The sequence below is a fragment of the Micromonospora sp. PTRAS2 genome, assembly GCF_054052245.1.
The window spans coordinates 917869-1030808 of the sequence record NZ_JBSWBU010000002.1 but is presented as its reverse complement, the minus strand read 5'-3'; the positions used below and the strand labels follow the sequence as shown (position 1 = coordinate 1030808).

Genomic DNA, 112940 nt, shown 5'->3' with positions numbered 1-112940 from the left:
GGACGCCCTCGCCGCCTGGTCGATCGTGCACGGATTCGCGACCCTCTGGCTGGCCGGGGCGCTACCGCCCCGCACCGGCCCGGACCCGGAGGCCGCCGCCCGGAAGGTCATCCGCCGCCTCTTCGACTGACGTCGGCCCGGCCACGACCGACGCACCCGGCTTCGGCTTCGGCTGCCCGGCTGTCGGCTGACGCCCCCGGCTTCGGCTGACGCCGGCCCGGCTGTCGGCTGACGCCCCCGCCTTCGGCTTCGGCTGACGCCGGCTCAGCGCGGCGCGCGCCGCTGCGCCGGCTCGGCCGAGGTCGCGTCGATGTACTCGCGCATCACCTCGGCCATCTCGCGCAGGAACGCGGCGGTCGCCGCCGCCTGCTCCGGAGAGAGCCGACCGACCGCCCGCTCCACCCCGACGAGCATCGGGCGCAGCGCCTCGACCACCTGTTCGGCGGCGTGGTCGGTGACCTGGAGACACAGCCGCCGCCGGTCGCGCGGGTGCGGCGCCCGCGCCACGTGCCCGGCCTGCACCAGCCGGTCGACCAGGCTGGTCGCCGACGCCGACCGGATGCCCAGCCGGTTGCCCAGCTCCACGGGGCCGAGCGGCTCCGCGCTGGCGACGAGGTGTTCGATCGCGGCGGCGTCGGTCGCCCCGATGCCCAGCCGCCGGGCCAGCGCGGCGCGGGTGTCCCCGGCGATCCGGAGCATGTCGCGTAGCGCCGCCACCGTCTCGGTGTCCGCCGCCGGCCGGCCCGCGGCCCCGTTGCCCGTCGTCCCGCTGCCCGCGGCCCCGTTGCCCGTCGTCCCGTTGCGCGTCGTCCCGCTGTCCGCCGGGCTCGCCTGGGTGCCGGGCACGACTGCGCGCGCCGGTGATGCGGGCGAAACGTGCTCCATGGGTAAAAGTTAGCACCCGATAATAGTTAGACAGGCGAGTAATTCACCTGGCGCGCGGGGGGAAAGGGCGCGGGGCACCGACCCCGCGGGGAGCCGGGTGCCCGCCTCGGCGGGCTCACCAGCTCGTCGGGAGGGGCATCCCCTCGGTGTAGCCGGCCGTGCTCTGCACCCCGACCAGCGCCCGCTCCGCGAACTCCGCCAGCGTGCGCGCACCCGCGTACGTGCACGCGCTGCGTACCCCGGAGATGATCTCGTCGATCAGGTCCTCGACGCCCGGACGGTCCGGGTCGAGATACATCCGGGCAGACGAGATGCCCTCCTCGAAGATCCCCTTGCGCGCCCGGTCGAACGCGCCGTCCTCGGCCGTACGCGCGCTGACCGCCCGCGACGAGGCCATCCCGAAGCTCTCCTTGTACCGCCGGCCGTCCGCGTCGGTGTACAGGTCGCCGGGGGACTCGTAGGTGCCGGCGAACCAGGACCCGATCATCACGTTCGATGCGCCGGCGGCCAGCGCCAGCGCCACGTCGCGCGGGTGCCGCACCCCGCCGTCGGCCCAGACGTGCCGGCCGAGCGCCCGCGCCGCCGCCGCGCAGTCCAGCACCGCCGAGAACTGCGGCCGCCCCACGCCGGTCATCATCCGGGTGGTGCACATCGCGCCCGGCCCGACGCCCACCTTCACGATGTCGGCACCAGCCTCGACGAGGTCGCGTACCCCGTCGGCGGTCACGACGTTGCCGGCCGCGACCGGGACGCCCGGGTCGAGCTTGCGCACCGCCCGCAGCGCGGACATCATCCGCTCCTGGTGCCCGTGCGCGGTGTCCACCACCAGGGTGTCGACCCCGGCCTCCAGCAGCGCGGCGGCCTTGCCGGTGACGTCGCCGTTGATGCCGACGGCCGCCGCGATCCGCAGCCGGCCCCCGTCGTCCACCGCCGGCCGGTAGAGGGTCGCGCGCAGCGCGCCCTTGCGGGTCAGCACCCCGACGAGGCGGCCGTCGCCGTCCACCACCGGCGCGAGCCGCCGCCGGGCCGCCGAGAGCCGGTCGAATCCGGTACGCGGGTCCGCGTCCGCCGGCACCGTGTGCAGCTCGGTCGACATCACGTGCCGGAGTTGGGCGAACCGGTCCACGCCCAGGGTGTCCGCCTCCGTCACCACGCCCAGGGGGCGGCCGGTCTCGTCGACCACCACCACCGCGCCGTGCGACCGCTTCGGCAGCAGGTGGATGGCGTCGCCGACGGTGTCGGTGGGGCCGAGGGTGATCGCCGTGTCGTGCACCAGGTGCCGCCGCTTCACCCAGCCGACCACGTTGGCCACCACGTCGATCGGGATGTCCTGCGGGATCACCGCGATCGCGCCACGCCGGGCGACGGTCTCGGCCATCCGCCGGCCGGCCACCGCCGTCATGTTCGCCACCACCAGGGGGATGGTGGTGCCCGTGCCGTCCGAGGTGGCCAGGTCGACGTCCAGCCGGGAGCCGACCTCGGATCGGGCCGGCGCCATGAAGACGTCGTTGTAGGTCAGGTCGTGCGCGGGGACCGCGCCATGAAGGAACCGCACCCGGCCATCATTGCCGGACCTGGGCTTCGCCGCCCGCGGTGGTCGCGGAAAACACCCCCCGGGCCGGTACGCGCCGCCCTGCGGCCGGGGCGGCTCCCGGCCGGCTCCTGGCGGCGGCGCACGGGGCGGCCCGCCGCCTGGCGGCGACGCAGGCGCGTTAGGAAGGGCCCCTTCCTATACAGAATGCGTTAACAGGGGGCCCTTCCTAACGCGCCTCAGGCGATCGTGCAGATGGGGGAGCCGGCGGTGATGACCGCGCCGACCTCGGCGGACAGCCCGCTGACCGTGCCCGCCCTGTGCGCGTGCAGCGGCTGCTCCATCTTCATCGCCTCGAGCACGACGACCAGGTCACCCTCGGCGACGGTGTCGCCGTCCGCGACGGCGATCTTCACGATCGTGCCCTGCATCGGCGAGGTGAGCGCGTCGCCGTCGACCGCCGCGCCGGCCTTGGCCCCGCCGCCCCGGCGGGCCGGCTTACGCGCGGCGGGCGCGGCGGTGGCCGTACCCGCGCCGAGGCCGGCGGGCAGCGTCACCTCCAGCCGCTTGCCGCCCACCTCGACCACGACGGTCTCCCGCTCGGCCGGGCCCTCGGCGGGGCCGGCGACGGCGGTGAACGGCGGCACGGTGTTGTCGAACTCGGTCTCGATCCACCGGGTGTGCACGGTGAACGGCGCGGCCGTGAACGCGGGGTCGCGCACCACCAGGCGGTGGAACGGCAGCGCGGTGGCCATGCCCTCGACGACCATCTCGTCCAGCGCCCGCCGGGCCCGCTCCAGTGCCTCGGTGCGGGTCTCGCCGGTGACGATCACCTTGGCCAGCAGCGAGTCGAAGTTGCCGCCGATCACGTCGCCGGCGGAGATGCCGGTGTCCACCCGGACGCCGGGCCCGGTGGGCAGCCGCAGCGCGGTGACCGTGCCGGGGGCGGGCAGGAAGTTGCGGCCCGGGTCCTCGCCGTTGATCCGGAACTCGATGGCGTGTCCGCGCGGCGTCGGGTCCTCGGTCAGCCGCAGCCGCTCGCCGTCGGCGATGCGGAACTGCTCACGCACGAGGTCGATGCCGGCGGTCTCCTCGGTGACCGGGTGCTCGACCTGGAGGCGGGTGTTGACCTCCAGGAAGGAGATCGTGCCGTCCGCGCCCACCAGGTATTCCACCGTGCCGGCGCCGTGGTAGCCGGCCTCCCGGCAGATCGCCTTGGCGCTGTCGTGGATCTGGGCGCGCTGGGCGTCGGTGAGGAACGGCGCGGGGGCCTCCTCGACGAGCTTCTGGTGCCGGCGTTGCAGCGAGCAGTCCCGGGTGCCGACGACGACCACGTTGCCGTGCCGGTCGGCGAGGACCTGCGCCTCGACGTGCCGGGGCTGGTCGAGGTAGCGCTCGACGAAGCACTCGCCCCGGCCGAACGCGGCGACCGCCTCGCGGGTGGCCGACTCGAACAGGTGCGGGATCTCCTCCAGGGTGCGGGCCACCTTGAGGCCGCGCCCGCCGCCGCCGAAGGCGGCCTTGATGGCCACCGGCAGGCCGTGCTCGACCGCGAACGCGGTCACCTCGTCGTGGCCGGCGACCGGGTCCGGGGTGCCGGGGACCAGGGGCGCGCCGGCCCGCTGGGCGATGTGCCGGGCGGTGACCTTGTCGCCGAGATCGCGGATCGCCTGCGGGGTCGGGCCGATCCAGGTCAGGCCCGCGTCGAGGACGGCCTGGGCGAAGTCGGCGTTCTCGGAGAGGAAGCCGTACCCGGGGTGGACGGCGTCGGCCCCGGCCTGCGCGGCGACGGCGATCAGCTTGTCGATCCGCAGGTACGTCTCGGCGGCGGTGTCGCCGCCCAGGGCGTACGCCTCGTCGGCCAGGGTGGCGTGCAGCGCGTCCCGGTCGGAGTCGGCGTAGACGGCGACGCTGCCCAGGCCGGCGTCGCGGCAGGCGCGGATGACGCGGACGGCGATCTCGCCTCGGTTGGCGATGAGTACCTTGCGCACCTCGTGCCTCCTCCCGGGATGTTACTGACGGGGAGTTTATCGGCCGAGGTCGCGGCCCTAACGATCGCTCAGTGTGGGATGTGGCACTGTCCCGCCGCCGATAGTCAAACTTGCCTAATACGCTTCTCCGGTGTCTGCCACTCGGATGATGATTCTCGGCCTGGTCAAGTGGATGCAGCCGGTGCACGGCTACGACGTCCGCCGCGAGCTGCTCAGTTGGGGCGCCGACAAGTGGGCCAACGTGCAGCCCGGCTCGATCTACCACGCGCTGCGCAAGCTCGGCGAGGAGGGACTGCTGCGCGAGGTCGCCACCGAGCAGGTCGGCGTCCGGCCGGCCCGGACGACGTACGAGATCACCCCGAAGGGGGTCGACGAGTTCGAGACCCTGCTGCGCGACCTGTGGTGGGGCAATCATCAGACGAACGATCCGTTCATGGCGGCGTTCGCGTTCCTGCCGGCGCTGCCCAGGCCGGAGGCGGCGGCCGCGCTGCGCAGCCGGGGGCAGGTGCTGCGGGCCGGCGTGGAGAGCATGCGCGCCTCGATGGCGTCCGCCTGGATCCGCGACTCCAAGCCGGTGGGCGTGAGCTGGACGTACGAGCTGTGGATCGCCCGGGGCGAGGTCGAGGCGGACTGGTGCGAGCGGGTCGCCGACCGGATCGAGGCCGGCGTGCCGTACCTGCCGGAAGGGCTGGCCGGGCGGGACGACTGGAGCGTCGGGGAAGGGGCACGCGAGCAGAATAATCAAAGTTGACTAGAGAAGTTATATCGCGTTAGCCTCGCCGGGAGTTTCGGGGCCACCCGTGTCGCGTGGCGTCCCCGGGGGAAAGGCCGGCCCCGTCCGGCCAAGGACGACCAGGAGCGAAGATGATCGAGACCAGAGGGCTGCGGAAGTCGTTCCGCTCCCGCGCCGGTCGACAGCACAAGACCGTCGACGCCGTCCGCGGCGTCGACCTGGACGTCGCCGAGGGGGAGATCTTCGGCTTCCTCGGCCCCAACGGCGCCGGCAAGACCACCACCCTGCGGATGCTGGCCACCCTCATCGCCCCCGACGGCGGCCAGGCCACCATCGCCGGGGCCGACCTGCTGCGCGACCCCGCCGAGGTGCGCCGCCGCATCGGCTACGTCGCCCAGGGCGGCAGCACCTGGGACGACTCCACCGCCCGCGAGGAGCTGGTCCTGCACGCCCGGATGTACGGCATCGGCAAGGCAGACGCCCGCCGCCGCGCCGAACGCGCCCTCGCCGCCTTCCAGCTCACCGAGTACGCCGACCGCAAGTGCAAGACCTACTCCGGCGGTCAGCGTCGCCGCGTCGAGATCGCCCTCGGCATCATCCACGACCCGCGCATCGTCTTCCTCGACGAGCCGACCACCGGCCTCGACCCGCAGAGCCGCGCCCACATGTGGGACGAGATCCGCCGGCTGCGCGCCGAGGGGATGACCGTCTTCATCACCACCCACTACCTCGACGAGGCCGACGCGCTCTGCGACCGCATCGCGATCATGGACCACGGCGAGGTGGTCGCCGAGGGCACCCCGACCGGGCTCAAGCGCGAGATCTCCGGCGAGGTGCTGCTCGTCGGGCTCGACGTCGCCACCACCGGGCAGGCCGCCCAACTGCTCGACACCGAGCCGTACGTCGCCAAGCTGGAGACCGTCGACGGCGGCGGCCTGCGGCTGACCGTCGACGAGGGGGCGACCGCCATCCCGCAGGTCCTGCGCCGGCTCGACCACGCCGGCCTCGCGCTCAACTCCATCGAGCTGCACCGCCCCAGCCTCGACGACGTCTTCCTCACCAAGACCGGCCGCTCGCTGCGCGAGTCCTGACCTCCCCGGAGTCGACCATGAAGTTCGCCCGCGACACCTGGCTCGTCTTCCAACGCCAGACGCAGCTCCTGCTCCGCAACCCGGTCTGGGTCTTCGTCGGCGTCTTCCAGCCGGTGATGTACCTGCTGCTCTTCGCCCCGCTGCTCAAGCCGGCGCTGAACGCGCCGACCCAGGCCGAGGCGTACAAGATCTTCGTGCCCGGCCTGCTGGTGCTGCTGGCCATCTTCGGCGGCCTCTTCCAGGGCTTCGGCCTGATCGCCGAGCTGCGCGCCGGGGTCATCGAACGGTCCCGGGTCACCCCGGTCAGCCGGCTCGCGCTGCTGCTCGGCCGGTCCCTGCGCGACGTCGTGTCGCTGCTCGCCCAGGCCGTCATCATCACCGTGCTCGCGCTCCTGTTCGAGCTGCGCGTGTTCATCGGCGACCTGCTCCTGGCGTACCTGATGCTCGCCCTCATCGCGCTGATGACCTCGGCCGTCTCCTACGGCGTCGCGCTCAAGGTCAAGAGCGAGGACGCGCTCGCCCCACTGATGAACACCGTCGCCCAGCCGGTGCTGCTGCTCTCCGGCATCCTGCTGCCGCTCACCTTCGCCCCCGGCTGGCTCCAGGGCGTCGCCGAGTGGAACCCGTTCTCCTGGGCCGTGGACGGCACCCGGGCCCTCTTCGCCGGCGACCTCGGCAACGACAAGGTCTGGCAGGGCCTGAGCATCATCGCGGTGCTGGCCGCCGCCGGCGTCGCCTGGGCCGCCCGCCAGTTCGCCCGCAGCGTCCGCTGAGGCACGGCGACGCGCGCAATGCGCGCGACGCGTGCAAGGAAGGGCCCCCTGTTAACGCTTTCTGTATAGGAAGGGCCCCCTCCAAACAACATGCCCCGCCGCACCCCAGCATGATCGGGGTGCGGCGGGGCACGTTGAGCGTCGGCGAGCGGGAGCGATCGGTCGGCCCGGGGCCGTCGTCAGCGCACCCGGGCCAGCGTCAGCCCGTCGGCGATCGGCAGCAGCACCGGTTCCACCCGGACGTCGGCCATCACCTCGTCGTTGAACGCGGCGACGGCCCGGTCGTCGGCGTTGCTCGGGGCGAGCACCCGACCCCCGCGCAGCGTGTTGTCCACCGCGACGATCCCGCCCGGGCGCATGCGCGGCACCAGCTCCGCCCAGTAGACCGGGTAGCCGACCTTGTCCGCGTCGATGAACGCGAAGTCCAGGTGCCGCTCGTACGGCAGCTCCCGAAGCGTGTCCCCGGCCGGCCCGATCCGCAGCTCGATCCGGTCGTCGACCCCGGCCCGCGCCCAGTACCGCCGTGCCACGTCCGTGTACTCCGCCGAGATGTCGAAGCAGGTCAACCGCCCGCCCTCGGCCAGCCCGCGCGCGATCGCCAGCGAGGACAGCCCGGTGAAGGTGCCCACCTCCACCGCCTGCCGCGCCCCCACCAGCCGGGTGAGGAACGTCAGGAAGGCGGCCTGCTCCGGGGCCACCTGCATCCTCGCCTCGGCGGGCAGCGCGGCGAGGGTCTCCTCGACCAGGTCCCGCATCACCTCGTCCGGGGCCGATCCGTGGGCCACCACGTACGCGTGCAGTTCCGGGGTCAGCGGTAGCGACTTCGTCGTCATGACCGGACCGTACCCAGCGCCTCGACCTCCTGGCCGCCCGGCGCGACCTTCGTCCACAGGTCGATGATCCGCAGGTCCAGCTCCCCGAGGAGACGACGCAGCAGCGGCAGGGAAAGCCCGACCACCGTGCCCGGATCGCCGTCGACACCCTCCAGGAACGCCCCGCCCAGCCCGTCGATGGTGAACGCGCCCGCCACCGCGAGCGGCTCACCCGTCGCGACGTACGCCGCGATCTCCTCGTCGCTGACCTCGGCGAACCGCACGGTGGTCGAAGCGACCGCCTCGGCGCGCGCCTCGTGGATGACGTCGATCAGGCAGTGCCCGGTGTGCAGCACCCCGCTGCGCCCCCGCATCCGCTCCCACCGCCGCGTGGCGTCGGCCTCGTCGGCGGGCTTGCCGAGGATCTCGCCGTCGAAGGCGAGCACCGAGTCGCAGCCGAGCACCAGCGTCCGCTCGTCGGCGGAGGGCCGCAGCCGGCCGACGACCGCCTGCGCCTTCAGCCGGGCCAGCTCCAGGCACAGGTCCTCGGCCCGTTCGCTGACCACCTGAGACTCGTCGACCCCGCTGACCAGCACATCGGGTTCGATGCCGGCGGCGTGCAGGAGCTTGCGACGGGCAGGGCTCGCCGACGCGAGCACGAGTCGGAGCGCAATCGAGTTCGACACGCCGCCGACGCTACCGCCTCCACCACCTGCGCCGCCTCTGCCTGGCCGCGACCCGCTCTGTCGCCTTGATCGACTCCGGGCCGGTGGGTGCTGCCCTGCCCGTTGATCGACTCCGGGCCGGTGGGTGCCGGCCTGCCCGTTGATCGACTCCATGTCGCCGACATCGCGGTATCCCGCCCGCTCCAACCCCCCAATGTCGCCGACATGGCGTCACAGTTGGCGGCTCACCGGCTAATCCGCGGCGGCGGGTCGTCGCTCAGTCGTCGGCGCCGTGCTACCAGCGCCCAGGCTCCCGCAGCGGCCACGATCACCCCCAACGTGGCCAGGCCACGAGCCGTAGACCCGTCGTCACCATCATCGGCCGGCTCCGCGACCACCGTCGTGGTCGGCCCGCCCGCGCCCGGCGCACCCGCCGTCGCCGACTCGAAACCCAGAGGGGGTACGTCTGCCGTGAGCGCCGCCACCAGGTCCACGACCCCGTAGCCGTACTCGTCGTCACGGCCGGGAGGCCCCTTGTCGATGGCGGTGGCAGTGAGGCGGTGGACGACCTCCGAGGCCGGCAGGTCGGGGTATTTGGACCGGACAAGAGCAGCGGCCCCCGCGACTATCGCAGTGGCATCCGAAGTGCCGGTGCCTCGGCGATACTTGCCATTGATGCTTGTGCTATAGATGTCGACCGCAGGCGCAACGACGTCAACCTCCGGTCCGGTGGTAGATATCGCAGCATGTTTCCCGTCCCTATCTACCCCCCCGACCGCCAGTACGGCGGGTTCACTAGCGGGGTAGCTAACAAGCTGATCCAATGGTCTATTTCCAGAACCGGCCACTATCACGATGTCTGACGCTAGTGCTGTCTCAACTGCTTGGTTGAGTCGAGAGCTCGTTCCGCCGCCGCTGGAGATGCTGATTATATCGGCACCGTTGGAAATGGCGAATTCGATCCCTTGGGCTAGTGCGTCAGGGTTCCCGTCGGCGTGTGGGGGTGAGCAGAAGATTGGCAGAATCTTCGCCTGGGGGGAGATTCCGAGGGCTCCCAATTTGCCAGATCTTCCATGGGCGGCAATTAATCCGGCCATGCCTGTGCCGTGGCTGTTCTGATCTCTTTGTCCGCGACCATCTCCCCCTGAAATAACGTCAATTCCAGGGAGTAGATTGTTTTGCAGATCAGGGTGTCGATCTACTCCAGTGTCCGGTACGGCTACCGTAACCCCGTCGCCCCGACTGATTTGATGAGCCTTGGTGACGTCGAGATACTTGAGGTGCCATTGACTGCTTCTGATTAAGGCTATTTCATTTGGAGTGTCGTTCCATCCGGTGCTAATGGCCGGGAAGGTGCTGGTTGGCAAGGCAATGGCGGCCAGTGCGACCCAGGCTGACAGGTTTGTCACCGGTCAAAACCGATAGCCGGGCCCGGATTAATTGGACCTTCATCGTCTGGAGGTAGAACGATTGGGTTCACTCCCCGTTCGGTCTCCCATGGATGGTCGGGATCCCATTGGTGCACCCCGCTCCCGTCCTCTTCGGCGCCCAAGCCGCGTCTTGGTCCCTCTCCTGTGCCCCAGGCTTGGCCTAGGGGGTGGATGCCGCTCATGGTTCCGAACTGGCTCGGCCGGCCTAGCCCGGGACGCGACCCTGCGGCTCCACCTGGCGCCGTGCCGGCTCCGCCGCCTCCGATAACACCTCCTACCGGATTGATCCGGCGAGTAGGACTCGCGCCCTTGGGTTGGCTGTGTCCCGTAGAAGGAACGTTGCCGATTAGGCCGGACGGTAGAGTGGGTCGCTGTGGGCTCGCGTGCGGGGTGGGGCTTCCATTGGTGGTGGGCCGGGTCGAAGGCCCGAGTGAGCCTTTCGATAGTGGCACAGGAGGGTTGGTTGCACTGCCGACGCCGGGTGGAATAATCGGTGATGAACTAATGCCCGGCGTGCTGGAAGGCGCTGAGGGAAGCCCGGGGGGTACTGCCTGGGCTGAGGGAGCCGCTAAGTTGGAACCGGTTCCCCCGAGAACTGGACCCAGGCCGGGTGCCGTCGGTGACGATATTCCTGAAGGAGAACTGGCTAGCTTGGTAGGAGTTCTGTTGAGGGGGACCTCGGTGGGTATCGGTACAACTGGTGGAATGATAGGAGTTGAACCGCTACCTGCGCCAAAGGAAGGTTGATCGCCGTCGTCAATGCGCGGCTTGATGGTTGGAGGTTGACGGAGCATTACTTGGGCCTGTTGTAGTTCGCCGCTCAACCCGTACATCAGGTTCCGGGCCTGGACGTTGAGTCGCTCCAGGTCGGCGTCGGTCACCGGCTTGTCCGGCACCCGGGCGCCCATCGCCGCCTTCGGATCGGCGGCGGTCGCCTCGTACGTCCGCTTCTGTTGGAGCTTCTCCACGTACTCGTCGTGCAGGGGCTTCAGTTCGGCGCGGGCGCTGCTGATCGCTCGGGTGGCGGCGGCGAGGGCGTCGTAGTTCGCGGCTGCCGCGTCGTGGGTGCGCTGCACCTTGTCGATCAGGTCGTCCAGTTCGCCGAGGTACGCCCGGGCGGCGGCGTTGGTCGCCGGGGGCCACGCCTCGGCGAGGCCGCGCCGGTATTCCTTGAGCCGGCCCAGGTGTGCCTGGGCGAGGTCGCAGACCTTGCGCCAGCCGGCGACCTGCTTCCAGTGCCCGGCGGTGTCGTGGTCCTGGATGCAGGCCCACATGCTCAGCAGGTCCATCAACCGCCAGTCGGTGAGGCCGGACGTCCGGCCGCTGCCCCGCTCGATCATGGCAGCACCGCCCGCCCCGGCCCGCTGTCCGGGCCGGTCGGATCGGGCAGGGCTGGCCTGGGCCGCCCCTGCCCGGCCCCGCCGGGGTTGGCGAGGGCCCGTTCCACGTCGGAGACGCGGGCGGCCGAGAAGGCGTCGGAGTCGGCGTACTGCGTGGCGATCCGGCCGGCTGCGGCGGCCAGGTGGCCGGTGGCCCCACCGACGGACCAGACCATCGTGGCGGTGGCCTGCTGGGTCTCGTTGTGTGCCTTGAGGAACTGCACCAGCTCGACGAAGGCGTCGGCGGGGTTGGGGATCTGCGCCTTCATGTCGTCCGCGATGTACGACAGGTGCGGAGCGTAGTTTCGCTCGACCTCTGCCTGGAGCTTGTCGGCGAACTCGCGCATCTGGCGGATGTCGGCCTCGATGCTGCCGTAGCCGCTCAACCAGGGCGCTGGGCGGTCCTCCTCGGGGATCATCGGCCCTCCCGACCCGTCACGACACCGTTTCCCTGAGTGAGGCTAACGGGTGTCGCCGACCTCCGGGAGCCCCCGACGGCAGCGGGGCGTGCCGGACGGCGGCCGGAGGATCAGCGGGGCAGGCCGGAGGCGCGCCAGGCTCCCGGGCCGGCGGCGAGCGCCGTGCCGAGGGGGCGGCCGCTGCGTGCCCAGGCCGACGGTGTGGCCGGTTCGGGGGCGGCGGTGGGGCGGGTCCGGGCGACGATGACGCCGACCAGCGCGGCCAGTTCCTCGGCGGTCGGCACGCCCCGGGTCACCCGGAACAGCGGCTCATCGGCAGACATGCCCTCCAGCGTACGCGTCGCGAACTTGACCTTCGTCGCACAGTGGCGTGCCGGCGGTGTGCGGCGGGCCGTCGCCGGGTACCGTCTCCACCGATGTCGAACGCGCTTCCCCAACTCGTCGCCGACCGGTACCGGCTCCTTTCGCCGCTCGGCCAGGGCGGCATGGGTCGGGTGTGGAAGGCGCGCGACGAGGTGCTGCACCGGGACGTGGCGATCAAGGAACTGGTCCCGCCGCCCAGCCTCACCCCGGAGGAGCGCCGCGAGATGCGGGAGCGCTCGCTGCGGGAGGCCCGCGCGATCGCGCGGCTCAACCACGTCAACGTGGTCCGCATCTTCGACGTGCTGCGCACCGACGGCGATCCGTGGATCGTCATGGAGTACGTGGCGTCGAAGTCCCTTCAGGACACCATCGCCGAGGACGGGCCGGTGACGTCGGCGAAGGCGGTCGAGATCGGCCTGGGGGTGCTGGGCGCGCTGAAGGCGGCGCACAAGGCCGGCGTGATGCACCGGGACGTCAAGCCGGGCAACGTGCTGATCGGCACGGACGGCCGGGTGGTGCTGACCGACTTCGGCCTGGCGACGATCCCGGGCGACCCGAACGTGACGCGCACCGGCATGGTGCTGGGTTCCCCGGCGTACATCGCGCCGGAGCGGGCGCGCGACGGCACGGCGGGGCCGGAGGCCGACCTGTGGTCGCTGGGCGCGACGCTCTACGCGGCGGTGGAGGGCAAGTCGCCGTACGCCCGGCCGTCGGCGATCGCCACCCTGGCGGCGCTGGCCACCGAGCCGATGCCGCCGCCGAGGAACGCCGGCCCGCTGAAGCCGGTGCTGAACGGGCTGCTCCGCAAGGATCCGGCCGAGCGGATCGACGCCGACGTGGCCGAGCGGCTGCTGCGGAAGGCCGCCGGGCGGCGCTCCAAGACGATTTCGCTGCTCGACGGCGTACGCCGGCCGGGGCCCAACGGGCCGCGCGAGCCGCGACCGCCGGTGGTGCCCGCGCCGCGCCCGGCCGAGCAGCGCACGAGCCGGCCGGCCGTGCCGCCCGCGCCGCGTACTCCTCGGGGCGGCCTCGTCGTCGGCGGCGCGGCGGTGACCGGCGCGGCCGGTGACGACGCGACCGCGAAGGTCTCCCCGCCGAGCACGGACGCCGCGCCGACCGCGAAGGTCCCCTCGCCGGGGGTGGACGCCGCGCCGACGGCGAAGGTCGACCCTCCGGCGTCGGGCACGGACGCCGCGCCGACGGCGAAGGTCGCGGACACCGGCGCGCGGGCGGCCGACCCCACGGCGAAGCTTCCCGGTCCGGTCGCCGCGACCGGCGCCGACCGGGTCGCGGGGGCGCGGGTCGACGGGGGCGAGGAGTCACCGGCGGAGGAGGCCGACGAGGCCGGTTCCGGCGAGGTCACGGGCACCGGGGGCGCGGTCGACGGGGTCGACGCCGCCCCGGCCGGGCAGGTCGACGACACCCGGGTCGACCCGGGCCCCGCCGTGCCGGTGTCGCCGCCCGCGCCGCCTGTCGAGCGGGCCGAGCCCGCCGGGGACCAGGCCGACGCCTCCGGGGACCAGACCGACCGGTCGCGCGACCAGGCCGACCGGCCGCAGGAGGACGCGGGACCGTCCAGCGAGAAGACCGGTCCGTCGAGCGGGAAGGCCGGGCCGCCGCGCGAGTGGGCCGACCGGGCCCGCGAGCGGGCCACGCCGACGTCGGTGCTGCCGGCGGCCGCCGGCCCGGCACCCTCGTCGACGGGCCGGGCCGCGGTCGTTTCGGGTACGAAGCCCGAGCGCAGCCGCCGCAGCCTGCTGGTCGGCGTGCTCGTCGCGGTGCTGCTGCTCGGCCTGCTGGTGGCGGTGCCGCTGCTCGGCCGGGGCGACGACGACCCGGGGCCCGGCGACCCGCAGGCGGGCCTGTCCTCGGCGACGCCGTCGGCCGCCGCGCCGTCCTCGCCCGCGCCGGCCACCAGCAGCGCCGCACCGCCCAGCCCGACGCCGTCGGCGACCCCGTCGGTCGACCCGAATGCTCTGCCCGAGGGTTGGGTCCTGCACAAGGACCCGGCGGGCTTCTCGCTGCCCCTGCCGAAGGGTTGGGTGCGGCGCAACGTCGGGCAGAACACGATCGTGTTCGACGAGCGCGACGGGGTGGGCGAGCTGCTGGTGCAGTGGACGAACACCCCGCAGCCCGACGCCGTCGCCGACTGGAGAGAGCAGGAACCGGCCCGGAAGAGCCGCGTCAACAACTACCAGTATCTCAGCATCGAGCGCTGCGACTACTACAAGACGTGTGCGGACTGGGAGTGGCTGGAGACCCGGGACAACACCCGGATCCACGTCCGCAACCGGGGCTTCGTCACCGCCAAAAACCGGGGGTACGCCTTCCGGTGGGAGGTGGCGAACAAGGACTGGCAGGCGCGGCTGGCCGACTTCGACCGGATCGCCAAGGGCTTCGAGCCGGACCGGGTCGACTGAGCGCCCGGCCGGAAGGACTGAGCGCCCGGCCGGAGCCGGTTCGCGACCCGCGACCCGCGACCCGGCCCGCTGAGCAGGCGATTCCCACCGCCGTGAAAGCGGCTCGCATGACCTTGCGTCGAACGGGGTATCTGATCCCGGACGACGCAAGGAGGTGCGACATGGGATACCGACGCAGGGACGCGCGGCCCCGGCTGGCACTGTGGATGCTCGTCGCGCTCGGTGACGTGGTGCTGCTGCTGGTCAGTGCGGGGCTTCCGGTGCTGTTCGCGATGTTCGGCGTCGTGGCGGTCACCGTCGCCGGGGTGGCCACCTGGCGCCTGACGCGCCGGGCCACCGTGGCGCGGGAGGACGCGCTGCCGGCGCGCACCGTCACCCGGGCCTGGTAGGGGAGTGCCGGCTGACGAGTGCCGGGCAGTGACGAGCCGGCGGCAGCCGGAGCGACCGTCGACCGTACGGTCGCAGTCGATCCCGCTGCCGCCGACCACCGCCACGGACGTGCCGGTCAGGCGTGCGGATCAGGCGCGGATCAGGTGTTGTTGGCCAGGGCGATGAGCCGGCTGCGGTCGCCGTTCCAGTAGTTGCGGTCGACGTTGCCGCTGATGCCGGAGACGCTGCCGGACGCCGTGTACTGCCAGAAGCTCCAGACCGGCGCGCCGGCCGGCAGGGTGCCGGGGGTGCTCGACCAGCGGGCGAGCCACAGCGGGTGGTTCGCCCACGGCCCGGTCCAGCTGCCGGTGCACTGGTTCCACCAGCTCGTGGTGGTGTAGATGACCGCGTACCGGCCGGTGCGGGACCGGTACGTGTTCAGGAAGTCCTGGATCCAGCTGCGCATCCCGGACGTGCTGAGGCCGTAGCAGGTGCCACCGCTGTACGGGTTGGCCTCGACGTCCAGCGCGGCCGGCAGGGTGCGGCTGTCCGCCGACCACGCGCCGCCGTTGCTGGCCAGGTAGTTGGCCTGGGTGGCGCCGGAGGAGATGTTCGGCCGGGCGAAGTGGTACGCCCCGCGGATCACCCCGGCGTTGTAGGAGTTGACGTAGTTGGCGTTGAAGTTCGGATCCTTGTAGCTCGTGCCCTCGGTGGCCTTGATGAACGCGAACTCGATGCCCGCGTTGCGGACGCTCGTCCAGTTGATCGACCCCTGGTAGTGGGAGACGTCGACGCCGGCGGTGGTGGCGGCGGCCGCCGGGCCCGTCGTGGCGACGAGGGCGGTGGCCGCTGCCGCTACGGCGGTGATCCCCGCCGCGATCAGTCGGCGCAGCGTGAATCCGGTACGGATCATGGGTTCCTCCAGAGGGACGCCATTCGATTGACATCCATCTTTGGAGCTAGTTGCCCTAGATCACAAGATGTTCAAAGGAAACTTTCATCCTCGACGCGGTACGACCTCAGCCCGGCCGGGGCCGGTAGGCTCGCGCCCCATGGTGGCGATCGACGAGCTGGGCACGCTCTGGGACAAGCTGTTCTCCGCGCAGCCCGACCCGCCGCCGCTGCTCGTCGTCGTCACCGCCGCGGTGGCGCTGGCGGTGCTCTCCACCCGGCTGCCCTGGCGGATCGCCCGCAACGCCGTCACCATCGCCCACGAGGGCGGACACGCCCTCGCCGCCCTGCTCACCGGCCGCCGGCTGCACGGCATCCGACTGCACTCGGACACCTCCGGGCTCACCCTCTCCGCCGGCCGCCCCACCGGCCCCGGCATGATCCTCACCCTGCTCGCCGGCTACGTCGCGCCGTCCCTGGTCGGCCTCGCCGGCGCCTGGCTGCTCGGCGGTAACCGGATCACCCTGCTGCTCTGGATCGCCGTGGCGCTGCTGCTGGCGATGCTGGTCATGGTCCGCAACGCCTTCGGCGCGGTGTCGCTGCTGGCCACCGGCGGGGTGGTGCTCGCCGTCTCCTGGTACGCCTCGCCGGACGTCCAGGCCGCCTTCGCCTGGACGTCGGTGTGGTTCCTGCTCCTCGGCGGCGTACGGCCCGTCGTCGAGCTCCAGCGGCTGCGCTCCCGGGGCCGCATGCCGGAGTCCGACGCCGACCAGCTGGCCCGGCTCACCCCGTTCCCGCCGCTGTTCTGGGTCGCGCTGTTCGCGCTGGTGAACCTGTTGGCCCTGGTCGTCGGCGCGGCGCTGCTGGCCGGCCCGATCCTCACCGACGCCGGCCTGACGGTCTGAATGCCTGCCGCCTGACCGTCTGACGGCCAGACCCGCCCGGGGAGGCGCACCACCGGGAACGGGCGGGCCGACCGGGCAGGTGTGCCGCCCCGAACCGGCGGCGCGATCAGGCAACCGACCGACCCGTCCCGCGCGTGTCCTCTGCGATCGGACGCGGGGGAGAAGACGTATGGCGGAAGTCGACGGGTTCGACGAGTTCTACCGGGGCAGCCGGCAACGGCTGCTCGGCTTCGTCTACGCGCTCACCGGCAACCTCGCCGAGGCGCAGGATGCCGTGCAGGAGGCGTACATCCGGGCGTGGCAACGCTGGTCCACGGTGGCCGGCTACGACGACCCGGAGGCCTGGGTGCGGGTCGTCGCCTCCCGCATCGCGGTCAGCCGGTGGCGCAGCCTGCGCAGCCGCGCGCGGGCGTACCTGCGGCACGGCGCCGACGACAGCACGCCCGCGCCGAGCACCGACACCGTCGCGGTGGTGGCCGCGCTGCGTCAGCTCCCCGAGGAGCAGCGCACCGCCCTCGCCCTGTACTACCTGCTCGGCATGCCCGTCACCGAGGTGGCGCGGGAGACCGCCGCCCCGGTCGGCACCGTGAAGGCCCGACTCTCCCGGGGGCGCACCGCGCTCGCCGGGCTGCTCGCCGTCTCTGACCTGGAGGAGGCCGCCGATGCGTGACGACCACGACGTGGACCAGCTGACCGACCTGACGTTCGCCGAACGGATGCGGCGGGACCTGCGGGACGTACGCTGGCTCGAACCGGCGGAGATCCGCGCCCGGGCCCGCCGCCGCAGCCGGCGTACGGCGTTGGCGGCGGCGACCGCCGTGCTGGCCGTGCTCTCGGGATTCGCCGTGGCGGCCGGCGGCCGGGCCGGGCACCTCGCGCCACCGGCGGGCCAGCGGCTCTCCTCGAACGGCGCGGAGCCGGCCGGCCGGGCCGAGATCCCGCAGGAGGCCCTGCTGGACCCGACCGAGGTGGGCGTGCCGAGCAACGTGCGGCTGGGCGACTCGGGGCTCCAGGAGCCGATCCGGATCGACCCGCTGCTCCAGTCGTGCGCCGGGGAAAGGGGGCTGGCGGCGGAGCCGCCCGTGTCCCGGTACTCCCGGTCGCAGACCCTGCTCCAGAGGGCCGCGCCCGACAAGGACCAGCCGGGCGGCCTCTGGGTCCTCACCCAGGACGTCTACCGCCTTCCCCCGAGGGCCGCCTCCCGGCTGTTCGTCGACCTGGCCGCGACGATGGCGGCCTGCGACACCTGGCACGAGTCGCGGCCGATGCAGTGGGTCGGCGGGCCGGTCACGGTCTCGGTGACGCACACCTGGCGGGCCGCCGCGGGCAACTTCGCCGGCGACCAGGCCGTCGTGCTGCAGCGCACCTCGTCGACACCCGTGGACGTGGCGACGGGGAAGCCGCTCGATCTGCAGCCGTCGACGGAGACCCTGCTGCTGGTCAGGGTCGGTGACCTGGTCACCGTGATCGTGCCGGCGAGCGGGCTCGGCTTCGACCTGCCGGCGGCCGACCGCCGGACGGGCGACACGGAGCTGCTCGAACTGGGCCGCGCGGCGGCCCGCCGGATGTGCCTCGCCGCCAACCCGGCCTGCTGACGTCCGCCGCCCCCGTCGCCGCTGGCCCGCGGTGGCGCGGCCCGCGGGTGCCGGGGCGTTTGGAAGGGGCCCCTGCTATGCAGAATGCGTTAACAGGGGGCCCTTCCTTGCACCTAGAGCGGGATGTTGCCGTGCTTCTTCGGCGGGAGCGTCTCGCGCTTTGTGCGCAGCACCCGCAGCGCCCGGACGATCTGGGTACGCGTCTCGTGCGGCGCGATCACCGAGTCGACGTACCCGCGCTCGGCGGCGATGTACGGGTTGGCGAGGGTGTCCTCGTACTCGGCGATCTTCTCGGCGCGCACGGCGGCCGGGTCCTCGGCGGCGGCCAGCTCCTGCCGGTACAGGATGTTCACCGCGCCCTGCGCGCCCATGACCGCGATCTGCGCGGTGGGCCAGGCGAAGTTCAGGTCCGCGCCGAGGTGCTTGGAGCCCATCACGTCGTACGCCCCGCCGTACGCCTTGCGGGTGATCACGGTGACCTTCGGGACGGTCGCCTCGGCGTACGCGTAGATGAGCTTCGCGCCCCGGCGGATGATGCCGTCCCACTCCTGGCCGGTGCCGGGCAGGAACCCGGGGACGTCCACGAAGGTCAGCACGGGGACGTTGAACGCGTCGCAGGTGCGCACGAACCGGGCCGCCTTCTCCGACGCGGCGATGTCGAGGGTGCCGGCGAAGTGCATCGGCTGGTTGGCCACCACGCCGACCGGGCGGCCCTCGACGCGGCCGAAGCCGACCACGAGGTTCTGCGCGTACAGCGGCTGGACCTCCAGGAACTCGCCGTCGTCGAGGACGTGCTCGATGACCCGGTGCATGTCGTACGGCTGGTTGGCCGAGTCGGGGATCAGCGTGTCCAGCTCCCGGTCGGCGTCGCTGACCGCCAGGTCGGCCGGGGCGTCGAGGATCGGCGGCTCGTCCAGGTTGTTCGACGGCAGGTACGACAGCAGCGCCTTGACGTAGTCGATCGCGTCGTCCTCGTCCGCGCCGAGGTAGTGCGCGTTGCCGCTGCGCGCGTTGTGCGTCCGCGCGCCGCCCAGCTCCTCCATGCCCACGTCCTCGCCGGTGACCGTCTTGATCACGTCGGGGCCGGTGATGAACATGTGCGAGGTCTGGTCGACCATCACGGTGAAGTCGGTGACCGCCGGGGAGTAGACCGCGCCGCCCGCGCAGGGGCCCATGATCAGGGAGATCTGCGGGATGACGCCGCTGGCCCGCACGTTGCGGAAGAAGATCTCGCCGTAGAGCCCGAGGGACGCCACGCCCTCCTGGATGCGGGCCCCGCCGGAGTCGTTGATGCCGATCACCGGGCAGCCGATCTTCATGGCGAGGTCCATCACCTTGACGATCTTGGAGCCGAACACCTCGCCGAGGGAGCCGCCGAAGACCGTGAAGTCCTGCGCGAAGACGCACACCTGCCGGCCGTCGACCGTGCCGTAGCCGGTGATCACCCCGTCGCCGTACGGGCGGGTGCGCTCCAGGCCGAAGTTGGTGGACCGGTGCCGGGCGAACTCGTCCAGCTCGACGAAGGACCCCTCGTCGAGCAGCAGCTCGATCCGCTCCCGCGCCGTCTTCTTGCCCCGGGCGTGCTGCTTTTCGACCGCGCGCGCCGACCCGGCGTGCACCGCCTCGTCGACCCGTCGCTCCAGGTCCGCCAGCTTGCCCGCCGTGCTGTGGATGTTGATCCCGGTCTCGTTGGTCACCCACGGAATATAACGATGGTTCAGGTGGCCGACGGTGTGCAGTACGCCTCAGTAACCGCGCCGGACCAGCAGCGCACCCGAACGCGGCCGGCATCCGCCACCGGTCGGCCGGCCGGCACCCGCCGCCGCGCACGGGTGGGCCGTAGGCTGGCGGGATGCCCGGCTCGCCGTACACCGACCTGGACCGCCCGCCGCTGTCGGCGGCCCGGCTGCGCCGCGCGCTGACCGCCCCGCACGGCCCGTGGGCCCGGCTGGAGCTGCGCGCCGAGACCGGATCGACCAACGCGGACGTGGCCGACGCCGCCCGGTCCGGCGAGCCGGAGGGTCTCGTGGTGGTCGCCGAGCGGCAGACCGCCGGCCGGGGGCGCCGCGACCGGGTCTGGCAGTCGCCGGCCCGCGCCGGCATCGCGACCAGCGTGCTGCTGCGGCCCGGCGAGGCCGTCGCGGAGCGCGGCTGGAAGGCGGTCCCCGCCGCCGGGTACGGCTGGCTGCCGCTGCTCGCCGGTGTCGCGCTCGTCGAGGCGGTGGGCCGGCTCGCCGAGCTGGACGCCGCCCTCAAGTGGCCCAACGACCTGCTGATCGGCGACGCGAAGTGCGCGGGCATCCTGGCCGAGGCGGTGCCCGGCCCGACACCGGAGCAGCCCCCGGCGATCGTCCTCGGCATCGGCCTCAACGTCACCCTGCGCGCCGACGAGCTGCCGGCGAACCCGACCGGCCTGCCGGCCACCTCACTCCAGCTCGCCGGTGCCGCCGCCACCGACCGGGATCCGCTGCTGCGCGCCCTGCTGCGCTCCGTCGCCGACTGGTACGACCGCTGGCGCTGCGCCGGCGGCGACGCGGTGGCCAGCGGGCTGCGCGAGGCGTACGTGGCGGCCTGCGCGACGGTCGGCCGGTCGGTGCGGGTGCTGCTGCCCGGCGGGCAGGAGGTGACCGGCACCGCGACCGGTGTGGACGCCGACGGCCGGCTGCTGGTCGACACGCCGGCCGGCCCGCGCACCCTGGCGGCGGGCGACGTCCTGCATCTGCGGTGAAAGGAAGGGCCCCTTGTTAACGCCTACGGTAGAGAAGGGTCCCCTTCTCACGCCCGCAGGCGGTCGCGGCGCGGCGCGCGTGAAAGCCACCGCACCGGGTGATCCGCGCGGGGGCGTCGACCCGCTACGGTCAGCTCGTCCGGTTTCTGGCGAGGAGGTTCGGCGTGGCGTTTCCCGAAGACGTGCTCACCGAGGACGAGCACGTCGTGTTGCACCTGCACCCGCACTGGAAGGCCGTGGTGCGTCCGGTCCTGGTGCTGGTGCTCGCCGTCGCGGCGGTGGTGGCGGGCTGGATCCTGCTCCCGGACGGTGACGCCGCGACCATCGCGCTGTACGTCCTCGCGGGGCTGGCGGTGCTGCTGGTGCTCTGGCTCGGGCTCTGGCCGTTCCTGGTCTGGCGCAGCACCCACTACCTGTTTACCAACGAGCGGGTGCTGCTCCAGGAGGGCGTCCTCTCCCGGGACCGGCGGGACATCCCGCTCACCCGGATCAACGACCACGCGATGAGCCAGCGTTTCGTCGAGCGGCTGCTCGGCTGCGGCACCCTGACCATCGAGTCGGCCGGCGAGCGGGGGCAGTCGGTGCTGACCGACGTCCCGCACGTCGACAAGGTCCAGACCAAGCTGTACGAGCTGGTCGAGGCGCACCACGACAAGCACTCCCTCGGCGACGGCGAGATGCGCGACATCCTCGCGGACATGCGAGAGGGCAAGCCGCTGCGCGACCCGTCGGCCTGATCCCGCCGCCCTCTGCCCGCCGCCGCGCTGAGCGGAGGGCGGGAGGCGGTCAGCCGGGACGGAGGGTGAACCAGCCGCGGAAGCGGGTGCGCAGCACCTCCTGTGCCGGCTGGCCGTCGGGGCCGAGGCGGAACATGGTGCCGCTGAGGCTGACGGTGCCGAGCCCGGGGCGGGCGGTGGACGGGCGGGCACCCATCACGTCGAGGCGGGCCGCCAGGCGGTCGCCGGCGCGGACGGGGGCCAGCCAGCGCAGCTCCTCCAGGCCGGGGGAGGCGTCCGCCGCGGCCCGGGCCAGCACGTGGTCGACGTACGCGCGCATGAAGAGGCTGACCGTGTAGAAGCCGCTGGCGATCAGCCCGCCGTGGTGGCTCGCGGCGGCGCGCTCAGCGTCGACGTGGTACCACTGCGGGTCGAACCGGCGGGCGAAGGCGACCATCTCGGCGCCGTCGACGCGGATCTCGCCGAGGTCGAAGGTGCGCCCGGGCGTCAGGTCCTCGAAGAACAGCTCGGCCGGCGCGCCGGTGCCCGACCGGGCCGGGCCGGTCACCTCCGCCGGGCCCGTCGGGCCCGCCGCCTCGTTCGCTCCCGCGGTCTCCGTCGCGCCCGCCCCCTCGTTCGGGGCCACCGCCCCGTTCCCCCCGGCCGGTGCGGGAACCACGGCCTGCCCGGGAGCCGCGGACGGTGCGGGAGCCACGGCCGGTGTGGGAGCCACGGCCTGCCCGGGAGCCGCAGCCGGTTTGGGAGCCGCGGCCTGCTCGGGACCGGTTGCGGCCCCGGCGGGCGCGGCCTGCTCGGGAGCTGCGATCGGGCCGGGAGTTGCGACTGGTTCGGGAGCTGCGGTCACCCTCGTCACCTCTGCCACCTCACTCAGCGCCGGCGTCGGCGGGTGCCGGCGTGCAGCTCCTCGGCGAGTTCGGCCGCCAGCTCGCCGTCGAGCGCGTTGCCGAGCCCCGCGTTGCCGAGCCCCGCGTTGCCGAGCCCCGCGTTGCCGAGCCCCGCGTCGGCCGGCGCGGGCCGGCCCTGGGCGGGTGTCGGGACCCCGTACGCGGTGGCGGGCTCGTCGGGGGCGACTGCCGGCCGCCCGGCGGGGCCCGGCTTCGGCTCGGACTCCTCCAGCTCGGTGACGGACTCGGCCAGCTCGGCCACCGGGTCCAGCTCGGCCATCGTGTCCCACTCGTCGCGGGGGATGGTGTGCCAGGTGTCGGCCGCCGGTTCGGCGGGGGCGGGCTGGAAGACGAACGTCCGGTAGGACCAGAAGCGGAACAGGGTGGCCAGCAGCACGCCGCCGGTCTTCGCCACGTTGAGGGCGAGCAGGCTGGTCATGCCGAGGCCGTACTTGGCCGCCGCCAGGACGCCGAGTTCGATGAGGAGGCCGGTCGCGTTGAACAGGAAGAAAAGGGCGTACTCGCGACGCAATGCCGATTTCGGGCGATCCCGGTACGTCCAGTGCCTGTTCATCAGATACGACGTGATCGTCGCCACGATGGTGGCGATGACGGTCGCCTTGAGTTGGCCGTCGCGGAACACCGTGAGTGCCAGTGCGTTGAACACCGCGTAATTGATGGCGGTGTTGATGCCGCCGACGACGCCGAATTTGAGCGCCTCGTGGATGAACTTCTGCCAGCGCTCAGGCAGCAGACGGACAAGACGCATGCGCAACACCTTAGGCGAGTGGGCGGGCCGGGCCGGTCCGGCCGGACGAGATGGGCGGCGGGTCACGCCGGAGGATCCCGGTCGGTCGCCGCCTCCGTGGCCGTCCGGGTTCCCGCTTCCGTGACCTTCGGGGTTCCCGCTTCGGCGAAGACGAACCGTCGGTACGACCAGAACCGGAACAGCGTGCCGAGCCCGGTGCCCACGACGAAGCTGGCGATGTTGTCGGCGAGGGCGGTCTGGAAGACCCCGGGCCAGATGGCGCCCAGGCCGTACCGGCTGATGGCGAGGCAGGCCACCGCGATGCCCATGCCCACGCCGTTGAAGAAGAAGAACAGCGCGTACTCGCGCGCGGGGTTGGAGCGCTGGCGGTGCCGCCACGTCCAGAACCGGTTGCCGACGAAGGCCACGCTCGCGGCGATCACCGTGGAGATCGTCTTCGCGGTGACCTGCTCGACGCCCCGGGCATTGGCGAGGTAGTTGAACAGCGCGATGTCGACGACGAACGCGACGCTGCCGACGGTGGCGAACTTGCTCAGCTCGCGGATCAGGTGACCGAAGCGGTCGATGAGGGCACGGACCATGCCGGGTCGGGTCGGCGGGGACCCTGGTTGGTCACCGGTCATCGTCGCGGCCACCCGCTGAGCGTACCGGTTGCCCGCTGCGCGGGCGGGTAGCAGCGACCGGGCGGGGCGGTGGCGTGACCGGGCGGGCCGGGGCCGAGCGGAGCGTAACCGGCCGGGCGATAATTCGCGGATCGTTTCGGGAATGCGCATCCGCGCACAGCTTCGCGCATTCCGTCGGCACTTCGCCGATGTCACCGCAACCCTCATCCGCACCACCCGTCGCGCGCGGCCCTTCGGTTCCCGCAGGGCCCGGACCTCGGCGAAGGTCGCGGAAGAATTTGCGTGAAACTGCGCGTGAAAGCGGGTATCAGATCGCGATGCCGCAGCGTGACCGCACCTTGTGCAGTTCTTCACAACCAGTCCCACTGACTCGCGACGTCGCCCGGTTTACGCTGAGGCCAATCCCAGGTTTCCACGAAGGCGACGCCTCGCGCCGTCACCACTCGTGCATGCCGCAGTCCGGTCAGCGTCGACCACAAGGAGATGTGTCATGGTTGCTCCGGCCACCGTTCGGGGGATCGATCAGGCCCCGACGTCCCACCCCAAACTGCTCGCCTGGGTCCGTGAGGTAGCGGAACTGACCACTCCCGACCGGGTCGTCTGGGTGGACGGGTCCGACGAGGAGTGGCGTCGCCTCACCGACGAACTCGTCGCCAACGGCACCCTGATCCGGCTCAACCCGGAGAAGAAACCGAACTCGTTCTACGCCCGCACCGACCCCTCCGACGTCGCCCGCGTCGAGGAGCGCACGTTCATCTGTTCGGTGGACGAGGCGGACGCCGGCCCCACCAACAACTGGATGGCGCCGGCCGAGATGAAGCGGACGATGACGCAGCTCTACCGCGGCTGCATGCGCGGTCGCACCATGTACGTCATCCCGTTCTGCATGGGCCCCGTCGAGGCCGAGAACCCCATGTTCGGCGTCGAGATCACCGACAGCCCGTACGTGGTGGCCTCGATGCGCATCATGACCCGGATGGGCGCGAAGGTCCTGGCGGCGATGGGCGACGACGCGGACTTCGTGTACGCCCTGCACTCGATCGGCGCCCCGCTCGCGCCGGGCCAGCAGGACGTGGCGTGGCCGTGCAACGAGACGAAGTACATCTCGCACTTCCCGGAGACCCGGGAGATCTGGTCCTACGGCTCCGGCTACGGCGGAAACTCGCTGCTCGGCAAGAAGTGCTACTCGCTGCGGATCGCGAGCGTGATGGGCCGGGACGAGGGCTGGCTCGCCGAGCACATGCTGATCCTCAAGATCACTTCCCCGGAGGGGAAGGTCTACCACGTCGCCGGGGCGTTCCCGTCGGCCTGCGGCAAGACCAACCTGGCCATGCTGGAGCCGACCATCCCCGGCTGGAAGGTCGAGACCATCGGCGACGACATCGCCTGGATGCGCTTCGGCCCGGACGGCCGGCTCTACGCGGTGAACCCGGAGTACGGCCTGTTCGGCGTCGCCCCGGGCACCGACTGGAAGACCAACGCGAACGCGATGCGCACCCTCGACCGGGGCAACTCCATCTTCACCAACGTCGCCCTCACCGACGACGGCGACATCTGGTGGGAGGGCATGGGCGAGCCGCCGGCGCACCTGGTCGACTGGAAGGGCAACGACTGGACGCCGCAGAGCGAGGGCCTGTCCTCGCACGCGAACAGCCGGTTCTGCACCCCGATCACGCAGTGCCCGATCCTCGCCGACGACTACTACGACCCCAACGGGGTGCCGATCGACGCGATCCTGTTCGGCGGCCGGCGGCGGGACACCATCCCGCTGGTCACCGAGGCCCGGGACTGGGTGCACGGCGTCTACCTGGGCGCGACCCTGTCCTCGGAGACCACCGCCGCCGCGTCCGGTGCCGTCGGCGTGGTGCGCCGCGACCCGATGGCGATGCTGCCGTTCATCGGCTACCACGCCGGCGACTACTTCCGGCACTGGATCGAGATGGGCAAGGGCACCGACGGCGACGAGGCCAAGCTGCCCAAGGTCTACTACGTCAACTGGTTCCGCAAGGACGCCGAGGGCAACTTCCTCTGGCCGGGCTTCGGCGAGAACTCCCGGGTGCTCAAGTGGGTCATCGAGCGGATCGAGGGCCGCGCCGACGCCGTCGAGACCCCGATCGGCATGGTTCCCGCGCAGGACGCGCTGGACGTCGACGGCCTCGACATGACCCCGGAGGACGTCCGGATCGCCCTGAAGGTCGACCCGGACGAGTGGCGCGAGGAGCTGCCGCTGATCACCGAGTGGTTCGAGAAGTTCGGCGACAAGCTGCCCGGCGTCCTCTGGGCCGAGCTCGACGCGCTGCGCGCCCGGCTCGACCAGGAACAGCCCCGCCGGTAGGTGTGACGCTTGCCCGCACCGGGCACCATCGGATGCCATGAGGACGGCCGCCGCGACCACCGAGGTCCGGCGGCCGTCCGCCGTCCGGGCCCTGACCACCCTGCTGGCCGTCACGGCGGCGGCCACCGTCGTGGTCGAGCTGCTCAACTGGTGGTACGCCCCGGAGCAGGGCTTCGGGCTGGCCGTGCGCACCGGTTGGGCGATGCTGCGCTCGCTGGGCTTCCTGCTGCTGATCGGGCACGTGCGCCGGGGCCGAGCCCTGGCCCGGCCGTTCGGGCTGATCCTCGCCGTCACCACCGTCTTCGCCGTCGGCCGGCTGGTCGTGCCGAGGCAGGGCGTGCCGCCGTTGCCGGGGCTGCTCGGCTTCGCCCTGCTCACCGCGCTCTGCGTGGCCGTGGTCTGGCTGCTGTACCGCTCCGACGCCGTCGCCGGCCACCTCGTCCGGCACCGGAAGGGTCTCGTCGTCGAGGGCGGGACGATCGCCTGGCGGGAGGTCGCCCCGAAGCGGCCCCCGGTCACCGGCTGGCTGCTCACCAGCCGGGCCGCCGCGTTCACGTACAGCCCGCTGATGCTCGTCCCGGCCCTGGTGGCCGTCGGCGTCGTGTTCGACGGCCGGCCCGCCGCCGGGCCCGCCGTGCTGTTCTGGTTCGCCGCCGGCATCGCGGTCAGCTACGTCGTGCTGTTCTGCACCGCCTTCCTGCTGCGCGGCCGGCGCTGGGCCCGCCGCCTGCTGGTGGCGGTCACCCTCGGCGTGCTCGCCGTGGACCTGCCGCTGTGCTGGTGGCTGCTCGGCGTCGACGGCCTGGTCCGTGACGGCGCCCCGTTGCTCGCCGCCGCCGTCCTGGCGTTGTACGGGTTGTGGCGCGCCGGCCGGGCGGAGGCCACGCCGACGCCGGGGGTGAGCCGCCCGGGGACAGGGGAGGCGCCATGAGCGACGAGTACGACGTGGCGGTGGTCGGGGCGGGTCCCGCCGGTGCGGCCGCCGCGCTGGCCGCCCGCCGGGCCGGTGCCCGGGTGCTGCTGCTGGACCGGGCCGACTTCCCCCGGGACAAGGCGTGCGGGGACGGCGTCGCCGCGCACGCGCTGGACGTCCTCGCCCGGCTGGGCGTCACCGGGGCGGTCGACGGGTACGCGCCGCTGCCCCGGATCCGGCTGGTCGGCCCCGGCGGGGACGCGGTGGCGCGGGCGCTGCCCCGGCCGGCGTACACGGTGCCCCGGGAGGTGTTCGACGCCCGGCTGGTGGCGGCGGCGGTCGCGGCCGGCGCGGAGCTGCGCCGGCACGCCGTGCGGCGGGTCGAGCCGCGCGGCGGGCGGGTGGTGCTCGACGGCGAGATCGCCGCGCGGGCCGTGGTCGGGGCGGACGGCGCGTCGTCGGTCGTGCGGCGGGCGCTCGGCCACCCGGTGAACCCGGACCGCCACCTGGCCCTGGCGATCCGGGGGTACGCGCCGGCCCGCCCCGGCCCGCCCGAGCAGCTCATCGTCACCTCCGGCCCACGTTGGCCGGCGTACGCCTGGTCGTTTCCGATCGGCGACGGGCGGGCGAACGTCGGGTACGGGGAGGTGCTGCGCGGCGAGCCGCTGACCCGGGCGCACCTGCTGGACCGGCTGGCCGCGCTGCTGCCCGACGTCGACCCGGCGACGGTGACCGGGCTGCGCGCCCACCACCTGCCGCTGTCCACGCACCGCCCGCCGCCCGGCCGGGGGCGGCTGCTGCTCGCCGGGGACGCCCTGTCGTTGATCAACCCGTTCACCGGGGAGGGGATCTTCTACGCGCTGCTCTCCGGCGCACTGGCCGGCGCGGCGGCGGCCGGCGACCCCGCCCACGCCGCCCGCGACTACGTCGCCGCGCTGCGCCGCCGCCTCGGCGTGCACCTGCGGCACAGCTCGGCCGCGGCCTGGCTCGCCCGCCGCCGGTGGGTCGTCGACGCGGCGGTGCGGGCGGCCCGGCGCGACGAGCGGGTCTTCGGCACCGTCGTCGAGTTGGGCCTCGGCGACGGCCGGCTGGACGCGCGGACCCTCGCGATGATCGGTGTCGGTCTCTCGGCGCGGCATCGGCCACCGAAGGATTGAAGCGCGCGCGGGGTCGCTACTCTGCAAGTGATGACTCTGCGGAATCTCCTCTACTCCGTGTACGAGCGGCGGCTGACGGCCACGCTCGCGGGCAAGCCGGTGCCCCGGCACGTGGGCGTCATGTGCGACGGCAACCGTCGCTGGGCGCGGGAGATGGGCTTCGTCGACCCCAACGACGGGCACCGCATGGGCGCGGAGCGGATCAAGGAGCTGCTGCGCTGGTGCGACGCCGCCGGCGTCGGGCACGTGACGCTGTGGCTGCTGTCGACGGACAACCTGTCCCGCCCGGCGGAGGAGCTGGACCCGTTGCTACAGATCATCGAGGATCTGTCGACCGAGCTGGCCGAGGAGGGCAACCCCTGGCGGCTGCGCATGGTCGGCGCGCTCGACGTGCTCCCGGCGCACCACGCGGCGGCGCTCAAGGCCGCCGAGGAACGCACCCGGCAGCGCACCGGCGGCGCGCAGGTCAACATCGCCGTCGGGTACGGCGGCCGGCGCGAGATCGCCGACGCGGTCCGCTCGTTGCTGCACGAGCACGCGGCGGCCGGCGGCACGCTGGAGGAGCTGGCCGAGACCCTCGACGTCGACCACATCTCCGAGCACCTCTACACCCGGGGCCTGCCGGACCCGGATCTGATCATCCGGACCAGCGGCGAGCAGCGCCTGTCGGGCTTCATGCTCTGGCAGTCGGCCCACTCGGAGTTCTACTTCTGCGAGCTGAACTGGCCCGACTTCCGCCGGGTCGACTTCCTGCGCGCCCTGCGCTCGTACGCCAACCGGCAGCGCCGCTTCGGCGTCTGACCCGCCCGGCCCCTAGCCCGGCCGGGCGGGGCCGGGCTCACCGCAGGCGCGGCAGGGCCTCGGTGAGGAAGTCGCCGAGGGCGGCGGGGGAGTCGATCGTCAGGTCGGCGGCCTCGGCGACCTCGTGGCCGGTCTCCGGGTTGGCCACGGCCACGCAGACCCCGAGGAAGTCCGGGTCCGCTGCGGCGCGGGCGCGCAGCGCCGCGAACGCCTTGATGTCGGAGACGTCGTCGCCGAAATACCATGCCCCGCCGGCGTCCCGGACCACCTCGCCGATCACCATGCCCTTGTCGCGGTCGACCGGGGGCTTGATCTCCAGCACCATCCGGCCGGCCTGCACGCGCAGCCCGAGCCGCTCGGCCTGGGCCTGCCCCCACTCCTCCACGATCTCGCGGAGCTGGGGGGCGGTGCGCCAGTGCAGTGCCACGGAGAGCCGCTTGAACTCCACCAGCGCGCCGGGCGGCAGCTCGGCGCGGGCGAGGTCGGCCAGCTCCTGCATCGTCGGCACCCAGGGCAGCGCCGCGGGCTCGGTGACGGTCTCGCCGCCGGAGTGGCTGTGCTCCAGGCCGTAGAGGCCGTAGAGGTCGATGCCGGCCAGCCCGCCGAGGTGGTCGCGGAGGAACTCCACGGGGCGGGCGGAGACGATGGCGACCCGGCGCACCAGCGGCGCGAGGGCCTCGATCGCGGCCAGCACCTTCGGCGCGGGCTGCACGGCGGTCGGGTCGTCGTCGACGGGCGCGAGTGTGCCGTCGAAGTCGAAGAAGAGGACGGTGTCGGACGCCCGGCCGGCGGTCGCCTGCCAGGCCTGGTCGGCGTCCAGCGGGGTCTTCGGCTGCTGGTTGCCCAGATTCAACGGCGGCACGCGCGACAGCGTACCCCGGCGCGGGCCACTCATTCGTGGTCGAGACGAGGCGCTACGGCCAGGAACAGGTCAGCGTTCGGCGGCCCCCCGGCCCCGGCGCCCGAACGGCAGGACCTCGGCGTCCTGGCCGTGGCTGAGCAGGTAGCCCTCCACGAAGCCGGCGTTGCGGTCGCCGGTGCGCGTCTCGATCTCGGTGAGCCGGGCCACCAGGAACTCGGTGAGCGCGCTGATCCGGTCGTTGAGCCGTTCGTGCAGCTCGGCGACGACGGCCAGGACGACCGCGGTGCCGGCGGTGGTGAGGGCGAGGAGGTTGGCGACCACGGGAAGCTCCCCGTCGCCGACCACGCCGATCACCACGTTGCCGGTCACGGCCGAGGTCAGCGCCACCGCCGCGACCACGACTGCGAACCACTTCAGGGTCATCGACAGACCCCTCCTTCTGTCCCGCAGGGCTGGGTTCGGCCTTGTCCCGTCCCCCCGCCGACGACGAGCCCAAGCAGTACGGATAGGACGCTAGCGTGCCCGTTCCGGCCCCGGAGCGAAACGATTGGGTACGGCTTGCCGTTCTTTCGCCATCTGAGGAACTAGCCCGCCCGATTACCCCTTTTTCGGACATCTACCGGGAGACTTGGGCGATACGCGAGGTATCTAATGGTTTCTCGGATGTGGAACTTCTCCGCGTCGGAGACGTTGGGGTCGACCAGCCGGCGCAGCAGCGCCTCGACGTCCGGGTCCATCGGGGGCGGTGCGGTGGCCGCCCGTGGGGTGGCGGCGCGCTCCCAGCCCAGGGCCGCGAAGGCGGCCGTCGGGTTGAGGCCGAGCCCCTCGCAGAACGCGACCACCCGTTCGGCCTCGGGGTCGCTGGCCCAGTCGCCACGCACCCAGCGGTTGATGGTCTGCCGGGAGACCCCGGTGCGCCGGGAGACCTCGGTGCCGCTCCAGGCGCGCATGGCCCGGGCGTCGTCGAGGGCCCGGCGGACGAAGGCGGCGAAGGCGATCTTCCTGGCGTGAGCGCTCTCGGTCACCCCGTGACGGTACGGCCAGCCGGATCCACTGGGGACGCCGGGCACGCCTATGTCACGTGAATGAGACACGCGTATCTGGCCGTTCGCGGCCCTTCGTGAGGGCGATTTCAAGGCGTATCACCTGCGCAGGATAGGAGCACGTCAGTGGCGGGGTAATCGGACGAAAAGCTGATACTGTCACGCTCATGGGACAGTTTACCGTGTGTCACGTGCACGAGACGACTGGTGCTCGCCTGCGTCCCTTCCCCGTCCTCAGGGGGGCGCGGTGACCGAACTCGCCACCCGTGAGCAGGCGTTCGGCCTGGTCGCGGAGGGAGTTGCCGCGGGGCTGAGCGCCCCCTGGCGGCTCTACCTCGCCCGCGGCTGCCGCTACCTGTCGCTCAACGTGGGCGACCGGGCGGAGTGGGACGCCTGGCGGACCCACCTCAACTGCCCGGAGCTCAGCGTCCGGGTCTACGACGCCGGCGGCGAGATCCGCCGCTGCTCCGTCGCCGAGCTCGTGCTCGACGGCTGCCGGATCAGCGTCGAGCTGGTCGAGGAGGTCAGCACGGACGACCTGGAGCGGCTCCTGGTCGCCGACCCCGCCGACCCCGGAGTCGACCCCGCCGGCCCTGGAGCCGGCCCCACCAACCCCGGGGCCGGCCCTACCGGCACCGGACCGGAGGAGCGGTGAGCCCCTTCGTCGCGGTCGTCCTCGTCCTCGTCCTCGGCTCGGCCAGCTACGCCGCCGGGCGGCTGCACGGCCAGCTCAGCTACCGCATCGGCTACCGGTTCGGCTACCGGCAGGGCTACTTCGACGGCGACCGGGGCGCCTGGAACCGCCGCCGCCGGGAGGCCCAGGCCGCCATCGCCTCGGCCCTCGCCGGCCCTCCGCCGGCCGTCCGGCGTGGCCCGACCGCGCGGCAGGGCACCACGTACACCGGCTCCGCCTTCGCCGCCTCCGCCGCGCCCGCCGCCTCCGCCGCGCCCGCCGTCTCCGCGGCGCCCGTCCCCGGCCCGCCGGCGCGCCCGGCCGGTGCCGTCGCGGTCGCCACCACGGCGACCGCCGCCGTCCGGGCGACGGCCGGGACCACGGCGGCCGTCGGCGGCCGGCACCCCGCCGTCCTGGTCCGGTGGCAGAACTGAGCCGGCCGACGAACCCGGTGCGACGTCCGCGGCGGACGCGCACCGCCGGGGCCACGTCAGACCGGTGACGGTGGTCCCACCGGCCGGGATGCGCGCAGGGGGCATGCATCCCGGCCGGTCCGCCGTGCCCGTTCACCGGTCCGACTCCCGAGATCCACGGGTCAACCCCTAGCCGGGACGCCGTGGCGCGGCTAGCGTCTAGTCATGGCGCGGGATTCCCCCCGGGCCAGCCGGCCAGCCCGGATCTGCGACCTCGCGCACGGGGCCCGCATCCGACCCCGTGTCCCCGGGCACCGGACGAGGCGGAACGCGGATGGCCGGGTGCCCATTCGCCGGAGCAGGCCTGTGACGACTCGCCGTACCCCCGCCGGTGCCGACCAGACCCCGGCCGCGACTGCCACGACCCGCCGTGCCACCCGGAGCCGCCGCGCGGCGACCCCGGTCGAGCCCGAGGAGCCCCGACCAGCCGGCCAGGCGTTCGTCCTGGACACGTCGGTCCTGCTCTCGGACCCGGCGGCCTTCCACCGGTTCGCCGAGCACGAGGTGGTCCTGCCCCTCGTGGTCATCTCCGAGCTGGAGGGCAAGCGGCACCACCCCGAGCTGGGCTGGTTCGCCCGGCAGTCCCTGCGCATGCTGGACGAGCTGCGCGTGCGCCACGGCCGGCTGGACCGGCCGGTGCCCGCCAACGACGCCGGCGGCACCCTGCGGGTGGAGCTGAACCACACCGACGACGGCGTGCTGCCGCCCGGCTTCCGCAACGAGTCCAACGACGCCCGGATCCTCTCGGTGGCGCTCAACCTGGCCGCCGAGGGGCGGGACGTGACCCTGGTGAGCAAGGACATGCCGCTGCGGGTGAAGGCGGCCTCGGTCGGGCTGCGCGCCGACGAGTACCGGCACGGCCAGGCCAGCGACCCGACCTGGACGGGGATGGCCGAGCTGGCGCTGGGCGACGACGAGATCTCCGCGCTCTACGCCGGCGAGACCCTCGACCTGGACGGCGCGGCGGGGCTGCCCTGCCACACCGGCCTGGTGCTGCACTCCGGGCGCGGCTCCGCGCTCGGCCGAGTGCTGCCCGACAAGACGGTCCGGCTGGTCCGGGGCGACCGGGAGGCGTTCGGCGTGCACGGCCGCTCGGCCGAGCAGCGGGTCGCCCTCGACCTGCTGCTGGACGAGTCGATCGGGATCGTCTCGCTGGGCGGCCGGGCCGGCACCGGCAAGTCGGCGCTGGCGCTGTGCGCGGGCCTGGAGGCGGTGATGGAGCGCCGCCGGCACAAGAAGGTGGTCGTCTTCCGCCCGCTGTACGCCGTCGGCGGCCAGGAGCTGGGTTACCTCCCCGGTTCCGAGACGGAGAAGATGTCGCCCTGGGCGCAGGCCGTCTTCGACACCCTCGGCGCGGTGGTGCACGAGAACGTGCTGGAGGAGGTCATGGCGCGGGGGATCCTGGAGGTCCTGCCGCTCACCCACATCCGGGGCCGCAGCCTGCACGACGCCTTCGTCATCGTGGACGAGGCCCAGTCGCTGGAGCGGGGCGTCCTGCTCACCGTGCTCTCCCGGATCGGGCAGGGGTCGCGGGTGGTGCTCACCCACGACGTCGCCCAGCGGGACAACCTGCGGGTGGGCCGGCACGACGGCGTGACCGCGGTGATCGAGACCCTGAAGGGGCATCCCCTGTTCGCGCACGTCACGCTGAACCGGTCCGAGCGGTCTCCGATCGCGGCGATGGTGACGGATCTGTTGGAGGAGATCCCATTCTGACCGAGATCATGCCTGTCTAGTCACCCTTTAGCGTGATTCTGCCTGTGGCCCAGGTCACAATTGGGGCTGGTGGTTTCCCATCAGCCTCACTGTGCGCGATGGTGTCCATCGAGCGTCCACGCACCGCCAAGATCGTCCGTTCCCGTCGGGCACCCGACGGCGAGGAGCGGCGGGGGCGAGTGCGTCGGCTGCGACCGGCAGGGTCGGGGCGCTCACGGCGCGGGCCGGGTCCCTCCTCGGGCCAGGGTCGCGCCGTGTCCTTGCCCCCGACGAAGGGACCACTTCGTGAGTCGGCTGTGGAGCCGGTTCGGTGCCCGTACCGCCGCCGTCGCACTGCTCTCCGTGGGCGTTGCCGGCGGCTTCTATCTGGGCGAAGACCGCGAAACCCAGCAACAGGGCCTGACCGCACAGGTCGGCCTCCAGGTGGACCAGGCCGAGTTCGACTACCAGCGCGAGCGGCAGGCCCAGCACCGGATCGTCTCCGCCGAGACGCGGGCCGCCGAGTACCAGGCCGAGAAGCGGGCCGCCGCGGCGGCCAAGGAGGCCGCCGAGCGGGCCCGCGAGGCCGAGGCGGCGTCCCGCAAGCGCGAGCGCGAGGCGGCGGCGAAGAAGGCCGCCGAGAAGGCGGCCGCCGCCAAGGCGGGCAAGCCGTACGACGGCCCGATCCCCGCCTCGTGCAGCGAGTACGGCGGCAACCGCAAGATCGGCTGCGCGCTGATGATCGACGCCGGCTTCGGCATCGACCAGTTCCCGTGCCTGGACAAGCTCTGGACGAAGGAGAGCGGCTGGAACCCCAAGGCCCACAACTCCTCGTCCGGCGCGCACGGCATCCCGCAGGCCGTGCCGGGCAGCAAGATGGCCTCGGTCGGCGACGACTGGGAGACCAACCCGGCCACCCAGATCAAGTGGGGCCTCGGCTACATCAAGGGCCGCTACAGCTCGCCGTGCTCGGCGTGGAGCCAGTCGCAGAGCGAGGGCTGGTACTGATCCGCTGAGCACCGCATTCCCGAGCACCGCGACGGCGGGGCGGGCGCGTTTCCGACGCCCACCCCGCCGTCGTCGTTTCCGCCGATGGCCCCGCCGCCCGGGTGGCGGCCGGGCGGGATTGCTGATAGCTGTTTGGGCATGACCCTGCACGACGGCCCCCCGGGCGGCGACCCGCGACGCTTCGGCACCGAGGCCTTCTACGCCTCGATCGGCCGCGCCTTCGTCGCCATGTGCGCCGTCGTGCCGGTGCTCTTCCTGGTGGAGGCCCTCGACGTCGGCCTCGGCATCGACCTCGACCTGGCCGGCGGCATCATCCCGCGCCACATCGACGGGCTCGACGGGGTGCTCTTCTCGCCGTTCCTGCACGCCGACTTCAACCACCTCTACAGCAACAGCGTGCCGCTGATCCTGCTCGGCACCTTCGTGCTCGCCGCCGGCTTCCGCCGGTTCATGTGGTCCACCCTGGTCATCGTGCTGGTCAGCGGGCTGGGCGTGTGGTTCACCGGCTCACCCAACTCGGTCGTGGTCGGGGCCAGCGGCGTCATCTTCGGCTACCTGGGCGTCCTGCTCACCCGCGGCGTGGTCGAGCGGAGCTGGTGGAACTTCGCCGTCGTGCTGCTGGTCGGCCTGCTCTACGGCTGGCAGCTGCTCGGCATCCTCCCCACCGACGAGCGGATCTCCTGGCAGGGCCACCTGTTCGGGCTGGTCGGCGGCGTGGTCGCCGCGATCCTCTTCCGGCGCCGCCGGGTCGAGGACGACCCGTACGACCTGGGCTCCCCGACGCTGCGGGCGTAAGGAAGGGCCCCCTGTTAACGCCTGCGGTAGAGAAGGGCACCCTTCTCACCCGCCCGCCGGGCCGCACGCGGCCCACGCCCGGCCCACGCCCGGGCCGCGCCCGGCCCACGCCCGGGCCGCGCCCGGCCCACGCCCGGGCCGCGCCCGGGCCGCACTCGGCGTGAGACGGTGCTTGATCCGGACCCGGCGCGCGCCTACCGTCGGCATCAGCACGCGTTGATCCGTGAGCGGAAAGCGACGGTACGCCATGCCCGAGGTCGATGTCGCAGTGATCGGTGCGGGGCCGACGGGGCTCTTCGCCGCGTACTACGCCGGGTTCCGGGGGCTCTCCGTGGCCGTGGTCGACGCGCTGCCGGAGGCCGGCGGCCAGATCACCGCCATGTACCCGGAGAAGCTGATCCTCGACGTGGCCGGGTTCCCGGCCGTCAAGGGGCGGGACCTGGTGGCCAACCTGGTCGCCCAGGCCGCGCCGTTCCAGCCGAGATACCTGCTCGGCACCCGGGCCGAGAAGCTGTCGCACACCGACGGGCAGCCGGTGCTCGGCCTCGCCGGTGGCGAGCAGCTCACCTGCGGGGCGGTGGTCGTCACCGGCGGCCTGGGCAGCTTCACCCCGCGCCCGCTGCCGGTCGCCGACAGCTTCACCGGCACGGGGATCGTCTACTTCGTGCCGGAGCCGGCCGCCCTGGCCGACCGGGACGTGCTGATCGTCGGCGGCGGCGACTCCGCGTTCGACTGGGCGCTGGCGCTGGAGCCGCTGGCCCGCTCGGTGACCCTGGTGCACCGGCGGGAGCGTTTCCGCGCCCACGCCGCCACCGTCGCCCGGGTGCAGCGGTCGTCCGTGCGGATCGTCGTCAACGCCGAGGTAACCCGGCTGCACGGCGACAGCGCGGTGACCGGCGCGGAGATCACCGTGAAGGGGGCGGCGCCCGAGACGTTGCCCGTGGACACGGTGGTGGCCGCCCTCGGTTTCACCGCCGACCTCGGCCCGATCGCCGAGTGGGGGCTGCGGCTGGACCGCCGGCACATCCTGGTGGACAGCGCGATGGCGACGAACCTCCCCCGGGTCTTCGCCGCAGGGGACATCACCGAATACCCGGGCAAGGTGCGGCTCATCGCCACGGGATTCGGGGAGGCCGCGACGGCGGTCAACAACGCCGCCGTCGCCATCGACCCGTCCGCCCACCTCTTCCCGGGCCACTCCTCCGACGCCCCCTGACCGCGCCCCGTCAGCGGGGGAGGCCGATGAGGTCGGCCATCAGGTCGGTCTGGTGCGCGAAATACTCGGCGCGGTGCGGCAGGGTGCGGTCGATCCGGCCGAACAGCTCGAAGCTGATCAGCCCGAAGAGCTGCGTCCAGCCGGCCATGCAGCGGGCGAGCAGCGCCTCGGGCAGCCCCGGGGCGAGGGCGGCGGCGATCTCCGCGAGGTCCGCCCGCAGCGGCTCGGGCAGCCCGCCGGGGTCGGGGGCGGCGATGCGGCCGGCGGCCAGCCCGTCGCGGACGATGCCGACCAGCACGGCCGGTGGGCGCATCGCCGGCCCGAGCGTGTCGGCCGGGGCGGCGTAACCGGGGACCGGGCTGCCGTAGAGCAGGGCGTACTCGGCGGGACGGGCCAGGGCCCAGTCCCGGGCCGACCGGCAGGCGGCGTGCCAGCGCCCGCGCGGGTCGAGCCGGTCCGCGCCCGCGTCGGCCGCCTCCACGGCCGCCCCCAACGCGTCGTACGCCTCGACGATCAGCGCGGTGAGCAGGTCGTCGCGGCTCGGGAAGTAGCGGTAGAGGGCCGAGGAGACCATCCCCATGTCCCGGGCCACCGCGCGCAGGCTGAGGTTGGCGCCGTCGGTGGCGAGGTGGCGGCGGGCGACGGCCTTGATCTCGTCGAGCATCTCGGCGCGTACGCGGGCGCGGATCGAGGGAGCGGGCATGCCACCACTCTGCCACGCGGGAGAGCGCGGATCAAATAAGAGAGCACTGCTCTTGACGCCGCTCCTTTCCGGGCGTCATGCTGGGTGCACCAGATCGAGATCAGTGCTCTCGTTTCGTACCCCCGATTTGAAGGGTGACCTGTGATGTCGCTGCATGTGATCGTCGGCGCCGGACCCGTCGGCGCCGCCACCGCCCACCTCCTGGCAGCCGCCGGCGAGCGGGTCCGGGTGGTCACCCGGCGCGGCACCGGCCCGGAGCACCCGGCCGTCGAGCGGGTCGCCGCCGACGCCGCCGACCCGGACCGGCTCGCCGCCCTCGCCGACGGCGCGGTCGCGCTCTACAACTGCGCCAACCCGGCCTACCACCGCTGGCCGACGGACTGGCCGCCGCTGGCCGCCGCGCTGCTCACCGCCGCCGGGCGCGCCGGGGCCGTGCTCGCCACGGTCGGCAACCTCTACGGGTACGGGCCGGTCGACGGGCCGATGACCGAGGACACCCCGACGGTGGCGGGTGGCACGAAGGGGCAGGTCCGCAACCGGATGTGGGCCGAGGCGGTCGCCGCCCACCGGGCGGGGCGGGTCCGGGTGACCGAGGTGCGCGGCTCCGACTACCTCGGCGTCGGCGCGCTGTCGCTGCCGATGATGCTGCTGCCCCCGGTGCTCGACGGACGCCGGGCGGTGCTGCCCGTCGACTTCGACGCCCCGCACACCTGGACGTACGTCGACGACGTCGCGCGTACCCTCGTGCGGGCCGCCGCCGACGAACGCGCCTGGGGTCGGGCCTGGCACGTGCCCAGCCCGCCCGCCGTCTCCGCCCGCGAGCTGGCCGTGCGGGCCGCCGCCCTGGCCGGCGCACCCGCCCCGAGGCTCACCCGGCTGCCGTACCCGGCGCTGTGGCTGGGCGGGCTGGCCAACCCGTTCGCGCGGGAGCTACGCGAGACGGCGTACCAGTTCGACCGGCCCTTCCTGATGGACTCGACCGCGGCCACCGAGACCCTCGGCATCGAGCCGACCCCGCTGGGCAGCGCGCTCGCGCAGACCGTCGCCGCCCTGCGCGCCGCCCCCGGCCCTCGTCGCCCGGTGCGCTGAGCGGGAGCTGCGGTGAGAAGGGTGACCTTCTCTACCGTAGGCGTTAACAGGGGGCCCTTCCTTACCGGCGGGCCGGGGGCCCGAAGGCGGCGAGCAGCGCGGCGAACAGGGTGAGCGCGGCACCCAGCAGCGTGTTCACCCCCGGGTGCGACGCCGTGGTCGGCAGCACCACGTCCAGCAGGGCCGCGCCGACGACCTGCCCGGCGATGGTGGCCAGGCCGAGCAGCAGCACCCCGGTGAAGCGCACGACGGCGGCGGCGACCGCGATGAAGACGATGCCGACCGGGCCACCCAGGTAGAGCCACGGCTCGGTCGGGAGGCCGCCGCCCGGGCGGCCCCGGACGGCCATCTCCACCACGAACGCGGCGAGCAGCACCCCGGTGCCGACCGCGAAGTTGACCAGCGTCGCGGCCAGGACGCTGCCGGAGGCCACCCGGACCCGCCCGTTCACCGCCTGCTGCCACGCGAGGCCCACCCCGGCCAGCAGCGGCAGCAGCGCCAGGCCCAGCGTGGCCGGGTCGCCGAGCCGGTCGCCGACCGCCAGCAGCACGGCCAGCACGGTCAGCGCCGCGCCCACCAGACGGTTCGGCGTGACCGCCTGCCGGCCGGCGGGGCCGAGCCCCGCCCGGTCGACGAGCAGGCTGCTGCCGGACTGCCCGGCGACCGCCGCCACGGTGAACACCGCCACGCCGAGCGCGCCGATGGTCAGCCCCTGGGCGGCCACGAAGAGCGCCCCGCAGGCACCACCGAGGCACTCCCACGGCCGCAGCGAGCCGCCCGCGAGCGCCGCCCGCAGCGTGGCCAGGCCCCGCCGCCCGCTCGGGGTGGCCGGCACCAGCACCAGCAGCACCAGCAGGCCCAGGCCGAACGAGACCACGGCGGCGGCGATCCCGTCGGCCAGGCGTACGCCCAGTTCGCCGTTGATCCGGGACTGCACGGCCACGGTGACCCCGGAGGCGGTGGCCAGCCCGACGGCCGTGATCCGGCGGGCGACCGGCAGGGTCGGCGGGGACATCGTCCCGGTGGCGGTCACTCCTGCTCGGCGAGAGGGCGGCCGTCGAAGTCGACGGCCGAGTACAGCGCTAGCTTCTCCAGCCGGTGGTACGAGTCGATCACCCGGATCGTGCCGCTCTTCGAGCGCATGACGATCGACTGGGTGTACGCCCCGCCGGCCCGGTAGCTCACGCCCCGCAGCAGGTCGCCGGAGGTGACCCCGGTCGCCACGAAGAAGCAGTTGTCGCCGGTGACCAGATCGTCGGTGAACAGCACCCGGTCCAGGTCGTGCCCGGCGGCCAGGGCCTTCTCCCGCTCCTGCGCGTCGCGCGGCCAGAGCTTGGCCTGCATGACGCCGCCCATGCACTTCAGGGCGCAGGCGGCGGTGATCCCCTCCGGGGTGCCGCCGATGCCCATCAGCACGTCGACGTCCGACTCGCCCCGGGCGGCGGCGATCGCGCCCGCGATGTCACCGTCGGAGATGAACCGGATGCCCGCCCCCGTGCGGCGGATCTGGGTGACCAGGTCGTCGTGGCGGGACCGGTCCAGCACGCAGACGGTGACCTCGGACACGTCGGTGCCCTTGACCTTGGCGATCCGGCGCAGGTTCTCGGCGACCCCGGCGTTGATGTCGACCACGTCGGCGTACTCCTGGCCGACGGCCAGCTTCTCCATGTAGAACACGGCGCTCGGGTCGAACATCGCCCCCCGCTCGGCCACCGCGAGGACGGCCAGCGCGTTGGGCATGCCCTTGCTCATCAAAGTGGTGCCGTCGATCGGGTCGACCGCGACGTCGACCTCGGGGCCCGTGCCGTCGCCGACCTCCTCGCCGTTGAAGAGCATCGGCGCGTTGTCCTTCTCGCCCTCGCCGATCACCACGACGCCCCGCATCGGGATCGAGTTGATCAGCTTGCGCATGGCGTCGACGGCCGCCCCGTCGCCGCCCTCCTTGTCGCCCCGCCCGACCCACCGGCCAGCGGCCATCGCCGCGGCCTCGGTGACCCGGACCAGGTCGAGGGCGAGGTTGCGGTCGAGATCCTGGGGGGTACGCGTCCTCGTGCTCGTCATGACGGCCTCCTCCTCGCGACGTTGCGGGGTGGACCGGCGGCATGCGGCCGTCGCCGCCGCCGGCTTTGTCGCTGATCCTCACACGTTGGTCAACCTATCGTCGGGCCGGGGCGCTGGTGGCCAGCTTCCCGGCAACCGGGCGGTGGGACGTATCACCCCGTCACTCGCGCGGTGGCGGTTCGTGGCGGGGCGACCCGGGGCTGGAACAATGGTCGGGTGGATCCCGCCCAGCCCGCCGAGCACCGCCCCGCCGAGCCGACTCCGTCGACTCCGACGACGCCGAGTCCGTTGCCGCCGGGCCCGCCGGGTCGGGAGAAGGCCCGGTCCGAGCGGTCGCCGAAGGACATGGCGATCTCCCTGCTGGTGCTGCTCGTCCCGATCGCCCTGCTGCTCGCCTTCTACCGGGGCTTCCTCGGCGGTGATCAGCCGAGCACCGTCGACCCGGCCCCCGCCGTGGAGCAGGCCCGGGCGGCCAACGCGTTCCCGGTGAGTCAGCCGGCCGGGCTCGACTCCGACTGGCGGACTGTCAGCGCCAGCTACCGCACCGTCGAGGGCGGGTCCAGCCTGCGGATCGGCTACCTGACTCCGGAGGGGCGGGGCGCCCAGCTGGTGCAGAGCAACGTGCCGCCGGAGCGGCTGCTCCCGGCCGAGCTGACGGCCGAGGGGCAGCCCCAGGGCCCCACCGAGGTGGGCGGGCGCAACTGGCAGCGGTACACCGCCCGGGGCAACGAGCAGGCCCTGGTGCTGCTCGAACCTGGCCGCACGGTGATCGTCGTCGGGGACGCCCGCGAGAACGAGCTGCGCCGGCTCGCCGACGCGGTGCGCTAGCCAGCGCCACCGAGCCGCACCGCGCTGCGTCGAACCGCGCTGCGCCGCACCGCCCGCCGTGCGCCACGCGTCGCCGTGCGCCGTGCCGTGCCGTGCCGCACCGTCCGCGGCCCGCGGCCTGCGGCCCTCTTGGTCCGCCGTGTCGTGCCGCTTCGGTCCACGACAGCGGCCCTCTCGGCTCGACCTGGTCCGCGCCACCACCGAGCGCGAGTCACACAACGTGACTCTCGCCGCTCGGTGACTCACCTGCCTCGCGCTCCCCTTTGCTCTGCACCCGAATACGCAACGGGCACGCAGCGCGACGCGGGTACCGTCGCTCCCGTTCCGACCGTCGCGCGTTTTGCCAGCTCTCCTAGGTGTTGCGTGTGTGGGTGCAGAGCAAAGGGGGGCGTGCGGTGTCTGGCGGGGGCGGCGGGGCGCTACGGGGAGTCAGCGCGGCGGCTCACCCCGGGCCACACCGCAGGCGTCACGGAGGGTGGCCAACTCGGGGTGGGGGGCGGGGCCGGCGGGGGACGGCGAGCGTCCCACCTTTCCGTTAGGCTGCCCCGGCTCGACCCCGGCCGCGCGATACGGCCGGGCAGCCTTTCGGAAAGAGAACGACGTGATCATTCGACGGTGGAGCGTCGGCGTCCTCGCCGCCGCCCTTTTCGTCCCCGCCCTGACCGCCTGCAACAACTCGACGGCCGCCGAGCCGGCTGCCGGTGGGGCGTCCGCCGCCCCGGCCGCGCCCGCCGACCCCAAGGAGGCGCTGCTCGCCTCCACCAAGGAGCTCAGCAAGGGCAACTTCACCTTCGCCATCACCGGCGGCGAGTTCAACGGCAGCGGCACGGTGCACATGCCGTCGAAGAGCGCCGAGATGAAGATGACCGGTGGCGACGCCGCCACCGAGGACTTCTCGATGGACATGCACTTCGTCTTCATCGACACCGACAGCTGGGTGAAGCTGGACATCTCCGGCCCGATGGCCGACGCGATCCCCGGGGCCAAGGAGCGCAAGGGCAAGTACCAGCACCTCGACCGCTCGAAGATCAAGGACGCCAAGGACCTCCAGTTCGACTTCGCCGACGTCGACCCGGCCGGCAGCGAGGCGCTGACCAAGGCGATCACCGACGTCAAGAAGACGGGCGAGGGCACGTACGAGGGCACCCTCGACGCGACCAAGGTCACCGACTCGGACGTCCTCGACGCCGACATCGTCAAGGGCATGGCGGACAAGGCCAGCGCCGTGCCGTTCACCGCGAAGCTCGACGCGCAGGGGCGGCTCACGGAGTTCCTCGTCAAGGTGCCGGCCGCCGGCTCCGCCAAGGCGCAGGAACTGAAGGTAACGTACGCCGACTACGGTGCGGCCACCGCTGTGCAGCAGCCGCCGGCGGACAAGGTCGTCGAGGCCTCCGACCAGCTCTACGAGATGTTCAAGAACTGATCCGGGGCAGGTGAGAGGGCGGCGTCCGCCACCCTCTCACCTGCGGACGGTGGGTCGGATGGACCGCGTGGGGATTGCGGAACCCGGCAACAGGGAACAGAAGTAGGCGTTCCCTCCGGCGCCCATGCGGGCCGGACGACCCACTTGGAGAGGTTCACGTGACCATTCGACGCTTCAGCGCGGCGGTCTTCGCCGCGACGCTGCTCACTCCTGGTCTGGCCGCCTGCAACAGCACCGGGACCGGCGAGGCGGGGGCCTCCGCGTCCCCCACGGTCTCCGGCAGCGCGGCAGCAGGCAGCGCCTCGCCCGGCAGCGCCTCGCCCGGCACCGGCGACGCCAAGCAGGCCCTGCTCAACTCCACGAACGAGATCCGCAACGGCAACTTCCGGTTCACCATGACCGGCGTCGGCACCACCGCCGAGGGGCAGGTGCACCAGCCCAGCCAGAGCGCCCAGATCAAGCTGAGCATCGGCGACGCCTCCTCGGACGTCTCGATGAAGCTCGACCTGGTGCACCTCAAGCCCGACAGCTGGGTCAAGCTCGACCTCGGTGGCCAGGCGGCCAAGCTGCCCGGCGTGCAGGGCCTCAACCTCGGCAAGTACCAGCACCTCGACCAGAGCCGGATCAAGGGCAACCGCAACCTGGGCTTCGACTTCGAGAAGGTCGACCCGGCGGGCAGCGAGGTGCTGACCCAGGGCGTCACCGAGGTGCGGCAGACCGGTGAGGGCGCGTACGCGGGCACCATCGACGTGACGAAGGCCGCCGAGGCCGGCTCGCTGAACGCCGAGCTGATCAAGGCGCTCGGGCAGCAGGCCCAGTCCGTGCCGTTCACCGCCAAGCTGGACCCGCAGGGCCGGCTCAGCGAACTGGTCGTGCAGATCCCGGCGTCCGGGCAGAACAAGGCCCAGGACATCCGGATCACGTACGCCGACTACGGCGCGGCGACCGCCGCCCAGCGCCCGCCGGCCGACCAGGTCGTCGAGGCCCCGAAGGAGCTGTACAACCTGTTCAACTGACGGGTGTGCCGGGGCGGCGGCAGCGCCGCCCCGCAGCCACGTCCGCCTCAGGCGTCCGGCTGCCGCCGGGCCGCGTCGATGCGGGCCCGCGCGCCGTCGAGCCAGTGCTGGCAGACCTCGGCCAGCTTCTCGCCGCGCTCCCACAACGCCAGCGACTCCTCCAGCGAGGTGCCGCCCGTCTCCAGCCGTTCCACCACCGTGGCCAGCTCGGCGCGGGCCTGCTCGTAGCTGAGCCGCTCGTCCGGCCCGGCGTTCTTCTCGTCAGTCATCCGTCCCATCCCAGCACATCCCGCCCCGCGGTCACGCGCGGCTCAGCCGTCGACCGTGGCGGCCAGCTCGCCCTCGGCGAGGCGGACGCGCAGCGCATCGCCCCGGCCCACCTCGCCGGCCGCCCGCACCACGTGGCCGTCGGCGCGCTGGACGATCGCGTAGCCCCGCTCCAGGGTCGCGGCGGGGGACAGGGCGCGCAGCCGGGCCAGGGTGTGCCGCAGCTCGTCCTGGGCCGCGCCGAGCCGGTGGTGCAGGGTGCGCCCCGCCCGCTGGCGCAGCGCGGTCACGTCGGCGGCCCGCTGCTCCACCATCACCTGCGGCCGGGCCAGCACCGGCCGGGACCGCAGCCCGTCGAGGCGGTGCGCCTCCCGGTCGACCAGGTTGCGGACCGCGCGTTCGACCCGCTGCCGGGCCTGCCGGATCAGGCGCAGCTCCTCGGCCAGGTCGGGCACGACCCGCTTCGCGGCGTCCGTCGGGGTGGAGGCCCGCACGTCGGCGACGTAGTCGACCAGCGGCGCGTCCGTCTCGTGGCCGATGGCGCTGACCACCGGCGTACGGCAGGCGAAGACCGCCCGGCACAGCGCCTCGTCGGAGAATGGCAGCAGGTCCTCGATGCCGCCGCCGCCCCGGGCGATGACGATCACGTCGACGGTCGGGTCGGCGTCGAGCACCTTCAGCGCGTCGACGATCTGCGGCACCGCGCCCGGCCCCTGCACGGCCACGTTGACCGTGCGGAACTCGACCGCCGGCCAGCGCCGCCGGGCGTTGGTCAGCACGTCCCGCTCGGCGGCCGAGGCGCGGCCGGTGATCAGCCCGATCCGGCCCGGCAGGAACGGCAGCCGGCGCTTGCGGGCCCGGTCGAACAGCCCCTCGGCGGCCAGCAGCTTCTTGAGCTTCTCCAGCCGGGCCAGCAGCTCGCCGAGGCCCACCTGGCGGATCTCGTCGGCGCGCAGGCTCAGCGTGCCCCGGGCGGCGTAGAACTCGGGCTTGGCGTGCAGCACCACCCGGGCGCCCTCGCGCAGCTCGGGGGCCCCGGCGTCGAGGACGTCCCGGTTGGTGGTGACCGTGAGGCTCAGGTCGGCCGACGGGTCGCGCAGGGTGAGGAAGACCGTGCTCGCCCCGGGGCGGCGGCTGATCTGCGCCACCTGCCCGTCGACCCACACCCAGCCGAGCCGGGCGATCCACGCGCCGACCTTCTGGCTGACGACCCGCACCGGCCACGGCTCGTCGGAGCTGCTGCGCCCGCTCTCATCCGCACTCACGCCCCCACCCTACGGACGTCGGGAGGGCGGCCCGCGCAGCCGGTGCCGCCTGTCGGGGCGGCAGTACGATGGGCGGGTGACTCAGGCTGAGACGACTCCCCGGACCGGCAAGCGCGTGCTCCTGGCCAAGCCCCGCGGCTACTGCGCGGGCGTCGACCGGGCGGTGCAGACCGTCGAGGAGGCGCTCAAGCTCTACGGCGCCCCGATCTACGTGCGCAAGCAGATCGTGCACAACAAGCACGTGGTGCAGACCCTGGAGGCCAAGGGCGCGATCTTCGTGGAGGAGAACGAGGAGGTGCCCGAGGGGGCCACCGTGATCTTCTCTGCCCACGGCGTCGCCCCGGAGGTCTACGAGCAGGCGAAGGCCCGCTCGCTCAAGGCGATCGACGCCACGTGCCCGCTGGTGACGAAGGTGCACCAGGAGGCCAAGCGGTTCGCCGCCGAGGACTACGACATCCTGCTGATCGGCCACGAGGGGCACGAGGAGGTCATCGGCACCGCCGGTGAGGCCCCCGCGCACATCCAGCTCGTCGACGGCCCGGACGACGCCGACAAGGTCACCGTGCGGGACCCGAGCAAGGTGGTGTGGCTCTCCCAGACGACGCTGTCGGTCGACGAGACGCTGGAGACGGTGGCCCGGCTCAAGTCCCGGCTGCCGCTGCTCCAGTCGCCGCCCAGCGACGACATCTGCTACGCCACCTCCAACCGCCAGCACGTGGTGAAGGAGATCGCCCCCGACTGCGACGTGGTGCTCGTCGTCGGCTCGCGCAACTCCTCGAACTCGGTCCGGCTGGTCGAGGTCGCCCTGGACGCCGGGGCCCGCGCCGGCCACCTCGTCGACTTCGCCCACGAGATCGACGACGCCTGGCTGGAGGGGGCCCGCACGGTGGGCCTGACCTCCGGGGCCAGCGTCCCCGACGAGCTGGTGCAGGAGGTCCTGGCGCACCTCGCCGCGCGGGGCTTCACCGACGTCGACGAGGTGGTCACCGCCAACGAGCGGCTGACCTTCTCGCTGCCGCAGGAGCTCAAGCGCGACATGAAGGCCGCCGCCGCCTCGGCCCGCGCCTGACCGGCCCGCGCCGCCAGGGCGGGAACGGATCGGCGGCGGGAAGCGTCTGATCGGTATGAAGACTCCTCGGACCATCGTCGCCGCGCTGGTCACCTGCGCGGCCCTGAGCGCCTGCGGCGGCCAGGGCACCGGTGACGGCAGCGCCGCCCCCAGCCCCTCCGGAGGAGCCGCGGTGACCGACGCGCCCAGCGCCGACCCGGTCGACCCGTCCGCGCCGTCCGGTTCGGTGCCCCCGGGCCGCCCGAGCCTCCCGCCGAAGCCGGGCAACCCCAGCGTCCCGCCGGGCGTCGGGGCCACCACGCTCACCGGCACCGTCGAGGCGGGCGTGGAGCCCGGCTGCCGCCTGCTGGACGGCTACCAGCTCATCGGCGGCCCCGCCGACGTGCTCACCGCCGGCGCCAAGGTCGAGGTCACGGGGCGGGCCAAGCCCGACCTGCTCACCACCTGCCAGCAGGGCATCCCGTTCGTCGTGGAGTCCGCCCGCAAGTCCTGACGGCGGCCGGGCCCGGCCCGGTGCCGGCAGGAGCCCGCCCCCGCGGGGCGGGGACGGGCTCCTGTGGTGAGGCGGAAGGTGGTCAGGCGGCGCGGATCAGTTGACGGCGCCGATCGCGACCGAGCCGCGGCCGACGACCGCGCCCTCGGTGGTGGTGACGGCCAGGTCGCCGTAGAGCGCCCGACCGGCGGCCGGGGCGGACTGGGCGGTCACCGTGCCGGTGAGGGTGGCGGTGGCGCCGTTGGCCAGGGAGAGCGGGGTGGCCGGAGCGGTCAGCGTGCCCAGCGACGCAGCCGAGAACGAGTCCCGGTAGTCGTAGGCGGTGCTGGTGCCCGGCCCGTCGACGGCGTACCCGTCGACCAGGACGCGGTAGGTGCCGGCCGGCGGGTTGGTCAGCGTCACCGCCTCCTCCGAGTCGCCGTCGGCCGAGCGGCCGACCTCGGTGGTGCCCCGGAAGACGAACAGGTCCAGGTCGGCCCCCAGGTCGGCGGTGTTGCCGATGCGGGCCGTGAAGCTGGCCGCGCCGGCCGGCACCTCGACCAGGTATTCCTGCTGCGCGCCCTCGGCGATCGTCGGCCGCTCGGCGTGCACGCTGGCCAGCGGGCCACCCTGACCGGTCACCGAGACCGGACCGAAGGCGTTGGCCAGGCTCCAGGTGACCTCGGTCGGTGCGCCGGCGGTGACCGACGGCAGTTCGACCACGGCCGGCGAGACCGCGACGCCCTGCACCCGCACCTGGAGCTGGTACGGGTTGTCCAGCGCGGGCGAGGTGCGCCGCGACTCCACCTCGAACTCCCAGACCCCGGCGATCGGCTTCTGGTAGTCCCGCTCCTGCGGCTTGCAGGCGGCGGCGTCGGAGAAGTTGGTGTAGCAGGCGGTGCTCGCGGTGCTCTCCACCGGCACGCCGTACGGGTTGATCGCGATGAACCGGGTCTGCGAGCCGGTGGCGATGCCGGACAGGTTGACCTGGATCGCGCCGGCGCCCGCCGGCACCGTCACGAAGTACGAGGTGGAGCTGTTGCGCTCGACCGAGCCACCGGCCGAGAAGGAGTACGCCGGCTTCGCCACGTCGGTGGCGGCCACCACGACGGTGGAGACCTCGAAGTCGACCACCGAGGTGGCCGGATCGTCGATCACCAGGAGCGCGCCGTGCGCCCCGGCGGTCTTCGGCTTGGCCTTCACGGGAATGGTGAGGGTCTTGTTCAGCGGCAGCCACACCTGCTTCTGCGCGCTGAAGGTGCCGTCGTTGCCGCGCAGCGTCACGGTGTGCAGGAGGCTCTTGTTCGGGCCGCTGGTGCGGGTGACCTTCACCTCGTACGTCTTGGACTTCTTCAGCGGCTGCCCGCCCTGCGCCACGGCGCAGCGGTTGTAGACGCCGGTGCCCCGGTGCGGGTTCGGCACGAAGGTGCCGGTGGCCTTGTCGTAGCGGGTCAGGTTCGCCGACAGTTCGGTGCAGACGGGCGCGTCGGAGACGTACGACCGGGTCTGCACGCCCTTGGCCAGCAGCGCCCACGCGCCCGGCACGTCGAACATGCCGTAGCCCTGCGCGTACGTCGCGACGCCCGCGATGGGCTTGGCCGAGGTGTAGACGGCCCGGCGCAGCGCGGCCGGGGTGACCCCCTTGTCGGTTGCCTTGGCGGCCGACAGCAGCAGCGCGGCGGCACCGGCGGCCTGCGGGGACGCCATCGAGGTGCCGTTGAGCATCTGGTAGCCCGGCGGCAGCGGGTAGCCGGCCTCGGGGACGGGGTTGCCGGCCTGCCAGGTCGGCGCGGTGGAGATCGCCGAGCCGGGGGCCGCGATGTTCGGCTTGAAGCCGCCGTCCTCACGCGGGCCGCGCGAGGAGAAGTTGAACAGGGCGTTGTCCTTGGCCACGACCGAGCCGTAGTTGCCCAGCCAGGTGTCCTTGCTGATGCTCGCCGCGACGCTGACCACGTTGTCGGCCACCGACGGGTCGCCGACGGTGTTCAGCCCGGGGCCGGAGTTGCCGGCCGAGATGAACAGCTGCACGCCGTACGTGTTGATCAGCTCGTTGTAAAGCTGGGAGCGGGCGTTCGAGCCGTCGTTGAGCGCCGGCAGGCCGCCGATCGACATGTTGACCACGTCGACCCTGCGGTTGATCACCAGGTCGGCCATGCCGGTGGTGAGCGCCGCGGCGGTGCAGCCGCCGCCCCAGGAGCAGGCGCGGGCCGAGACCAGCTTCGCGCCGGGGGCCGCCCCGTCGAACGCGCTGTTGCCCAGCATGTCGTTGGCGGCGGTGATGCCGGCGACGTGCGTGCCGTGGGTCGACTCGACGATGCCGATGTTGACGTAGTCGACCAGGCCGGGGCCGCCGACCGGCGTCGTGTCGACGTCCTCGCGGTATTCGACGACGAACGGGATCTGCTCGCGGACCGCGGTGGCCGGATTGTCCGTGCCGAAGTGCCCGACCTGGAAGTTCTCCTTGTACGGGCGCATCACCGGGTCGTCGGTGAAGTCCCGGTTGCCGTTGGCGTCGACCCGGATGTCGTGGGTCGTGGCGTCGTAGAGGATGCCGAAGGTGTCGGTGGTGTCGCCGTCGCGGTTGACGTCGCCCTCCGGGTCGCTGCCCGCCGTGATCGACTCGCGGAAGAGGTTGAACCGGTAGCTGCCGGCCGGGGCCGTCCACGTCGCGCCGCCCGCGGTGAAGCTCGGGCCGGAGACCTCGGTGATCATCGCGCGCCAGGTGGCGTCCTCCAGCGGGTCCGTGGCGGTCACCCAGTCCACGATCTTGCGCTCGCCGGTGGTGGTGGTCTGGAGCGCCGGGTGGTCGAGGTCCACACCGGAGTCCATGATGCCGATGGTGACGCCGCGGCCGTCCCACGCCGGGTGCGCGGCCTTGAACGCCTCCGCGCCGGTCTCGTTGGTCGGCATGTACGGGTTCACCGCGCCGGTGTCGACGCCCGGCCCGGCCAGGGTCTCGCCCTGCGCGGCGACCTTCGCGCCGGCCGGCGCGGCCTCCGGGGCCGGGTCGGGGAGCTGGATGGTCTCGTCGAGGTCGACCGCGGCGACGCCGGGGAGCGTGGCGGCCTTGAGTACCTTGGCGGTGGGGACCTTCGCCAGGACGTAGCCGATGGAGTCGAAGCGCCGGCTCACCGTGCCGCCGAGCTGCCGCACCGCGTCCGCGACGTCCTTCGCCTCGCCCTTGTCGGTGGCGACGATCAGGGTGACGGTCTTGGCGTGCTTCGCCTCGGCCTCGCTCAGCAGCTTGGCGTCGTGTGCGCCCAGCGTCTCCACGGCGGTGGCCTGCGGAGCCTCCGTGTCGGTGGTGGGAGCGGCGCTCGCGGTCGCGGCGCCACCGACGCCGGTCATGGCGCCGGCGGCCACGACCGACGCGAAGAGCCCGGCGGAGGTGCGCCGGCTCAGGTTTCGGGGTCTGCTCACGTTCTCTTTTCCTCCAGAGAACAGGGCCCTGAAGTCACAGGGCGCGCGTGAGCGAAATCCTTTGTGCTGGCTGTGGCTGGTGTCACTACCGGCCGGTACGTTGTGACCACTTCGTGACATGCATAGGCGCGCATTGTCACATGTGTGCTGCTATCGAGGCCGGGTCGACGGGTCCACTGGGGACGGCCCGGTCAGGCGGTCGAGCCGCAGGTCAGGCCCGTCGGCCTCGCCGAGCAACTCGGGGGCCTGCGGCTGCCGAGGTGCCACCTCCACCTGCGGCGGCGCGGCCAGCTCCCGGTCCGACACGCCCAGCTCGGCGAGCTTGCGGGCGCTGACCAGCACCCGCGCCTCCAGCGAGCCGACCGCCCTGTTGTACGCGGTCACCGCCCCGCCCAGCGACGCCCCCAGCTTGCCCACGTGGTCGCCCAGCGTGGACAGCCGCCCGTACAGCTCGCGGGCCAGCGAGTGCACCGCCACCGCGTTGCGGGCCAGCGCCTCCTGCCGCCACGAGTACGCCACCGTGCGCAGCAGCGCCACCAGGGTCGCCGGGGTGGCCAGCACCACGTTGCGGGCGAACGCGTGCTCCAGCAGCGTCGGGTCGCGCTGCAACGCCACGTCGAGGAACGGGTCGGCCGGCACGAACAGCACCACGAACTCCGGGGTCTGGTCGAACGCCGCCCAGTACGTCTTCGCCGCCAACGCGTCGACGTGCGCCCGCAGGTGCCGCGCGTGCGCGTCGAGGTGGGTGTCCCGCCCCCGCTCGTCGCGGGCCTCCATCGCCGTCAGGTACGCGTCGAAGGGCGCCTTCGCGTCCACCACCACCGAGCGGCCACCGTGCAGCCGGACCACCAGGTCGGGGCGTACCCCCTGGTGGTCCGTCGCGGCGGTGACCTGCTCGTTGAAGTCGCAGTGCTCCAGCAGGCCGGCGGCCTCGACGATGCGGCGGAGCTGGTGCTCGCCCCAGCGCCCCCGCACCTGCGGCGCGCGCAGGGCCGCCACGAGCTGCTTGGTCTCGGTGCGCAGCTCGCCGGAGACCGCGCCCATCGCCCGCACCTGCTCGCGCAGCTCGGCGTACGCGTCGACCCGCGCGTGCTCCAGCTCGGCGACCCGGGACTCGTAGCGGCGCAGCGTCTCGTGCAGCGGCGCCACCGCCCGGGCCACCGCCTCCTGCGACTGCGCCGTCGCCTCGTAGCTCAGCGCCCGCATCGACTGCTCCAGCCGCCCCTCGCCCTCCCGGGTCGCGGTCAGGGTGGCCTCCAGCCGGGCGAGGTCGGCCGCCGACCGGGACCGGGCCGCGAACCAACCCAGCGCGCCGCCCGCGCCCAGACAGAGCACCACCACGGCCAGCGTCGAGAAGCTCATCACCAGAGCTTGCCAAACGCGTACGACGGGCGCGCCCCGGGTACTTTTCAAGGCATGGAAATTCTGCTCGCGGTCATCCTCGTGGCGCTGCTCGTCGGCGGTTTCGTCTGGTGGCGCCGGGAGAGCGCGGCCCGTGAGGCGCGCAGCCTGGCCGACGTGCGCGCCGACGCCCAGCGCTGGTACGAGCGCCTCGGCGGCCAGGTGATGAACCTGCACGGCGACTCCCCGGCCGTGCGGCAGGCCCTCGTCGACGCCGGTGAGCGGTACAACGCGGCGGGCAGCCAGCTGGAGCAGGCCCGCACCGTCCACCAGTACCGGCTGGCCCGGGAGACCGCCCTCGAAGGGCTGGCGTACGCCCGCGCGGCCCGTATCGCGCTCGGCATCGACCCCGGGCCCGAGCTGCCGCCGCTGGCCTCCGCCGAGGGCACCGGCCAGCTCACCCGCGAGCGCGAGGTCAACGTGCAGGGGCAGACGTTCCGGGCCGGCCCGCAGCCCGGCCAGGGCACGCCCTACTACTACCCCGGCGGCCGCTACCAGGGCCGCCCCGTGCCGGCCGGCTGGTACTCCACCCCGTGGTGGAAGACGGCGCTCGGCGCGGGCGCGGGGGTGCTCGGCGGCATGCTGATCGCCGACGCGCTGTTCTCCCCGGCGTTCGCCGACCCCGGGTACGAGGCCGGCTACCAGGAGGGCTTCGGCGACGGCGCGGACTTCGGGGGTGACTTCGGCGGCGGCGACTACGCCACCGCGGGTGACTTCGGCGGCGGCGACTACGGCACCGCCGGCGACTTCTCGGGCGGCGGTGACTTCGGCGGTGGTGACTTCGGCGGCGGCGATTTCGGTGGCGGCGACTTCTGACGTCGCTCCCGAGGGCCCGCTTCCGAGGGGTCGGGCCCGCCTGCCGGCGGGCGTTAAAAAGGGCCCCCTGCTATGCGGAATGCGTTAACAGGGGGCCCTTCCTTGCACCTCAGCCAGTGTTGCGCATGCCGGCGGCGATGCCGTTGACCGTGGTGAGCAGCGCCCGCTCCAGCGCCGTGCCGTCGCTCGGGGCCCGCCGCCCGCCCGGGGCCGTGGCCACCGCCCGGCCCGCCGCGCCGGAGTCGCGGTACTGCTGAAGCAGCGCCACCTGGAGGTGGTGCAGCGGCTCCAGGTAGGTGTCGCGCACCGCGAGGGTGCGCTGGAGCACCGGCGAGTTCTCCAGCAGGGCCGGCGAGGCGGTGACCGCCAGCACCTCCCGCTTGGTCAGCTCGTACTCCTGCTCGATCTTGGCGAAGATCGGGTGCAGCTTCTTCGGCACGAGGGTCTCCACGTACCGGCGGGCGATGCTGAGGTCGGTCTTGGTCAGCATCATCTCGACGTTCGACAGGAACGTGCGGAAGAAGTGCCAGTTGCGGTGCATCTCGGCCAGCACGTCCTCCAGCCCGGCCTCGCGCGCCGCCGCCAGCCCCGAGCCGACCCCGAACCAGCCGGGGACGATCTGCCGGGTCTGCGTCCAGCCGAACACCCACGGGATGGCCCGCAGGCCGGACAGGCCGGCCCCGGTGTTGGGCCGCTTCGCCGGGCGGGAGCCGATGTTCAGCGCGCCGAGCAGCTCGGTGGGGGTGGACGCCCAGAAGTACGCCGGCAGGTCCGGGTCCTCCACCAGCGACCGGTACGACCGGAACGCCGCGTCGGAGATCACGTCCATCGACGCGTCCCAGCGCTCCAGCTGTTCGGCCGGCTGCCGGGGCGCGGTGTGCAGCAGGGTCGCCTGGAGCACGGCGGCCATGGTCAGCTCCAGGTTCTCCCGGGCCAGCGCCGGCAGCGTGTACTTGTCGGAGATGACCTCGCCCTGCTCGGTGACCTTGATCGCGCCGTCGAGGGTGCCGTACGGCTGCGCCAGGATCGCCTCGTGGGTGGGGCCGCCGCCGCGCCCGACGGTGCCGCCCCGGCCGTGGAACAGCCGCAGGTGCACGCCGTGCCGGGCGGCCACGTCCCGCAGCGCCCGCTGCGCCCGGTGGATCGACCACTGGCTGGTGGTGATGCCCGCCTCCTTGTTGGAGTCGGAGTAGCCCAGCATCACCTCCTGCACGTCGCCCCGGGCCGCCACCAGCGACCGGTAGGCCGGCAGCGACAGCAGCTCGTCGAGCAGCTCGCCGCCGGCGTTCAGCTCGGCGGGGGTCTCCAGCAGCGGCACGAAGCCGATCCGGGCCCGGCCGCTGTGCACGTCGACCAGCCCGGCCTCGCGGGCCAGCACGACCGCCGCGAGCACGTCGTCGACGCCGAGGGTCATCGAGATGATGTACGACTCGATGACCTCGGAGCCGAACCGGTCCTGCGCCTCGCGGATGGTGGAGAACACGTCGAACGTCTTGCGCGCGCTCTCGGTCAGCGGCGTGTCCAGCGTCGACAGGGGCCGGCGGCCGGTCAGCTCGTCGGCGAGCAGCTTGGTGCGCTCCAGGCGGGTCAGCGACGGGTAGTCGGACACCTCGCCGACGGCCCCGTAGAGCTGGGTGAGCACCTCGTGGTGCTTCTCGGCGTGCTCCCGCACGTCCATCGTCGCCAGGTGCAGGCCGAACGCCGACACCGTGCGGATGGTGGAGGCGAGCCGGCCCACGGCGGTGAGCTGGCCGGCGTTGCGGGCCAGCGAGGCGCGCAGCAGCTCCAGGTCGGCGATCAGCTCCGCCGCGCCCTGGTAGTCGCGCCCCGGCACGTGCGGGGTGCCCCGGCGCAGCCGCTCCCGGGTGTTGGCCAGCTTCGCCTTCACGCACCGGGCCTTCAGCCGGTAGGGCTCCTCGGCGTTGACCCGGCGGAACCGGGGGGCCACCTCGGGCAGCGCGTCCAGGTCTGCGGCGAGGCTGGCCGAGAGGTCCAGCGACACCCCGCGCAGCCGGCGGGACACGGACACCTCGTTGATCAGGTGCTCCATCGCCGCCTCGGTGGCCGCGATGCCGTGCTCGTGCTGGATGCGCAGCACCTCGCCGGTGACCTGCGGGGTGACGAACGGGTTGCCGTCGCGGTCGCCGCCGATCCAGGTGCCGAACGTCAGCGGGCGGGCCGTCGGGGACGTCTCCACGCCGAGGGTGCGCAGCGTGTCGGCGAAGTCGTCGAGCACCTGCGGGGCGGCCTCGGCGTAGAGATCACGCAGGTAGTAGATGGCGTTGCGGGCCTCGTCGGTCGGGTCCGGCCGGTCGAGCCGCAGCTCGTCGGTCTGCCACATCAGGTCCAGCAGCTCCGCCAGGCGGCGGTTGGCCGGCCCCTCGTCGCTGGCTCCGTAGAGGATCGCGTTGGCGGTCTCGGCGTCCAGCTCGTCGGCGACGGCGCGCAGCTTCGACAGGATCGACCGGCGGGCCGCCTCGGTCGGGTGGGCGGTGAAGACCGGGCGTACGGCGAGCCGGCGGGCCGCCGCCGCGATCTCCTCGGCGGGCACCCCGCGCTCGGCGATCATCTTGGCCGCCTGGTCCAGCCAGCCGCCCTGGACCGCCCGGCGGCGGCGCAGGTCGCGGGCCCGGTGCACCTGCTCGGTGATGTTGGCCAGGTGGAAGTAGGTGGAGAAGGCGCGGGCGAGCTTCGTGCCGGTGGTCACGTCGAGCCCACCGAGGCGCTGCGCGGCGGCCGGGGCGTCGGAACGGACCTGGGCCCGGATCTCCTCGACCAGGTCGAGCAGCGGGCGGCCCTCCTGCCGGGCGAGGGTCTGCCCGAGCAGCGTGCCGAGGCGGCGGATGTCGGCCCGCAGTGCGGCGTCCGGGCCGTCGTGGTCGTGCTGGTCGGTCACGGGTGCGCTCCTTACGCCGGGGACGAAGGACAGCGCTGTCCGACTCCCTGGATCGTATCCGCGCCGCCCCCTTCGAAAGGAAGGGCCCCTTGTTATCGCTTTTTGTTGTACAGGGGGCCCCTGCTAACACCTTCACCCGGCGGGGCGCGCATCGTCGCTGGTGGGAGGCGTGTCGGCCGGGTGGCGGGCGGCGGCGCGCCGGCCCCGGACCAGGGTGGCCGTGAGCAATCCCACGACGCCGACCGCCACCCACAGGGCGAGCCCGGCCAGCGGCCAGCCCATCGACCGGCGGTCGAAGTACACCGCCGACTTGATCAGGTCGGTGGTGAGCCCGGGCACGTTCCACCGGTGCATCCCGCGCAGCCAGGTGGGCAGGAACTCGGGGGCGTAGATTCCGCCGGAGCCCGGGTTGCCGAGCACCACCAGCAGCAGGATGACGAGCCCGGTGCCGAGCAGCCCCAGCCAGCCCTGCACGGCGGAGGCGATCATGGCGGCGGCGAAGACGGCCAGCGCGCCGACCGCCGCCACCGCCGGCACGTCGTGGTGCCAGACGTCCAGCACCGGGCCGACGACGAGCGCGCCCGCCACGCCGAGCACCACCGCGTACGCCGCGAACGCGGCGATGCGCAGCCCGGCGCGGGCGAGGCTGCGGGGCGCGGTGCCGGTGCGCAGGCCCAGCGCGGTGGCGGCGAGGTAGCCGCCGAGGACGTACCCGACCGCGAGGTAGAACGGGACGAGACCGCGCGGGTCGCTCTGCTCCACCGGCACCTCGTCGGTGACCGTCAGCGGCAGGTTCCCCCGCCGGGCGGCCTCGGCGAACACCTGGTCGACCACCTCGGTGGCGGCCGGCGCGGCGGCGCTGGCGGTGGTGAGGAGCAGCCCGCCCTGCGGGGTGGAGGTGAGCACGCCGTACACCTCGCGGCCGGTGAGCCCGTCGTCGGCGGCGGCCGGATCGTCGTACTCGACGGGCTCGATCTTGTCGGTCTCGCGGCGCACGGCGGCCATGACCGCCTGGGCGCGCTGGTCGCCGAGGACCACCCCGACCGGCACGTCGCGCGGGGTCGGGTCGTGCAGTGCCCCCACGTAGGCGGCGATGAACCCCGTCGCCAGGACCAGGGTGCCGAGCAGCAGTGCGGCGGCGCGGGGCAGCCACACGCGCACCGGGATGTCCGGCTCCTCGTCCACACGGCCAGCCTAGGGGCAAGATGCGCGGATTGCGGTGGTTCGCCGTCCCCGCCGTCGCGGAGGCGAAAAGCGGTGGTGGCGGCCGGTAGCGTCCGATCATGGAGTCGCTGCGTTATCCGCCGAAGCCCCGGCCCGGCGACCGGGTCGCGGTCGTGTCGCCCTCCGCCGGGCTGCCGGCGGTCTTCCCCCACGTGTACGAGCTGGGCCTGCGCCGGCTGCGCGAGGAGTTCGGCCTGGAACCGGTCGAGTACCCGACCACCCGAGCACTGGGCGCGGACCCGCGCGACCGGGCCCGGGACGTCACCGCCGCCTTCGCCGACCCGACGGTCACCGCCGTGCTCGCCACGGTCGGCGGGGACGACCTGATCACGGTCACCCCGCACCTGGACGACGCCGTGCTGCGGGCCAACCCGAAGCCGTACTTCGGCTACTCGGACAACACCAACCTGCTCAACCACCTCCACCGGCTCGGGATCGTCGCGTACCACGGCGGGTCCGTGCTGGTGCACCTCGGCCGGCCCGGCGCGCTGCACCCGGTGACCGCCGACTCGCTGCGCGCCGCCCTGTTCACCCCCGGCTGGTACGACCTCGCGCCGGCCCCCGAGTGGGGCGACCAGCCGAACGACTGGCGCGACCCGGCCACCCTCGCCGCCGAGCCGCCCATGTTCCCCGGCGGCGGCTGGCACTGGCAGGGGCCGGCGCGGGTCGTGCGGGGCCGGACCTGGGGCGGCAACCTGGAGATCCTGCACTGGCTGTTGGCCGCCGACCGGGTCGGCCGGGTCGCCGACCACGCGGGCGAGGTGCTGATCGTCGAGACCTCGGAGGAGCTGCCGTCGGCCACCGAGGTGTACCGGATCCTGCGCAACCTGGGGGAGCGGGGGCTGCTCGCGGGCTTCCCGGCGGTGCTCGTCGGCCGGGCCAAGGCGTGGGACTTCGACCGCCCGCACACGGTGGAGGAGCGCCGGGCGTACGCCGATGCGCAGCGGGCGGCGGTGACCCGGGCGCTCGCCGAGTACGCCCCGGACGCGGTGGTCGTCTTCGACGTCGACCTCGGCCACACCGACCCGCAGCAGGTCGTCCCGTACGGGGGCGAGGTCGTCGTCGACGCCGTCGAGCGGCGGATCAGCGTGCGCTACTGACCGCCGCTGGCGGGCGGCAGGGCGCGGGCGGGGCGGGGGTGGGTCCTCCGGTGGGGGCGACAGCTCCACGCACCCACCGGAGGACGTCACGGTCAGGCCGGATCGTCGTCGAGGACGGTCAGCCAGGCGAAGCCGTCGCCGATCACCGCGCCGACCGGGGCCGAGATGGTGATCTTGTAGCGCAGCGAGGCGGTGTTGGCGGCCGTGTTGCCGGCCAGCGGCACCTCGATCGTCGCGCTGGTCGCCCCCTTCGGGATGGTGACCGGGAACGCCAGCGCCGGCACCTGCCCGGCCGACGCCGAGCCGCTCGCCGCCGTCTGCACCTGGACCGTCGCCGCCTGCTTGAGCTTGCCGCCCAGCGTCAGCCGCATGGTCGCGACGCCGGGCCCGTCGCCCTCCGCCACCGTGGCGTCGGCGAGGTCGACCGCCACCGCCGAGGTGGCCACGCCGCCGCCGACCCCGGGGCTGTCCAGCGCGAGGTCGGACAGGTAGACCCCGCCGGTCGCGGTCGCCGGCCGCACCGAGACGGTACGGACGCTGTGCAGGTCCACCCCGGTCAGCGCGTCCAGCGGCAGCCGGACGGTACGCAGCCAGGTCTTGCCGAGCCGGCTGATCCCGTTCGTGGTGTTGGCCGACGACGGGAACGGGGTGAGCGCCGGGCTGACGTCGCCGACCCGTACCGTCGCGGTCGCGCCCCTGCGGTCGACCACGGTGACGTCGAGGTCGACGTCGCCGGCCGCGGTCTCGTCGCGCGCCGCCCGGAAGGTGAGCGCGTCGTACTTGGTCACGTTCCCCTCGCCCGGCCCGAGGTCCACCCGCACCTCGGGCGAGACCGAGGCGGCGCTCCACTGCAGGCGCAGCACCGGGCTGATCGGCACCGACGGGGCGAAGGTGGCCGGGGTCCAGTGCGGCACCTTCGACGTGGCGGTGGTCGCCGAGCACGGGGTGTCGCCGGGGCGGACCCGGGCCGCCACGCCGTAGCAGTACGCGCCGAGGTCGAAGCCGGTGACGGAGACGTCGTCGGCCGGGCCCTCCAGCGGGGCGAGGTCGAGCCGGCGCGCGCCCGGCTGCTGGGCCTGCGCGTACACGACGGCGCGACCGGCCGACGGCACGGTGCCGTTGGTGCCGTCGAACAACGGGAGGAACGCCGTCTCGCCGCCCTGGGCCAGCCGGAAGAACCCGGCCAGGTACGCGGTGCCGACCGCGCGCTGCTCGGCGGCGGTCAACCGGGACGGGCTGGCGCTGCCGCACACCTCGTCGGTGGCCGGCGACCAGTCGTCGTTGGACGGGGCGATCGAGACGCCGGGGGTCCACTCGGTGTTGAAGAAGTTGTGGTTCGCGCCCATGATCATCAGCGAGGTGCGGAGCACGTTGTCCGGCACCGAGTAGCGGGTGTCGTCGTAGAAGTGCTGCCCCTGCTGGTTGGAGACGTCGCCGTCGCAGTACGGCAGCAGCACCGTCATCGGCACCTCGGGCAGCGTCGGGCGGCCGAAGTCGACCGGGGCCAGCGGCAGGACCGCGCGGATGCCGTACGGGTGCTTGGTCTCGCTGTTGAGCAGCGCGGCCTCGACCACGCCCTCGCCGCCCCGGGAGTGCCCCATCAGGCCGACGTTGGACAGGTCGAGCCGGCCGGCGAGGGGATGCCCGGCGGTGCTGTTCCACTTCTTGAGCAGGTCGAGGTGGTCCATGACCAGCTGACCCCGGGCCAAGGCCCCGTTGTCGTCGGTGAAGCTGGCGTCCTTGGCGTTGATGCCGTTGGCGCTGACCGACACCACGACGTAGCCGTGGGTGGCCAGGGCCTCGGCGGTCTCCGTGTAGCCGAGGTAGCTGTCGATCGGGATGAACCCGGACGCGCACGGCCAGTTGGTGTTGTTGGTCTGCCGGGTGGTGGGGTTGTAGCAGGCCGAGTGGCGGCCGTGCAGGAAGACCACCACGGGTCGGGCACCCTTGGCGCCGGCCGGGGCGTAGACCGCGGAGCGGAGCTCGACGGGCAGGTCGCTGAGGCCGGAGAGCGTGACGGCCGTGTCACCGAGGTCGTAGTCGAGCCGCTGCACCCCGTACGGGCCGGGCTGCGCCGGGTCGGTGTAGAGCTGCTTGCGCCGCAGGCCCTTCGGGGTGACCGGCGCGGCTGCCGACTTCGGCGGGGTGGCCGTGGCGCCCGGCACCTGGCCGTTCCAGGCGACGTCGACGCGTTCGGCCCCGGTGACGCTGGTGTCGCTGGTCTCCACGGTGAGACTCAGCCCGTCGGGGGACTCCTTCGCCGGGCCGACGACCCGGCCGTCGACGGCGATCTCCGGCACGGCGTCGCGGACCGGCAGCGGCTCGTCGAGCCGCAGGGTCACCCGCGCGCCACCGTCGGGAAGCGTCTCGACGGTGAACTCTTCTGCATTCATCGATTGGTCGGTAGGTTCGGTGGCGGAGGCGGAGACGGGAACGATGCCGGCGGCGACGATGCAGCCAGTCAGCGCGGCGACCGACAGTGCGGCCGTCAGTCGGACTCGACCCCGAAAGGGCGCGGTACGGAGCATGCGTGACTCTCCTTCGTGCGCCGAGGGCTTCGGCGCACGCGGAAGTTACGAAGAACGTGTTCCAGCAGGTCGCCGACGCGAAAGCGGGCGGGTTACGAGCTGGCACGGAATGGTTTCCGAACATCGCACCGGTCATGGAAAACGAGAATTCCCGGCTGTTCGGATATCCGGTCGATCTTGGTAGATTCCGACCCCCGGAAGGGTCGTTTGGCACCAGGATCTCCCGGTCGGCACCCTATTCGGCGAGAACTCGGTGCCCTATTCGGCGAGGACGGCGAAGGCGCGGACCGGGAACGTGCCCATTCCCGCCACCATCGGCGGGGCGGCGGTGAACCGGAAGCCGGTCGGCGGCAGCGCGTCCAGGCCGGTCAGGTGCTCCACGATCGGGACGCCGGCCGCCAGCAGGCCGCTGTGCGCCGGCCGCTCGCCCCGGGCCGCCGGGCTCATGTCGTCGATGTTGATCGAGTCGATGCCGACGAGGGTCGCCCCGGCCTCGACCAGCCACGCCGCGCCGTCCCCGGTCAGGTACGGCGCGTCGGGGGCGGCGTACCGGTCGGTGCCGAAGTGCGCGGACCAGCCGGTGTGCAGCAGCACCGCCCGCCCCGCCACCTCGTGCGGGGCGAGCAGCGGACGATCCACGGCGCGGGTGCCGGCGGGCACCCGGACCACGATCCCCGGCAGGTCGGCGAGGCGGTCCAGCCCGACGCCGGTCAGATCGGCCCCGTCGGCCCACCGGTGCGCGGGCGTGTCCACGTACGTGCCGGTGTTGGCGATCATCTCGATCCGCCCGACCTGGAACTCCGTGCCCGGGGCGTAGTTCGCCCGGGACGCCTCCCGGGTCAGCCACTCGGTGACCCGGGGCGCCGGCCAGCCGGGCAGCGTGGTCATGCCATCGCTGATCACGTGGCTCAACTCGACCAGCCGCCGCCGTCCCGTCATGCCCCGGACTCGACCACGTGCCCGGGTCGCCGGTCAAGCGGGGATAGGCTGGGGTGCTGTCGACCCCCCGTCCCCGCCGGGCGCGGGGGCTCCGCCGTGTGCCGTCACCGTGCCACTGGGAAGTGATCAGATTGCTCACCGGACTCTTCGCCGCCGCCCTGGCCGACCCCGGGCTGGCCCGGGCGCGTGACCTGGCCCGTTCCGGTGCCGCGCAGGTCGACGGGCTGGACCTGACCGCCCCGGCGGCGCTGCGCCCGTTCGCCGTGGCCGCCGTAGCCGCCGACCCGGGGGCCGCCGACCGGGGGGCCGCCGCCGAGCCCGCCGGGGGCGCGGGGCGGCCCGTGCTGGCGGTGACCGCCACCAGCCGGGAGGCCGACGACCTGGCCTCGGCGCTGGGCAGCCTGCTGCCGCCCGAGCAGGTCGCCGTCTTCCCGTCCTGGGAGACGCTGCCGCACGAGCGGCTCTCGCCCCGCTCCGACACCGTCGGCCGCCGGCTGGCCGTGCTGCGCCGGCTCGCCCACCCCGACGCCGCCGACGCGCACGGGCGCACCGGGCCGCTGCGGGTGGTCGTCGCGCCGGTGCGGTCGCTGCTCCAGCCGCAGCTCAAGGGCCTCGGCGACCTGGAGCCGGTGCGGCTGGCCGCCGGCGACGAGGCCGACCTGGAGGAGGTCGCCCGCCGGCTCACCGACATGGCGTACGCCCGGGTCGACCTGGTCACCAAGCGCGGCGAGTTCGCGGTGCGCGGCGGCATCCTCGACGTCTTCCCGCCCACCGACGAGCACCCGTCCCGGGTCGAGTTCTGGGGCGACGAGGTGGAGGAGATCCGCACCTTCGCCGTGGCCGACCAGCGCACCATCGAGGCCGCCGGGCTGCTGTGGGCCCCGCCCTGCCGGGAGCTGCTGCTCACCCCGGCCGTGCGGCGGCGGGCCGCCGCCCTGGCGGCCGAGCACCCCGAGCTGGCCGAGATCCTCGACAAGCTGGCCGAGGGCATCCCCGTGGAGGGGATGGAGTCGCTGACCCCGGCGCTGCTCGGCGGCGAGAGCCTGGAACTGCTGCTCGACTGCATGCCTCCCGGCACCCACGTGCTGCTCTGCGACCCGGAGCGCATCCGCACCCGGGCGCACGACCTGGTGCGTACCTCCGAGGAGTTCCTCCAGGCGAGCTGGGCCGCGGCGGCCGTCGGGGGCCAGGCCCCGGTCGACCTCGGGGCCGCCGCCTTCAAGACCCTGGCCGACGTACGCGCGCACGCCCGAGCCCTGCGCCGGCCCTGGTGGACCCTCGCCCCGTTCGGGCTGGCCGACGCCGACGCGGCGGCCCCCGCCCGGCAGCCCTGGGAGGACGCGCCGGCCGAGGTCGACGTCACGCCCGACGACGCGATCGCGGTGACCCTGGCCGCCCAGCCGGCCCCGCTCTACCACGGCGAGACCGACCGGGTGGCCGAGGACCTCAAGCGTTGGGCCGGTGACGGCTGGTCCGTCGCGCTGGTCTTCGAGGGCCACGGCCCCGCCCAGCGGGCCGTCGAGGTGATCCGCGACGCCGGCCTCGGCGCCCGGTTCGTCGAGCAGGTGCCAGCCGCGCCCGCCCCCGGCGAGGTGCTGGTCACCTGCGGCGGCCTGACCGGCGGCTTCGTCGCCGAGGCGGCGAAGTTCGTGCTGCTCACCGGCAACGACGTCACCGGCGGCCGGGGCACCTCGACACGCGACATGCGCAAGATGCCGAGCCGGCGGCGCAACACCATCGACCCGCTGGAGCTGAAGGCCGGCGACCACGTGGTGCACGAGCAGCACGGCATCGGCCGGTACGTCGAGCTGGTGCAGCGCACCGTCAACGGCGCGTCCCGGGAATACCTGGTCATCGAGTACGCGGCGAGCAAGCGCGGCCAGCCCGGCGACCGGCTGTTCGTCCCCACCGACCAGCTCGACCAGCTCTCCCGGTACGTCGGCGGCGAGCAGCCCACCCTGCACAAGATGGGCGGCGCGGACTGGCAGAAGTCCAAGGCCCGAGCCCGCAAGGCGGTCAAGGAGATCGCCGCCCAGCTCATCCAGCTCTACGCCGCCCGCAAGGCGTCCAAGGGGCACGCGTTCGCCCCGGACTCCCCGTGGCAGCGGGAGCTGGAGGACGCGTTCCCCTGGCAGGAGACGCCGGACCAGCTGGCCGCCATCGAGGAGGTCAAGCGGGACATGGAGCAGACCGTCCCGATGGACCGGCTGATCTGCGGCGACGTCGGGTACGGCAAGACCGAGATCGCGGTGCGGGCGGCGTTCAAGGCGGTGCAGGACGGCAAGCAGGTGGCCGTGCTGGTGCCCACCACCCTGCTCGTGCAGCAGCACTACAACACGTTCGCCGAGCGGATGAGTCAGTTCCCCGTGCAGATCCGGCAGCTCTCCCGCTTCCAGACCCCGAAGGAGTCCGAGCGGACGCTGGAGATGGTCGGCGACGGCACCGTCGACATCGTCATCGGCACCCACCGGCTGCTCCAGACGGCGACCCGGTTCAAGTCCCTCGGCCTGGTCATCGTCGACGAGGAGCAGCGCTTCGGCGTCGAGCACAAGGAGCACCTCAAGACGCTGCGCGCCTCCGTGGACGTGCTGAGCATGTCGGCCACCCCGATCCCGCGCACCCTGGAGATGGCGATCACCGGCATCCGGGAGATGTCGACGATCGCCACCCCGCCGGAGGAGCGGCACCCGGTGCTCACCTTCGTCGGCGCGCACGACGAGCGGCAGGTGGCCGCGTCCATCCACCGCGAGCTGCTCCGCGACGGGCAGGTGTTCTACCTGCACAACCGGGTCGAGTCGATCGAGAAGGCGGCGCGGAAGATCCGGGAGCTGGTGCCGGAGGCCCGGGTCGCGGTGGCGCACGGCCAGATGGGCGAGGAGGCCCTGGAGAAGGTCATGGTCGGCTTCTGGGAGAAGGAGTTCGACGTCCTGGTCTGCACCACGATCGTGGAGTCGGGCATCGACATCCCCAACGCCAACACGCTGATCGTGGAGCGGGCCGACCTGCTCGGCCTGGCCCAGCTGCACCAGATCCGGGGCCGGGTGGGCCGGGGCCGCGAGCGGGCGTACGCGTACTTCCTCTATCCGCCGGAGAAGCCGCTCACCGAGCACGCCCACGAGCGGCTGGCCACCATCGCCCAGCACACCGAGCTGGGCGCGGGCATGTACGTGGCGATGAAGGACCTGGAGATCCGGGGCGCGGGCAACCTGCTCGGCGGCGAGCAGTCCGGCCACATCGAGGGCGTCGGCTTCGACCTGTACGTCCGGATGGTCGGCGAGGCGGTGCAGGCGTTCAAGGGCGAGCGCCCCGAGGAGGAGACCGACGTCAAGATCGACCTCCCGGTGGACGCGCACCTGCCGCACGACTACGTCGGCGTGGAGCGGCTGCGCCTGGAGATGTACCGCAAGCTCGCCGAGGCCCGCGACGCCGACCGGCTGCGCGAGGTCGTCGCCGAGATGACGGACCGCTACGGCGAGCCGCCCGCCCCGGTGCAGAACCTGGTGGCGGTCGCCCGGTTCCGGCTGCTGGCCCGCCGCTACGGCCTCACCGACGTGAGCATGCAGGGCAAGCACCTCCGGTTCGGCCCGCTGCCGCTGCCCGACTCCAAGCAGCTGCGGCTCAAGCGCTACCACCCCGACTCGGTCTACAAGTCGGCGCTCGACCAGGTCAGCGTGCCCCGGCCGAGCACCCGTCGGATCGGCGGCGAGCCGCTGCGCGACCAGGCGCTGCTGGACTGGTGCGCCCAGCTGTTGAAGGACGTGCTGGGCGACCCGGCCCCGGTGGCCCAGCCGGCCGGGGCGGGCGCCCGGTGAGCGGGGGCGGGGGCAGGGCCGGGTGGCGGGGCCGGGGCGGCACTGCGTGGTGGGCGGCGTCACGGCCGGTGGGGGCGCATGAGAGAGTGACGGTCATGCGTGCTCGCCGTCTCATCGCCGCCGCCAGTGTCGCGGCCCTCGGTGTCCTCTCCCTCGCCGCGTGCGGGAAGGCCGCGCCGGACGTCGCCGCGTACGTCGGCGACGCGAAGTACTCCGTCGACCGGGTGGACGACATCTACGACGAAGCCCAGGCCAAGTACGCCGACGCGATCCGGGCGCAGGCCGGGCAGGGCGGGGCCACCCCGTCGCCGGAGCAGCTGCGCTCCACGGTCACCCGGCAGGACGTGCTCAACCTGCTGGTCAGCATCGAGCTGGGCAAGCGGGTGGTGGCCGAGCAGGGCGTCACGGTGGCCGACGAGGTCAAGCCGGAGCAGCTGGAGCAGCAGCTCCAGATGCCGGCCTCCACCGAGTACGTCCAGCTCTGGGGCGAGTGGGTGGACATCTCCGGCGCGCTCGGCGCGAAGCTGCCCACGGCCGAGGTGAGCGACGAGGCGGTCATGGCCGTCTACCAGGCCATCGCCAAGACCGGGGCGATCCAGCCCGGCCTGACCGTGGCGCAGGTCCGGCAGGCGTTCGGGGAGAGCGGCGGCCCCGGCAGCCAGGGCGGCTTCGTGCGGGCAGCCACCGCGCTCAGCAACGCCCTCCAGCAGGAGGCCGAGAAGGCCGGCGCGTCGATCAACCCCCGGTTCCGGCCGGTCGGCGTCCCGTCGGTGGTCAGCACCGGCCAGTCGCTGGTCTTCTACTCGCTGCCGTACATCAACCAGAACGGCCCGGTGACCGACATCTCCACCCCGCAGGCCCCGGCGGAGTCGAGCGCCCCGGTCGCGCCCGGGGCATGACCGCCCGGATCGTCCTGCTGGTCACCTCGCCCCGGCTCCCGGTCGGGCTGCTGACGGCGGCGGCCTGGGACGTCGTACGCGGCAACCCGGTGCTGGCCGGCGCGGAGAGCGAGCTGACGGCGGCCGTGCGCGCGGCGGGCGCCGAGGTGACCGTGTCCGACGGCCCGGCGGTGCCGGCGCTGCTGCACGCGGCGGCGGCGCACGGCGCGGCGGTCTGGCTGGCCGGGCCCGCCGGCGACGAGTCGCTGGCCCGGGAGCTGGGCCTGCGGCTGGCCCGCGAGCCGGGCCTGGCCGAGCTGGAGCTGATGTACGGCTCGTGGGACCCGCCGGGCGCCCGGCTGCTCGACGCGGTCGAGGTGATGGACCGGCTGGCCTCGCCGGGCGGCGACCCGTGGAAGCGGGCGCAGACGCACCGCAGCCTCGCCGGCTACCTGATCGAGGAGTGCTACGAGGCGTACGACGCGATCGGCGCGGACGACACCGACGCGCTGCGCGAGGAGCTGGGCGACGTGCTGCTCCAGGTGCTGCTGCACGCGCGGATGGCCGAGGAGCTGCCCGACGGCGCGCGGTGGACCGTCGACGACGTGGCCGGCGGCCTGGTGGACAAGATGATCCGGCGCAACCCGCACGTCTTCGCCGACGACCGGGCCACGACGCTCGACGAGATCACCGCCAACTGGGAGCGGATCAAGCGGGCGGAGAAGTCCCGCGACTCCGTGCTCGACGGGATCGCGCCGAGCCTGCCCGCCCTCGCCCTGGCCGCCAAGATCCTCGACCGCGCCGGGCGCGCCGGCCTGACGGTCCCGCTGCCGGCCGCCGCCGCGGAGGCGGGGGTCGACGCGGAGGCGCGGCTCGGCGCGGAGCTGCTGGCCGCGGTGGCGGCGGCCCGGGCCGCCGACCTGGACCCGGAGGCGGCGCTGCGCCGCACCACCCTGGCGTACGCCGACGCGATCCGCGCCGCCGAGCGCACCACCCCCCGCCCCTGACCCGCCGCCGTCCCGTCCGGGCGGCCCGCTTCGCGGACCCGTCCGGCTGGCCCGGCCCGCGCGCGAATCTTGGTACGAAAGTGCCCCCAGCGGGGCCGTTTCGTACCAAGATCTCGGCGGGGAGCGGGTGTCGGGGGTGGTCGGTAGGGTTCGGGCCATGGAAGCGTTCGTGCCGCTCGCCGAGCGGATCGTCGAGGCGTTGCTGGAGAGCCGACCCGGGTTGGCCACCTCCGCCGGGGACCACCGCTACGACGACCGCCTGCCCGACCTCTCCGCCGAGGCGGTCGCCGCCGACCAGGCGATGCTGAGGGACGCGGCAGACGTGCTCTCCGAGATCGACCCCGACTCCCTCGACACCGACGAGAGCGTCGACCACGCGCTGCTCACCGCCCTGGTCGACCGGGAGCTGTTCGAGTCCGACGAGATCCGCAGCCACGAGTGGGACCCGCTGCGGCACAACCCGGCTCCGCTGCTGCACGCCCTGCTCGCCCGGCCGTTCGCCCCGGCCGACGTGCGGCTGACCAGCCTGGCGGGGCGGCTCGCCGCCGTACCGGACGCGCTGGCGACCGCGCGCGCGACGCTGCGGGACGTGCCCCGGGTGCACGCCGAGACGGCGGTGGGGCAGTTCACCGGCGCGGCGGCGCTGGTCCGCGACGAGGTGCCCCGGCTGCTCGCCGAGGAGCCGGGGCTGCACGACCGGGTGGAGCCCGCCGCCACGGCCGCGATCGCCGCGCTGGACGAGTTCGTGGCGTGGCTGCGCGCCGGGCTGGCCGCGGACGCCGGCCCGGGGCGGGACCCGAGGCTGGGTCGGCGGCGCTGGGAGGCCCGGCTGTGGCACACCCTCGACACCGAGCTGGGCGCCGCCGAGGTGCAGCGTCGCGCCTGGGCCAACCTCGACCGGGTCACCGCCGAGCTGCGCGAGGCGGCCGTCGAGCTGGTCGGCGGCCCGGCCGACGACGAGACCGTGCGCCGGGCGCTCGACCTGCTGGCCGCCGAGCACCCCGACGACCAGACGATCGTCGACCTCGCCTCGGTCACCCTCGACGAGGCGACGGACTTCGTCCGGGCGCACGACCTGGTGACGCTGGTCGACGACCCGTGTGTGATCCAGGAGATGCCGGAGTTCGCCCGGGGCGTGGCGGTGGCCTACTGCGACTCGCCCGGCCCGCTGGAGATCGCGCCAGTGCCGACGTTCTACTACATCGCGCCGACCCCGGCCGACTGGTCGGCGGCCCGGGTCGAGTCGTTCTACCGGGAATACAACGACCACATGATCCGCAACCTGACGGTGCACGAGGCGATGCCGGGCCACTTCCTCCAGCTCGCCCACGCCCGCCGGCACGTCGGCCCCACCCGGGTCCGGGCGCTGGCCAGGTCCGGCCCGTTCGTCGAGGGCTGGGCGGTCTACACCGAGGAGCTGATGGCCGGCCTCGGCTACGGCGGGCTGCCGGTGCGGCTGCAGCAGCTCAAGATGCAGCTGCGGATGACCATCAACGCCCTGCTCGACCAGCTCGTGCACTGCGACGACCTGTCCGAGGCCGAGGCGATGGCGCTGATGACGGGCCGGGGCTTCCAGGAGGAGGGCGAGGCGGCCGGCAAGTGGCGGCGGGCGCTGCTCACCTCGACGCAGCTCTCCACCTACTTCGTGGGCTACAGCGAGGTCGCGGAGATCGCCGCCCTGCGCCCGGCCGACGTGTCGGTGCGCGAGTGGCACGACGCGATGCTCGCCCACGACTGCCCGCCCCCACGCCACCTCCGCACTTTGCTGGGCGCGTAAGGAAGGGCCCCCTGTTAACGCATTCTGTCGTACAGGGGACCCCTCCTAACAGCCCGCGCCCCGTCAGCGGATGGTGAAGCGACCGGCCCGCCGGTGGGTGCGCCGCCGTCGGGTCGCCTCCGGCGAACGGCGCGGGCCGGGCGGCGCGGGCAGTCCGGGCGGCGTGGGCAGTCCGGGCGGTCCGGCAGGGCCGGGGGCCCGGCCGGGCGGGCGGAGCAGGTCCGAGGAGGCGAACAGGGTCCGCTTCGCCAGCTCCACCAGCCCCAGATAGGCCACGGTCAGCGCCGCCACCACCGGCACGAACAGCGGCGGCAGCGGGCCGAACCCGAGCGGCCCGGCGACCGGCAGGTACGGGATGAGCCAGGCGACCGCCACGGCGGCCAGCGCGGCGACCAGCAGCGGTCGGCTGGGCCGGCTGCGCCAGAACGGGCTGGCCCGGGTGCGGATGGCGAAGACGACGAGGGTCTGGGTGGCCAGCGACTCGACGAACCAGCCGGTGCGGAACTCCGTCGGTCCGGCGTGCAGCACCCCGAGCAGCAGCGCGAACGCGAGGAAGTCGAACAGCGAGCTGAGCGGCCCGAAGGTCAGCATGAACCGGCGGATCTCCCGCAGGTCCCAGTGGGCGGGGCGGGCGAGCTGGTCGGCGTCCACCCGGTCGGTGGGGATGGCGATCTGGCTCAGGTCGTAGATCAGGTTGTTGAGCAGGATCTGCCCGGGCAGCATCGGCAGGAACGGCAGGAACGCCGACGCCCCGGCCGCGCTGAACATGTTGCCGAAGTTGCTCGACGTGCCCATCAGCACGTACTTGATGGTGTTGGCGAAGATCCGCCGGCCCTCGGTGACGCCGTCGGCGAGCACGTCGAGGTCCTTGTCGAGCAGCAGCACGTCGGCGGCGTCCCGGGCCACGTCGGTGCCGGTGTCGACGGAGATGCCGACGTCGGCGGCGTGCAGGGCGAGCGCGTCGTTGACGCCGTCGCCGAGGAACGCCACGTCCCGGCCGGCGGTGCGCTGGGCCCGCACCAGCCGGGCCTTGTCCTCGGGCGAGACCCGGGCGAACACGCTGGCCCGTTCGATCGCCGCCGGCAGCGCCGCGTCGTCCAGCCGGGCCAGGTCCGCCCCGGTGAGCACCCCGGTCACGGGCAGCCCGAGCTGCTCGCAGACCCGTACCGCGACGGCCGGATGGTCGCCGGTGATCACCTTGACGGTGACGCCGAGGGCGGCGAGCCGGCGTACCGCGCCCGCCGCGTCGGCCTTCGGCGGGTCGCGCAGCACCAGCAGGCCGGCGAGGCGCAGGTCCCGCTCGTCGGCCGGGTCGAGCCCGGCCAGGTCCGGGGCGGGCCGGCTGGCCACCGCGACCACCCGGCCGCCGTCGGCCAGTCGCGCGTCGAGGGCGTCCCGCGCCTGCTGCGGTACGTCCACACAGAGCGCCAGCAGCTCCTCGGCCGCGCCCTTGGTGACGAGGAGCCGCCCGTGCGGCCCGTCGACAAGGACGCTGACCCGGCGGCGCTGGTGGTCGAAGGGGAGCACCGCCACCCGCCGGTACGCGTCGACCGGCTGGGCGGCGGCGGCCGGGGCCTGCCAGAGCGCCCGGTCCAGCGGGTTGCCGTCCGCGCCGTCCGGCCCGGCCTCGTTGGCCAGCAGCCCGGCGAGCAGCGGCCCGGGGCCGGCGGCGTCGAGCGGGCCGGCGGCGTCGAGCGGGTGGGTGGCGTCGCCCGGGTCGGCCGCGTCCGGCGGGCCGGCGGCCCCGGGCGGTGCCGGGGCGCCGACCGGCTGGCCGTCCGGGCCGAGCGCCTCGGCGAGGGTGAGCCGCCCGTCGGTCAGCGTGCCGGTCTTGTCGGTGAACAGCACCTCGACGTTGCCCAGGTCCTCCACGCAGACCAGGCGCTTGACCAGCACCCGCCGAGCGGCCAGCGCGCGGGTGCCGGCGGCCAGGCTGGCGGTGACGATCGCGGGCAGCAGTTGCGGGGTGATGCCGACGGCGATGGCCAGGCTGAACAGCACGGCGTCGATGACCGGCCGGTGCAGCACCAGGTTGATCACGAAGATCAGCGCGGTGAGCACGCCCGCCACCCGGGCCAGCAGCAGCGAGAACCGGCGCAGCCCCTGCTGGAACTCGGTCTCGCCGTGCCGGGTGCCCAGCCCGACGGCGATCCGGCCGAACGCGGTGTGCCCGGCGGTGGCGACGACCAGGCCGACGCCCGAGCCGGCCCGCACCACGGTGCCCATCAGCGCGCAGGAGGCGAGATCGTCGGGCGGCGTGCCGGCGGGCACCGGCGCGGTGTCCTTGACGGCGGCGGTGGACTCGCCGGTGAGCGCCGACTCGTCGCACTCCAGCCGGTGGGCCTCGATCAGCCGCAGGTCGGCCGGGACGACCTGGCCCAGCCCGATCCGCACCACGTCGCCGGGGACCAGGTCGACGACGTCCACCGTCTCCACCCGGCCGGCGCGCACCACCGACGCGACGTGCCGGACCCGGTCGTGCAGGGCCGCCCCGGCCCGCTCCGCGCGGTACTCGTTGGCGAAGCCGAGGCCGACGCTGACCGCGAGGATCACCCCGATCACCACGGCGTCGGTGCGCTCACCGACGAAGAACGAGACCGTCGCGGCGGCCAGCAGCAGGCCGAGCAGCGCCGAGCGGAACTGGCGGGCCAGCACGGCGAGCGCGGACACCCGGTGGGTGCGTACCGCGTTCGGGCCGACCCGTTCGCGCCGTCGGCGTGCCTCGTCGGGGGTCAGGCCCTGCGGGTCGCCGCCGAGGGCGGCGAGGGTGTCGGCGACGGTCAGCGCCGCCGCGTCGGTCGCCGCGAGCCACCCCTCGTCCCGTGCCGCTCCGGTCGCGCGCACCGCCACCGCCCCCACCTCGTCCTCCCGCCATTGCACACCGTGGGCGGGCCGCCCGGGTCAGCATCCGTCGGGACGGGCCGGCGCGGTCAGGGCCGGACGGCCCCCGGCGCCGGGGCGGTCAGCCCGCGAGGCGGGCGGCGACGTGGTCGACGAGCCAGCGGGAGATGGAGTACGCGGGCGGCAGCTCCGCCGGCAGCCGGTCGAGCGGGAACCAGCGGGCCTCGGTCAGCTCCCGGCCGTCGACGACCGGCTCGGCGGTGGTGTCGGCGGCAGTCGCGGTGAACCCGGCCAGCAGCACGCCCGGCCCGGACAGCGCCCACGGCTGGCTGCCGAAGTAGGTGAGCCGCCCGAGGCCCAGCCCCACCTCCTCGCCGACCTCCCGGCGCGCGGCGTCCTCCAGCGACTCGCCGGCCTCCACGAACCCGGCGACCAGCGCCCACAGCGCCGTCGGCCCGGACGCGTGCCGGACCAGCAGCAGCTCGTCGGGGCCGCCGGTCGGCCCGGGGCGGGTGATGGCGACCAGGACGGCGGCGGAGAGCCGGATCGGCACGTACAGGTCGCAGCCGGGGCAGCGGCGGGACTGCTCGCCCGGCACGTCGGCCAGCTCGGCCCGGCACGCCCCGCACCAGCGGTGGGTGCGGCGGAAGGTGAGCACGGCAAGCGCCCGGCCGGCCAGGTCGGCCAGCGGGGCGGGCAGCGCGGCGGCGAGCGACCGCCAGCTGCGCCACCTGCCCTCCGGCGGCTGGTCGTCGGTGGCGTCCGCGCCCCAGGCGGGCACGCCGTCGAGCGTGCCGAGGGGCACCCAGTCGGTGCCGGCGGGCAGCTCGCCGACGCGCGGGAAGCGGCCGTCGGGGCCGGTCAGCAGCTTCCGCCCAGCGAGCACCAGGGCGAGGTCACCGGGCTGTGGCGGGCCGTCGTGCGGTGCCCCCGCCACGAACGCGCCCGCGGGGTGTTCCGTCACGAGCCGGTGCGGCGGTCCACGACGCCCGCACCGGCCGGCAGCTCGAAGCTCGCCCCGTCGACCGTGTCGGTGTAGCGGTCGAGCGCCAGTTCCATCGGGGTGCCGTCCACCTCGCCGGTGAAGCTGCCGAGCACGCCCTCGGTGGTCATGCAGGCGGTGAAGTCGCCGGCCGAGCGCTTGACCTGCACGCAGGCGGCGTGGTGCCCGGCGAGGGTGGTGTCGGTCTCCTTGATGACGGCCTGCGGGTCGAGCGCGGCCTCGGTGAGCAGCCCGACCACCACCGGCGGGGTGACCAGGCCCCGCCGCTTGGCCTCGGTGAACAGCTCGACCGACGGCCGGGCGTTCGGCGGGGGCGGGGCGAGCAGCGTGCAGACGGCCTTCCCCGTGCCGGTCTCGCAGCGGGCGGTGGCGTCGACGGTGACGGTCAACTTCCCGCCCGGCCAGGTGTACGCCGACCGGGCCGGGTCCTGCGCCTGGGCGATGGTGGCGGTCCGGCCGCCGGGGAGCTGGTACTCGGCCGAGTAGGTGAGTTCGAGCGCCCGGTCCAGCCGGGCGGCGAAGTCGTTGACCAGGTCCGACCGCCCGACCGCCTGACCGGCGTCGTCGAGGGCCTGACAGCCGGTGACCGAGAGTGACGCGATGGCCGACAGAGCGAGCGCGCGGAACGTGGTCGAGGCGGCGGGCATGGCCACCAGCCTTGTCGATCGGGTCCACGTCGCGCAAACCCGTTGCCGGTTGAGGGCCGAGAATCCGGGAATGTCCGACCCGCACCCTCCCGCCGGAAGCGCCGGGCGACGCGCCGCGCCGCGCTGTCGCCCGATACGCTGCGTTCAACACCTGCCTCAGCCGCACCGTCGCGGCCCATACCGGACCGGAACCACACAAACGAGGAGCGACTCAGTGGCAACCATCGAGGGAATCGTCGCCCGGGAGATTCTCGACTCGCGGGGCAACCCCACGGTCGAGGTCGAGGTCGGGCTCGACGACGGCACGATCGCCCGCGCCGCGGTGCCGTCCGGCGCCTCCACCGGCGCGTTCGAGGCGGTCGAGCTGCGCGACGGTGACAAGGACCGCTACCTGGGCAAGGGTGTCGAGAAGGCCGTCGCCAACATCGAGGACAAGATCGTCGACCAGCTCATCGGCTACGAGGCCAGCGAGCAGCGGCTGATCGACCAGAAGATGATCGACATCGACGGCTCGGACAACAAGGGCGAGCTGGGCGCGAACGCCATCCTCGGCGTGTCCCTGGCCGTGGCCAAGGCCGCCGCCGGCAGCGCCGAGCTGAGCCTGTTCCGCTACCTGGGCGGCCCCAACGCGCACCTGCTCCCGGTGCCGATGATGAACATCCTCAACGGTGGGGCGCACGCCGACTCCAACGTCGACGTCCAGGAGTTCATGATCGCGCCGATCGGCGCGCCCACCTTCCGCGACGCGCTGCGCTCCGGCGCGGAGGTCTACCACGCGCTCAAGTCGGTGCTGAAGAAGAAGGGCCTCTCCACCGGCCTCGGCGACGAGGGCGGCTTCGCCCCCAACCTGCCCACCAACGCCGCCGCGCTGGACCTGATCGCCGAGGCGGTCGAGAAGGCCGGCTACCGGCTCGGCACCGACATCGTCTTCGCCCTGGACGTGGCCGCCACCGAGTTCTTCGACAACGGCACCTACACGTTCGAGGGCGCGGCGAAGTCCGCCGAGGAGATGAGCAACTACTACACCAAGCTCGCGGGCGACTACCCGATCGTGTCCATCGAGGACCCGCTGGCCGAGGACGACTGGAGCGGCTGGGCCACCCTGACCGCGGCGATCGGCGACCGGGTCCAGATCGTCGGCGACGACCTGTTCGTCACCAACCCGCAGCGCATCGCCCGGGGCATCGCCGAGAAGGCCGCGAACGCCGTGCTGGTGAAGGTCAACCAGATCGGCTCGCTGACCGAGACCCTCGACGCGGTCGAGCTGGCCCACCGGGCCGGCTTCCGGTGCATGATGAGCCACCGCTCCGGTGAGACCGAGGACACCACCATCGCCGACCTGGCGGTGGCCACCGGCTGCGGCCAGATCAAGACCGGCGCCCCGGCCCGCTCGGACCGGGTGGCCAAGTACAACCAGCTCCTGCGCATCGAGGAGGAGCTGGCCGACGCGGCGCGGTACGCCGGTGCGGGCGCGTTCCCGCGTTACCGTTCGGCCTGAGACACCCAGTGGGCCTCGGGGGAGGGGTGTGACGATGCAGCAGCGCCGCACACCGGGTGGTCAGCGTCCCGTCCGCCGGCCGGGTCAGTCCGGCCGGCCGGGCGGGGCCCGCGCCCGGGCGTCGGTCCGCGACGGCGTCCGCGTGGAGGCACGCGCCGCCGGCCGGTCACCCGGCTCGGCACGCGCCACCGAGTCGGTACGCTCCGCGAACCGTCCCGCCGCCGCGCGGCGCACCGCCGCCGGTGGCACGGTCAAGCGGCTCTCCGCACCCCACCCCCGACGCTTCACCGGCCGGGCCACCGTGCTGTTCGCGGTGCTCATCGCGCTCGCCCTCGCGTACACCTATCCGGTCCGGGTCTATCTGGACCAGCAGGCGGACATCGAGCGGATGGAGGCGGCCCAGGCCGCCCAGCGGCAGCTCATCGCCGAGCGCGCCGCCGAGGCGGCCAAGTGGCGCGACGACGAGTACATCCGCATCCAGGCCCGGGAGCGGTTCTACATGGTCTACCCGGGCGAGGTCCCGGTGATCGTGCTCAACGACCCGGCGGGCGCGGCCCGGGACGCGGGCGGCGGGAAGGCCCCCGCCCGGCCGGAGACCCCCGATCCCTGGTACGACACCCTGTGGTCGAGCGTGCGGGCCGCGAACGCCGACCGCCCCGGCCAGTGAGCGCGCCACTTCCCGCACGCAGACGTTCCCGCACGCAGACGTTCCCGCGCACCGACGAAAGATGGGCACCGTGACTGTCGTACCCCCGCCCGACCCGGCGGCGGACTCCGTACCCCCGCCGAAGCGGGAGCCGGCCACCGAGGCCGACCTGGCGGCGGTGGCCGCCCAGCTCGGGCGCACGCCGCGCGGCACCCGGGCGGTGGCCCACCGCTGCCCCTGCGGCCTGCCCGACGTGGTGGAGACGACCCCGCGCCTGGCCGACGGCACGCCCTTCCCGACGTTGTTCTACCTGACCTGCCCCCGGGCGACGGCCGCGTGCAGCCGGCTGGAGTCGGCCGGGGTGATGAAGGAGATGGCCGAGCGGCTGGCCGCCGACCCGGAGCTGGCCGCCCGCTACCGGGCGGCGCACGAGGACTACCTGGCCCGCCGCGAGGCGATCGGGCACGTGCCGGAGATCGACGGCGTGTCGGCCGGCGGCATGCCCGGCCGGGTCAAGTGCCTGCACGTGCACCTCGGTCACGCGCTCGGCGCGGGCCCGGGGGTCAACCCGTTCGGCGACGAGACCCTCGCGCTGGTGGAGAAGTGGTGGGCGGCCGGGCCGTGCGTGGACGTCCCGGCGGCGGGGTGAGATGACCACCGACACGGTTCTCGTCCGCCGCGCCCGCACCTCCGACGTGCGCGGCATCCGGCGGCTCGTCGACACCTACACCGACGACCGGCGGCTGCTCAGCAAGGCCACGGTCACCCTCTACGAGGACGTGCAGGAGTTCCGGGTCGCGGCCGACGCCGACACCGTCGTCGGCTGCGGCGCGCTGCACGTGATGTGGGAGGACCTCGCCGAGATCCGCACCGTGGCCGTCGACCCGGCGTACCGGGGGCGGCGGATCGGGCACCGCATCGTCGGCGAGCTGATCGACGCGGCCCGGGAGATCGGGGTGGCCCGCATCTTCGTGCTGACCTTCGAGACCCGGTTCTTCGCCTCGTTCGGCTTCCGCGAGATCGACGGCGCGCCGGTGCCGCAGCCGGTGTACGAGCAACTCCTGCGCTCGTACGACGAGGGTGTCGCCGAGTTCCTGGACCTGGAACGGGTCAAGCCCAACACCCTCGGCAACACCCGCATGCTGCTGCGCCTCTGATCTCTTGATCACGTGGGGCACGCTGGCGGGATGGGGATCGTCCGTCGCGTGTGCGCGGTGCTGCTGACCGCCGCCGCCCTCCTCGGGGTCGCCCGCCTCGTCGTCCCGGCCACCGCCGGCCCGGACGGCGAGCCGCCCGGGGTGGCCCGGCAGCTCGCCTTCCTGCGCGCCGCCCTCGACGACGGCGCGGGCGAGGACGCCCAGGCGCTGTTCCCGGAGGGCTGGTTCTTCGCCCACGCCCTGTACGGGCTGGCCCGCGTCGAGCTGGGCCTGCGCAAGCCGGCGGGGCGGCGGGCCGGCGAGCTGCGGGAGGCCCGCTGGGCGCTGGCCCGGCTGGAGTCGCCCGCCGGCACCGCCCCGTTCGATCCCGGCCTCACCCCCGCGTACGGGATCTTCTGGCAGGGCTGGACGAACTGGCTGCGCGGCGGCATCCTCGCCCTGCAACCGGTCGACCGGCGGGACCCGGCGGAGGTGGCCCGGTTCGTCGAGGCGTCCGCCGCGATCGGGGCGGCGTTCGACGCGTCCGGCACGCCGTACCTGGCCGCGTACCCGGGGCAGGCGTGGCCGGTCGACTCGACCGTGGCGGTGGCCTCGCTGCGGCTGCACGACGCGCTGCTGCCCTCCGGCGCGCTGCCGCCCGATCCGTTGCGGCCCGGCGCGCCGTCCACCGAGGTCCCGCCCGGCGCCCCGCCGCCGCGGTTCGCCGGCACGGTGGCCCGCTGGCTGGACGGCGTGCGGCAGCGCCTCGACCCGCGCACCGGGCTGCTGCCGCACCGGGTCGACCCGGTGACCGGGGTGCCGGCCGAGGTGGCCCGCGCCACCTCCCAGAGCGTCATCCAACGGTTCCTGGTGGACGTCGACCCGGCGTTCGCCCGCGCGCAGTACCTGGCCTTCCGGGACCGGTTCGTGGCGTCCCCGCTGGGGCTCGGCCCGGCCGTGCGCGAATACCCGGACGGCCTGGCCGGGCCGGCCGACGTGGACTCCGGGCCGCTGGTGCTCGGGGTGAGCCTGTCGGCGGCCGTGGTCACCCTCGGCGCGGCCCAGTCCCAGGGCGACGCGGCGCTGGCCGGCGCGCTGGCCAACTACGGCGACCTCGTCGGCCTGCCCGTCGACACCCCGACCACCCGCCGGTACGCGTTCGGCGTCCTGCCGGTCGGCGACGCGTTCCTCGCCTGGTCGAAGACCGCCCGCCCCTGGGTGGCCGACCAACCGGACCCGCCCCCGGCCACCGTGCGCTGGTGGTGGCGGCTGCCCCTGCTGGCGGCGCTGCTGCTGGTCGGCGCGCTCGGCTGGCTGCCCGAGCTGTTCCGCCGCTCCCGCCACGGCTCTCTGCCGGGGCGGCCCGCCGGTGACCCCCGTCGTCCCGTCGCTGCGGGCGCGGCGGGGCCGCTGCCGTAGGGTTGCTGCCGTGACGACGCGTGTGGCCGCCATCGACTGCGGGACGAACTCGATCCGACTGCTGGTCGCCGACCTGCCCGACCCGTCCGCCGGGCCGGACGCGCCGCTGGTCGACCTGAGCCGCCGGATGGAGATCGTCCGCCTCGGCCAGGGCGTCGACAAGACGGGTCGGCTCGCCCCCGAGGCGATCGAGCGGACCCGGGTGGCCCTGGCCTCGTACGCCGCCGAGATCGACACGCTCGGCGTCGACCGGGTGCGGATGTGCGCCACCTCGGCGTCCCGCGACGCCTCCAACGCCGGGGACTTCCGGGCGATGGTGGAGCGCACCCTCGGCGTCGCGCCCGAGGTGGTCACCGGCGACGAGGAGGCCCGGCTCTCCTTCACCGGCGCGGTGCGCGGCCTGCCCGCCGACGCCCTGGAGCCGTACCTGGTCATCGACATCGGCGGCGGGTCCACCGAGTTCGTGGTCGGCACCCGGGCCGGCGGCGTCGAGGCCGCGATCTCGATGGACATCGGCTGCGTCCGGATGACCGAGCGGCACCTGCTCGGCGACCCGCCCGGCCTCGACCAGATCGCCGCCGCGCAGGCCGACATCACCGTCGCGGTGGACCGCGCGCTGGAGGCCGTGCCGGGCCGGCAGGCCGCCACCCTGGTCGGGCTCGCCGGGTCGGTCACCACCGTCGTGGCCATCGCCGAGGGCCTCACGGAGTACGAGCCGGAGCGCATCCACCACGCCCGGGTGTCGTACGGCGCGGTGGCGGAGGTGACCGCCGACCTGCTGGCGAAGACCCGCGAGCAGCGGCTGGCGATCCCGGTGATGCACCCGGGCCGGGCCGACGTGATCGGCGCGGGGGCCCTGGTGCTGCGCACGATCATGGAGCGGGCGGGCATGTCGACGGTGGTGGCGAGCGAGCACGACATCCTCGACGGCATCTGCTACAGCATTCTGTAGCAAGTCGGCCCCGGGCAGCGTTGGCGCGCTGACCCCGGGGCCTAGCCGGAGGGACGCTCCGACATGTCGCGCAACTCTACAGGTCTAACCCCTGCCGCCGTCCTCGCGGCGAAGGCTCTCGCCCCGTTCCACCCGCGTAACCGTGCCCAGGTCGCCGCCCTGCTCTCGACGTGGCGTCACCGGGACACTCTCAGCGCCGCCGACGTGCGGGCCGTGGTCGCGACCTTCCGGGCCCGTGGTGGTGCCCGATGAGTCAGGCCGTAAAGGAAGCCCTCAAGGCGTCCAAGGATCTCCCCAAGACTGAGCGCCTGGTCGTGGTGGTGATCGCTGCCCACGCCAACCGGGAGGGTGCGGCGTGGCCGTCCGTCGCCACGATCGCAGAGCACATCGGCTGCTCTGAGCGGACCGTCCAGCGGGCCCTAGCGAAGTTGGTTCAGCTTGGCCGCCTGGTCGTGTCGAAGGTTGCGGGGATCGCTACCCGGGTCTACCGCCTGGTGACGGGGCAGCCGACGGTGCCGGGGGGTGACAGTGAGCGCCAGGGGGTGACGAACGGGGCCCCGGCGGGTGACACGCCTAACGTGTCGCCCGAAGTTGAGAAGTCCAATGAGAAGAACAACCGCGCTGCCGCGCGGGACTGGCGTCGATTCCTCCCCAGAACCAGAACCCCCAACCCCAACCTCAACCCGCAGCGATCCCCGTACCCGTACCCGGAGCGGCGTGGGGCCGCTCTCCCGGTCGCTGACAAGGTTGACCAGTGCCCGAGCCACCGGGGCAGCCCCCGGAACAACTGCGGGCCCTGCCGCTCTGAGGCTTTGGCCGGTGGTCGATGAATGCGCGTCGTGTCGCCTCGCTGGTCGGGGCCGTTGCCGTCACCGTGGTTGCTGCCATCGGCTCTTACGACCATCAGCGAGAGTTGGCCCTGATGGCTGGTCAAACCCCGCTGTTAGCGGCCCTGCTGCCGCTGTCCGTTGACGGCCTGGTCCTCGTTGGCACCGTGGCGCTAGGGGATGGTCGGCGCTCCCGGTGGTCCGCCTGGTTGGCGTTCCTGGTTGGTGTAGCCGCTTCCCTCGCCGCCAACGTGACCGTTGCCGCCCCGGACGTTGTGTCCCGCCTGGTGTCGGCGTGGCCGGCGGTTGCGCTACTGCTCACGGTGGAAGTGCTCGCCCGGTCCGGCCGTCCCAGAACGGCCGTCGAAGTTCCGGCGGAAGTTGCCGAATCCCTTATACAGCAACAGGAAACGTCCCAGGAAGGCCCGGAGATCGCCGGCCCTCACGACGGGCCGGAGGTGACCCCTGAGGGCCCCAACGTGCCGGAGGGCCCGGAGGTTCAGCGGCCCCGGCGGAAGCGCCGCCCGGTGGCCGTAACCCGGGCTCTGGCCCTTGACATGCTGGCGGAGCCTACCGCCACCAGGGAGGCGGTAGCCGCTGCCCTTGAGATCACCCCGCGTCGTCTGCGGCAAGTTCTTGCCGCCGCCTAAGGAAAGGAACCATCCCCCAGTGAAGATCACGGAAGAGAAGCCTGGCGAATGGATCGCCGTTCTTGACCTGCCGATCGCCCCGGAAGACCTGACGGAACTTGCCGCCCAACTCCCGGTCGATGTCGTCTGCACCCACGTCGACGGGGACGCGGACGGCAGGACGCTCTACATGACTTGGGAGGTCCACCGGGTCATCCCGGTCGACTGACCGGCACACCGGAAGGGGCCCCGGCGACGGGGCCCCTTCTCAGCCCTCTTCGGCCAACTCCGGCCGATGATCACGTATCCACGCCTCAACGTCGGACTTCCGCCAGACCTTGCCCATGGTCAGAGTGACGTACGGGTCAGGGAAGCCCTTTGACGTGGTGATGATGTTGATGCGCTGCCGGGAGATACCGCCGAGCATGGCGCGGATCTCCGCCGCCCCCACAAGCTCTACGCGGTCCATCCTGCGACGGTAGGACGGCCCGTGCCCACGTCGCGTTTCAACGTCGTGATCCGTTGACGCGTTTAAACGGCACGGGCACGATGAGGGCATGAACCGTGCCAACCAGGGACACACCACGGGGCGACCCGTCGGATACGCGGAAGCCCAGTCAGGGCCGGGGTACGCCCGACCGTACGTGACGCAGCCTCAACCGCGCCCCGTGACCACTGGGCCCATCAATCCGCCCCCGAACCCGCAGCGCCCCCAAGTGCCGCACCGGCCGCATGCTCCCCGGCGGCCCCTCTGGACGTGCCGAGCATGCGCCGCCCCCTGGCCGTGCCAGCCGGCCCGACTCCTGCTGATCATGGAATACGGGAAAGACCCGGTAGGCCTGTCGGTCTACATGGCGGGTTGCCTGTTCGACGCGACCGGGGACCTGTTGAGGCTCAGCCCGAACCCGGGACCGTCGCCCGGGGAGCTGTTCAGCAGGTTCCTCGCATGGACACGAACCCCGCCGCCACGAAGCGAGAGAGGCCCGACCGAGGCCGGGCCCCGCTCCATCCCTACTTGAGGATGAGGGCCAGCACGGTGCCGGTGGCGATCACCAACGCAGCCAATCCCTGCAAGATCGGCGGCACTGCGTGAAGAAGCTCCAACCAGGGCTTACGCGGCTGGTTACGGTCAGTTGTGTTGACGCATTCCTCGTCCGGGGCTACCGTCACGTTGGCTCCTAATAGACGCGAGATACCAGCAAGTGAGACTTACTTGATCAGCGTTGAGCCACCCACAACGCCCGGGATTCCGCCCCGGGCGTTGTTTTCCCCGTCCACCCCGACGGTCGAGGGACGCTCAACACTGCCGTTCCTGGTGCTGCCGGGTCGACTTGGTTCAGCCGCCCTTGCGCCTGCCGTGGTCCGCTCGTCGCCCCTTCGGGAGGCCGGACCGACCAAGGCAGGTCAGTCATGCTCGATGATCGTCCTCGGCTGCCACCCTTCTCTCACCTCAAGGGCGAACCCCGCCCGCTGCTGTCCGAAACGTTAGAACGAGCGCGCGATAGCCGCAAAATCGAACTGGAGCGCTGTGCGCTCTTAAATCACGCTTCTAATTCTCCAAAAACTCCAAAACCTCAAGGGGGCCCTACAGGGATCCCTATTGATTCAATGAAAGCCAAAAGCCCTGAATCGGACTAATTCACGCCGAAAGCCGCAGCAGGCCGTCATCCGAACAGCCGACAGGCCATCAACCTTTCAGCGTTCACCATCTGATAAACCCGACACCGTAGCGCTGTGCGTCCGAGTGTCGCCGCGAACGGCGGTGCCACGTCGAAGAGGGACCGACCGCCTTCGCTGTACGCGCGCCCGCGCTTCCTCGCCCTGCATGAGATGGCAGCGACCGATAGGCCAGAAATGACAGCCGCACCGGCTAGCCATCCCGTAATCCTGCTCAACCTTCACCGCAGCCCGTTTAAACGCCACGGCTTCCTGATAGGCCGCAGAAGCGGCCATGTCCCGGCGGATCTGCTGTTGCTGGGGCGACAGCTCGTCACCGGCCACCAGGGCCAGCCTCCCAATCATCCGGCCACCCGGGGCGTACCATCGGGAACGCCGCTAGAGCGGCTTCCGCCGTGTCAAACGATCCCAGGTGTAGGCGCATTAACGCCTCAGGCATTCCCGCCCTAGTGGCCTTAGAGGGGCCGTTACTGCACAGCAGCACTCCCACACCATTGGGGTATTCCTCGGCGCTCAATCCGAGCGACGACGACGGAGCCCAACCGATGTGAGTCACCTTCCACTGTCGTCCCTTGCTGCTCACACGCCCCCCTCAGCGCCGAGACGGATACTCAGCTCGTATAGCCGCCGGTAGACGCCCCACCGCTTGTTTGCCGCCCGTCGGGTGTTCTCCTCAACCGTCACCATCTCAAGGTGAGCAGGATTCCAGCAGTTCTTATTGATGCACTGGTGATCCACGGTAAAACCCTCTATCTCATATCCGTAAGCCGCCATGCTTAGGCGATGCACAAGCCAGGTGCGCCTATACTTGCGGCTGCCGCTAATCGTGTGAAGCCCGTAGCCGGACGGCAGGCAATACCCCTGCCATAGCCAACAGCCGCCCTCTGATTGCGGCTGAATCCAACTTCGGGAAGTCAAGTAATCGAGAATAGTCCGATAATCCATCACGTGCACCCCTTCCGGTTATGCGGTTTGGGTAGAGGGCAAAAAGAAGAGACGGACAGGGTTTCCCCTGTCCGTCCCCGTTTCCCCTGGCGCTACCCTCACAACACGGCCCACCCAAAGACCGACAAGCCCCTACGCCAAAAAGGCGTAAAGGCATGACGGCCCGGGATTCGCGCGGAATCCCGAACCGGGGATGACCCAGAGCACCAATCACATGGAGCCCTGGGAACCGGTGTGAAGCTACGCTTCCTTGATCACCTGACAACTAGCCGCCTCGGCCAGAGCAACACCAGCGATTCGGAAAGTCATCCTGAAAGCCACCTTGTCATCCGCAAACAGGAAATCGTGCGACTCGGCCATCTTAACCTTCTTACGAATCAGGACGTGAGCACGCGAACCGTCAGCCACGACCAGCGTTTTAGCCGGCAGCGTATTCGAAACCAGGATTGGAACACCCCATGCGCCGTCACCAGCGATACCCACCGGGCCGCCACGGACATACTCACCACCAGCGGCGTAACGCTCCTTGCGGAGCTGAGCCGCAATCGTGGGAGAGGTCCACACGACAGACGGACGACCGTTAGCCGCTTCAATCGCAGCCATGCCATCGGCAATTGCATCATGGGTGATCTTCACACCAGCGCCAAGAGTCGTACTCTGACCCTGGCCGATGATGCCGTTAAGCGAGGCCGTGCCGGTGCCAGAAAAGAGGTCCCGGTCTACCTTCTCCGCAAGCTTCCGAACGGCAATGTCGGCCAAGAGTTGACGAAGGTCAAGCTGTGAATCATCCAGAATCTCGGCCGTGGCAAGCATGATCTCACCGAACTTGAACGGCTTTAGCAGTTTGGAGCCAAACTGGGTATCGACGATTCCGATAGAGTCACCCTCGGTGACATAGTCCGGGTCGTCCGAAGAAAGAACCTGAGGCATCTGGAAAGCTCCCATAGCCTCACTGTCCATAAGATGCACATTCTCCTTCGGCAAGCCACGCAGAAAGACACTCTCCGCCGACAGCATGCCAATAGCAGTGCTAGAAACCTTGGTCGGCACGGTGTAGCCGCCTTCGCCCGGGGTTCCGGTGTTAACGACTCCCCGCCACTCGCTCTGCGACGGGAAGAGCGACCGCCACTCGCTGCGGTCCGCCCGACCGCCGGCCAGAGTCGCAGCACGGGCGTTAAGCTCCCGGTGCTCAACCACACGCTCAGCGGCGCGAATGTGGCCCTCAGCCTCAGCGCCCAGAGCGTCAATCTCAGCGTTAATCCGGGCTGCCCGCTCGTCGCGGTCAGCTGCCGACAGGGCAGAGTCGGCGTGAACAGTCTTGAGCTGTTCGAAAGCGCGGTCGCGCTTCTCAATCGCAGCGTTAGCAAGTTCAACATAGTTCATCGGGAAAACTCCTGCTGTGGTTGTTGGGTGCCATCATGGGGAAGCAAAGAAGGGCCAGCCGTATCCGGCCCGGAAAAACACGGAAACCGACGACGGCTGACCCTTCGATCCCCGTTCGGCCGCGTACGGGAAAAGACGCTCAAGGAGGCCCGGGGCGCATGGATTAGACGCCTACCGGTTTCGTTGGCCTTAGCGTGGGAACTGTGCGGGTGACCAGGCCGTCATCATTCCCGGGGTGTTCGACATCAACAGCGTCAAGGCCGTGACCGTCACCGCCTGATCCGATCACATTGGGAGGGGCCCCGTGGGGTCCCTTTACGTTGATGTCTTCCCGGTAATCCGGGAAGCTTGTTAGGTAGCGTCGCTGCCGTAGTATTGGAAACGGAACACCCGGCGCTCAACGGCGTACCGGGCCGCAGACTGGCGGGCACGCACCCGTGCGGCCCTCACCCGTCGCGCTTCTCTCCGATGTTCGTCTGAGCAGTAACGGGGGATGCGCCCGGTGGTTGCCGGCCGATCGACCGCAGTTCCACACACGAAGCACGGCTTACGCTCGTCGTTCATCAGTTCACCACCTTTGGGTTATCGTTCCCGGGAGCCTTGCGGCTCGCGTTTCCTGCCCTCACCCTCTATACACCCCGTGAACCCCGGAAGTGCGTGAGTGATCTGCGTCACAGTGCATTCCTGCTGGCAGGCCACCCCTCACCCTAACTAACGCTCTTTGAACCCCGGAAGTGAAGGTGTGAGCCACAGCGAACGGGGCCCCGGATTCCGTCGGACTTTCGGAAATCGTTGCGGATTCCGGGAAATCGGGGAAGACAACCCACATACTTAGCGCAATCCCAGGCGCGCAAATCCGCTTAAGGACGCGGGACTCTGGAAGGGATCCCCCAGAGTTTCGACCCCCCTCCCCCTACAGGAAGAGGCGAAAAGGGTCCGGCGTATAGGCAATATAGCCATGGTCAGCAACCACGGCTACGACAACAAGTACACGATCCGCAGTTAGGCTGCTAGCCGCCGAGGCTCCAAGGAAGATCACGGCACCCGCTATCAGATTGGCCAGCACGTTGACCAGGATGTCACGCCCGAGCGATCGGGCAGGGCTGGTGGCTACGGCAGCCCGGGGCCGGCGGTTAGCCCGTAGTTGACGCTGTAGGCGGGTGGTCACGCAACCAGAATGCACCATGCCCGCCACCGGTACCGGAGAGCGCAACCGTCGGCTGTGCTCCCTGGGCTTCCCCCCGAAGTCCAGGGAGGGGGTGGCCGTGGCTCCGTTTGAACTCCGCCCCGGCAACATGGGTCAGCCCCGGAAGGCTGACCCCCTGGACATCAAAGCCGGCCCTCACGGGCCGGCGCTTTATCCACTGTCATACGGGCCCTTGAGGGGCCCGTCCTACTACCATCCCCAGATCTTCCACCCCGGAAACCCCTGGAAGAGATTGAGAGAGTTTTGAGTTTCCCCAGGTCAACGGCCAAGTCGTTTGGCCTGAGAGGCCAAACCGTTTGGCCTGACAGGCCAAATCACGCTGCAACCCTGGTGACGTTGGTCCGGGCCCCGTGGTACCGGCACGACCCGGTACCCCTCCCCGCCTTCTGAAACAGGGTGTGCGGCAGCACCAGGCAGCCCGCGCAGCTCTCAGGCGACAGCATCCCGAGCCGTACGGCGGCCTTGATCGCATGGCTGACCGTGGCAGGTGAGCAGGGCTTGATTTCACCGGTCGCCTTGTTGGCGGACCCTAGGAACTCCCGCAACACCCCCTCCCTAAACTCCGCGTGTCCGATCCGGTTTGCCTCAGATAGAGCCAGCAGAAAGAGCCGAACGTGCGCCGGTCCGGCGTCCGACATTCGCGCAATTCGTCTTATTTCGGTTTGGTGGACGGCCGCCCACGGGCCGGCAAACCGGATACCATCGCTCACTCGCTGCCCTCGGCCTCTCGGGCGTCTCGCTCCGCGATGAACTGCCGCACCGGCTCAGTGCTCAGCAATACCATGCAGAACAGCCGCAGCCCGATAGGCGCGCTGTTGTCCTCGGTGAAGCTCTCAGCCCAGGCAACAACCATCGGAAAGTCCATGGATACCCTCCCAACAAAAAAGGGGCCCAGCAGGGCCCCGGTTACTCTGTCGCACATCTTACCGCCGGGGTGTTACAGCGCGGAGTTTCTATAGCCCGCTGTAGCGGTCACCGGGGCGGCAGAAAGCCCCGGAGAGCGGTAGGGCCCTTCCGGGGCTGTCAATCTCTCTGCGCGGCTCTCAGGCCGATTTAGTCAACCGTCTTGCCGTACCGCTCGGCGTGCTCCGATTGGCGCTCAGCCATCGTGTACTCATCCGGCCCAATAGGCAGAGGCCGGCGGCGGCCCCTGCGGTCGTACGCATGCACGTAGGCGGGCACCGGGGGAGCAGGGTTAGACCCTGCTGGAAAAACCCGGACCACTGGGAGCAGGTCCCGAAGGAACAGCCGCCGCTGTTCGATCGTGGCCGACTCCCACTGCTCCCGGGATGCAGGGGCATACCGTGCGGCTCTTTCTTCCTGTTCCACCGTGCCGGCCAGCGTTTCCCCAATCTCAGCCAACCTCGCCTCAATCGCGGCGGTGCCCGCCTCCAACTGAGGAAGCCGGATAGCTCGGCGCGTGTACGCCGCAGTCAAGGCATCTAGCTCCGCCTCAAGCTCTCTCCGCTCAGCCTCCAACGCTCCCCGATCGGGGCCGCCTGGCTCAATCAGGAAATCCGTAAAGTCATCCGCCATCAACAGAGACGTAAGGATGTCCGTCACATAGTCGTCAATCGGATCAGCGGAAATTCCGCTGTTGTGGCCGACGCACCTATACGTACGCCACCGCTTCGTCTTTTTGGTCTTCCACCCAGAACGTAGCGGCTTGTCGCAGACGCCACAACGGTAGATGCCGGCCCCTAGATAGCGGACGTAGTTGCCGGCCTTCGACCGCGTCCGGGTCAAAACCTGCACAACGTCCGTCCACTGCTCACGGGAAATGATTGCCTCCCACTCACCCTTAATAAGCTCAGCTTTCCAGACCGGAACCCGCTTACTCGCCTCCGGCGAAAGGATCGTGGACGGCTGATATTGAAGGTGCCCACAAATGTAGGGATTGGTGAGAGCGCCCTTCGCGGCGGCCCACGAATAGGGACCCCTAGTCTTGGGGACCGTATGGCCCCGGGCCGTCCACTCCCGAGCAACGTCGGAAAGGGTTCCACCGCGCATGACATGACCCACGGCCCACCGGATCGACTCCGCCTCGTCCGGAACGATCGTGAGCGTGCCAGCCGCATATGTGTATCCGAACGGCCGTACCGTGCCCAGCGGACGACCGCTGGTAACCCGGTGCCGGTTGCTGGCCTTCTGCCGCTCCGACTTCCGTTCCACCTCCCCCCGGGCAATCGCCCCACGAATCCGGGCATTCTCCCGGCCCCGGGAAGTCGTCAGGTCAAGTTCGCTGCCCGCAGCGAACCACACCGGGACCGCTCCGGGATCAAGGGTGTTAATCAGCCCCTCAAGCTCGATGGGCTGCCGGACAAGCCGGTCATCGTCCCGGCACACGATCCGGGCCACCTGGCCGTCGCGCACGTCCGTCAACATTTGCTCATACGCGGGCCGCTTCCGCCTGGCGTCGGACGCCGTTCGGGACGCATCCCGGTAGATGCGCGTGTCCGTCCACCCGTTCCGATCGCAGAGGGCTACGCACTCCGCTAGCTGTGCGTCGAGGGAGACGGACCGGTCGGTCTGCTTGGAAAGCCGCAGGTAGATTGCGGTCACGCGAGGTGGTGGGGGCTGCTGGGGCATGTGCTAGATTCTATCGCAGATGCCGGACGGCATCGCCTGGAGCCTGCAGTAACGGGCCGGCGGGCCGGGCTGACGCCCGGCCCGCTCGGGCGGTCATCCGGTCAGGAGCACCGACGCCCCTCGTTCAGGCAGGCCGCGATCCTGCGCATCTGCTTCTCGGAGTTGACGTTGACGAAGTCGTTGTGGTCCGAGAACGGGTTGTGGTTCTCCTCGGGGAACGAGTCCAGCGCGTACTGGCCCCGGAGCTGCACGGCGCGCGGGATGTCGTAGGAGATGCTGATCCGCAGCTGCGGGATCGCCACGAAGCCCTGCGGGCAGGCCCCGGTCGTCGGGTCGGCGAAGGCCAGGTGGGCCCGGTGGTTCTCGCTGTCGGTGTTCCGGCCGTCCCAGCAGCCGGGGAAGTCCTGCACCCGCATGACCTGACTGCCGTCGGGGCAGATCGGGTAGCGGTCGGACAGCCGGTCGGCGAAGCCCGAGCAGGTCCAGGTGGCGCGGGCGTTGGCCGGGCCCCGGCTGGTGGGCTTGGCGTCGCCGGTCAGCGCGCGCAGGAACCTCGGCATCGCCGTGACCTTCGCGCCGGGGTTGCCCCGGTACTCGATCAGCACCTTCGACGGCTGCACGATCCGGCCGGTGTTGTTCGGCAGCTCCAGGTTCGGCCCCTGCGGCTCCGGCAGCGGCTTCTCCCCGCCGTTGTTGTTGCCGCTGCCGTTCCCGCCGTTGTTCCCGTTGCCACCGTTGCCGTTGTTGCCGCCGGGCTGGCCGCCCACGGGGCGTTCGTCGAGCGTGCAGGGGGCGAGCGCCTCCAGCCCCTGCGGCCGGGGCGCGGTGCGGCCGATCGCGATGGCGATCCGGTCGAGGGTGGCGACGCGCTTGGACTGCAACGGTCCGACGATCGCGTTCAGCGCGAAGTTCGGGCCGCCCTCGCCCTTGGTGGTGACCAGCCGCTGGTTCGCCTCCGCGATCTGTTGGTCGAGCAGGTCGAGATTGCGGTTGACCTCGTCGAGGGCCGACGCCGGCACCCCGGGCAGCTTGTCGCGGACGCTCGGGCACCGCACGCCGGGGCTGGCGCCGCTGGCCGTCGCCGGTGCCGCGCTGTGTGTGGCGTGCAGGCCGTCGTAGCTGACCTCGCAGTCCACGAGCGACACCATTCCACGGGGACGGCTGCCGGCACCGCTCATCGTCCGGGAGATCCGCTTGATCGTCTCGGCCCGCTCGGCGCGCAGGGCGCCGATCACGGACTGGTTGAGGCGCTGGTCGATCCGGCCCCGGCTGGCGGCCATCCTGTCGTTGGCCGAGGCGAGCTGCCGGTCGAGGGCGGCCAGGTCACGCCGTACGCTGTCGCGGGCGGACGCGGGCACCGCCGGCAGCCGGTCGGCGACCCGGGGGCAGGAGACCGTCGGTTGCACCGCGCCCAGCGCCTGCGTGTCAAGGTTGGCCCGCACCGCCTTGTCGATCCGCACGACCGGCCAGAAGTACGACGAGCGGTCCCCGTTGCGGCAGGTGGTCCCGGAGGCGGCCAGCACCGCGTCGGGCGTGTTGGCGTCGATCGCCAGGTTGCCGACGAAGTCGTGCAGGTGTTCCGCCCCGTTGCGGATCCCGGGCTGGGCGACGGGATTGTCCGGGCTGAACTTGCCGTTGCGGTTGGTCCCGCAGTCCACGGTGAAGACGCCCTTTGACGCGTTCGGGCCCAGCCGCGGTGTCGGCACGTTGGCGGCGACCCGCTCGATGGGGACGAAGTCGTTGAGGTTCGCCTCCGCCGAGGCGCTGCCCCGGCCGCCGCCGGAGACGAACGTGACCGTGAGCGCGCCGACCGCCCCGACGGCCGCCACCACCGCCACCACCCGGCTGCCCCGGACCGGTCTCCGCTTTCCGCTGCCCGCCATCGGGTTCCTCCGTCGTGCCGGGCACTTCGCCGTGAAGTGCCGTCCGCCCGGGGGTACGGCCCTACCGGCTCCTCACGATCGGCCCGGCCGCGACGCGTAATCGACAGGTAAGAAAGGCGCTCAGGATCGTGCTCGATCCGGGGTCGTTCAGTCCGACGCGAGCTCGGGCCGGTGCTGCTTGATCCACGCCTGCACGTCGGCCTTCAACCACACCTTGCCCTGCATCAGGTCCGCCACTGGTTCGGGGAAGTTCCGGTGGCTGGTGATCACGTAGACCCGCTGCTTGCTGATGCCGCCCAGCATGATCCGGATCTCATGCGCGCCCACCAGCTCCATGAAACGGACGGTAGAGAGGTGACCCGGCTCCTTGACCCGGGTCAACGAGTCGGTCACTGTATTGGGTATGTCGACTTCCAATCGCTCGCCCGTGCACGACCGCCAGGGGCGGGCTGTCCGGCCGCACACGGCGATGCGTCCGCTCTGGCTGTGCCGGGTGTGTGCCGCGCCCTGGTCCTGCCAGCCGGCCCGGCTGCTGCTGCTCATGGAGTACCGCCGCGACCGGGTCGGGCTGTCGGTCTACCTGGCGGGGCAGTTGTTCGAGGCGACCGGCGACCTGGTCCGGCTCAACCCGAACCCGGCCCCCACGCCGCAGGAGTTGTTCGAGCGCTTCCTGGCCTGGACGGCCGAGGCCCGGGGCGTCGTTGGCGGTACCGAGCCGGGCCACCGTGCCCGCGTCCGGGACTCCGCCCGGGAGGTCGCCGATCGCGACGCCGAGCTGCTCCGCCGGCTCGCTGAGTGATCGTCCATCTCGACGTCGACCAGGCCGAGTCGCTGGTCATGGCGGTCGCCAGCGGGGTGATGACGGAGGTTCCGGACATCGCCCGCGAGTTGCGCAAGCTCTACGTCTGACCGAGCCCGGCTGACGCCTAATGAGTTCTTTGCTGTCGCCGAAACGGGGCATGTGTGCTGGCGGCGACCGAACCGCGACGCCGGGCGAAGCAAGGGCTATGCGATGGCGGCGATGTCGCCGTCGTCGAAGTAGATCGCCTGGTGCAGCCTTCCGCCGAGGGCGGCGGCGTAGCGCGCGACGACGTCTTGGCCAGAGATCTTGCCTTGTTCGATCTGTGAGACGCGGCCCTTGGTGACGCCCATGCGGTCGGCAACCTGCTGCTGGGTGAGGTTGCGGGCCCGACGAACCTCGGCGAGGCGGTGCCCAACCACGCTGGCGAGTAACTCCTGCTTGCCGGCCTCGACCGCCTGTTCGCCGCCGGCCCGTTCGACGTGGGCAGCGCGGACGTCCTTCCATCGCACGTAGTTGTTGCTCATGACTGGCGGCCCTCCTCTTCGGCGCGTTCCTTCAGATAGATCTCGTAGCGGTGCTCGGCCAGAGGGATGGCTTCGGCGTACCACTGATTCCATCGCCCGGCTTTGTCTCCGGCGACCAGGAGGATGCTGGAGCGCCAAGGGTCGAAGGCGAACAGGATCCGTACGCTGCCAGGTCGTAGCTCCTTGAGGTTGGCGATCGTCGAACCGTGGATCGTGTCGACCAGTGGTCGGCCCAGCCCGGGCCCGCTCTCGGCGAGTAGGTCGATGGCCTGCACGACGCGAGCGTAGGTGGCCGCATCGAGGCTGTCGATCCAGGCGTGCACCTCGTCGACGAGATAGATCTGCCACTCCTCCACCACCCGGGGAGTATAGCAATTGGTAAACATGTCCGGCCAAGTTCGAGAATGTCGAGGCCCGCGGTGTCGTTTGACGGTACTTCGCAGTGCGCAGTAGTGTGCGATGCGTGGATACCACGCAGCTCCTGAAAGGCGTGCTGGATCTCGCGGTCCTCGCCGTGCTCCGGGAGGAGGACGGCTACGGCTACGACATCCTGCGCCGCCTCCGCGAGGCCGGCCTGGACGAGGTCGGCGACGCCTCCGTCTACGGCACGCTTCGGCGACTCTTCGCCGCCGGCCTGCTGACCACGTACGTCGTGCCGAGCGAGTCCGGCCCGCACCGCAAGTACTACTCGCTCAACGCCGCCGGCCGGGACCAACTGACCCGCTCCGGCAAGCTCTGGCGCTCGTTCGCCACCACCATGGACACTCTGCTCGACGATCGGGGGATGGCAGCGTGACTGTCATGGAGCAGGAGATCGCGGACTACGTGACCCGGGTCCGGGCCGCCCTGGCGGACCTGCCGCCCCAGGTCCGCGACGAGTTGACCGAGGACCTTCCGGAGTACCTCGCCGAGGTCGCCGCCGAGGGGGACGGGTCGCTGGTCGACCGGCTGGGCGCGCCCGAGGCGTACGCCATGGAACTGCGCACGGCGGCCGGCGCGGGGGGTCCGGCCGCCGCGCGCAACCTGGACCAGCGGGCGGCCGCCGCCGTGGCCCAGGTCCGCGCCCGGCTGCGCGCGGCCGACGTCCGGGTCGGCCCGATCCTCGGGTACGCCTCGGCGAGCGAGTACCTGCGCCTGCTCCGCCCCGCCTGGTGGGTGTTGCGTGGCTACCTGGCGGCCATGCTGATCACCGTCGTCACGACGGGTGTGCCGTTCGGGCTGCTGCCCAGGCTGGGCGGGAGCACGCTCGCGGCGCTGCTGCTGCTCGGCGTCTGCGTGGTCGCCTCGGTGTGGCTGGGCAGGCGCACCGCCGCGCTGACCCGCTGGCCCCGGATCGCCCTGTGGGCCGGCACGGCGATCCTGGCGGTCTTCGCGTTTGTCGGCTTCGTCGACGCGGACGACCGGCTGGGCTGGAACGAGTCCGGCTACGAGTCCACCTCGGTGGATGCGCCGTACATCGGCGACGTCTTCGTCTACGACAGCGAGGGTCGCCTCGTCGAGAACGCCCGGCTGTTCGACCAGAACGGCAACCCGATCCGGATCGGCTACCCGGAGTGCGAGCGCGCGGGGCTGCCGGAGTCGGGCCCGGCTCTGCCCGTCTACCCGTACTGCCCGGAGAACGCCCCGTTCCAGGCCGGACCGGTCGGGGCGCGCCCGGCACCCGCCGCGCCGCCCATCAACCCGCCGCTCACCACGACGCCGACCGACGGCGCTGCGCCCGCGCCGGTGGCCCCGACGCCGACCGGTGACGGGACGACGGCACCGCCCGCCCCGACGCCGCCCGGCGACGCGACGACGGCACCGCCCGCCCCGGTTCCGCCCGGTGAGCCGGCCGGGCGGGCCCCGGCACCGGCCTCGCCCGGCGAGGCCACGCTCGGGCCACTGCCGACCGCCACACCCACTTCGACGCCCTCCCGCTGACCGCCCGCCAACGTCGACAGCTCCAATTCTTGGACACTCTCCGTTCTCAACGAACACGAAGCGTCCAAGATCCATCGGTTCCCCCGTGCCCTCGGGTGCGGGGGAACCGTCGCGGGTGCGCGCGTACGTACGTGCGCGTGCGTGCGCTCGGGCGGGTGCTTCGGCGGCGTGCGGGGCGTTAGGAAGGGGCCCTTCCTATACAGAATGCGTTAACAGGGTGCCCTTCCTTACAAATGGCTGAACGGACGAGTCGTGCGGGACCACCTTCTCCGATCTTGGTCGCTACGGTGTCGTCTGCTCGTCCATCCCCTCGGAAGGAACTCCCGTGCCAGAGCCGGTCGCCCCGCACCCCGCCGCGCCGCCCGAGGACGCGCCGCGCCCCGCCGACCCGCCTGCGGCCCGGGACCCCGAGCAGTCCGACCCCGAGCAGCCCAAGTCCGAGCAGGCCGGGAACGGGCCGGCGGCGGCCGAGGCCGCGCAGGTCAAGGATGAGACCGGGCAGGGCGGGAGCGGAGCTGAGCAGGGCGCGGGCGCGGTGGCGGAGCAGCAGGACGGGCCGGGCGAGGACGGGGGCGGGCCCTCGGAGCCGAGGCGGTCCGTGGCCCGCAAGGTGGTCGGCGTGGTCGCCGCGCTGCTCGCCGTCGGGGTGGTGGCGGCGCTGAAGTTCGGCCTCGGCGGTGCCGTGGCCGCCGCCCTGGACGAGGACGCGACCGCGAAGGCGAAGGCCGGCGACTGCCTCGCCGAGCTGCCGGACGTGGCCGAGGGCGAGCGCAAGGACGCCCGCGGCGCGGAGGTGGTGGCCTGCACGTCGACGGAGGCGGTGTACACGGTGGTCGGTCGTCTCGACGGGCAGACGGAGGCGCAGGCGCGCACGGGCGAGGCGTGCGAGCCGTTCCTCCAGCCCGGGCAGGCGGGTTACTTCTTCTACAACATCAAGCCGGGCAGCACCGGCTACCTGCTCTGCCTCACCCGCAAAGCGGCCTGACCCGGGAGTCACCGGCAGCGAAACAGGAGGTGAACGCCACTGCTCGGGCGTCTTCCGGCGGCGGTCGCGGCGTGGCAGGCTCACGGCACGTAGGAACACCCTGCGACCAGCCAACGATGACTGACCGCGAGGAGGACGGGCCGATGGGCGAGATGGTGAGCTTCGCCAGCAACGGGGGGACGAGCGAGGGGTATCTCGCGATACCCTCCGGCGGTGCGGCCAACCCGGCGGTCATCGTCATCCAGGAGTGGTGGGGTCTCGTGCCCCACATCCGGTCGGTGGCGGACCGCTTCGCCGAGGCCGGTTTCGTGGCGCTCGCCCCGGACTTCTACCACGGCGAGTCGACCGGCGAGCCGGACGAGGCCCGGCGGCTGCTGATGGGCCTGCAGATGGACGAGGCGGCGAAGGACATCGCCGGCGCGGCGGAATACCTGGCGGGGCGGCCCGAGGTGGCGGGCAAGGTCGGCTGCGTCGGCTTCTGCGCGGGCGGCAGCCTGGCCCTGTGGTCGGCGACGCTGTCGGAGCGGATCGTCGCCACGGCCGGCTTCTATCCGATGCTGCCGTGGGAGAAGATGCGCCCCGAGTGGGCCGACTACGCGGGCAAGTCGGCGATCATCCACTGCTCCGAGGAGGACGGCACCTCGGCCGCGCCGGGCGTGCAGACGGCCCGTGCCGCGATCGAGGCGGCCGGCGGCACCTGCACCCTCTACGACTACCCGGGCAGCCGGCACGCGTTCTTCAACGACGACCGGCCGGAGGCGTTCGACCAGCGGGCCTCGGCCAGCGCCTGGGCCCGCACCCTCGAGCTGTTCCGGGCGAAGCTTGGCTGAGGCCCGTACCCCCGACGAGGTGGTCGCCCGCGCCGCGCGGGCGACCGACCTGGTCGACCTCGACGGCGCGGTCAGCGACTGCTTCGCCTGCCCGCGCCTCGTCGCCTGGCGGGAGGAGGTCGCCCGCACGAGGCGGGCGGCCTTCCGCGACCAGACCTACTGGGGGCGGCCGGTGCCCGGCTTCGGCACCGCCGACGCCCGGATCGGCATCCTCGGCCTGGCCCCCGCCGCGCACGGCGGCAACCGCACCGGGCGCATCTTCACGGGCGACCGCTCCGGCGACGTGCTCTTCGCCGCCCTGCACCGCGCCGGCCTGGCCAACCAGCCGACGAGCGTCGCCGCCGACGACGGCCTCGCGCTGCGCGACACCCGGATCTTCGCCGCCGTGCGCTGCGCGCCGCCGGACAACAAGCCGACCCCGGAGGAGCGGGACACCTGCGCGCCGTGGCTGCACCGGGAGGTCGCGCTGATCCGACCCACCCTGCGCGTCGTGGTCGCGCTGGGCGCGTTCGCGTGGGCCGCGTGGTGGCCGGCGCTCCGCGAGGTGTACGGCGTGCGCCCGCCCAGCCCGCGACCGGCGTTCGGCCATGGGGCACACTGGTCCGGCACGGCCGCACCGGCGCTGCTGGGGTGTTACCACGTCAGCCAGCAGAACACGTTCACCGGGCGGCTGACACCGGGGATGCTGGACGACGTGTTCGCCCGGGCGAAGCAACTGGCCGGAGTGGACTGACGGGCGTGGGGCGGTGCCGATGGACCTCAGCGTGCTGCGCAGGTGGTGGCCGATCGTCGCGGTGACGGCCCTGCTCGCCGCCGCCGCGGTGGCCGCCGGACACTCGTCGCTCGGCGCGAGCCGCATCCCGCCCGCCGCCGACAACATCCCGTACGTGCCGGAGTACCCGACGGCGCAGCCGCCGCCGTCGATCCCGGTGGAGCCGCGCGACGCCGGGGAGGCCACCCGCGCGCACATCCCCGAGTGGCTGGGCACCGTCGCGATGGTGCTGCTCGGCCTGGCGATCGCCGTCGCCCTCGGCTACGTCGGCTGGACGCTGCTGCGCGGGGTGGCCCGCCGCACCACCCGGGCGCTGCCGGCCGACCGGGCGCGGCGTACCGCCGAGGGCACCGCCCGCGAGGTGGTGGCCGCGCTCGACGCCGGCCTGGTCGAGCTGGACGACGCCGACGTCGACCCGCGCACGGCCGTGATCGCCTGCTGGGTGCGGCTGGAGGAGGCCGCCGACGCGGTAGGGGTGGCCCGGCACACCGGAGACACGCCTACCGACCTGGTGACCCGCCTGCTGCGCGGCGACCCCGACGCCGGGGTGCCGGCGATCGTCAGCGCCGACGTGCTGGCCGAGTTCGCCCACGTCTACCGGGAGGCCCGGTACGCGACCCGCCCGGTCGACGAGCGCACCCGCGACCAGGCCCGCGCCGCGCTGCGCCGGCTGCGCGGCGAGCTGACGGCGGTAGCGGCCGGGGCTGCCGGAGCGGGCACCGCCGCCGGGGGGCCGGCGTGAGCACCAGCATCGACGACCTGCTCGGCTCCGCCGAGGAGGAGCCCGCGCAGGAACGGGCCACCCGGGGCGGCCGGGTCGGCGGCGCGCTGAAGACCCTCGCAGTCGCCGGGGCGCTGACCGCCGTGGTGGTGGCCGGGCTGCGGGCCGTCGGGTTGCAGCTCTCGCTGTGGGTGGTCGTCGCCGGGGTCCTCGCCCTGCTCGCCGTGCGTCGGGTCACCGCCGCGCTCGCCCCGCTGCCACCGCCCCGGTCGGGGGCCCGGATCCCGGCGGGCGAGGAGGACGGCCACTACCACTGGGCCGCCCGGGACGCGCTGCGCGCCGCGATCAACGGCTGGGAACGGCCGCTGGACTGGTCGTCGGGCAACCCGCAGCGGTTCGCCGAGCGGATCCTGCCCCGCCTCGGCGAGCTGGCCGACGAGCGGCTGCGTCAGCGGCACGGCGTGACCCGCGAGTCCGACCCGGCGCGGGCCCGCGCCCTGCTGGGCGACCGGCTCTCGACGTTCCTGGACACCCCGCCCCGCCGCACCCCGTCGCCGCGCGACCTCGCGGCGATCGTCGCCGAACTGGAGAAGATCTGATGAAGGACGTGGACCGGACCATGCCCGCCGCCGAGGTCGGCCGCCTGGCCCGGGCGGTGCTGGACGCGGTCGGCTCGGTCGTCGTCGGCAAGCGGGACGCCCTGGAGCTGGTCCTCGCCGGCATCCTGGCCGGCGGCCACGTGCTGCTGGAGGACCTGCCCGGCCTGGGCAAGACGCTGACCGCCCGCTCCTTCGCCCAGGCGCTCGGGCTGGACTTCCGCCGGCTCCAGTTCACCCCCGACCTGCTCCCCGCCGACGTGACCGGCTCCTTCCTCTACGACCAGCGCAGCGGCGACTTCTCCTTCCGCGCCGGCCCGGTCTTCACGAACCTGCTGCTCGCCGACGAGATCAACCGGACGCCGCCGAAGACCCAGTCGGCGCTGCTGGAGGCGATGCAGGAGAAGCAGGTCTCGGTGGAGGGCGTGACGTACCGGCTCGACGAGCCGTTCCACGTCCTGGCCACCGCCAACCCGATCGAGTACGAGGGGACATACCCGCTGCCGGAGGCGCAGCTCGACCGGTTCCTGCTGCGGGTGTCGTTCGGCTACCCGGACGGCGAGGAGGAGTGGGAGGTGCTGCGCCGGCGGATGGGCCGCCGCCGCGAGGAGGCCGAGATCGCCCCGGTCGTCGACGCCGCCACCCTGCGGGCCATGCAGGTCGCCCTGGAGAACGTGGTGGTGGAGGACTCCATCGGCCGCTACATCGTGGCGCTCACCGCGGCCACCCGGGAGCACCCGTCGGTGCTGGTCGGGGCGTCGCCGCGCGGCTCGCTGGCGCTGCTGCTGCTGGCCCGCGCCCGGGCGGTCTTCGCCGGCCGGGACTACGTGGTGCCCGAGGACGTCAAGGAGGTGGCCGCGCCGGCCCTGGCGCACCGGATCACGCTGCGCCCGGAGATGTGGCTGCGCCGCGTCGACCCGTCCTTCGTGGTCGGGGAGGTGCTCGACCAGACCCCGGCCCCGGCCAGCGGCGCGCTGCCGAGCTACGCCGCCGGCCGGCCGGGGCGCTGACGGCCGTGTCCACCCCCGAGGGGCCGCAGGCGGCGGGCTGGGCACCCACCCGGGCGCTGGGCCGGGCGGTGCTGCTGGCGGGCCTGCTGCTGATCGCCGGGGTGCTGCTCGGCCGGGTCGACCTGGTCGTGCTGGCCGCGCCGTTCGCGCTCGGCACCGCGTACGCGCTGCGCCGCCGGCCCACGGCGGGCCCGCAGCTGTGGATCACCGCCGCCGACGGGCACCTCGTCGAGGGCGGCGAGTTCACCGGCACGGTCAGCGTCGGCAACCCGGACACGGTCGGCTACGACGTGGCGGTGGTGCGCACCCGCGTCTCGCCGTGGCTGCTGGTGGAGCGGGCCGGCGTCGGCGGGGCCCGGGTCGACCTGTCCCGCAGCGGCGTGGACCGGCCCTTCGTGACCGTCGTCGACACGGGCACGGCCGTCGACCTGGAGCTGGCCGGGAAGGCCCGGCGCTGGGGCCGGCACCCGATCGGCCCGGCCGGGGCGAGGGTCGCCGCCGCCGGGGGGATGCTGGTCTCCCGGGCGGCGATCACCGAGCCGGTCCGGTTCCGGGTGTACCCGAAGACGGAGCCGTTCGAGGCGGTGGAGGCGATGCCCCGCGCCGCCGGCCTGGTCGGCGCGCACCACTCCCGCCGGCCCGGCGAGGGCGGCGAGCTGGCCGGGGTGCGGGTCTTCGGCCCCGGCGACCGGCTGCGCCGCGTCGACTGGCGGGTGTCGCTGCGGGCCCGGCAGCTGCACGTGGCCGCCACCCTGTCGGACCGGGACGCCGAGGTGGTCGTCCTGCTCGACGTGCTCGCCGAGGCGGGCCGCTCCGGTGGCGTCGGCGGGGCCGCGTCGGTGCTGGACACCACCGTGCGGGCCGCCGCCGCGATCGGCGAGCACTACCTGCACCGGGGCGACCGGGTGGCGCTGCTGGAATACGGCCCGGCGGCCCGTCGGCTGCGCCCCGCCACCGGCCGCCGGCAATACCTCACGCTGCTGGAGTGGCTGCTCGACGTGCGCGCCGAGGCGTCGCCGCACGAGCCGTACGACCAGGTCTTCGGGCCGCAGATCCTCTCCTCGGACGCGCTGGTGGTGGTGCTCACCCCGCTGCTGGACGAGCGGTCCGCCCAGATGCTGGCCCGGATGGCCCGTTCCGGGCGGTTCGTGGTGGCGGTGGACACGCTCCCGGACGGCCTGCCGCCGCCGGGCCGGCAGGGCTGGTCCGAGGTGGCGTTCCGGCTGTGGCGGATCGACCGGGACACGATGATCGGCCAGCTCCGCGAGCACGGCGTGCCGGTGGTCCGCTGGGCGGGCGCGGGCAGCCTCGACCAGGTGCTGCGTGACGTGGCCCGGCTCGCCACCGCCCCGAGGGTGGGCGGCCGGTGAGCGGGGCAGGGCGGCCGGTGAACGGGGCAGCCCGGCCGACGGGTGACGAGAGGCGGTGCCGGTGAACCCGGTCGAGGCGGTGACCGAACGCGCCCGGGCGGCCCGCTCGGCGGTCAACCGGGTCAGCGCGGCCCCGCTGCTGGTGCGCGCCGGGATCTTCGGCGCGGCGCTGGCGGGGCTGCTGCTGGCATACCCGGCGCAGGTCCTCACCGGCCGCCCGCTGGCCGCCCTCGCGCTGGTGGCGCTGCTGCCGGCGATCGGGCCGCGCCGGATCTGGCCGACGTTCGCCGCCCTCGTCGCGGTCGGCGGCTGGCTGCTGGCCACCGAGGGATACGACCGCCCGGTCGCGCTGTGGCGGCTGCTCGCCGTGGCGGCTGCCCTCTACCTCGCCCACTCGCTGGCGGCGCTGGCGGCGCTGCTGCCGTACGACGCGGTGGTGGACCCGGAGCTGGTCGTGCGCTGGCTCACCCGGGCCGGCGGGGTGCTGCTCGCCTCGGCGGTGCTGGGGGTGCTCCTCGTCCAGGTCGCCGACGCCGGGCCCGACCGGGGGCACCTCGGCGTGACGGTCGCCGGGCTGCTGGTGGCGGTGGCGGTGGCCGCGTTGCTGGGGTGGCTGCTGCGTCGCAAATGACGGAACGGGAATGCACGTTGTGCAGGTCACAGGTGTTGTGCTCCGTCACAAAGGGGGGTCTCGAAAGGGGTTAGCGGAGCCGGCCGGGGAAAGATGGTAGGCGTGAATCCGAAGCGGATCCTTGTCGTCGGTGCCGGGCACGTCGGTCTCTACGCCGCCCTTCGCCTGTCGAAGAAGCTCTCCTCGCGTGAGGCGGAGGTCGTCGTCGTCGACCCGCAGCCGCACATGACGTACCAGCCGTTCCTTCCGGAGGCGGCGGCCGGCAACATCTCCCCCCGGCACTCCGTGGTGCCGCTGCGGCGGGAGTTGCGGCGGTGCAAGGTGGTGGCCGGCACGGTCACCCGGATCGAGCACGACCGCAAGGTCGCCACCGTGCAGCCGATCAGCGGCCCGACCCGGGAGATCCCCTACGACCACGTCGTGGTGGCCCCCGGCTCGGTCTCCCGCACGCTGCCGATCCCCGGCCTGCACGAGCACGGCATCGGCTTCAAGACCATCGGCGAGGCCATCTACCTGCGCAACCACGTGCTGGACCGGCTCGACGTGGCGGCGGCCACGCAGGACGCGCAGGTGCGCCGCAGCGCCCTGACGTTCACCTTCGTCGGCGGCGGGTACGCGGGTATCGAGGCGCTGGCCGAGATGGAGGACATGGCCCGCGACGCGCTGCGCTACTACCCGGAGCTGGAGCCGGAGGACATGCGCTGGGTGCTCGTCGAGGCGACCCAGCGGGTGCTGCCCGAGGTCGACCGGGACATGGGCGCCTACACGGTGCAGCAGCTGCTCAAGCGGAACATGGACATCCGGCTGGACACCCGCCTGGAGTCCTGCGTCGACGGGGTGGTGAAGCTCTCCGACGGCGACAGCTTCCGCTCCGACACGATCGTCTGGACGGCCGGCGTCAAGCCGTCGCCGATGCTGGACGCCACCGACTTCCCGCGCGACGAGCGCCGCCGCGTCACCTGCCTGCCGACCCTCCAGGTCGTCGACGGCGACCGGCTGGTCGAGGGCGCGTGGAGCGCCGGAGACTGCGCGGCGGTGCCGGACCTGACCAAGGAGCCGGGCAACTTCTGCTCGCCCAGCGCCCAGCACGCGGTGCGCCAGGCCGCCCGGATGGCCGACAACATCGCCAACGTGATCCGTGGCCGTCAGCCGGTGGACTACAAGCACAAGCACGCGGGCAGCGTGGCCAGCCTCGGCCTGCACAAGGGCGTGGCCCAGGTCTACGGCATCAAGATGACCGGCTGGCCGGCGTGGTTCATGCACCGGACGTACCACATGTCGCGGATCCCGTCGTTCAACCGCAAGGTCCGGGTCGTGGTCGACTGGTCGCTGGCGTTCTTCCTCAAGCGTGAGGTGGTCGCGCTCGGCCAGCTGCACGACCCGCGCGAGGAGTTCGCCGAGGCGTCCCAGCCTCGGTAAGGAAGGGCCCCCTGTTAACGCTTTCGGTATAGCAGGGGCCCCTTCTTAACACCTGGGCGGGCTTAACACCTGGGCGGGCGCGGGCTCAGACCCGCCAGATCCAGGCGTCGGCGACCCGCTCGGCCGGCCCGTAGAGCTGGTCCAGGGTCGCCCGCAGGTCGTCGGCGTGGCGGGTGCCGTCGGCCACCGCGAAGCAGGACGCGCCCCAGCGGTCGGCGTCCCGGGCGGCCTGCCGCCGCTCCCGGTCGCCGATCGCCGGCCGGCCGCCCCGCTTCGCCACCTCGCTGAGCAGGTACGACGTGGGGCGCTTCCAGGTGCCCATGGCGGCCGTGCCGCCCCTGCCGTACGGGGCGATGAAGAAGCCCTCGGGCAGGCCGAACGCGGCGTCGGCGGCCGTGGCCCAGCGCATCGGCCACGGCTCCTTCGGCGTGGGCAGCGGCACCGGCACCAGCACCCCGCCGGGGCGGACGCACTCCCGCCAGTGGCCGGCCGAGATGAACTCCGGCAGCGCCGGCCGCTCGGCCGTGGGCAGGGGGGCCGGCAGGACCGGCAGCAGCGCGAGCCCGACCGCCGCCGGGACCAGCCGGCGGGCCCGGCCAGTGCCGCGCAGCGCCCGGTCCACGGCCAGCACGAGCAGCGTGCCGGCCAGCGGCAGCACCGCCAGGGCGAACCGCATCGGCAGCGCCCCGTCCACCACGGGCAGGCCCGCCAGCAGGGCGTACGGGCCGGGGATGCTGGTCCGGTCACCGCGGACGACCACGTCCGGGCCGAGCGACAGGGCGGCCATGACCAGCGCCCCGGCCGCGCAGGCGAGCACCAGTGGGCGGCGGCCCAGCCAGACCGCGCAGCCGAGGGTGACCACGAGCAGGGGCCAGCCGAGGAAGGTGTTGTATTCGGCCGGGCCGGTGGTGAGCCGGGCCGCCTCGTCGCTGCCGGCCGCCGACAGCGGGGAGAGCGTCCACCAGCTGACCAGGTCGGCCGAGAAGTAGTGCGGGCTGAACATGCCGTCGGCGACGCCCTGCGGGCCGGCGAACTGGAACCACAGCGGGTATCCCAGCACGAGCAGGGCCAGCCCGGCGGCGACCAGCATCCCCCCGGCGAAGCCGGGCAGCGCCCGGCGCAGCAGCGCCCGGTCGGCCAGCGCGTACGCGACGGCCATCACCAGCAGCGTCAGCGCGCAGAGGAAGAGCACCTCCTCGCCGACGAACACCTGGACGCTGACCACGACGGCGAGGCCGACGGCGGAGGTGAGCATGCGGCGGCGGTCGGGGCCGACCCGCGCCGGGCCGCCGCCGGAGGCTTCGTCCGAGCCCTTGCCGCCGCCGAGGCGGCCCGCGCGGCCCCGCGGGTCGGCCGCGCGCAGCAGCCGGACCACCAGCCAGACGATCACCGGCACCAGCCACTGGGCGGTCATGTGCAGGTGGCTGTTGGTCTGCGAGACGATGCCCGGCCCGAAGCCGCACAGCCCGGCCCCGAGCGCGGCGGCGAGCCGGTGCGCCCCGAGGACGCGGGTGAAGAGCAGGTACCAGGCGAGGGCGGTGCCGGCGAGGTTGAGCCCGGCGAGCAGGGCGAAGGTGACCGGGGCGCCGAACAGCAGGGTGACCGGGGCGAAGGCCACCCCGAGCGCGATGACCGTGGTGTTGGCCATCAGGTTGACCCCATCCGGGGCGTTGAGCCGGTCGGTGAGCAGCCCGAAGTCGCCGAGCAGGGCGCGCGAGTCGACGGCCAGGAACCACTCGTACAGCGTCTGGTCCTCGGGGTTGAGCGCCAGCACCCGGCCGGCCGGGTCGGGCCAGAGCCCGTGGGTGACCCAGCCCGCCAGGGCCGTGAACAGCAGCCCGACGAGCAGGTCGGCCCGGTGCCGGGCGACGGCGGCCCGCAGCCGGACCCACCGGCCTGCGGCCCGGGCCGGTACGTCGGAACGGACTGCCTGCTCGGGGGCGGCGTCGGGGGCCGTAGGGGCTGCGCTGCTCACGGGTCGACCCTAGTGCGGGAGTGCCGGCGGGGTACGCCGGGTCGTGGCGGACCCGCTACGGTGACACTGCACCGGCGCGTGGGCGACGCGCGGGGCCGCCCAGCCCGGGTGGTGGAACGGCAGACACGGCCGCCTTAAAAGCGGCTGCCGCAAGGCGTGCGGGTTCGACCCCCGCCCCGGGCACGCGCAGCACGGTGACCGCGCCGGTGAATGCGACCGTCGGTGGCGGCGAGGGCGTCACCTGCGGGTCTCTCAGCTTCTTCACAGCTCCTGCGCCGGTCGGTGATCTCCACGGCGTCGAGCGGGGCGTCTACCCTGGAAGGGCACGTTCACGTGCGACGACCCCCTGAGGGAGGCCTGACAGTGAAGACTTCGAACCCGGTGCTCGCCCGACTCGGCCAGGCGGCCGAGCGGGAACGGGCCACCGGGTACGCCCCGACCGGGCCCTACGGGCAGCCCGGCTATCCGCAGCAGTACCCGGGCGCGACGGGCTACCCGGCCGCGCCGCCCACCGTGACGCCGATGTCGATCGACGACGTGGTGGTCAAGACCGTCGTGTTGCTGGGCATCCTCGGCGCGTCCGCCGCGGCGGCCTGGGTGCTCGTTCCGGACGCGCTGCTCGGCGTGGCCTGGATCGGCGCGGCGGTCGTGGGCCTGGTCCTCGGCCTGATCATCTCGTTCTCCCGGATGGCGAACCCGGCGCTGGTCATCGCGTACGCCGTCGTCGAGGGCGTCTTCGTCGGCATGGTGAGCAAGGCGTTCAACTCGCTCTACGACGGCATCGTGCTCCAGGCCGTGGTGGCCAGCTTCGGCGTGTTCTTCCTGATGGCCATGCTCTACAAGGCGCGGGTCATCCGGGCCACCCCGAAGTTCGTCCGGGGCATGGTCGCGGCGATGGTCGGCCTGTTCGCGGTCATGTTGATCAACCTGGTGCTGGCGCTGTTCGGCGTCAACACCGGCCTGCGCGACGGCAGCCCGCTGGCCATCGGCTTCAGCCTGGTCTGCATCGTGGTCGCCTCGCTGAGCTTCGTGCTCAGCTTCGCGGAGGTCGAGGAGGGCGTCCGGATGGGGCTGCCCCAGCGCTACTCCTGGACGGCGGCGTTCGGCATCCTGGTCAGCCTGGTCTGGCTCTACATCGAGATCCTGCGCCTGCTGAGCTACTTCCAGGGCGACGACTGACCCTCGTCGCTCGACGGCGCCCGCCCCGCGATCTCGCGGCGGCGGGCGCCGTCGTGTTCCGGCCCGGCCGACCCACCCCGGGCGTCCGCCGACCGCCGCCGACTGCGCCGGGCGTGCGGCGACCGCAGGGGGTACGTCGGCCCGGCGTCCGTAGACTCGGCGCGGTGAGCGCAGCGGAACTGGGCCGGGCGGTGGAGCTGCTGGTCCGTCAGGTCGGGCACTGGCAGCAGCCGCGCTGGGCGGCCTCGGCCGGCGGCGGCAACGTGCCCCGGGCCGACCTGGTGCACCGGCTGGTGCAGGAGATCGCGAACCTCGCCGCCGACGCCGAGGGGCAGCCCCGCCGGGCGGTGCCCCGGCTCGACAACGACCTCGCCCTGCCCGACCAGCTCCGGGTGGTCGCCGCCGACCTGCTGGCGGCGGCCCCGCCGGACGCGGTGCTGCACCGGGCCGCCGCCGAGGTGACGGCGACCCGGTCCGCGCTCTGACCCCCCGCGTTCCCGGTCACCCGCGCTCCAAGGCCCGCGTTCCCGGTCACCCGCGCTCCAAGGCCCGCGTTCCCGGTCACCCGCGCTCCAAGGCCCGCGTTCCCGGTCACCCGCGCTCCAAGGCCCGCGTTCCCGGCCGCCCGCGCTCCAGGGCCCGCGCTCTAGGGCCCGCGTTCCCGGCCACCCGCGCGGCCAGCGCGAGCGCCGGGAGGCGCCGCGCAGCTCAGCTCAGGCGTTCGAGGACCATGGCCATGCCCTGGCCGCCGCCGACGCACATCGTCTCGAGGCCGATGCTCTTGTCGTGCCACTGGAGCGCGTTGAGCAGCGTGCCGGTGATCCGGGCGCCGGTCATGCCGAACGGGTGGCCGACGGCGATCGCCCCGCCCATCACGTTCAGCTTCTCCTCGTCGATGCCGAGCTGCCGGTAGGAGGGGATGACCTGGGCGGCGAACGCCTCGTTGATCTCGACCAGGTCGACGTCGTCGATGGTCATCCCGGCGCGGCGCAGGGCCTGCTTCGACGCCTCCACCGGCCCGAGGCCCATGATCTCGGGGGAGAGGGCGGTGACGCCGGTGGAGACGATCCGCGCCAGCGGGGTGAGGCCGAGGTCCCGGGCCCGCTGGGCGCTCATGATCACCACAGCGGCGGCCCCGTCGTTGAGCGGGCAGCAGTTGCCGGCGGTGATCCGGCCGTCGGGGCGGAACACCGGCTTGAGCCCGGCGACGCCCTCCAGGGTCACCCCGGGACGGGGGCCGTCGTCGGTGTCGACGACGGTGCCGTCGGGCGTGGTGACCGGGGTGATCTCCCGGGCCCAGAAGCCGTCGGCGATCGCCTTCTCGGCCAGGTTCTGGCTGCGTACGCCGAACGCGTCCATGTCGGCGCGGCTCACGTCGTACGCCTGGGCCAGGTTCTCGGCGGTCTGCCCCATGGTCAGGTAGATGTCGGGCAGCTCCCCGGTGGAGCGGGGGTCGGTCCAGACCTCCGCGCCGCCCTCGGCCCGCCGCGCCGAGCGCTCCCGGGCGGCGGCGAAGCGCGGGTTCTCCCAGCCGCCGCCGACCAGCGCCTGTGCCTCCGGCGGGAGCGCGTCGGAGTTGCCGCGCGCGTACCGGGAGACGGTCTCCACCCCGGCGGAGACGAACACGTCGCCCTCGCCGGCCCGGATCGCGTGCATCGCCATCCGGGTGGTCTGCAGCGACGAGGCGCAGTAGCGGGTGAGCGTGGCGCCGGGCAGGCCGTCGAGGCCCAGCAGGGTGGCGACCACGCGGGCCATGTTGAAGCCCTGCTCGCCGCCGGGCAGGCCGCACCCGAGGTAGAGGTCGTCGATCTCGGTGGGATCGAGCTGGGGGACCTTGTCCAGGGCGGCCCGGACGATGGTGGCGGCGAGGTCGTCGGGGCGGACGTCGCGCAGGGACCCCTTGTGCGCCCGACCGATGGGGGAGCGGGCGGTGGCGACGATGACGGCGTCGCGGGACGACTCAGTCGGCATGAACCAACGTTAACTTGGCGGTAACCTACCGGGAAGCGGAGCGACCAGCGGGAAATGTCACCCCGGCCCGCCGCGCACCGGGGCCGGCCCGATCATTGGCGGGAGGCGACGTTCGCGGCGGCGGCGACGGCCGGGAGCAGGGCGTGCGCCCAGATCCGGTACCCGTCGGCGGACGGGTGGAAGCCGTCGTGGCAGAGCGTGCCGGCGTCGGCCCGGAACACCGGACCGGTCTCCGTGCCCAGGTCGACCACCGTGCCGCCCGCGTCGAGCGCGGCGGCCGTCTGCGCGCGGGCGATCCGCCGGCCGGACCAGCCGACCAGCTGCCGCAGCGGCGGCGCGATCGCGCGGGCCGCGCCGAGATCCGGGCAGGTGCCGACGACCACCTCGACCTGCGCCTCGCGCAGCCGCCGCACGGCCGACCCGAGGTAGGCCCCGGCCTCGGCCGGGCTGCGCAGCGCGGTCGCGTCGTTGGCGCCGATCAGGACCACCGCCACGTCGGGGCGCGGGCCGAGCAGCGCCCGGGCCACCTGGGTGGCCAGGTCGGTGGAGCGGGAGCCGGACACCCCGACGCTGGACAGGTGCACCCGCCGGCCGGCCGGCCCCTCGGCGAGCAGGTTGGCCAGTTGGCCGCCGACGGTGTCGCCGAGCCGGGCCACCCCGACCCCCAGCGCGGACGAGTCGCCGAGCAGGACCAGCCGCAGCGGCGGCGCGCCAGCCCGGCCGATCGTGGCGCGCAGGGCCAGGCCCAGCTCGGGCTGCGCGTACGGGCGGCTGCGGGCCAGGAACGCCTCGCCGGCCAGGACGGCCGCGCCGCCGATCGTCCCGGCGACCAGGGACACCGCCGCCGCCCGGCCCAGCCGGACGGCGAGCTCCGCGCCGAGCCCCCGGTCACCACCACCGCGCCTGCCGCCCTGCTCGGTCATGGCCGTCCTTCCAGTGTGGGTGAGTCGGCGGTCGGGCCGGCCTGCGGCACCGCGCCGACGCCGAAGAAGGCCCGCCGACGCAGCTGCGCCCACCGCCCGCCCGGCCCGCGGTCGCGGCCCCGGACCTGGGTGGCGCTGACCTCCGTGCCGGCGTGCCGGGCCGCCTCCTGGGCCGCCTCCGGCAGCGACCGGACGCCCTCGCCGCGGGCGAGCCCGGTGCGGCGCTCCTGCACCCCGCCGAGCGCGGAGAGCACCGTCGGCAGCAGCGCGGCGGCGGCCACCGCATACCCCTCTGCGGAGGGATGGAACCGGTCCCAGGCGAACATCCGGGTCGGCTCGGCGACGAAGCGGGGGCCGAGCAGGTCGCCGAGGGAGACCGTCCAGCCGCCCGCCTCGACCACCGCCACCGTCTGGGCGGCGGCGAGCTGCCGGCTCCACCGCCGGGCCAGCCAGCGCAGCGGCGGCTGGATCGGCTGGATCGCCCCGAGGTCGGGGCAGGTGCCGACCACCACCTCGCAGCCGACCCCGCGCAGCGCGCGGACCGCGTCGACCAGGTAGCGCACCGCCAGGGCCGGCGGGGTGCGGTTGGTGACGTCGTTGCCGCCGATCAGGATCACCGCGACGTCGGGCGACACCTCCAGCGCGGCCTCCACCTGCGGCTTCAGGCCGGAGGAGATGGCGCCCACCACGGCGAACCGGTGCAGCCGGACCGGCCGGTGCAGCCGGCGGGACAGCCCGGTGGCCAGCAGCGAGCCGGGCGTCTCCCGGCGGCGGTGCACGCCGTAGCCGGCGGCGGAGGAGTCGCCGAGGACGACCATGGTCAGCGGCGGGCCGGGGAGCTTCGCGCCGTAGACGCCGTCGCAGCGGGGCGGGGGCGCCTCGGCCATCGGGATGGTGCGGCGGGCCTGCCGGGCCTGGCCGAGCAGGACGCCCGTCGTCGCCGCGGCGGCCGCCGCGGTGGCGCCCGTGCCGATCGCCGCGACGCGGGCCACCCGCCGCACACGCTGCCAGCGCGGAGCGGACTGCTCGCGCGGACCGGCCGGTGCGACGGAACCAGCGACCCCAGCGACCCCCATGCACCGACATTATCGCGCCGGTACGACACGCCGCTGTCGTCGTACTGCCCGGTTTCTGGCTGGGAGGCGACTGTTGCGGGTACCTCTTGCGGGGACACGGCACGCTGTGGAGTCGGAAGGGGCGTGGAGATGGGGAAGACACTGAAGCGCGGCGCGGCGTTCGCGGCGCTGGCCCGGGCACTGACCGCCGGGGCGCGGGGCGGCCCGTCGCTGGGGGCCCGGCTGGCGGCGCTGCCCCGGATGATCCGGGCCACCACCCGCGGCGAGTACGACGGCGGCCTCCGGCTGGCCCTGATGACCGCGGCGACGGCGTACATCGTCTCGCCGATCGACCTGCTCCCGGAGATCCCGCTGGCGGTCTTCGGCCTGGCCGACGACGCGGTGATGGTGACCTGGCTGGCCGGCGCGGTGCTCGCGGAGACCGAGCGGTTCCTGGAGTGGGAGGTCCGCCGGGCCTCCGTCATCCCGGGGCATGTGGTGCCCTGACGGGACGTACCCTGGGCGTCGAATCAACGTCTGCCCGGCCGCCGTCGCCGGCGCCGCAACGAAGGGCACAACGAGGTGCACTACTACGACAACGTCGTCGAGATGATCGGCAACACCCCGCTGGTGCGGCTGCGCAACGTGACCGAGGGCATCCGGGCCACCGTGTTGGCGAAGGTGGAATACCTCAACCCGGGCGGCTCGGTGAAGGACCGCATCGCGCTGCGCATGGTCGAGGACGCCGAGGCCGCCGGCATCCTCGGGCCCGGCGGCACGATCGTCGAGCCGACCAGCGGCAACACCGGCGTCGGCCTGGCCCTGGTGGCGCAGCTCAAGGGCTACCGGTGCGTGTTCGTCTGCCCCGACAAGGTCAGCCAGGACAAGCAGGACGTGCTGCGGGCGTACGGGGCGGAGGTGGTGGTCTGCCCGACCGCCGTCGCGCCGGAGGATCCGCGCTCCTACTACAACGTCTCCGACCGGCTGGCCCGCGAGATCCCGGGCGCGTGGAAGCCCGACCAGTACAGCAACCCGGCCAACCCGCGTTCGCACTACGAGACCACCGGCCCCGAGCTGTGGAAGCAGACCGGCGGCCAGCTCACCCACTTCGTCGCCGGGGTCGGCACGGGCGGCACCATCTCCGGCATCGGTCGCTACCTGAAGGAGGCCTCCGACGGCCGGGTGAAGATCGTCGGGGCGGACCCGGAGGGCTCCGTCTACTCCGGCGGCACCGGCCGGCCCTACCTCGTGGAGGGGGTCGGCGAGGACTTCTGGCCCACCACGTACGACCGGGACATCGCCGACCAGATCGTGGAGGTCTCCGACAAGGCGTCGTTCGAGATGACCCGGCGGCTGGCCCGCGAGGAGGGGCTGCTGGTCGGCGGCTCCTGCGGGATGGCCGTGGTCGCCGCCCTGGAGGTAGCGCGCGAGGCCGGCCCGGACGACGTGATCGTGGTGCTGCTGCCCGACAGCGGCAAGGGCTACCTGTCGAAGATCTTCAACGACGCGTGGATGGCCCGCTACGGCTTCCTCGACAACTCCGGCACCGAGCCGACCGTCGCCGATGCGCTCGCCGGCAAGCCCGGCGGGCTGCCCGAGCTGGTGCACGTGCACCCGACCGAGACGGTCCGCGACGCCATCGACTACATGCGCGAGTACGGCGTCTCCCAGCTCCCGGTGCTCAAGGCCGAGCCGCCCGTGGTCACCGGTGAGGTGGCCGGTTCGGTAGCCGAGAAGGACCTGCTCGACGCCCTGTTCACCGGCCAGGCGCACCTGCACGACACCATCGAGCGGCACACCGCCGACCCGCTGCCGATGATCGGCGGCGGTCAGCCGGTGAGCGAGGCGGTGGCCCTGCTGGAGAAGTCCGACGCGGCGCTGGTGCTGGTCGACGGCAAGCCCAAGGGTGTGCTCACCCGGCAGGACCTGCTGGCCCACCTCGGCGCCCGCTGACCTTGCAAGGAAGGGCACCTTATTAACGCTTTCGGTAGAGGAAGGGCCCCTTATTAACGCCGCCGCCGGTGCGGAGCGGGCGAGGCCAGCGTTCGGCCCCGCCCACTCCGCACCGGCCTTGGCAGCGGCAGCCGTCGATCATGCGCGACGCCTCGGCTGGGCCGGAGTCCGCGTGATCGGTGAACGGGGCTGGGCTGGCGACCTCGCGGCGTGGTTCAACCACTGCAGTCCCGCCGGCCGGACATAGATCGAGCGACGGTCCACGGCATCTCGCGGCCGTACGGCTCTCGGCCGTCCGGGCTGGCCCGGGTGCACCCCTGACCGCGTTCCGCGCGGGGCTGGTCGACTGAAGGCCCTTGCCGACACGGTGAAGAAAACTTCCGCGAAGTAGCCCGGCCCCGGCCAACCCGCCACCGGCGGCCGCCGACCGGGTGCAGGACGGCCACGACGCCACCCACGCCAACTTCAACCCGAACGGGTACCGGATCACCGCCTTGACCGTCGGCCGGCTGGACCGGCGCACCGGAGGTGAGGGTGAGAGGGGAACCCCTCTCTACTGTATGCGTTAACAGGGGGCCCTTCCTTACCGCTCAGGCGACGGTCACGCCGCCCCTCCAGGACCGCCGCGTGTTCATCCACCCCTGGATCTGGCCGACCGAGCCGGTCATCACCCAGCTGTTGAAGCGCTTCTCCGACACCGAGCCGCCCTGGCTGGTGTTCGCGCCGTACACGGCCATCGTCTTGGTCAGATCGGCGTTGGCGATGATCACCCCGCCCCGGTTCGGCGGGGTCCAGGAGAAGTAGCTCGCGTCGGAGCACTGGCCGAAGTTGGTGCGCTCGGTCAGCGTCTGGCTGACCGCGTCGTAGGTGAAGTAGCGGTTGAACTCGGCCCGCAGGCACGCCGTCGGGACCTCGATGCCCGGGTAGGTTTGGAAGTCCCGGTAGATCGCCGGGTTCTGCTCGCCGCCGCCGAAGTTCTGCGGGACGAAGTCGATCGGCACGGACCGGGTGGACTGGGTCTTCGACGCGGTGTCCGTGTTCAGCGCCAGCAGCGGAGACCCGTGCCGGCGGTACGCCGGTCAGGCCGGGTTCGACCAGGTGTCGCCGGCCTCGGTCGGGTTAACCGTCACGCCGTCGCGGGAGAAGAACAGCGACGACTGCAGCTGCCGGCCGGCGCCGGCACGAGCGCCAGGGCGACCCGGCGGCGACGCCGGAATCCGAAGCTGTTCATCCTGCCTCCGCAACTCGGCCCCGGCACGACCGGCCGGGCGCCTTCCGGGACGAGGATGTGGGCCCCGGTATAGCGCCGGTATATCGGGGCGGCGGGCGGCCGGGCCGTCAGCCGGGCGGCGGCCCGTCCCCGTCCGCGCCCGCCCGGGCGAGCAGGTGCCGGGCGCGTGCCGACCACAGCCGGGCACCCATCCGGTCGAATATCGCCAGCGCCCGGTCGAGGTGCTCCCGGGCCGTCGCGGGCTCGCCCCGGGCCAGGAACAGGGCGGCGAGGCTGGTCCGGGCGTACGCCTCCCAGCGCAGGTCGGCGTGCGCGACGAAGACCGCCAGGGCGGCTGCCAGCTCCGCCTGCGCCTCGTCCAGCCGGCCGGACCCGGTGAGCGCGTCGCCCAGCCCGCGCCGGGCGTACGCCTCGCCGAGCGGGTCGGCGACCTCGGCGAAGGTCTCCCGACAGCGGTGGTACGTCTCCCGCGCCTCGTCGTGCCTGCCCTGCTCCACCTGGGTCATGCCGAGCCCGAGCAGGGCCGCCGCCATGCCCAGCCGGTCGCCGAGCCGCTCGAAGCCGGTGTGGCAGTGCAGGAAGCACTCCTCGGCCTCGTCGAGGTGCCCGAGGTCCAGGTGGATGCTGCCCAGCGTGCGCCGGGCGTACGTCTCGCCGGACCGGTCGCCGAGCGCCCGGAACGCGCCGACGCTGCGCCGGGCCACGTCCAGCGCCTCGTCGAGCCGGCCGAGCCCCCGGTACGCCACCGACAGCCCGCGCAGCGCGTGGGCGCTGCCCTGGTGCTCCCCGGCCGCCTCGAACAGCGGGAGCGCCTCGACGTAGCGGCCGACGGCCCC

103 protein-coding genes, 1 tRNA gene and 1 pseudogene (2 of these 105 only partly in view) are annotated in these 112940 nt (G+C 73.0%); 59 read left to right on the top strand and 46 right to left on the bottom strand.

Annotated elements, in window-relative coordinates; all coding sequences use genetic code 11:
- On the top strand, positions 1-130 hold the end of the coding sequence (locus tag ACVMYR_RS10430; protein WP_077936120.1) for a TetR/AcrR family transcriptional regulator. 428 nt of this gene lie to the left of the window's left edge; 130 of the gene's 558 nt are visible here — the last part of the coding sequence; its start codon lies beyond the left edge, outside the window; its stop codon occupies positions 128-130.
- Between the two features lie 134 nt (positions 131-264).
- Here ACVMYR_RS10430 and ACVMYR_RS10425 read toward each other — a convergent pair whose 3' ends face one another.
- The 3 genes from ACVMYR_RS10425 to ACVMYR_RS10415 all read right to left on the bottom strand — a co-directional run bounded on the left by ACVMYR_RS10425 (position 265) and on the right by ACVMYR_RS10415 (position 4407).
- A complete protein-coding gene (locus ACVMYR_RS10425) occupies positions 265-699 on the bottom strand; it encodes a MarR family winged helix-turn-helix transcriptional regulator (RefSeq protein ID WP_457121746.1) in 435 nt (144 codons plus the stop codon).
- A gap of 301 nt (positions 700-1000) precedes the next feature.
- On the bottom strand, positions 1001-2440 hold the full coding sequence (locus tag ACVMYR_RS10420) for a GuaB1 family IMP dehydrogenase-related protein (protein ID WP_457121685.1): 1440 nt from the start codon (positions 2438-2440) through the stop codon (positions 1001-1003).
- Positions 2441-2655: 215 nt separating this feature from the next.
- Positions 2656-4407, bottom strand: a complete 1752-nt coding sequence (locus ACVMYR_RS10415; RefSeq protein ID WP_077936122.1) for an acetyl/propionyl/methylcrotonyl-CoA carboxylase subunit alpha — start codon at positions 4405-4407, stop codon at positions 2656-2658.
- 145 nt (positions 4408-4552) lie between these two features.
- On the opposite strand from ACVMYR_RS10415, the gene ACVMYR_RS10410 reads away from it, so the two are divergent.
- The 3 genes from ACVMYR_RS10410 to ACVMYR_RS10400 all read left to right on the top strand — a co-directional run bounded on the left by ACVMYR_RS10410 (position 4553) and on the right by ACVMYR_RS10400 (position 7004).
- Entirely contained in the window at positions 4553-5158 is a 606-nt protein-coding gene (locus tag ACVMYR_RS10410) for a PadR family transcriptional regulator (RefSeq protein ID WP_077936123.1), read from the top strand.
- A 113-nt stretch (positions 5159-5271) separates the two neighbouring features.
- The gene (locus ACVMYR_RS10405; RefSeq protein WP_077936124.1) at positions 5272-6231 is read left to right on the top strand and encodes an ATP-binding cassette domain-containing protein; all 960 of its coding nucleotides are present in this window, start codon (positions 5272-5274) and stop codon (positions 6229-6231) included.
- Positions 6232-6248: 17 nt separating this feature from the next.
- Complete coding sequence (locus ACVMYR_RS10400; RefSeq protein WP_043961872.1) at positions 6249-7004, top strand: ABC transporter permease; 756 nt, start codon at positions 6249-6251, stop codon at positions 7002-7004.
- 179 nt (positions 7005-7183) lie between these two features.
- On the opposite strand, the gene ACVMYR_RS10395 is transcribed toward ACVMYR_RS10400, so the two are convergent.
- The 5 genes from ACVMYR_RS10395 to ACVMYR_RS10375 form a co-directional block, all read right to left on the bottom strand.
- On the bottom strand, positions 7184-7837 hold the full coding sequence (locus ACVMYR_RS10395; protein WP_396789733.1) for an O-methyltransferase: 654 nt from the start codon (positions 7835-7837) through the stop codon (positions 7184-7186).
- On the bottom strand, positions 7834-8502 hold the full coding sequence (locus tag ACVMYR_RS10390; protein WP_091279107.1) for a Maf family protein: 669 nt from the start codon (positions 8500-8502) through the stop codon (positions 7834-7836). Before ACVMYR_RS10390 ends, ACVMYR_RS10395 begins: the two co-directional genes overlap by 4 nt.
- A gap of 224 nt (positions 8503-8726) precedes the next feature.
- Positions 8727-9890: a type VII secretion-associated serine protease mycosin gene (mycP, locus tag ACVMYR_RS10385; RefSeq protein ID WP_396789734.1), complete on the bottom strand. Its 1164-nt coding sequence runs from the start codon at positions 9888-9890 to the stop codon at positions 8727-8729.
- Between the two features lie 1357 nt (positions 9891-11247).
- A complete protein-coding gene (locus tag ACVMYR_RS10380; RefSeq protein ID WP_043961875.1) occupies positions 11248-11709 on the bottom strand; it encodes a hypothetical protein in 462 nt (153 codons plus the stop codon).
- Positions 11710-11819: 110 nt separating this feature from the next.
- The gene (locus ACVMYR_RS10375; RefSeq protein WP_457121684.1) at positions 11820-12032 is read right to left on the bottom strand and encodes an acyl-CoA carboxylase subunit epsilon; all 213 of its coding nucleotides are present in this window, start codon (positions 12030-12032) and stop codon (positions 11820-11822) included.
- A gap of 93 nt (positions 12033-12125) precedes the next feature.
- Here ACVMYR_RS10375 and ACVMYR_RS10370 point away from each other — a divergent pair, with 93 nt between their 5' ends.
- Positions 12126-14492, top strand: coding sequence for a protein kinase domain-containing protein (locus tag ACVMYR_RS10370; protein ID WP_457121683.1), 2367 nt, complete (start codon positions 12126-12128; stop codon positions 14490-14492).
- Between the two features lie 161 nt (positions 14493-14653).
- Complete coding sequence (locus ACVMYR_RS10365; protein ID WP_457121682.1) at positions 14654-14881, top strand: hypothetical protein; 228 nt, start codon at positions 14654-14656, stop codon at positions 14879-14881.
- Between the two features lie 140 nt (positions 14882-15021).
- Here ACVMYR_RS10365 and ACVMYR_RS10360 read toward each other — a convergent pair whose 3' ends face one another.
- Positions 15022-15774 carry a GH25 family lysozyme gene (locus ACVMYR_RS10360; protein WP_043961879.1) on the bottom strand — a complete coding sequence of 251 codons (753 nt, stop codon included), beginning with the start codon at positions 15772-15774 and terminating at the stop codon, positions 15022-15024.
- 139 nt (positions 15775-15913) lie between these two features.
- Between ACVMYR_RS10360 and ACVMYR_RS10355 the strand changes: the two genes are divergently transcribed.
- The 3 genes from ACVMYR_RS10355 (at position 15914) to ACVMYR_RS10345 (ending at position 18252) form a co-directional block, all read left to right on the top strand.
- Entirely contained in the window at positions 15914-16657 is a 744-nt protein-coding gene (locus ACVMYR_RS10355; RefSeq protein WP_457121681.1) for a M50 family metallopeptidase, read from the top strand.
- 169 nt (positions 16658-16826) lie between these two features.
- Positions 16827-17327 carry a SigE family RNA polymerase sigma factor gene (locus tag ACVMYR_RS10350; protein WP_077936132.1) on the top strand — a complete coding sequence of 167 codons (501 nt, stop codon included), beginning with the start codon at positions 16827-16829 and terminating at the stop codon, positions 17325-17327.
- Positions 17320-18252: a hypothetical protein gene (locus tag ACVMYR_RS10345; protein ID WP_457121680.1), complete on the top strand. Its 933-nt coding sequence runs from the start codon at positions 17320-17322 to the stop codon at positions 18250-18252. The genes ACVMYR_RS10350 and ACVMYR_RS10345 overlap by 8 nt, the downstream gene beginning before the upstream one ends.
- A 113-nt stretch (positions 18253-18365) precedes the next feature.
- Here ACVMYR_RS10345 and ACVMYR_RS10340 read toward each other — a convergent pair whose 3' ends face one another.
- Positions 18366-19949 (bottom strand): acyl-CoA carboxylase subunit beta, encoded by a 1584-nt coding sequence (locus tag ACVMYR_RS10340; protein ID WP_077936134.1) that lies wholly within the window; start codon positions 19947-19949, stop codon positions 18366-18368.
- Positions 19950-20104: 155 nt separating this feature from the next.
- On the opposite strand from ACVMYR_RS10340, the gene ACVMYR_RS10335 reads away from it, so the two are divergent.
- Complete coding sequence (locus tag ACVMYR_RS10335; RefSeq protein ID WP_457121679.1) at positions 20105-20980, top strand: biotin--[acetyl-CoA-carboxylase] ligase; 876 nt, start codon at positions 20105-20107, stop codon at positions 20978-20980.
- Between the two features lie 164 nt (positions 20981-21144).
- Positions 21145-21717: a PH domain-containing protein gene (locus ACVMYR_RS10330; protein ID WP_091279139.1), complete on the top strand. Its 573-nt coding sequence runs from the start codon at positions 21145-21147 to the stop codon at positions 21715-21717.
- Between the two features lie 49 nt (positions 21718-21766).
- Here ACVMYR_RS10330 and ACVMYR_RS10325 read toward each other — a convergent pair whose 3' ends face one another.
- From ACVMYR_RS10325 to ACVMYR_RS10315, 3 genes are all read right to left on the bottom strand, one after another.
- Positions 21767-22342 carry a MaoC/PaaZ C-terminal domain-containing protein gene (locus ACVMYR_RS10325; protein WP_198956449.1) on the bottom strand — a complete coding sequence of 192 codons (576 nt, stop codon included), beginning with the start codon at positions 22340-22342 and terminating at the stop codon, positions 21767-21769.
- 242 nt (positions 22343-22584) lie between these two features.
- Positions 22585-23370 carry a GtrA family protein gene (locus ACVMYR_RS10320; RefSeq protein WP_457121678.1) on the bottom strand — a complete coding sequence of 262 codons (786 nt, stop codon included), beginning with the start codon at positions 23368-23370 and terminating at the stop codon, positions 22585-22587.
- Positions 23371-23432: 62 nt separating this feature from the next.
- Complete coding sequence (locus ACVMYR_RS10315) at positions 23433-24047, bottom strand: GtrA family protein (RefSeq protein WP_396789948.1); 615 nt, start codon at positions 24045-24047, stop codon at positions 23433-23435.
- A gap of 436 nt (positions 24048-24483) precedes the next feature.
- On the opposite strand from ACVMYR_RS10315, the gene ACVMYR_RS10310 reads away from it, so the two are divergent.
- From ACVMYR_RS10310 to ACVMYR_RS10295, 4 genes are read left to right on the top strand one after another with little or no spacing between them, the layout of a single operon-like run.
- Positions 24484-26328 carry a phosphoenolpyruvate carboxykinase (GTP) gene (locus ACVMYR_RS10310; protein WP_077936138.1) on the top strand — a complete coding sequence of 615 codons (1845 nt, stop codon included), beginning with the start codon at positions 24484-24486 and terminating at the stop codon, positions 26326-26328.
- A 37-nt stretch (positions 26329-26365) separates the two neighbouring features.
- Positions 26366-27259, top strand: coding sequence for a hypothetical protein (locus tag ACVMYR_RS10305; protein WP_077936139.1), 894 nt, complete (start codon positions 26366-26368; stop codon positions 27257-27259).
- The gene (locus ACVMYR_RS10300; protein ID WP_457121677.1) at positions 27256-28398 is read left to right on the top strand and encodes a geranylgeranyl reductase family protein; all 1143 of its coding nucleotides are present in this window, start codon (positions 27256-27258) and stop codon (positions 28396-28398) included. Before ACVMYR_RS10305 ends, ACVMYR_RS10300 begins: the two co-directional genes overlap by 4 nt.
- A 30-nt stretch (positions 28399-28428) precedes the next feature.
- Positions 28429-29199: an isoprenyl transferase gene (locus tag ACVMYR_RS10295; RefSeq protein ID WP_043961890.1), complete on the top strand. Its 771-nt coding sequence runs from the start codon at positions 28429-28431 to the stop codon at positions 29197-29199.
- A 37-nt stretch (positions 29200-29236) separates the two neighbouring features.
- On the opposite strand, the gene otsB is transcribed toward ACVMYR_RS10295, so the two are convergent.
- The 3 genes from otsB to ACVMYR_RS10280 all read right to left on the bottom strand — a co-directional run bounded on the left by otsB (position 29237) and on the right by ACVMYR_RS10280 (position 31086).
- Positions 29237-30061 carry a trehalose-phosphatase gene (otsB, locus tag ACVMYR_RS10290; RefSeq protein WP_091279152.1) on the bottom strand — a complete coding sequence of 275 codons (825 nt, stop codon included), beginning with the start codon at positions 30059-30061 and terminating at the stop codon, positions 29237-29239.
- Between the two features lie 69 nt (positions 30062-30130).
- On the bottom strand, positions 30131-30484 hold the full coding sequence (locus ACVMYR_RS10285) for a hypothetical protein (RefSeq protein WP_043961892.1): 354 nt from the start codon (positions 30482-30484) through the stop codon (positions 30131-30133).
- 161 nt (positions 30485-30645) lie between these two features.
- Positions 30646-31086, bottom strand: a complete 441-nt coding sequence (locus ACVMYR_RS10280) for a helix-turn-helix domain-containing protein (RefSeq protein WP_043961893.1) — start codon at positions 31084-31086, stop codon at positions 30646-30648.
- A gap of 265 nt (positions 31087-31351) precedes the next feature.
- Here ACVMYR_RS10280 and ACVMYR_RS10275 point away from each other — a divergent pair, with 265 nt between their 5' ends.
- The 6 genes and pseudogenes from ACVMYR_RS10275 to ACVMYR_RS10250 all read left to right on the top strand — a co-directional run bounded on the left by ACVMYR_RS10275 (position 31352) and on the right by ACVMYR_RS10250 (position 36964).
- Positions 31352-31759 (top strand): hypothetical protein, encoded by a 408-nt coding sequence (locus tag ACVMYR_RS10275; RefSeq protein WP_457121676.1) that lies wholly within the window; start codon positions 31352-31354, stop codon positions 31757-31759.
- Positions 31756-32082, top strand: a pseudogene (locus ACVMYR_RS10270) (hypothetical protein); the annotation flags it as partial. The gene ACVMYR_RS10275 and the pseudogene ACVMYR_RS10270, both read left to right, overlap by 4 nt.
- Before the next feature lie 474 nt (positions 32083-32556).
- Positions 32557-33966, top strand: coding sequence for a PhoH family protein (locus ACVMYR_RS10265; protein ID WP_077936148.1), 1410 nt, complete (start codon positions 32557-32559; stop codon positions 33964-33966).
- 285 nt (positions 33967-34251) lie between these two features.
- Entirely contained in the window at positions 34252-34953 is a 702-nt protein-coding gene (locus tag ACVMYR_RS10260; RefSeq protein ID WP_077936149.1) for an aggregation-promoting factor C-terminal-like domain-containing protein, read from the top strand.
- A 138-nt stretch (positions 34954-35091) separates the two neighbouring features.
- Positions 35092-35748, top strand: coding sequence for a rhomboid family intramembrane serine protease (locus ACVMYR_RS10255; RefSeq protein ID WP_043961897.1), 657 nt, complete (start codon positions 35092-35094; stop codon positions 35746-35748).
- 247 nt (positions 35749-35995) lie between these two features.
- Positions 35996-36964, top strand: a complete 969-nt coding sequence (locus ACVMYR_RS10250) for an NAD(P)/FAD-dependent oxidoreductase (protein ID WP_077936151.1) — start codon at positions 35996-35998, stop codon at positions 36962-36964.
- 10 nt (positions 36965-36974) lie between these two features.
- Here ACVMYR_RS10250 and ACVMYR_RS10245 read toward each other — a convergent pair whose 3' ends face one another.
- Positions 36975-37667 carry a TetR/AcrR family transcriptional regulator gene (locus ACVMYR_RS10245; protein WP_077936152.1) on the bottom strand — a complete coding sequence of 231 codons (693 nt, stop codon included), beginning with the start codon at positions 37665-37667 and terminating at the stop codon, positions 36975-36977.
- A 144-nt stretch (positions 37668-37811) separates the two neighbouring features.
- Here ACVMYR_RS10245 and ACVMYR_RS10240 point away from each other — a divergent pair, with 144 nt between their 5' ends.
- Entirely contained in the window at positions 37812-38756 is a 945-nt protein-coding gene (locus tag ACVMYR_RS10240) for an NAD-dependent epimerase/dehydratase family protein (protein WP_077936153.1), read from the top strand.
- A 61-nt stretch (positions 38757-38817) separates the two neighbouring features.
- Here the strand turns inward: ACVMYR_RS10240 and ACVMYR_RS10235 are convergent, their stop codons facing one another.
- On the bottom strand, positions 38818-39771 hold the full coding sequence (locus tag ACVMYR_RS10235) for a DMT family transporter (RefSeq protein ID WP_396789950.1): 954 nt from the start codon (positions 39769-39771) through the stop codon (positions 38818-38820).
- 14 nt (positions 39772-39785) lie between these two features.
- Positions 39786-40817, bottom strand: coding sequence for a class II fructose-bisphosphatase (glpX, locus tag ACVMYR_RS10230; RefSeq protein WP_043961901.1), 1032 nt, complete (start codon positions 40815-40817; stop codon positions 39786-39788).
- 171 nt (positions 40818-40988) lie between these two features.
- Here glpX and ACVMYR_RS10225 point away from each other — a divergent pair, with 171 nt between their 5' ends.
- From ACVMYR_RS10225 to ACVMYR_RS10215, 3 genes are all read left to right on the top strand, one after another.
- Positions 40989-41645 (top strand): DUF4245 domain-containing protein, encoded by a 657-nt coding sequence (locus tag ACVMYR_RS10225; protein ID WP_457121675.1) that lies wholly within the window; start codon positions 40989-40991, stop codon positions 41643-41645.
- Positions 41646-42246: 601 nt separating this feature from the next.
- Positions 42247-43068, top strand: coding sequence for a hypothetical protein (locus ACVMYR_RS10220; protein WP_077936155.1), 822 nt, complete (start codon positions 42247-42249; stop codon positions 43066-43068).
- Between the two features lie 158 nt (positions 43069-43226).
- Positions 43227-44084 (top strand): hypothetical protein, encoded by an 858-nt coding sequence (locus tag ACVMYR_RS10215; RefSeq protein ID WP_043961903.1) that lies wholly within the window; start codon positions 43227-43229, stop codon positions 44082-44084.
- A 47-nt stretch (positions 44085-44131) separates the two neighbouring features.
- Here ACVMYR_RS10215 and ACVMYR_RS10210 read toward each other — a convergent pair whose 3' ends face one another.
- Positions 44132-44353, bottom strand: coding sequence for an exodeoxyribonuclease VII small subunit (locus tag ACVMYR_RS10210; RefSeq protein WP_043961904.1), 222 nt, complete (start codon positions 44351-44353; stop codon positions 44132-44134).
- Positions 44354-44395: 42 nt separating this feature from the next.
- Positions 44396-45616: an exodeoxyribonuclease VII large subunit gene (gene xseA, locus ACVMYR_RS10205; RefSeq protein ID WP_091279177.1), complete on the bottom strand. Its 1221-nt coding sequence runs from the start codon at positions 45614-45616 to the stop codon at positions 44396-44398.
- A 76-nt stretch (positions 45617-45692) separates the two neighbouring features.
- Here xseA and ACVMYR_RS10200 point away from each other — a divergent pair, with 76 nt between their 5' ends.
- Together ACVMYR_RS10200 and ACVMYR_RS10195 are read left to right on the top strand one after the other, a co-directional pair.
- Positions 45693-46685 carry a 4-hydroxy-3-methylbut-2-enyl diphosphate reductase gene (locus ACVMYR_RS10200; protein WP_043961906.1) on the top strand — a complete coding sequence of 331 codons (993 nt, stop codon included), beginning with the start codon at positions 45693-45695 and terminating at the stop codon, positions 46683-46685.
- A 55-nt stretch (positions 46686-46740) separates the two neighbouring features.
- Positions 46741-47178, top strand: coding sequence for a hypothetical protein (locus tag ACVMYR_RS10195; RefSeq protein ID WP_077936158.1), 438 nt, complete (start codon positions 46741-46743; stop codon positions 47176-47178).
- A gap of 96 nt (positions 47179-47274) precedes the next feature.
- Here ACVMYR_RS10195 and ACVMYR_RS10190 read toward each other — a convergent pair whose 3' ends face one another.
- On the bottom strand, positions 47275-50577 hold the full coding sequence (locus ACVMYR_RS10190) for a S8 family serine peptidase (protein WP_457121674.1): 3303 nt from the start codon (positions 50575-50577) through the stop codon (positions 47275-47277).
- 150 nt (positions 50578-50727) lie between these two features.
- A complete protein-coding gene (locus ACVMYR_RS10185; protein WP_457121673.1) occupies positions 50728-51939 on the bottom strand; it encodes a DNA recombination protein RmuC in 1212 nt (403 codons plus the stop codon).
- 54 nt (positions 51940-51993) lie between these two features.
- Here ACVMYR_RS10185 and ACVMYR_RS10180 point away from each other — a divergent pair, with 54 nt between their 5' ends.
- Entirely contained in the window at positions 51994-52794 is an 801-nt protein-coding gene (locus ACVMYR_RS10180) for a hypothetical protein (RefSeq protein ID WP_043961910.1), read from the top strand.
- A gap of 109 nt (positions 52795-52903) precedes the next feature.
- On the opposite strand, the gene ppc is transcribed toward ACVMYR_RS10180, so the two are convergent.
- Together ppc and ACVMYR_RS10170 are read right to left on the bottom strand one after the other, a co-directional pair.
- On the bottom strand, positions 52904-55690 hold the full coding sequence (ppc, locus tag ACVMYR_RS10175; RefSeq protein ID WP_077936161.1) for a phosphoenolpyruvate carboxylase: 2787 nt from the start codon (positions 55688-55690) through the stop codon (positions 52904-52906).
- Between the two features lie 132 nt (positions 55691-55822).
- The gene (locus tag ACVMYR_RS10170; RefSeq protein WP_457121672.1) at positions 55823-56875 is read right to left on the bottom strand and encodes a hypothetical protein; all 1053 of its coding nucleotides are present in this window, start codon (positions 56873-56875) and stop codon (positions 55823-55825) included.
- Between the two features lie 98 nt (positions 56876-56973).
- Between ACVMYR_RS10170 and ACVMYR_RS10165 the strand changes: the two genes are divergently transcribed.
- The gene (locus tag ACVMYR_RS10165) at positions 56974-58014 is read left to right on the top strand and encodes a S66 family peptidase (protein WP_457121671.1); all 1041 of its coding nucleotides are present in this window, start codon (positions 56974-56976) and stop codon (positions 58012-58014) included.
- Positions 58015-58106: 92 nt separating this feature from the next.
- Here the strand turns inward: ACVMYR_RS10165 and ACVMYR_RS10160 are convergent, their stop codons facing one another.
- Positions 58107-60407, bottom strand: a complete 2301-nt coding sequence (locus ACVMYR_RS10160) for an alpha/beta hydrolase family protein (protein WP_396789747.1) — start codon at positions 60405-60407, stop codon at positions 58107-58109.
- A gap of 393 nt (positions 60408-60800) precedes the next feature.
- Complete coding sequence (locus tag ACVMYR_RS10155; RefSeq protein ID WP_363632305.1) at positions 60801-61481, bottom strand: cyclase family protein; 681 nt, start codon at positions 61479-61481, stop codon at positions 60801-60803.
- 131 nt (positions 61482-61612) lie between these two features.
- Here ACVMYR_RS10155 and mfd point away from each other — a divergent pair, with 131 nt between their 5' ends.
- The 4 genes from mfd (at position 61613) to ACVMYR_RS10135 (ending at position 68955) form a co-directional block, all read left to right on the top strand.
- Complete coding sequence (mfd, locus tag ACVMYR_RS10150) at positions 61613-65293, top strand: transcription-repair coupling factor (protein WP_457121745.1); 3681 nt, start codon at positions 61613-61615, stop codon at positions 65291-65293.
- Positions 65294-65388: 95 nt separating this feature from the next.
- Complete coding sequence (locus ACVMYR_RS10145; protein WP_077936167.1) at positions 65389-66192, top strand: SurA N-terminal domain-containing protein; 804 nt, start codon at positions 65389-65391, stop codon at positions 66190-66192.
- On the top strand, positions 66189-67178 hold the full coding sequence (locus ACVMYR_RS10140) for a nucleoside triphosphate pyrophosphohydrolase (protein WP_396789750.1): 990 nt from the start codon (positions 66189-66191) through the stop codon (positions 67176-67178). The genes ACVMYR_RS10145 and ACVMYR_RS10140 overlap by 4 nt, the downstream gene beginning before the upstream one ends.
- 157 nt (positions 67179-67335) lie before the next feature.
- Positions 67336-68955, top strand: a complete 1620-nt coding sequence (locus ACVMYR_RS10135; RefSeq protein WP_457121670.1) for a DUF885 domain-containing protein — start codon at positions 67336-67338, stop codon at positions 68953-68955.
- Between the two features lie 63 nt (positions 68956-69018).
- Here the strand turns inward: ACVMYR_RS10135 and ACVMYR_RS10130 are convergent, their stop codons facing one another.
- The 3 genes from ACVMYR_RS10130 to ACVMYR_RS10120 form a co-directional block, all read right to left on the bottom strand.
- Positions 69019-71805, bottom strand: a complete 2787-nt coding sequence (locus ACVMYR_RS10130) for a cation-translocating P-type ATPase (protein WP_457121669.1) — start codon at positions 71803-71805, stop codon at positions 69019-69021.
- A gap of 112 nt (positions 71806-71917) precedes the next feature.
- Entirely contained in the window at positions 71918-72760 is an 843-nt protein-coding gene (locus ACVMYR_RS10125) for an NAD(+) diphosphatase (protein ID WP_077936170.1), read from the bottom strand.
- On the bottom strand, positions 72757-73446 hold the full coding sequence (locus ACVMYR_RS10120) for a hypothetical protein (protein ID WP_077936222.1): 690 nt from the start codon (positions 73444-73446) through the stop codon (positions 72757-72759). Before ACVMYR_RS10120 ends, ACVMYR_RS10125 begins: the two co-directional genes overlap by 4 nt.
- A gap of 214 nt (positions 73447-73660) precedes the next feature.
- Here ACVMYR_RS10120 and eno point away from each other — a divergent pair, with 214 nt between their 5' ends.
- From eno to ACVMYR_RS10075, 9 genes are all read left to right on the top strand, one after another.
- Positions 73661-74944 carry a phosphopyruvate hydratase gene (eno, locus tag ACVMYR_RS10115; protein ID WP_077936171.1) on the top strand — a complete coding sequence of 428 codons (1284 nt, stop codon included), beginning with the start codon at positions 73661-73663 and terminating at the stop codon, positions 74942-74944.
- 34 nt (positions 74945-74978) lie between these two features.
- Complete coding sequence (locus tag ACVMYR_RS10110; RefSeq protein ID WP_077936223.1) at positions 74979-75611, top strand: FtsB family cell division protein; 633 nt, start codon at positions 74979-74981, stop codon at positions 75609-75611.
- A gap of 70 nt (positions 75612-75681) precedes the next feature.
- Positions 75682-76239: a DUF501 domain-containing protein gene (locus tag ACVMYR_RS10105; protein WP_077936224.1), complete on the top strand. Its 558-nt coding sequence runs from the start codon at positions 75682-75684 to the stop codon at positions 76237-76239.
- A gap of 1 nt (position 76240) precedes the next feature.
- Positions 76241-76747, top strand: coding sequence for an amino-acid N-acetyltransferase (locus tag ACVMYR_RS10100; RefSeq protein ID WP_077936172.1), 507 nt, complete (start codon positions 76241-76243; stop codon positions 76745-76747).
- A 30-nt stretch (positions 76748-76777) separates the two neighbouring features.
- On the top strand, positions 76778-78145 hold the full coding sequence (locus tag ACVMYR_RS10095; RefSeq protein ID WP_457121668.1) for a hypothetical protein: 1368 nt from the start codon (positions 76778-76780) through the stop codon (positions 78143-78145).
- A 22-nt stretch (positions 78146-78167) separates the two neighbouring features.
- Positions 78168-79097 (top strand): Ppx/GppA phosphatase family protein, encoded by a 930-nt coding sequence (locus ACVMYR_RS10090; protein WP_457121744.1) that lies wholly within the window; start codon positions 78168-78170, stop codon positions 79095-79097.
- A 248-nt stretch (positions 79098-79345) separates the two neighbouring features.
- Positions 79346-79927, top strand: a complete 582-nt coding sequence (locus ACVMYR_RS10085) for a helix-turn-helix domain-containing protein (RefSeq protein WP_457121667.1) — start codon at positions 79346-79348, stop codon at positions 79925-79927.
- On the top strand, positions 79924-80574 hold the full coding sequence (locus ACVMYR_RS10080) for a DUF2637 domain-containing protein (protein ID WP_457121666.1): 651 nt from the start codon (positions 79924-79926) through the stop codon (positions 80572-80574). Before ACVMYR_RS10085 ends, ACVMYR_RS10080 begins: the two co-directional genes overlap by 4 nt.
- A gap of 19 nt (positions 80575-80593) precedes the next feature.
- Positions 80594-80782 (top strand): hypothetical protein, encoded by a 189-nt coding sequence (locus ACVMYR_RS10075; RefSeq protein ID WP_457121665.1) that lies wholly within the window; start codon positions 80594-80596, stop codon positions 80780-80782.
- Between the two features lie 39 nt (positions 80783-80821).
- On the opposite strand, the gene ACVMYR_RS10070 is transcribed toward ACVMYR_RS10075, so the two are convergent.
- From ACVMYR_RS10070 to ACVMYR_RS10035, 8 genes are all read right to left on the bottom strand, one after another.
- Entirely contained in the window at positions 80822-81022 is a 201-nt protein-coding gene (locus tag ACVMYR_RS10070) for a hypothetical protein (protein WP_457121664.1), read from the bottom strand.
- Between the two features lie 542 nt (positions 81023-81564).
- The gene (locus ACVMYR_RS10065) at positions 81565-81723 is read right to left on the bottom strand and encodes a hypothetical protein (RefSeq protein WP_457121663.1); all 159 of its coding nucleotides are present in this window, start codon (positions 81721-81723) and stop codon (positions 81565-81567) included.
- Between the two features lie 1086 nt (positions 81724-82809).
- On the bottom strand, positions 82810-83004 hold the full coding sequence (locus tag ACVMYR_RS10060; protein WP_457121662.1) for an HNH endonuclease: 195 nt from the start codon (positions 83002-83004) through the stop codon (positions 82810-82812).
- Between the two features lie 411 nt (positions 83005-83415).
- Complete coding sequence (locus ACVMYR_RS10055; protein WP_457121661.1) at positions 83416-84558, bottom strand: phage major capsid protein; 1143 nt, start codon at positions 84556-84558, stop codon at positions 83416-83418.
- Between the two features lie 1913 nt (positions 84559-86471).
- Positions 86472-86630 (bottom strand): hypothetical protein, encoded by a 159-nt coding sequence (locus ACVMYR_RS10050; protein ID WP_457121660.1) that lies wholly within the window; start codon positions 86628-86630, stop codon positions 86472-86474.
- A 188-nt stretch (positions 86631-86818) separates the two neighbouring features.
- Entirely contained in the window at positions 86819-88354 is a 1536-nt protein-coding gene (locus ACVMYR_RS10045) for a recombinase family protein (protein ID WP_457121659.1), read from the bottom strand.
- 101 nt (positions 88355-88455) lie between these two features.
- The gene (locus ACVMYR_RS10040; RefSeq protein WP_457121658.1) at positions 88456-90237 is read right to left on the bottom strand and encodes a DUF1996 domain-containing protein; all 1782 of its coding nucleotides are present in this window, start codon (positions 90235-90237) and stop codon (positions 88456-88458) included.
- Between the two features lie 147 nt (positions 90238-90384).
- Complete coding sequence (locus tag ACVMYR_RS10035; protein WP_091279227.1) at positions 90385-90573, bottom strand: hypothetical protein; 189 nt, start codon at positions 90571-90573, stop codon at positions 90385-90387.
- 67 nt (positions 90574-90640) lie between these two features.
- On the opposite strand from ACVMYR_RS10035, the gene ACVMYR_RS10030 reads away from it, so the two are divergent.
- The gene (locus ACVMYR_RS10030; protein ID WP_431893757.1) at positions 90641-91036 is read left to right on the top strand and encodes a hypothetical protein; all 396 of its coding nucleotides are present in this window, start codon (positions 90641-90643) and stop codon (positions 91034-91036) included.
- 206 nt (positions 91037-91242) lie between these two features.
- Here the strand turns inward: ACVMYR_RS10030 and ACVMYR_RS10025 are convergent, their stop codons facing one another.
- Together ACVMYR_RS10025 and ACVMYR_RS10020 are read right to left on the bottom strand one after the other, a co-directional pair.
- A complete protein-coding gene (locus ACVMYR_RS10025; RefSeq protein ID WP_396789758.1) occupies positions 91243-91563 on the bottom strand; it encodes a helix-turn-helix domain-containing protein in 321 nt (106 codons plus the stop codon).
- Positions 91560-91922 (bottom strand): type II toxin-antitoxin system RelE/ParE family toxin, encoded by a 363-nt coding sequence (locus tag ACVMYR_RS10020; RefSeq protein WP_396789760.1) that lies wholly within the window; start codon positions 91920-91922, stop codon positions 91560-91562. Before ACVMYR_RS10020 ends, ACVMYR_RS10025 begins: the two co-directional genes overlap by 4 nt.
- A gap of 104 nt (positions 91923-92026) precedes the next feature.
- On the opposite strand from ACVMYR_RS10020, the gene ACVMYR_RS10015 reads away from it, so the two are divergent.
- The 11 genes from ACVMYR_RS10015 (at position 92027) to ACVMYR_RS09965 (ending at position 101817) form a co-directional block, all read left to right on the top strand.
- Positions 92027-92359 (top strand): PadR family transcriptional regulator, encoded by a 333-nt coding sequence (locus tag ACVMYR_RS10015; protein WP_036374274.1) that lies wholly within the window; start codon positions 92027-92029, stop codon positions 92357-92359.
- A complete protein-coding gene (locus tag ACVMYR_RS10010) occupies positions 92356-93483 on the top strand; it encodes an HAAS signaling domain-containing protein (RefSeq protein ID WP_457121657.1) in 1128 nt (375 codons plus the stop codon). The genes ACVMYR_RS10015 and ACVMYR_RS10010 overlap by 4 nt, the downstream gene beginning before the upstream one ends.
- 325 nt (positions 93484-93808) lie before the next feature.
- Positions 93809-94468: an LppU/SCO3897 family protein gene (locus ACVMYR_RS10005; RefSeq protein ID WP_457121656.1), complete on the top strand. Its 660-nt coding sequence runs from the start codon at positions 93809-93811 to the stop codon at positions 94466-94468.
- 143 nt (positions 94469-94611) lie between these two features.
- Positions 94612-95298 carry a dienelactone hydrolase family protein gene (locus tag ACVMYR_RS10000; RefSeq protein ID WP_043961930.1) on the top strand — a complete coding sequence of 229 codons (687 nt, stop codon included), beginning with the start codon at positions 94612-94614 and terminating at the stop codon, positions 95296-95298.
- Positions 95299-95317: 19 nt separating this feature from the next.
- Complete coding sequence (locus ACVMYR_RS09995) at positions 95318-96031, top strand: uracil-DNA glycosylase (protein ID WP_431893821.1); 714 nt, start codon at positions 95318-95320, stop codon at positions 96029-96031.
- A 19-nt stretch (positions 96032-96050) separates the two neighbouring features.
- Positions 96051-96812, top strand: a complete 762-nt coding sequence (locus ACVMYR_RS09990) for a DUF4129 domain-containing protein (RefSeq protein WP_457121655.1) — start codon at positions 96051-96053, stop codon at positions 96810-96812.
- Complete coding sequence (locus ACVMYR_RS09985; protein WP_457121654.1) at positions 96809-97390, top strand: hypothetical protein; 582 nt, start codon at positions 96809-96811, stop codon at positions 97388-97390. Before ACVMYR_RS09990 ends, ACVMYR_RS09985 begins: the two co-directional genes overlap by 4 nt.
- A complete protein-coding gene (locus tag ACVMYR_RS09980) occupies positions 97390-98397 on the top strand; it encodes an AAA family ATPase (protein ID WP_077936185.1) in 1008 nt (335 codons plus the stop codon). The genes ACVMYR_RS09985 and ACVMYR_RS09980 overlap by 1 nt, the downstream gene beginning before the upstream one ends.
- Positions 98394-99767: a DUF58 domain-containing protein gene (locus ACVMYR_RS09975; RefSeq protein ID WP_077936226.1), complete on the top strand. Its 1374-nt coding sequence runs from the start codon at positions 98394-98396 to the stop codon at positions 99765-99767. The genes ACVMYR_RS09980 and ACVMYR_RS09975 overlap by 4 nt, the downstream gene beginning before the upstream one ends.
- A gap of 61 nt (positions 99768-99828) precedes the next feature.
- Positions 99829-100398, top strand: a complete 570-nt coding sequence (locus tag ACVMYR_RS09970) for a hypothetical protein (protein ID WP_457121743.1) — start codon at positions 99829-99831, stop codon at positions 100396-100398.
- A 102-nt stretch (positions 100399-100500) separates the two neighbouring features.
- A complete protein-coding gene (locus ACVMYR_RS09965; RefSeq protein WP_077936186.1) occupies positions 100501-101817 on the top strand; it encodes an NAD(P)/FAD-dependent oxidoreductase in 1317 nt (438 codons plus the stop codon).
- An 85-nt stretch (positions 101818-101902) separates the two neighbouring features.
- On the opposite strand, the gene ACVMYR_RS09960 is transcribed toward ACVMYR_RS09965, so the two are convergent.
- Positions 101903-103792 (bottom strand): hypothetical protein, encoded by a 1890-nt coding sequence (locus ACVMYR_RS09960; protein WP_457121653.1) that lies wholly within the window; start codon positions 103790-103792, stop codon positions 101903-101905.
- 102 nt (positions 103793-103894) lie between these two features.
- Between ACVMYR_RS09960 and ACVMYR_RS09955 the strand changes: the two genes are divergently transcribed.
- The 3 genes from ACVMYR_RS09955 to ACVMYR_RS09945 all read left to right on the top strand — a co-directional run bounded on the left by ACVMYR_RS09955 (position 103895) and on the right by ACVMYR_RS09945 (position 105456).
- Positions 103895-103975, top strand: a tRNA-Leu gene (locus ACVMYR_RS09955).
- A gap of 180 nt (positions 103976-104155) precedes the next feature.
- Complete coding sequence (locus tag ACVMYR_RS09950; RefSeq protein ID WP_043961937.1) at positions 104156-104971, top strand: Bax inhibitor-1/YccA family protein; 816 nt, start codon at positions 104156-104158, stop codon at positions 104969-104971.
- A 164-nt stretch (positions 104972-105135) separates the two neighbouring features.
- On the top strand, positions 105136-105456 hold the full coding sequence (locus ACVMYR_RS09945; protein WP_077936189.1) for a hypothetical protein: 321 nt from the start codon (positions 105136-105138) through the stop codon (positions 105454-105456).
- Between the two features lie 223 nt (positions 105457-105679).
- Here the strand turns inward: ACVMYR_RS09945 and ACVMYR_RS09940 are convergent, their stop codons facing one another.
- From ACVMYR_RS09940 to ACVMYR_RS09930, 3 genes are all read right to left on the bottom strand, one after another.
- Positions 105680-106942 carry an acetyl-CoA C-acetyltransferase gene (locus tag ACVMYR_RS09940; RefSeq protein WP_077936190.1) on the bottom strand — a complete coding sequence of 421 codons (1263 nt, stop codon included), beginning with the start codon at positions 106940-106942 and terminating at the stop codon, positions 105680-105682.
- 92 nt (positions 106943-107034) lie between these two features.
- Positions 107035-107865 (bottom strand): SGNH/GDSL hydrolase family protein, encoded by an 831-nt coding sequence (locus ACVMYR_RS09935; protein ID WP_457121652.1) that lies wholly within the window; start codon positions 107863-107865, stop codon positions 107035-107037.
- Positions 107862-108941, bottom strand: a complete 1080-nt coding sequence (locus ACVMYR_RS09930) for an SGNH/GDSL hydrolase family protein (protein ID WP_457121651.1) — start codon at positions 108939-108941, stop codon at positions 107862-107864. The genes ACVMYR_RS09935 and ACVMYR_RS09930 overlap by 4 nt, the downstream gene beginning before the upstream one ends.
- Before the next feature lie 129 nt (positions 108942-109070).
- Here ACVMYR_RS09930 and ACVMYR_RS09925 point away from each other — a divergent pair, with 129 nt between their 5' ends.
- Together ACVMYR_RS09925 and ACVMYR_RS09920 are read left to right on the top strand one after the other, a co-directional pair.
- On the top strand, positions 109071-109427 hold the full coding sequence (locus ACVMYR_RS09925) for a YkvA family protein (RefSeq protein WP_043963969.1): 357 nt from the start codon (positions 109071-109073) through the stop codon (positions 109425-109427).
- Positions 109428-109502: 75 nt separating this feature from the next.
- Positions 109503-110873: a cystathionine beta-synthase gene (locus ACVMYR_RS09920; protein ID WP_077936193.1), complete on the top strand. Its 1371-nt coding sequence runs from the start codon at positions 109503-109505 to the stop codon at positions 110871-110873.
- A gap of 590 nt (positions 110874-111463) precedes the next feature.
- Here ACVMYR_RS09920 and ACVMYR_RS09915 read toward each other — a convergent pair.
- A complete protein-coding gene (locus tag ACVMYR_RS09915) occupies positions 111464-111874 on the bottom strand; it encodes a hypothetical protein (protein WP_457121650.1) in 411 nt (136 codons plus the stop codon).
- Positions 111875-112211: 337 nt separating this feature from the next.
- On the bottom strand, positions 112212-112940 hold the end of the coding sequence (locus ACVMYR_RS09910; RefSeq protein ID WP_396789777.1) for an AfsR/SARP family transcriptional regulator. Its footprint extends 2253 nt past the window's final position; only the last 729 of its 2982 coding nucleotides appear in the window; its start codon lies beyond the right edge, outside the window; the stop codon is at positions 112212-112214.

Coding starts and splice junctions, on each gene's coding strand:
- ACVMYR_RS10425 (WP_457121746.1), bottom strand. CDS start 699: ATGCTCCGGATCGCCGGGGACACCCGCGCCGCGCTGGCCCGGCGGCTG.
- ACVMYR_RS10410 (WP_077936123.1), top strand. CDS start 4,553: ATGATGATTCTCGGCCTGGTCAAGTGGATGCAGCCGGTGCACGGCTAC.
- ACVMYR_RS10405 (WP_077936124.1), top strand. CDS start 5,272: ATGATCGAGACCAGAGGGCTGCGGAAGTCGTTCCGCTCCCGCGCCGGT.
- ACVMYR_RS10400 (WP_043961872.1), top strand. CDS start 6,249: ATGAAGTTCGCCCGCGACACCTGGCTCGTCTTCCAACGCCAGACGCAG.
- ACVMYR_RS10395 (WP_396789733.1), bottom strand. CDS start 7,837: ATGACGACGAAGTCGCTACCGCTGACCCCGGAACTGCACGCGTACGTG.
- ACVMYR_RS10380 (WP_043961875.1), bottom strand. CDS start 11,709: ATGATCCCCGAGGAGGACCGCCCAGCGCCCTGGTTGAGCGGCTACGGC.
- ACVMYR_RS10375 (WP_457121684.1), bottom strand. CDS start 12,032: ATGTCTGCCGATGAGCCGCTGTTCCGGGTGACCCGGGGCGTGCCGACC.
- ACVMYR_RS10370 (WP_457121683.1), top strand. CDS start 12,126: ATGTCGAACGCGCTTCCCCAACTCGTCGCCGACCGGTACCGGCTCCTT.
- ACVMYR_RS10365 (WP_457121682.1), top strand. CDS start 14,654: ATGGGATACCGACGCAGGGACGCGCGGCCCCGGCTGGCACTGTGGATG.
- ACVMYR_RS10360 (WP_043961879.1), bottom strand. CDS start 15,774: ATGATCCGTACCGGATTCACGCTGCGCCGACTGATCGCGGCGGGGATC.
- ACVMYR_RS10355 (WP_457121681.1), top strand. CDS start 15,914: ATGGTGGCGATCGACGAGCTGGGCACGCTCTGGGACAAGCTGTTCTCC.
- ACVMYR_RS10350 (WP_077936132.1), top strand. CDS start 16,827: ATGGCGGAAGTCGACGGGTTCGACGAGTTCTACCGGGGCAGCCGGCAA.
- ACVMYR_RS10345 (WP_457121680.1), top strand. CDS start 17,320: ATGCGTGACGACCACGACGTGGACCAGCTGACCGACCTGACGTTCGCC.
- ACVMYR_RS10335 (WP_457121679.1), top strand. CDS start 20,105: ATGCCCGGCTCGCCGTACACCGACCTGGACCGCCCGCCGCTGTCGGCG.
- ACVMYR_RS10320 (WP_457121678.1), bottom strand. CDS start 23,370: ATGCGTCTTGTCCGTCTGCTGCCTGAGCGCTGGCAGAAGTTCATCCAC.
- ACVMYR_RS10310 (WP_077936138.1), top strand. CDS start 24,484: ATGGTTGCTCCGGCCACCGTTCGGGGGATCGATCAGGCCCCGACGTCC.
- ACVMYR_RS10305 (WP_077936139.1), top strand. CDS start 26,366: ATGAGGACGGCCGCCGCGACCACCGAGGTCCGGCGGCCGTCCGCCGTC.
- ACVMYR_RS10300 (WP_457121677.1), top strand. CDS start 27,256: ATGAGCGACGAGTACGACGTGGCGGTGGTCGGGGCGGGTCCCGCCGGT.
- ACVMYR_RS10295 (WP_043961890.1), top strand. CDS start 28,429: ATGACTCTGCGGAATCTCCTCTACTCCGTGTACGAGCGGCGGCTGACG.
- ACVMYR_RS10285 (WP_043961892.1), bottom strand. CDS start 30,484: ATGACCCTGAAGTGGTTCGCAGTCGTGGTCGCGGCGGTGGCGCTGACC.
- ACVMYR_RS10255 (WP_043961897.1), top strand. CDS start 35,092: ATGACCCTGCACGACGGCCCCCCGGGCGGCGACCCGCGACGCTTCGGC.
- ACVMYR_RS10250 (WP_077936151.1), top strand. CDS start 35,996: ATGCCCGAGGTCGATGTCGCAGTGATCGGTGCGGGGCCGACGGGGCTC.
- ACVMYR_RS10245 (WP_077936152.1), bottom strand. CDS start 37,667: ATGCCCGCTCCCTCGATCCGCGCCCGCGTACGCGCCGAGATGCTCGAC.
- ACVMYR_RS10240 (WP_077936153.1), top strand. CDS start 37,812: ATGTCGCTGCATGTGATCGTCGGCGCCGGACCCGTCGGCGCCGCCACC.
- ACVMYR_RS10235 (WP_396789950.1), bottom strand. CDS start 39,771: ATGTCCCCGCCGACCCTGCCGGTCGCCCGCCGGATCACGGCCGTCGGG.
- glpX (WP_043961901.1), bottom strand. CDS start 40,817: ATGACGAGCACGAGGACGCGTACCCCCCAGGATCTCGACCGCAACCTC.
- ACVMYR_RS10210 (WP_043961904.1), bottom strand. CDS start 44,353: ATGACTGACGAGAAGAACGCCGGGCCGGACGAGCGGCTCAGCTACGAG.
- ACVMYR_RS10195 (WP_077936158.1), top strand. CDS start 46,741: ATGAAGACTCCTCGGACCATCGTCGCCGCGCTGGTCACCTGCGCGGCC.
- ACVMYR_RS10185 (WP_457121673.1), bottom strand. CDS start 51,939: ATGAGCTTCTCGACGCTGGCCGTGGTGGTGCTCTGTCTGGGCGCGGGC.
- ACVMYR_RS10180 (WP_043961910.1), top strand. CDS start 51,994: ATGGAAATTCTGCTCGCGGTCATCCTCGTGGCGCTGCTCGTCGGCGGT.
- ACVMYR_RS10165 (WP_457121671.1), top strand. CDS start 56,974: ATGGAGTCGCTGCGTTATCCGCCGAAGCCCCGGCCCGGCGACCGGGTC.
- ACVMYR_RS10160 (WP_396789747.1), bottom strand. CDS start 60,407: ATGAATGCAGAAGAGTTCACCGTCGAGACGCTTCCCGACGGTGGCGCG.
- ACVMYR_RS10155 (WP_363632305.1), bottom strand. CDS start 61,481: ATGACGGGACGGCGGCGGCTGGTCGAGTTGAGCCACGTGATCAGCGAT.
- ACVMYR_RS10145 (WP_077936167.1), top strand. CDS start 65,389: ATGCGTGCTCGCCGTCTCATCGCCGCCGCCAGTGTCGCGGCCCTCGGT.
- ACVMYR_RS10140 (WP_396789750.1), top strand. CDS start 66,189: ATGACCGCCCGGATCGTCCTGCTGGTCACCTCGCCCCGGCTCCCGGTC.
- ACVMYR_RS10135 (WP_457121670.1), top strand. CDS start 67,336: ATGGAAGCGTTCGTGCCGCTCGCCGAGCGGATCGTCGAGGCGTTGCTG.
- ACVMYR_RS10120 (WP_077936222.1), bottom strand. CDS start 73,446: ATGCCCGCCGCCTCGACCACGTTCCGCGCGCTCGCTCTGTCGGCCATC.
- ACVMYR_RS10110 (WP_077936223.1), top strand. CDS start 74,979: ATGCAGCAGCGCCGCACACCGGGTGGTCAGCGTCCCGTCCGCCGGCCG.
- ACVMYR_RS10100 (WP_077936172.1), top strand. CDS start 76,241: ATGACCACCGACACGGTTCTCGTCCGCCGCGCCCGCACCTCCGACGTG.
- ACVMYR_RS10095 (WP_457121668.1), top strand. CDS start 76,778: ATGGGGATCGTCCGTCGCGTGTGCGCGGTGCTGCTGACCGCCGCCGCC.
- ACVMYR_RS10085 (WP_457121667.1), top strand. CDS start 79,346: ATGAGTCAGGCCGTAAAGGAAGCCCTCAAGGCGTCCAAGGATCTCCCC.
- ACVMYR_RS10080 (WP_457121666.1), top strand. CDS start 79,924: ATGAATGCGCGTCGTGTCGCCTCGCTGGTCGGGGCCGTTGCCGTCACC.
- ACVMYR_RS10070 (WP_457121664.1), bottom strand. CDS start 81,022: ATGGACCGCGTAGAGCTTGTGGGGGCGGCGGAGATCCGCGCCATGCTC.
- ACVMYR_RS10060 (WP_457121662.1), bottom strand. CDS start 83,004: ATGGCGGCTTACGGATATGAGATAGAGGGTTTTACCGTGGATCACCAG.
- ACVMYR_RS10055 (WP_457121661.1), bottom strand. CDS start 84,558: ATGAACTATGTTGAACTTGCTAACGCTGCGATTGAGAAGCGCGACCGC.
- ACVMYR_RS10050 (WP_457121660.1), bottom strand. CDS start 86,630: ATGGACTTTCCGATGGTTGTTGCCTGGGCTGAGAGCTTCACCGAGGAC.
- ACVMYR_RS10045 (WP_457121659.1), bottom strand. CDS start 88,354: ATGCCCCAGCAGCCCCCACCACCTCGCGTGACCGCAATCTACCTGCGG.
- ACVMYR_RS10040 (WP_457121658.1), bottom strand. CDS start 90,237: ATGGCGGGCAGCGGAAAGCGGAGACCGGTCCGGGGCAGCCGGGTGGTG.
- ACVMYR_RS10035 (WP_091279227.1), bottom strand. CDS start 90,573: ATGGAGCTGGTGGGCGCGCATGAGATCCGGATCATGCTGGGCGGCATC.
- ACVMYR_RS10030 (WP_431893757.1), top strand. CDS start 90,641: ATGTCGACTTCCAATCGCTCGCCCGTGCACGACCGCCAGGGGCGGGCT.
- ACVMYR_RS10025 (WP_396789758.1), bottom strand. CDS start 91,563: ATGAGCAACAACTACGTGCGATGGAAGGACGTCCGCGCTGCCCACGTC.
- ACVMYR_RS10000 (WP_043961930.1), top strand. CDS start 94,612: ATGGGCGAGATGGTGAGCTTCGCCAGCAACGGGGGGACGAGCGAGGGG.
- ACVMYR_RS09990 (WP_457121655.1), top strand. CDS start 96,051: ATGGACCTCAGCGTGCTGCGCAGGTGGTGGCCGATCGTCGCGGTGACG.
- ACVMYR_RS09980 (WP_077936185.1), top strand. CDS start 97,390: ATGAAGGACGTGGACCGGACCATGCCCGCCGCCGAGGTCGGCCGCCTG.
- ACVMYR_RS09940 (WP_077936190.1), bottom strand. CDS start 106,942: ATGCCGACTGAGTCGTCCCGCGACGCCGTCATCGTCGCCACCGCCCGC.
- ACVMYR_RS09935 (WP_457121652.1), bottom strand. CDS start 107,865: ATGACCGAGCAGGGCGGCAGGCGCGGTGGTGGTGACCGGGGGCTCGGC.
- ACVMYR_RS09930 (WP_457121651.1), bottom strand. CDS start 108,941: ATGGGGGTCGCTGGGGTCGCTGGTTCCGTCGCACCGGCCGGTCCGCGC.
- ACVMYR_RS09925 (WP_043963969.1), top strand. CDS start 109,071: ATGGGGAAGACACTGAAGCGCGGCGCGGCGTTCGCGGCGCTGGCCCGG.